Origin of the sequence: Luteimonas sp. TWI596, assembly GCF_039674105.1 — a bacterium.
Classification (GTDB): domain Bacteria; phylum Pseudomonadota; class Gammaproteobacteria; order Xanthomonadales; family Xanthomonadaceae; genus Luteimonas.
In genome coordinates, this window is record NZ_JBDJMU010000002.1 from 1 (window position 1) to 97,500 (window position 97,500).

Here is a 97,500-nt window from a genome sequence, read left to right on the forward strand (position 1 = left end):
CCGGGCGCCCCCCCCCGCCCCCGTGTCGCCCGCCCCGGGCCCCCCCCGCACCCCCAAACTCTACCCGCGTTTCAAAACCCCGCGCCGGTGCGGCCGCGACTCGACGATCATCAGCGAGTCGGCGACGTTGACAGCGTTGCAATCCACGCGCCCGTGAGGGCGCGACCCGCTGTACACCGACGCGGACCCGATCAACGGCGGCGTTGCAATCCACGCGCCCGGGAGGGCGCGACCGGCGCATCTCTTGGAACACCGCGGTGTTCAGGCTGTTGCAATCCACGCGCCCGTGAGGGCGCGACGCGTCCCTTTGCATGCCGGCGGCGACCTTGACCGTTGCAATCCACGCGCCCGTGAGGGCGCGACGATCAGGCCATGCCCGAAGTGCCGGTGATTCAGGTTGCAATCCACGCGCCCGTGAGGGCGCGACCGCCGCATTGACCGCATTATCTGCCGTAACCGCATGTTGCAATCCACGCGCCCGTGAGGGCGCGACCTGCAACAGCCGAAAGACACCCCACGGGACATCAGTTGCAATCCACGCGCCCGTGAGGGCGCGACATCTCGCTCACGTAGTCATTGACCAGGTGCATGCGGTTGCAATCCACGCGCCCGTGAGGGCGCGACCCCCTTCTGCGCCACGTCCTCGCCGAACAGCAGCGCTTGTTGCAATCCACGCGCCCGTGAGGGCGCGACGGCTCAAGTCCATAGATAGCGTCGCTGCGAACATGTTGCAATCCACGCGCCCGTGAGGGCGCGACCGTCGAGGCGGCGGCGGTTGGGTTAACGGCTGGAAGTTGCAATCCACGCGCCCGTGAGGGCGCGACCTTTTCCAGCGTCGCGCCGTTCGGCAGATACAGGTTGCAATCCACGCGCCCGTGAGGGCGCGACCTGGCCGCCAGCGGCGACAATCGTCGCGATGTCCGTTGCAATCCACGCGCCCGTGAGGGCGCGACCTTTCAGCCCGTATACGTGCCGTTCCTCGCATGTGTTGCAATCCACGCGCCCGTGAGGGCGCGACGTCCGCGCCGTTTTCCGACGCGTCGATGGACACGCTGTTGCAATCCACGCGCCCGTGAGGGCGCGACCGCCAGCCCTGAAGTGGAAACAGCGGTAACCGTAAAGTTGCAATCCACGCGCCCGTGAGGGCGCGACCTTCGCCGGCTGGTGGGTCTCGGCGCGATCCTGGGGTTGCAATCCACGCGCCCGTGAGGGCGCGACGCGACTACCAGAACGACATGATCACGCGGACGCGGTTGCAATCCACGCGCCCGTGAGGGCGCGACCTACTACTGCTCAAGGATTCTCAGTATCGATTATGCGTTGCAATCCACGCGCCCGTGAGGGCGCGACCTGGACTCGATATGGATGTTCTGCCCGCTGCTGCTGTTGCAATCCACGCGCCCGTGAGGGCGCGACCGCATTCCACCCGCTGTTTCGCGCACGTCATCAGTTGCAATCCACGCGCCCGTGAGGGCGCGACGCCTTTACCGGCGCTGCGATGCTCACGCCCAGCGCGTTGCAATCCACGCGCCCGTGAGGGCGCGACCGCGCGGTAGCGTGCAGCTGACGAGCCAGAAGCGGTTGCAATCCACGCGCCCGTGAGGGCGCGACCGCCCCAAGCGTAAGTGTTGGTCGCAATTGGGCCAAACATGGGGATTCCGCGAACCATGACGATCTGGCAAGGGCTATGTGAGACCAGATTGCGTTCGGAGATTGGATTTCCGAAAAATCAATGGGTTGGAGCGGCGCGAACCGGCCGGGGCTTAGTCGGTCGCTTGGGGTTCGCGTCAGAACACCAGCGGTCCCTTGAGGTCGAGCGCAGGCTTGGCGCCGACATGCTCGACACGGCCTTCCCATTTAGCGCCCAACTGATAGAAGCGAAGGCTATCGAGCGCAGGATCGATGAGGTCGCACAAGCGTTGACGCAACTGGACCCATTGGCTCGGTTCGACCTCGATCTCGAATACCGAGTACTGGACGCGCTGTCCCAAGTCGCGGCAAGCCTTGGCCACCCGGCGAAGGCGCTTCTCGCCACCAGGCGAGCTTGTGCTGACATCGTAGCTGACGAGGACCATCATCTTGGGATCTCCGGGTCACTTCCACAGGAAAGGCGGGTAGCCATCGAGGTCGCCGCGGAGGTGACGGGCCAGCAGTTGCGATTGAAGATAAGGCAGCAGACCGATGTCCACCTTTTCCCCGAGATAGAGGTGCTGCAGTTGTTCGCGCTTGCGTTCCTGGTAGGCCACGAGCACTGTTTTTCGGGCATCGTCCTTGAGCTGTACCGCTCCGTTGTCGAATACGACAAATTCACGCTCGTTGAGCTGGCGGCGGTTGATCATCGACAGGGCCAGGCGCTCGCCCAGCAGCGGGCGGAATTCTTCGGCCAGATCCAGTGCGAGGCTTGGGCGACCTGGCCGATCCCGATGCAGGAAGCCGACGGCGGGGTCCAGCCCGACGGTCTCCAACGCGGAGCGGCAGTCGTGTGTGAGCAAGGTGTACAAGAAGGACAGCAGCGCATTGAATGCATCTCGAGGCGGCCGGCGGTTGCGGCCGCCGAAGCGCAGCAGCGGCGATTCGATGCGGATCAACTGATCGAATACACCGAAGTAGGCTTGTGCTGCTTCACCCTCCAGGCCACGCAGCACATCAACGTCGCGCTCGAGCAGCACACGTTGGGGAATGCGTTTGAGCCGCTTGAGCGCATGCTGAAAGGCGATGCTGTCCGAAAGCCCTTGGCCGTGGTCGCGCCAGCCGCGTGCCAAGACGGCACGCTGGTTGTGGATCTTTCCCGCCAGCAGGTTGCGGACAATGTTGGCGCAGCGTGCCGGATCGTCGCTGTCGCGATACTGCGTGCGGCGCAGCAGGACGTTGCCGGAGACGGGGCCTTCGACGCGGGCAAGAAAGCGACCTTGCGGGGTGAGATAACAGATGCTGATGCCCTGCTCGGAACAGTAGCCCAGAAGCTGGGGTGATACGGCGACACGACCGATGCAGACCAGGCTCTCCAGCATGTGCACGGGTAAGCGGACGCGTTCCTGGCGCTCGACTTCCATGACGATATTGGCGCCGTCCTTGCGCAGCCAGGCGCCATCAGTGCTCACGTACAGGGTGTTGAGCTGGCGTCGCACGGTTCAGTCGTCCTGGTCGGGTTGTAGTTGCCGCTGCAGCCAGGCTTCGACATTGCGTCGGCCGAGCAGGCGCGGCTGGCACAGGTCGATCAGCGAGCAGAGGTCGCAGCGGCGGGGTTCGTAACGGGCGTGCGGCGTCTGGCCGGCGGCGAACATCTCCCGCGTGGCGGCGATAGTGTGTCGGGTGAGGTCGCGCAATTGCTCGTCGAACATCACATCCTTGCGCCGGCGGGTCTGTCCATAGAACAAGGCGCCGGATCCCACTGGTGTGCCGAGCATTGCTTCCAGGCACAGCGCCTGTGCGCACAACTGGACCTCGTCAGCACGATGCGACTTGGGGCGCCCACGCTTGTACTCCACAGGGAACGGACGTTCAGTACCGTTTGCCCGGTGGAACTCGACCACGTCGGCCTTCCCGGTCAGGCCTAGCTCCAGCGCCAGTAACGGCATCGCAGTGACAGTCCGGACGCCCCGCCGACGTTCGGCCTGCGGAGCGTCGGCGCGCTGGTGCAGCAGTCGGCCTTCGGCGGTGTGCCGGCTCTCGGCCCACTGCTGTTCCAGGTGGATCAGCGCACATTGGCGCGGGCAGTACAGATAGTGCTGGAGAGCCGAGAGCGGGATCAGGTCGTAGTCGTCCATGAAGTCAGACCTCGGTCGAACATCAGAACCGCTCGTCGAGCGTCACGCCTGTGGGCAATTCTCGATCGATCTCGACGCGGTAGTCGGAGAACGCGCGCGCCGGCGTATCGGACACGCCATCCACGCGCGTCACCTTCACCTTGTCGAACAGGATGTGCGCAGGCGCGTTACCCATTGGATGTTCGTGCTTGAACACGAGCAGCTTGCGTGCGGCCATTTCTCCGCGCGCGGCAGAGCGGTCATGTTCGAACAGGTTGGTCAGCGCGCGCCAGAGCAGCTCCAGGTCGTCGGCAGAAAAGCCGGTACGCTCGGCCAGCTTGGCGGAGACGAAGCCGTGCACGCGGTACAGCCCATAAGGCAGAATGTGTTTGCGGCCCATCGTGCGTTCCTTCTCGAGGTCCCGCTCATTCGTCACAGCCACGCGGGTGATCGAGACTTCCAGTGGCAGTACAGGGTCGATCGAACTGGCGAAGGCGATCTGAACGGGCCCGCGAACCTGGCCGCTGTTGACCTCTGTGGTCATCACCGCGCCAAAGGTCCGTACGTCGAAGAAGTTGGCGCACATCCATGCGGTCAGTTCGCGCGCCTTTGCTTCGTCCTTGGGCAGCTTCTTGGCCTCATGCTGGATGCCGAGTGCCTCGTAAGCCTGCTTGTGCTGGTTGTTAAGGACCGATTTTTCTTGCATGTAGATCGCATGGCCGGGCTCGCCTTCCTTCTCCAGCGAGACGTAGTTGCGGATCTTGCGCTTGAGCGCCACATCGGTGACCAGGCCGCGATTGGTTTCCGGGTCCAGGCGTGGCAGGTTGCCAGCGTCGGGATCCCCATTGGGGTTGCCGTTGGTCACGTCGAACAGGTAGACGAACTCGTAGCGGTGGGCAATCGCGCTCATGCGGTTTCTCCTTCGGATTCAATCTTGGTGGCGTCCTGGCCTTCGTTGCGGGCGAATCGTGCCTGGGTCTGGTGGTAGTAGCCGATGGCAAAGCGGCCCTGCGCCTCGATCAGCAGGCTGCGAGGGAAGCGGGTGCCGAGCAGGTCGACGATCTGACCGATCTCCTTTTCTAAGTTCACGGCCAGTCCGGCCTTCTCCCTGCGCAGCTTGCCGAGATGATTCTGGGCGTTGCGCAGCAGCATAGGGAACACGCTGGCGGGCGTGGCCGAGGCCGCGCCGTAGTAGCGGTCGCGAATGGTGGCGTTGAGCTGGCCGCCGAGCGCGGCGCGCTGTACGTTCTCCAACGTGGAGAACAGTCGCCCAAGCAGATAGCCGGGGTCGGTGTTGCCGGGTTCGAGACTCACGGGTGGTGCCCCCTTGTCGGTTGACGATCCTTGTTGTGCGCCCAGCCGCGCGTCGCGCGCCAGGACGGCCTTGCACAATGCAACGCGCAGCGGCGTGATCTGTCCGTCCGCGCGGAATCGCATGACAACCGTGCCGAGCACGCTGCGTGGATAGCGCGCGCCGGTGAAGATGGCGCGGGTCAATTCCCCCGCCAGCAACGGCGGGATGTCATCGGTTTTGGGCCGTCCCTTGTCGCCGTGGATCGGTGCGGTCTGGAGGGCGAGATACTGTGGTGTCGGTGGACGATTCCAGGCGCGCGGCTGCAGCGCGAGATCGTCGTGGTGATCGGCCAGGCGCTCGACGAAATTCGCGAGCGACTCGGTTTCCCAGAATCGGATCGACAGGCGTGAGGCGTTCGGTGCAAGGCCGAGCACGAAGACGCGGGTGGCGTCGTCGAGGTCAATGCCGAGTTCACGCAGCGGCCGCGCTTGTCGAATCTGTTCCAAGATGGCCTGCAGCCTTTGATTGGCCTGACCCTCCTGGAGTTCGTCGGCACCTGCGTCATTGGTGCCGAGGAAAGCAGCCAAGAGGTCTTCGGCGCGGGCGCTCTGTGCGTGGCTCTCGGCCCGTGCCCAGAACACGACGGTGGTGTCACCGATCTGCTTGCGGTGGCGCGAGCCACGGCGCAACAGATGATTGAGTGCGGTGGTATAGGCAAAGGCTGCCTGTTCGGATACAGGGGCGTTCTCGCCCTGGATCTTTCTGTACGAAGTGAAGGCGTCCAGATTGAAAGAAACGATGGACGCGCCGGAACTTTGCGCGCCACTCACGCCCTTGATGGCCGGATGCAGACGCGCCAGCGCTGCGTGCTCGCCAGTGACCAGACACATGCCGCGCGTACCGCCGCCAGCTTGGCTTTGCAATCGCTCACAGGCAGCGCGTGCGGCGCTGCGCTGATGCAAGTAGCGCTGTTCGCCGTCGAAACGGAAGACGATATTCGTATCCAGCATTGCCTCGCCGTGGCGTGCGAAATGTGGATCGTCTGCGAACTGCGCCGGTGTCCATCGGTCGAGGAACATCAGCAGCGCGCATAGGGCAGGATCGTCGCTATCGCCCAGTGTCTGGCGGTGCAGGGCCTTGAAGGCCTCGTGTTCCTCCGCGCTGCGCCTGCTGGTCGCGCTGACGCCGAGCGCGTAGCTGGTCTTGTCCCACAGGAAGTTTGACTTCACCGCCACCGTGCGCTTCTGCGGCTGGGGCACATCCAAGGGCCTGGAAACACGTCTCGCGCCGCCGTTGTCGTGTTCGTCGTGTACGTCCACGACACTGCCGTCGGTCGCCAGGACGATCGTGTAGCCGATCTTCTCCTGGCTGTAGCCGGGCGTTGCGATGCCGGAGTCCGGGTCCTCCAGGAGGCGCTGGTAATAGTCGGCGAGGGCGGACAGGATCATGCGTGCACTTCCCCATCGCCTGGCTGCGGCACCTCGACGCGGCCGTCGATCATGCGCGCGCGGAAGAATCGGGGGGTCATGCCGTCGGCGAAGTCGATGTCGTGCAGCATCCAGCCCAGGTCGCGTTCGCCAAGTATTGATGGATCGAGTGGGGGCAGCAGGTAATCCCCCTCGACCAGCGCGAAGTGGGCGGAAAATTCGCGCGTCCCCAGGCATGGCGCCTGGAAACATTGCCCCCGCCGCGCGCGCCTGTTGAAGATGTCCAGATGCTTGCCGACGTTGTCGTCAGGTCCAGCCTTGTCCGTCAATTCGAAGTGCGCGGCAATGACGTAGTGCACATCACGCAGTACTGTGGCCGCGCGTTGCTGTCGATCTTCTTCGACGTAGTGGACCAGCCCGTCGGTACGGCCCGCTTTCATGGCCTTGCCGACGCTGGCTGCCGAAAGCTTGCTCCCGACCTCGTTCCGCCGGATCGACTCGAAACGGATCGGCTTGAGGACCTGGATGCTATCCACCACCCAGCGGATCGCCGGCTTCCAGTGGATCGCCTCGAGGATGCCGCGCGCTGCCGATGGCGTGATGACGTCGTAAGACACCCGCTCGACTTTCATTTCCGGGCGCGTGAACAACGCCCGCTCACCCCAGACGTGGAGCTTCACCCCGTAACTCATCCCTGTTTCCCCTGTCGCGGCTCGGCGCCGCTTTCGATACTACGAATGCCGATCTCGCAAGTTGAGACTCACGCGGCTTGACCATAATCGAAGGCGTGGCGCATGTCGTTGGCGCGCATGGTTTCCCAGCCCAGCATGGCCAATCCGACCGTCCGCGGGATCGGTTTGGCGCCGCTGCGGTAATAGGCCAGCATCCGGCGACTGATATCCAATGCGTGTGCGGCGGCCTCCAGGGTCAGGCCGTGATGCGACATCCAGGCCAGCAGTTGCTGGTGAGAGAAGCCACCAGCTTGCTCGATGGCCAGTGCGCGCAGGTTGTCGCTGGCCAAGCCGAGGTCTTCGTCGCCCGCGAACACGATGCCGCGCTGCCACTCGTCGAGGGCGGCCTGGGCAAAGACGGCGGGATCGGCCACGGGCGCGAGCGCAGGGTGGCGGGCAATGACGTCGCCCAGTTCCACATCGAAGCGCTGCCCGTCGGCGAAGGCAAGCGCAAGGCGGGAGGGGCCGGTGACGTCCAAGCGCGTGATGAAAAACTGCGACTGATTCATGGATTGAGCTCTTGCCACTTGGCGATGAGGGCGTTCGTACGGGTCTGGGCCCAGGCCAGGGCGTCCGCGAGTTCTTTACGCCGGATCGCACCCGACAAAACCCGCAGCGTGCGGATCTCGACAAGCGCCTCGCGTCCATCGTGCGTGCGTACGTGGAAATGTGGTGGCGCGTGATCTGCTGCGTACATCGTGATGGTGCAGCGCTGGAGGCGGACGAGAACAGGCATATGATAATAGTGCAATAGTTGCACTTATTGATGAATGCGGGGCAGCAGTCAGATGACGAGTCCAAGTGCATCAAGGAATTGCGGTTGCTCCCAGTGCAGACCGAATCGCGCGTCGTACAGCCGAGGATTGACCAAGCGCACGAACTGATCGCCATACCGGTCGGGGGCCACCGCCGCGATGGCGTGGGACGCCCACAGCGCCTGGTACGCCTGCTCAGGCACCTGCACCAGCCAAGACTGGAGCTTGCGGGCGATTCCGGTAACGCCGACATCTCCGGCATGTTCCAGCTGGCGCAATGTCTCGGCTACATCGGGTGCCTCGTCATGCTGGCCGGCGATGTAAGGCACGATGACCGGACGCATCGTGGTGCGGATCACCTTGAACCTGCGTGCGAGGGTCTCCATGGGCAGGCTGTCGATGGTGCAGTCGCGGAGCAGCGCCAGCAGGTCCTCCCGGTCGAGTCGGCCGTCGCCCAGCCGCCAGTACAGTTCACGGAAGTAGGCGGTGACCGCGTCGATCGCCAGCAGATCGTTGCGATGGGCACGCTCGACGCTGCGGAAGACCTCCGCGAACAGCTTGAGTTCCTTTGGCGGCGCCCAGTCCGGGTTGCTTGGATCGAACACCAGGACCTCGCTGGCGTCGATGTCCCATTCCTTGTTGCGGTTACAGCGGCCCGCAGCCTGCGCGATCGCGTCCAGGCCGGCTTCGGCGCGAAGGACGGTCGGGAAGGAGACATCGACGCCCGCCTCGATCAGGCTGGTCGAGACCAGCCGGCATGGTTGCCCGTCCGACAGCAGGCTGCGCACGTCGGCGAGCACGGCACTGCGGTGCCGGGCGTGCATCAGCGTGGTCAGATGACGCGCCCCGGGATGCTCACCAATGGCTTCGAACAGATGCCGCGCGTGGCGGCGGTTGTTCACGATGCACAGCACCTGTTCTCGTCGATGCAGATGATCGGCGAGGGCGTCATCGTCCAGAACGCCGGCGTGGCGCACGCGCACTCGACGCAGGCGTTCGTACAGTGCGGGCGGGTCGGGCGCGAGTTCACGTACGGCCTCCAGCCCGTCCTTGAAGCCGTGGGACCGCGTCAATGCAGGCTGGGTGGCGGTGCACAGCACTGGGCTGACCCGGTAGTTGCGCGCCAGTTCGTCCAGCAGCGCCACGCACGGGCGCAATGATTCCAGCGGCAGGGTCTGGGCTTCGTCTAGGATCACTACGCTGCCCGCGATGTTGTGCAGCTTGCGGCAGCGCGCAGGGCGATCGGCGAACAGGCTCTCGAAGAACTGCACGGCAGTGGTGACGACGATCGGGGCGTCCCAGTTTTCCATCGCAAGGCGACGCTTGGCGATCGACTGCGGTGCCTTGCCCGGGTCGTCGAAGAACGCGCCGTGATGCTCCAGCACGACGTCGTCGTCGCCGAGCTCGCCGAGCGCATGACGAAACACCCGCGCAGTCTGCTCGATGATGCTGGTGAACGGGATCACGTAGATCACCCGGCGCAGCCCGTGGGCGATGGCGTGGTCCAGCGCGAACGCCAGCGAGGCCAGCGTCTTGCCGCCGCCGGTGGGGACGGTCAGCGAGAACTGGCCTGGATCGAGCCCGGCCTTGGTGCGGACGTCGTGCAGAATGCGGGCGCGTATCGGATTGATACCGCCTTCTGTCGGAAACTTGGCGAGGTGGGCATCCAGGCGTTCCCGCAGTTGGTGCAGCGACGGCTTGTGGCCGGTCTCGGCCTCGCGCAAGGGACGGGCCTTGATGCGGCGGTAGAAATCGTCCGTATCGACGAAGTCTGCATCGACCAGGCACGAGAAGAGCATCCTGGCGAGCAGGGACAATTGGAAAATCCGGCGCTTCGGATCGGGGTGCGGGACGAATCCATCGGGAAGCGGCAAGGTGGCCGGCAGTTGGACCTCCTGATCCCAGTCTGGCAGCAGCGGTGGCAATGAGTACGCATCGGAAAGCCGCTCATGCAGCGAAGTGCGCGACTGATCCTCCTGCCCCGGTCGACCATTCGCGAGTCCGGCATGATGCCCGGCGATGCCGTAGGCCATCAGCGAGCCCAGGTTGCCGTAGCGTTGTCGAGCGATGCGTGCGCCCCAAGTGGCATGGTCGACGCGCGCCGGATCGCCACTCAGACGAGCCTGGAACGCATTGGTGTACTTACCCAGATCGTGCAACTGACCGGCGGCGCGAGCCAATGGCCGGGCGTTGAATGCGGCGGCGTACTCGCCCGCACGTGCGCCGACCGCCTCCAAGTGCGCATCCAGAGCCTGCCAATCAGAGCGATCGACAGACTCTGTGGAATGCGCGTAGAAACGCCGCGAACGCGTCATGTCCTGCTCCCACTGCCGGATTTCCGGCTTCGATCCATCTTGCATCCCCGCGTCGCAAGGATCGAGATCGACGTGCCGGAGAGAGAGCCTCCGCCGCGCTTACCGCTCGTGCCGCCAGTTCACCGAGCCGCGGTTCTCCAGCGTGCTCGACTCGATCTCGACATCGAAGCCGCGGCTGAGCAGGTACTTGAGCGTCAGCACCTGGCCGGTGCCCAGCAGCGACACGCCGAAGCCGACATACAGCCGCGGCGAGAGCTGCTTGCCCACGCCCAGCACGCTGCCGCCGAGCGCACGGGACTGGCTGATGCCGGCACTGTCGAGCCCGATCTTGCTGCCGAGCTGGCCTGCGATCAGGTCGCCGCCGGCATTGAGCGCAGCGGCGGCGGCATCGAGTTGCTGGCCCTCGGCGCTGGTCAGGCTGGAAGCCGAGCGGCCCAGCACCAGGTAGGACAGTGCCTGGGAATCGTCGCTGGACGGGTCGGTCCAGACGTTGACCTGGGGCGAGGAGGCCCGGCCGCTGACGTCGATGCCGGCGGTGATGTCCTCGGCGTCGATGCGGCGTTCGGCGCGCACATCGAGCACCGGGTCGGCCACCGGGCTGTTGTTGAAGACCAGATTGCCGCGGGTCACCTTCAGTTCCTGGCCGTAGGCCTTGTAGCGGCCGTCGACCGACAGGCGACCGTTGCCGGTCATCTCGCGCCCCGGCACCGCGCGCACGCGCAGTTCGCCGCGCATGCGGCCATCGAATCCGAAGCCGCGCAGGCCGACGTTCTCGCCCACGCCCACCGTCAGGTCGAGTGCCAGCGACGAGGCGGTCCCGCTGTCGTCGGGATCGATGGGGTCGAGCACGACCACGTCGGGCGAGGCCGACACGCCCTCGCTCAGGCGCTCGAGATCGAGCAGCGCGACATCGACGAACACCTTGCCGGTGACATTGAGCGGTTGCTGCGCCGCATAGCGCACGGTGATGTCGGGCGAGGCGATGATGTGCATGTCGCTCGTGTCGGCCGCGAGCACGTCGGTGCCGCGCAGGTTGAGCTCCAGCGGCGTCGCCTCGCCGCGCCAGTCCAGCCGGCCGTCGATGTCGAGCGTGCCCTTGCCCGAACGCACGTTGCCACTGATGCGGGCGGTGCCGTCGGGCAGCGCGTCGAGCCCGACGTTGCCGTCTTCGAGCGCGATCGCCAGCGAGGGAATCTCGGTTGTGAAGTCGCTCAGCCTCGCCTGCCCGCCGATCGTCGGCTGCGCGCGGGTGCCGCCCAGCTGGATGTCGGCGGTCAGGCGGCCTTTGGGCTCGACGATGTCGGGCGAGAACAGCTCGACGAACGTCAGGTCCTCGATATGGGCGACCAGCGAACCGGACAGCGGCGAATACGCATCCCAGCCGTTGGTGACCTGCGCCTGGATGCGGCCGACCTCGTTGAGCGTGGTCGTCAGGCGCGCGCTGAGCCGGTTGGCGTCGAACTCGGCATCGAGCGCGAGATCGTCGTAGGTGATGACGTCGTTGCGTGCGCGCTCGGACGTGCGCACGCCGCCGCTGGCCGAACGCACGCTGGCGCTGCCGGCAAAGCCGTTGCCGACCGGGCGCGCGCGACCTTCGAGCGCGATCTCGCCGCGCAGTACGAACGCCTGCCCGCCGTCCTGCTCGGGCAGATAGGGCGTCGCGAGCGCCAGTGGCAGGCGGTCGCCGCGTACGCTGACGCCCTGGCGCGGCCAGTCCGCACTGGCGCACAGCGAGCCGCCGCCGCTGGAGGCAAAGCAACTTTCCGACAGCGTGATGCGCGTCCCGGCCTGGGCGAACCGCGCGGGCGCCTGCAGCGCCCAGCTCGCGCCTGTCGTCGGCGCCAGGCGCAGCGTGGCCAGCGTGCCCTGCCAGCCGCCGCTGCGCTGGGTCGCCTCGCCCGACAGCGACAGCGTGCCGATCTCACCGCGCGCGTCGGCCTGCAACTGCAGCGCGGTGATCGCGCCGCGTGCCGACACCTGGACCGCGTCCAAGGCGACACCGGCCTGCACGCCGCTGGCCGAGACTTCCAGCGTGCCGGCATCGCTGCGCCACGGCAGGCGGCCGTCGATCCGTGCGCTGGCTGCGGCGTAGTCGCCGAAACGCAGCGCAGTGCCGGTGAGGTCGGCCGCGATGTCGGGCGCGGTGCGTGCGCCGGTGGCCCGCAGCGTGCCGCGCAGCGTGCCCCCGCCCTGGGGCAGGAAATCGGCCAGTTGCAACGGCGCCAGTTCGGCGTCGATGTCCAGGGTGTCGGCGACCTTGGCGCGCGCATCCACGCGGCTGCCACCCAGCGTCAGCGCGACCTCGCCCTCGAAATCGCTGCGTCCGGCCTCGCCCGCGTCGCTGGCCGGCCCGTGCATCGCGAACGTCGCACGGCCGTCCAGCCGCCGGCCGCGCAGCGTGCCGCCGAGCTGGTCGGCCTCGACGGCCACGTCCAGGCCGCCGTCGTCGCGGGTGTTGCCGGTCGTGGCGAACCGGCCGTCGACTGCGCCCTTCCAGTCGCGGGCGAAATAGCCCGGATCGAAGCCGGCCAGGGTCGCGGCGATCTCCCATTGCAAGGCCGGCGCCCAGGCCACGTCGCCGGTCGCATCGAGCGTGCCGGTCGGCATCTCGACGTGCGCGGTGTGCAGGCGCATGCGCTCCGAGTCGCCGCGGCCGTCGAAATCGACGCGTGCGCGCAGGCCATCGCGTTCGATCCCCGCCTTGCCGATCGCCGCCCACGCCGCGGTGCTGCCGGCGATGCCCAGATCGGCATCGGCGAGGATCGGCGGCGCAGGGTCGGCGCTGTCGGGGTCGGCGCCGAACTGCAGGCCGCGCGCGTTGACCGCGAAGCGGAACCGCACATCGCCGGGCTCGGCGACATCGGCGTGGCCGCGCAGCGTCACTCGGCCGTCGAAGGCGTCGACCACCAGCCGTTCGACGTCCAGGCGCTGGTCCTCGAGCCGGAGCTTGGAGGGCTGCAGCACCACCGCCAGCGGCGCGGCATCCGGTTCGCCGATCGTGACCTTGCCTTGCAGCGTGGCTGCACCGCCGGTGCCGTCGGCGCGCAGGTCGAAGGCCAGCGGCGTGCCCGGCTCGCCATTGCCGAGCAGCAGCGACGGATCGAGCCGCGTGGTGTCGGCGCGCAGCGCCCAGCCCGGATCGTCGCGACCGCGCAGCGTGATCAGCGCGCGCAGCGGCGCCGGCGCGTGGCCGATCGCCGCGATGTCCAGATGCGCCAGATCGCCGCGCGCGACCAGGCCGATGCGCGGCCGCGTGCGTCCGGGCGGTGCCGGCATCAGCGCGCTGGCGGTCAGGTCCATCCGGTAGTCGTCGTCCGGTGAGTACACCCCGTCTGCGGTGAACCGGCCGCGGTCGCTGTCGACGACGATCCCGGTCAGCCGCAGCTCACCCTGTTGCGCATCGAGTCCGCCGCGCAGCGTGCGGATATCGATCATCGGCTCGCCCATGCGCGTGACCCGGAAGCCGTCGACGCGGATCGTGTCGGCCTGCAGCGACAGCGGCAGGTCGATGCGCGGCAGCGAATCGGGCCAGCGCGGCAGCTCGAACGGCGTGTCGACCGGCGCCGGCAGTTCCAGCACCGCCTGGTCGACATCGAGCACATCCAGGCGCAGGCGCCGGCCGACCAGCGGCATCAGCGCCGGGTCGATGGTCACGCGTGCGGCGGTGAAGGTCAGCACCCTCGGCTCCTCGCACTGCCCGTAGGGCACCGGCTTTTCCTCGACGTCCGGACAGCTGCGCTGCACGTAGCGCACGTCGTACATCGTCAGTGGTCCCGACGCGGGGCCCTCGGCCGCGCGCCAGGTCAGCTCGGTGCCGGCCGGCAGACGAGCGGCGATCTGATTGAGCAGGAAGTCGCGGCCGCCGAACGTGGTCAACAGCCACCACACCAGGCCGACGACCAGCACCGCCAGCACGGCGACGCCGATCGCGCTGCGGATCGCCAGCTTGCGTCTGCGCGCGCGTCTGCGCTGGCGCAGTTCGGCGATGCGCGCCTCGCGCGCTTCGGGGGTCAGGTCGTCGGGCAGGCGGTCGCGCCGGAAAGCCATTTCAGAACTCCGCGCCGATGCTCAGGCCGATGGTGAAGGCCGAATCGGGATTGTCGAGGCCGCGACCGATGTCGAGCTTCAACGGGCCGACCGGCGATTTGTAGCGTGCGCCGATGCCCACACCGGTGCGCCAGTTCGGCGAGGTGCCGTCGAACGCGTCGCCGCTGTCGACGAACACCGCCGCGCCGATCGTCTCGGTGAAGTAGCGCTCGAACTCGACGCTGGCCGTCACCACGTTCTTGGCGCCCAGCGCATAGGCCTTGCGGCCGTCGCGTGCGGGAATCCGCGGCCCGACCTCGCGCCAATCGTAGCCGCGGATGCTGCGGTCGCCGCCTGCGTAGAAGCGCAGGCTCGGCGGCATCGCAACCAACGCATTGGTGAAGGTGTGACCGAGCTCGCCGCGGACGATCAGCCGGCTCGACTCGCCGATGCCGCGGAACCAGCTCGCACGCGCATGCAGCTGGGTGAACGTCGCGTCCGAGGCCGCGCCCTCGATGCCGCCGCGCAGCATCACCGAGCCGCCGATGCCGGCAGTCGGGAACAGCCGGTCGTCGACGTCGATGTACTCGGCGCGCAGCGAGGGATAGGCGAACGTGGCGTAGCGGTACAGCGCGCCTGCGAACTCGTCGTCCGGGGCGACCGGGGTGTCGGGGTCTTCCTCGGGCGCGTAGGCCCAGCGCTCGCGCAACAGATGCAGCGAGGCGATCAGGTTCAGGCGGTCGTTGTACTGGCCGCTGCGGCTGCCGACCAATTCGACGCGGCGCGAATCGATGTAGTCGGTCTGCTCGTCGGCAGCTTGCAGGCTGGCGGTGTACCAGCCGTCGAGCCAGGCGAACGCGGGGATGCGGTACTGCAGCGTCAGGGTCTTGCGGCGTTGCGCGTAGTCGAGTTGCGCCAGTGCCTTGTGGCCGCGCATGTTGACGTAGCGGCGCTCGACGCCGAGCCGGATGCCCGCACCGCTGTCGGTGCCGTAGCTCACGCCGGAGGTGTAGATGCTGCGCTTGGCCGGCGTCAGCGACACCTCGATCGGCACCTCGCGCTCGGCATTGGCATCCTCGACCTTCGGCTCGATGTCGATCGTGGAGAAGTAGTCGAGTCGCGAGAGCGATGTGCGCAGGCGGTCGAGACGACCCTGGTGGTAGTAGCTGCCTTCGTCCCAGTAGACCAGCCGTTCGAGCAGTTCGTCGTTGACGACGGGTTCGGGCGACTGCTTGAAGATCGTCGGGCCCATGTTGTAGCGCTCGCCGCTGGTCCACACCAGATCGATGTCGGCTGCGTGGTCGGCGCGGGTGATCTCGACGCGGCGCGATGCGAATTCGGCGTCGAAGTAGCCGCGCTCGCTGAGGCGGCGGCTGAGCCGGTTGCGGCTGCCGTCGTAGTCGGCGTGGTTGAACACACCGCCTTCGCCGGGCACGAAGCTCGCGACGTCGCGCGCCAGGTAGCGGTCCTGACCGCCGGGGCCGATGATCGCGATATCGCGATTGCGCACGCGCACCGGCTGGCCGGGGTCGACGACGATGCGGACCGCGAAGATGTTCTCCTTGCGCTCGCGTTGCACGTCGATCGTCGGCGAGTAGTAGCCGAACGGCTCGAGCGCCTTGCGTGTCTGCGATTCGGCCTCGCGGATCAGATAGGCCATGCGCCGCCCGGACACGTCCTTGCCGATCGCGTCGTACAGCGCCAGCGAGACGCGCACGTTCTCGGTCATCTCCTCGTCGAGGCCGGAAATGTCGACACGATCGACACGCGCGGCCTGCGCCGCAGCCGACGAGAATACGAGAACGGTGGCGGCGAGACACAACGGAAAGCGAGGCATCGGGCGAGGATACCCGGTGCGCGTCAAGAGTCGATTAACGTCGCGCGCGCCCGTGCGCCTCCACTCAAGCCGACAGATGCCCGATCGCCGCAACGCTGCCCAGGCGGTCGGCCAGCCCCTGCAGCAGGGCCAGGCGGTTGCCGCGCAGCGCCGGGTCGTCGACGTTGACCATCACCGCGTCGAAGAACGCATCGACCTGCGGACGCAGCCGTGCCAGCCGCGTCAGCGCAGCGACGTAGTCACCCTGGGCCAGGGCCGGCCCGGTCTCGCCGTGCGCGGCCGCAACGGCCTCGGCCAGTGCCGCTTCGGCGGGCTCGCGCAGCAGTGCGGCGTCCACGGCGCCGGGAATCGCGTCGTCGGCCTTGCGCAGGATGTTGCGGATGCGCTTGTCGGCCGCGGCCAGCGCGGCGGCTTCGGGCAACTGCGCGAAGGTGCCGATCGCATCGATGCGCCGGTCGAGGTCGTACAGCGAGGCCGGGCGCAGCGCGGCGACCGCAGACAGGTGCGCGGCCGGCACGCCGCGGTCGGCGTAGTAGCCCTTCAGGCGCTCGAGCACGAAGTCGTACAGCTCACCCGCATCGGCCGACACAGTGGCGCCGTCCTTGCCGGTCGGCAACGCGCCGACGCGCTCGACCGCCGTGGCGAGCAGTCGATGCAGGTCGAGGTCGAAGCCGCTTTCGATCAGCGTGCGCGCCAGCCCCAGCGCGGTGCGGCGCAGCGCGAACGGGTCCTTGTTGCCGGTCGGCTTGAGGCCGGCGGCAAAACCGCCGGCCAGTGTGTCCAGACGCTCGGCGATCGCCAGCACCTTGCCCAGCGTCGAGAGCGCGATGTCGTCGCCGGCAAAGCGCGGCTGCCAGGCCTCGTCGATCGCGTTCGCCAGCGCACTGCGGTCGTCGTCGGACAAGCCCGCCAGCGCCGGGTCGTGCCGGGCGTAGTCCCGTCCGGCGATGCCCTGCAGCTCCGGAAACTCGCCGACCATCCGCGATTGCAGATCGGCCTTCGACAGCAGCGCCGCGCGCTGCGCGAGGTCGGCATCGACGCCGACCTGCGGCGCGATCGCCTGCGCCAGCGCCGCCACCCGCGCCACCTTGTCGGCGATGCTGCCCAGCTTGGCCTGGTAGGTCACCGTCCGCAGGCCCTCGTTCATCGCCGACAGGCCCTGCTTGAGGTCTTCGTCGAAGAAGAACTTGGCATCGGCGAAGCGCGGACGGATCACGCGCTCGTAGCCCTTGGCGACCTCGGCCGGGTCCTTGGAGACGATATTGGCGATGCCGATGAAATGCTCGGTCAGCCGGCCGTCGCGCAGGACCGGGAAGAACTTCTGGTTCGCTTCCATCGTCGCGATCAGCGCCTCCTGAGGCACCGCAAGGAACGCGGGCTCGAACGTACACGCCACCGCGCTCGGCCATTCGACCAGGCAGTTCACCTGCTCGAGATTGTCGGCCTCGATGCGCGCGTGGCCGCCGACCGCATGCGCCGCGGTCTCGACCGCATCGGCGATCGTCCGGCGCCGGGCATCGGGATCGACCAGCACCGAGGCTGTACGCAGCATCTCGACGTAGTCGCCCGGGGCGGCGATGGCCACCGGCGCATCGTGCATGAAGCGGTGGCCGCGGCTGTCGCGGCCGGCGCGGGCGCCGAACAGCTCGGCGTCCACGACCGTATCGCCGTGCAGCGCCACCAGCCAGTGCACCGGGCGTGCGAACGCGTAGGCGTGGGCGCCCCAGCGCATGGGCTTTGGGATCGGCATCGCGGCGATCGCCTCGCGCAGTACCTCGGGCAGCAGCGCGGCGGTGGTCGCGCCGGCGGTCACCGTGCGATGCACGAAGCGCTCGCCCTTGGCGTCGGTGGTCTTCTCCAGTGCGGTCCAGGCGACGCCGGCCTTCGCGGCGAAGCCCTGCAGCGCCTTGGTCGGCTGGCCATCGGCATCGAGCGCGATATTGAGATACGGCCCCAGCACCTCGCCGCGCTGTTCGGGCTGCTCGGCAGCGACGCCGGGCAGCAGCACCGCCAGGCGCCGCGGCGTGTACAGCGGCTTGGCATCGCCGCGGACCACGTTGATGCCGCGCTTGTCCAGCGCCGCGATCACACCGTCGAAGAACGCCTGGGCCAGGCCGGGCAACGCCTTGACCGGCAGTTCTTCGGTGCCCAGTTCGATCAGCAGGGGCTTGATGTCGGTCATGCGGAAGGACCCTTTCTCTTTTCGCCCGCCGTGCCCGCGGTGCGGGGGAGGGCCGTGTCGACCGCCGGACGGCGGATCATGGAACGTCTTGGCGCCTAGCCGATCCGGGCAGGTTCAGGCCGCGGCGTCGCGCCTGAGCCTCGGGAACCCGAGCTTCTCGCGCTGCGCGTAATAGGCCTTGGCGACCGCCTGGGCCAGCGTGCGCACGCGCAGGATGTAACGCTGGCGTTCGGTGACACTGATCGCACGGCGCGCGTCGAGCAGGTTGAAACTGTGGCTGGCCTTGCAGACCTGCTCGTAGGCCGGCAGCGGCAGGCCGATCTCGACGAGCTTGAGCGCCTCGGCCTCGCAATGGTCGAAGCGATGGAACAGCTCGGCGACGTCGGCGTGCTCGAAGTTGTAGGTGCTCTGCTCGACCTCGTTCTGGTGGTAGACGTCGCGGTAGGTCACCGGCGTGCCGTCGGGGCCGTGGGTCCAGACGATGTCGAACACGTTGTCGACGTTCTGCAGATACATGCACAGGCGTTCGAGCCCGTAGGTGATCTCGCCCAGCACCGGACGGCATTCCAGCCCGCCGGCCTGCTGGAAATAGGTGAACTGGGTCACCTCCATGCCGTTGAGCCAGACCTCCCAGCCCAGGCCCCAGGCGCCGAGTGTCGGCGATTCCCAGTTGTCCTCGACCAGCCGCAGGTCGTGCACCTGCGGGTCGATGCCCAGCTCGCGCAGCGAGCCGAAGTACAGCTCGACGATGTTGTCGGGATTGGGCTTGAGCGCGACCTGGTACTGGTAATAGCGCTGCAGGCGGTTGGGATTGTCGCCGTAGCGGCCGTCGGTGGGGCGGCGGCAGGGCTGCACGTACGCCGCGTTCCACGGCTCGGGGCCGAGCGCTTGCAGGAACGTGGCCGGATGGAAGGTGCCCGCGCCGACCTCCAGGTCCAGCGGCTGGATCAGCACGCAGCCCTGACGGGCCCAATAGGTGTTGAGCGTGAGGATCAGCTCCTGGAACGTCGGTCCGGTCATCGGAGTGGGCGTGGCGGCGGCGCGCTAGTATAGCGGTCCACGCCATGCCGCCCGCCGCGCCAGGCGGCCGCGGCCACGGAGGAACAGGCTTGAACGACCCCCGGATGCCGCCGTCGTCCGCAGGCCATGAGGCCGGTGCGCCCGCCGCGCGGCTGCCGCCCGGGCGGTTGACGTTCGAGCCGGTCGTCGCCGCGCTGGTCGCCGACGGCCTGCTGGCACCGGCCGACGCCGAGCGCGCGCGCGTGGGCGGGCGCGCGACCCGCGGCCTGGAGGCGGTGCATCCGCTGGTGCTGTTGGCCAATCTCAAGCTGCCTTCGGCGTTGCGCCCCGGGCGCGAGTTGGGTCTGGAAGCGTTGACCCAATGGCTGGCGCAGCGCACCGGGCACGCGTATCTGCGCATCGACCCGACCAAGATCGTCGTGGCCGATGTGACCGACCTGGTCTCGCACGCCTATGCCCGCCGGCATCGCATCCTGCCGGTCGAGGTCACCCCCCAGCACGCGCGCATCGCGACCAGCGAACCGCTGGCGCTCGACTGGCTGCCCGATCTGCAGCGCCTGCTGCGTCGGGACATCGACCTGGTCGTCGCCAACCCGCTCGACCTGCATCGCTACACGATGGAGTTCTTCGGGGTCACGCGCTCGGTGCGCGGCGCGCGCGACCTGCGCGACGGGGGCGGCAGTGCGCCGTCGTTCGAGCAGTTGGTCGAACTCGGCCGCTCGGGCGACGTCAACGCCGACGACCAGCACATCGTGCACATCGTCGACTGGCTGCTGCAGTACGCCTACGAGCAGCGCGCCTCGGACATCCACCTCGAGCCGCGCCGCGACGTCGGCCGCGTGCGCTTCCGCATCGACGGCGTGCTGCACAAGGTGTTCGAAATGCCGCCGCCGGTGATGACCGCTGCGGTCAGCCGCATCAAGGTGCTCGGGCGCATGGACCTGGCCGAGCGTCGGCGGCCGCAGGACGGCCGCATCAAGACCCGCTCGCCGGGCGGGCGCGAGGTCGAGATGCGCCTGTCGACGATGCCGACCGCATTCGGCGAGAAGTGCGTGATGCGCATCTTCGATCCCGACACCGCCTTCAAGACGATCGCGCAGTTGGGGTTCGACGATGGCGAGGCGACGGCCTGGAACGCGCTGGTGCAGCGCCCGCACGGCATCGTGCTGGTCACAGGCCCGACCGGCTCGGGCAAGACCACGACGCTGTACTCGACGCTACGCGCGTTGGCCACGCCCGACGTCAACGTGTGCACGGTCGAGGACCCGATCGAAATGGTCGCCGTCGAGCTCAACCAGATGCAGGTGCACGCCGCGATCGACCTGACCTTCGCCCAGGGCGTGCGCACGCTGCTGCGCCAGGACCCGGACATCATCATGATCGGCGAGATCCGCGATCTGGACACCGCGCAGATGGCGGTGCAGGCCGCGCTGACCGGCCACCTGGTGCTCTCGACGCTGCACACCAATGACGCGCCGTCGGCGATCACGCGGCTCCTCGATCTGGGGCTGCCGCACTACCTGATCGCGTACACCCTCAATGGCGTGCTCGCCCAGCGCCTGGTGCGCACGCTGTGCCCGCACTGCCGGAGCGCGCGCGCAGTCGACCCGGACGGCTGGCGCGCGCTGGTCGGCCCCGACGGACCGCCACCGCCGGCGCAGGCCTGTGGTCCGGTCGGCTGCCTGGAATGCCGCAACACCGGCTACCTCGGCCGCGTCGGTCTTTACGAACTGATGCCGGTGACACCGGCGCTGCGGGCATTGATCCAGCCGGAGATGTCCCTGGCCGGTTTTGCCCACGCAGCAGTCGTCGCCGGCCTGCGCACCTTGCGGATGGCCGGCGCGGAGAAGGTCGCGCAGGGGCTGACGACGGTCGAGGAAGTGATGACGGTGCTGCCGCCACGCGAGTAGACGCGCCGGCTCGGCCCCACCCGGCGCGCTGCGCACGCCGACCTCCCTTGCGGGCGGGGGGGGTGAGATCTCGACGCAGCGTCCTGCCGGCTCGCGACGCACCGCGCCTTCTCCTGTTTCAAGACGGGAAGAGGCGGGGATGGGCGCTTTTCAGCGTTGAGTCGCTACGCTTGCGCTTCCATCCACGCGCTCACACCACGATGGCTTCCGATCTCCCCATCCTGATCCTGCAAACTGGACGGCCGGTCCCGTCGATGCGTCGCTATGGCGGCTTCGCGCACTGGATCCGGGTCGCGGCCGGGCTGGCGCGCGATCAGGTCGCGGTGGTCGATGTCGAAGGCGGTGCGGCATTGCCGCCGGCCGACGCGGTGCGGGCGACGATCGTCACCGGCTCGGGCGCGATGGTCACCGACCGCGCCGAGTGGAGTGAGCGCAGTGCGGTCTGGCTGCGCGATGCCGCGCAGGCGGGCATGCCGCTGCTGGGCATCTGCTACGGCCACCAGCTGATCGCCCACGCGCTCGGCGGCGAGGTCGGCGCCAATCCCGGCGGGCGCGAGATGGGCACGGTGGAGATCGAGACGCTGGCCGCCGCCAGCGACGATCCGCTGTTCCGCGGCTTGCCGCCGCGGTTCGCCGCGCAGGTCACGCACCTGCAGAGCGCGCTGGCGCTGCCCGCAGGTGCGGTGCCGCTCGCCCGCTCGGCGCTCGAGCCGCACCATGCCTTCCGCTGGGGCGAGCGGGTCTGGGGCGTGCAGTTCCATCCCGAGTTCAGCGCCACGCACATGCGCGGCTACATCCGCGCCCGGGCGCAGCCGCTGCGCGAGGAGGCCGCCGATCCGGCGGCGATGCTGGCCGCGGTACGGGCCGCGCCGCATGCGCGCACGGTGCTGCGGCGCTTCGCGGCCGTCTGCGCTCTGCCACCGAGGCCAGCGGTCGGTGAGCGGCGCTGACCACGTAACAGTGGCGGCTTGGCGTGCGGCCTGCGCGCCGCGTGCATCGGCACTGCAGTACGATGGCCGGCCTCGTGGCACGACGCCACGTGCGGAACGGGAAGCAGCGGGATGACGATTCGGAGCGTGGGAGCGGGCCACGGCTGGCAGTGGCTGGTGCAGGCGGTCAACGTCGGCCGCGGCAATCCCCGGGCGGTGTACGGCGCGGTGGCCATCGTGTCGCTGCTGGCGTTGCTGCCCAGCGTGCTGCAGTTGGTGCTGCAGCTCGCATTCGGGCTCGATGCGCAGTCGCAACTGATGCTGATCGGCGCGCTCTCGCTGGTCTCGATCCTGGTCTACCCGCTGCTGATCGGCGGCGTGTTGCGGGTCATCGATGCGGTCGAGCATGGCCGGCCGGCACGGCCGGGCGACCTGTTCTCGGTGTTCTCGGTCGGTGCCGGGCGCCTGGTCGGGTTCGGGCTGTTGATGGGCGCGCTGTACATCGCCACGTTCTACACGCTGGTCAGCCTGTTCGGCGACGGCGTGCCGGAGTGGTACCTGGAGATCATGACGATCACCCAGGAGATGGGCGCCAGCCAGACCCCGCCGTCCGCGCCGCCCGAGCTGCCGATGCCGCCGGCGGGGATCGGTCCGTTGATGGCGCTGGGCCTGCTGTTTGGCATGTTCTATGCGACCGTCTATGCGATCGGGCTGGGCCAGGTCGCGCTGGGCGGGCGCAGCGTGTTCGCGGCGTTCGGCGATGGCGTGCTGGCCACGCTCAAGAACGTACTGCCGGTGTTGGTGATCGCTGCGCTGGCGATGGCGGGCGGTTTTGCGCTGATCCTGGTGTTCGGCGTGGTGGCGTCGCTGGTGACGATCGTCGCCGGGCTGCTGCATCCGGCGCTGGGCGGCTTCCTGGTGCTGCCGATGTACCTGGCGCTGCTGCTGGTGCTGTACGTGGTGATGTTCGGCGCGATGTACGTCATGTGGCGCGACATCTGCGGCGATGCCGCGGCGCCGGCCGGACCGCCCCCGGGCTCGACGATCGAACTGTAGGCCGACGCGGGCGCCTACAGCCCCAGTGTCGCGTCCAGCGCGGCGGTCACGCTGCGGTCGACGGCGTGCATCAGCCAGGCCAACAGCAGGAAGCAGGCCGGCAACTGCAGCGCCAGCCACAGCCGCACGGGCAGGGGCATCGGCCGCGCATCGACGCGGACCACGCGGGTCCCGGCGATCCGGTCGTGCAAGGCTTGGTAGCGCGGGGCGCGTCCGGCCAGCGCATGGCCGATGTTGAGGCTGGCCCACGACAGCAGGCCGGCCGCCTGGCGCAGCGTCGCGCGCACGGGGCCGGGCGGCAGGCCGTCGTCGTCGACCACGCGCAGGCCCAGCAGGCGCTTGCCTGGTGTCGCCTGCCAGCGCGAGCCTTCGAATCCTGCGAACCAGAACAGGGCCAGCAGCGCAAATGCCAGCATCGGCGGCAGCAGCCAGGCGCTGATTGCGACCGACAACTGGCCGACCGCGGCGTGCAGCGCAGGATCGGCCAGCCAGGTCCGGGCCAGCGCCGCCGGTGCGACGCCGCGGTCGGCGGCGTCGGCCATCGTGCCGGCCATCGTCAGGCTCAGTGCGTCGAGCGCCTCGCCGCAGGCGGCCAGCCCCGCGCACAGGCGGCGATGCAGCAGTGCGACGACGACCACGGCGATCGCGGCCGCGTCCAGCGACCAGGCCGCATAGCGGCGCGGCAGCGACGTCGGCGCGCCCGCGCTCATGCGCGGTCTTGCAGCGGGCCGGGCTTGGGCGCCAGCAATCGGGCGGCGATGATGCCGGCCTCGTAGAGCAGGCACATCGGCACGGCCAGCATCAGCTGGGAGACCACGTCGGGCGGGGTGATCACCGCCGCCAGCACGAACACGCCGACCACCGCGTAGCCGCGCGCCTCGCGCAACTGGTCGGTGGTCACCCAGCCCAGCAGCACCAGGATCACCAGCGCCACCGGCAACTCGAAGCTCAGGCCGAACGCCAGGAAGATCACCAGCACGAAGTTCAGGTAGGCGTTGATGTCGGTCATCATCGCCACGCCATCGGGGGTGACCAGAGTCAGGAACCGGAACACCGACGGCAAGACGAAGAAGAAGGCGAACGCGCAGCCGATGTAGAACAGCGCGACCGCCGAAGCCAGCAGCGGCAGCGCCAGCCGCTTCTCGCGCTTGTACAGGCCCGGCGCGACGAACGCCCAGGCCTGGTACAGCAGCCAGGGCATGGTCGCCACCAGCGCGGTGAAGAATGCGAGCTTGAGCGGCGCGAAGAACGGCGAGGCGACCTCGACCGCGATCAGGTGCGCGCCTTCGGGCAGCTTGTCGAGCAGCGGCTGGGCGAGCAGGCCGTACAGGCGATTGGCGAACGGCAGCAAGACCACCAGCACAATGCCGGTGCCGGCCAGGCCGCGCATCAGGCGCATGCGCAGCTCGATCAGGTGATCGACCAGGCTGCCCTCGCCTGCGTCGTCGTCAGCGTGCCGCGCCATCGCCGGCCTCCTGGGGGACGCGTGGGGGCGAGGTCGGATCGGCGGCGATCGCGCCTGGCGGCAGTGCGGGCATCTCGGGGTCGGCGGCGGGCGGGGGCGAGGCCTGCGCCTGGGGCGCAGCCGGGAGGCCGGGCACGCGCCGGGCCTCGTCGGCCAGTTCGGCGGCGCCGCGACGGACCGCGTCGAACTCGTCGCGCACCTTGCTCTGGGCATCGCGCAACTGGGTGCCGACATCGGCGATCGAACGTTGCGCGTCCTGGACGCTGCGCTTGAGCTCCTCGGCCTCGAGTTCGCGTTCCAGTTCGGCCTTGACCGAGTGCCACTGGGTGCGCGCCCGGCGGACCCACAGCCCGGCGAAACGCGCGGCCTTGGGCAATCGCTCCGGGCCAAGCACGATCAACGCGACCACCGCGATGATCAGCAGTTCGCCGGACCCGATCCCGAACATCGTCGCGCGCGTCGACCCGCGATCAGCGCGGGGTGTGGTCTTCGCGTCGCGCGCGGTCGGCGGTCGACTCCGACTCCCGCGAACGGTCGTCGAGACGCTCGGGCGGCACATCGTCGTCGTGCATGCCCTTCTTGAAGCCCTTGACCGCCTCGCCGAGGTCGCGCCCGGCACCGCGCAGCCGCTTGGTGCCGAACACCAGCAGCACGACGAGCAGGACGATGAGCCAATGCCAGATGCTGAAACTGCCCATGGCGGGACCAGTCTGATTCGAGTGGACGGCTAGGATAGCGCACCGACCACGCCCGCCGGCCTCACGCGCCGATGGAGCGCAAGCCCGGCGGTGCTTACGGCAGCGGTTCGACCTGCGCGGGCTGGTCGTTGACGGTCTCGAAGGGCTGCGGCGTCGGGTCGTAGGACTGCGCCGGCAGCGTGGTCGCCTCGGGGACGCCCTGAATCCGCGGCGCCGGCTGCGCGGCACCCGAGGCCACGGCGGCGCCGCCACGGGCCACGCGCGCGGTGGCGCTGGCCTCTTCCAGGCGATCGCGGAAATCGACGATCGCGCGCGACGGCGCCTGACCGGGCCGGTTCTCGAGAATCGCGCGCGGCGTGGTGGTGTTGCCATAGACCGCGACATTGGCCTCGTCGTCGATCGACAGCACCGCGCCGTCGAGCGCGACGCCGGCAAACAGGCCGCGTGCACGCGACCACGACCAGATCTCGGCCTTGAGCTGGCCATCGGTCAGCGCTGCCGCATTGCGGCCCACCGGACCGGCGGCGACGCCGGCATCGGCGCCCAGGGTGAACTTGCCGTTGACGATCGATTCGAGACTGCGTTCGTTGCGGAACACCAGCACCACATCCGAAGACTGCACGCCCGCCTGCAGGCCGATGCTGCCGCCGGTGAGCTTGACGAAGGCGGGGTTGGACCAGGTGCCGTCGGCGGTCCGCACCGACAGCAGGCCATGACCACGACGACCGCCGATGACCAGGCCGGCCTTCACGGTGTCGGGAATCACGATGATCGCGCGGGCCTCGTCGAGCAGTTTGTCCGGGATGCCGGACTCGGGGATCGCCTGGATCTCGTTGAGCACGCGCACCGCATTCTGGGCCCGCGCGTCCTCCCGTGGACCTGCGAGAGCAGGGCCTGCGACGAGCGCGACGGCGAGACCGGCGATCAACAGGGAACGACGCGGGGACAGGCGCATGGAAGGCTCCGGAAAATGAGAAGGGGCGAGGGCGCAACGCGGCGCGGAGCGGCCGATTCAGGCTAGTGACGAGGCCATGAATCGTGCATGAGTTCGGCCGGCTGCGGCGCGGCGATCGTGTCGGCTGCATTGCGGCGGCCAGCCTGCCATCCTATGCGGATGTCCGCTCATCCGCTTCCGCCAGGCGCCGCGCCGGTCGCCACCGCCGTGCTGATCGTCAACCTCGGTACGCCCGATGCGCCCACCGCCGACGCGGTGCGGGCGTACCTGGACGAATTTCTGTCCGATCCGCGCGTGGTGCGCCTGCCGCGCTGGTTGTGGCTGCCGTTGTTGCGCCGGGTGATCCTGCCGCGACGCTCGCCCAAGGTCGCGCACAAGTACGCCGAGATCTGGCTCGATGGCGGCTCGCCGCTGGCGGTGTACACGCGTCGGCTGGCCGAGGCGGTCGATGCGCGGATGCCCGAGCTGCGTGTGGTCCACGCGATGCGCTACGGCCGCCCGGCGCTGGCGCCGACGATGCGCGCGCTGGCCGCCGAGGGCATCGGCCGGATCCTGGTGCTGCCGCTGTATCCACAGTATTCGACGACGACCACCGCCTCGGTCGCCGACCGCATCGCCGAAACCCCGATCGACGGCGTCGAGGTCCGCATGATCGGGGACTACGCACGCGACCCGGGCTGGCTGCAGGCGCTGGCCGCTTCGGTGCAGGCGCATCGCCAGGCGCATGGCCGGGGCGAGGTGTTGTTGTGCTCGTTCCACGGCATTCCCCAGCGCATCGTCGACCAGGGCGATCCCTACGCCGAGCGCTGCGAGGCGACGTTCCGCGGGCTGGTGGACGCCCTGGGCAGCGAAGCCGGCGACTGCCGCATGGCCTACCAGTCCCGTTTCGGCGCCGGCAAGTGGCTGCAGCCGGCGACCGATGCCACCCTGGTCGCGATGGCCAAGGCGGGCGTGCGCGAGGTCGATGTGCTGTGCCCGGGCTTTCCGGCCGACTGCCTGGAGACGCTCGAGGAAATCGCGATGCAGAACGCCGAGTTGTTCGTCGCCAACGGCGGCACGCGGCTGCGCTACATCCCCTGCCTCAACGACGCGCCCGCGCATGCCGACGCGATGGCGACGCTGCTGCGCCGCGAACTGGACACATGGGCATGACCGGCGCGGACTTCGCGCTGGAGATCGGTATCGGTACCGTCCGCGGCCTGCGCTTCGGAACCCTGGGCGCGCGCCGGGTGCTGGCGCTGCACGGCTGGCTCGACAACGCCGCGAGCTTCGGGCCGCTGGCCGCGCATCTGGACGGGCTCGATCTGGTCGCGCCCGACCTGCCCGGACACGGCCGCAGCGTGCACATGCCCAAGGGGACCGACTACACCTTCGTCGGCGCGGTGCACCAGGTGCTCGATATCGCCGATGCGCTGCAGTGGGACCGCTTCGCGCTGCTCGGACACTCGATGGGCGCGGGCATCGCCAGCCTGGTCGCCGCCGCGTGTCCGGAGCGGGTCGAGCGGCTGGTCGCGATCGAGGCGCTCGGTGCGTTGCCCGAGACCGAGGACAACACTGTCGTGCGGCTGCGCGAAGCGGTGACGTCCGCGCGTGGACTGGGCGAACGGCCCCTGCGCGTGTTTCCCGATCTCGATGCCCCGGTGCGTGCGCGCATGCGGGTCAATGCGCTGTCGGAAGGATCGGCGCGCCGGTTGGTCGAGCGCGGCGTGCAGGCCGTCGACGGCGGCCACGTGTGGTGCAGCGATCCGCGGCTGACCGTGCCGACCGCGGTGCGCATGACGCCCGGCCAGGTCGATGCGCTCGTGGCCGGCATCGACTGCCCGACCCGGGTGATCTATGCCGACCCACCGCAGGACTATCTGCCCGAGCCCGACCGCAGCCGCCGCGCGCGCCTGCTGCCCGATGGCGACCTGGTCGTGATCGCAGGCGGGCACCATCTGCACATGGAGCAGCCCGACGCGGTCGCCGCGGCGATCGGGGATTTCCTCCAGCATTGAGTCCCCTGCGGCGCGCGCGTCGCTCGGCGCTCACCCTGTCAGCAGCGTGTGCAGCGTGCCCTTGAGCCGTCGCCCTTCGCTGCGGAAGTAATCGCGTGCCCGCCGCCAGTCGGGGCAGCGCGCCTCGACCTCGCGCCAGAACGCGCGCGAGTGGTCGGCATGCACCAGGTGGCAGAGCTCGTGCACCAGCACGTACTCGAACGCCGACGGCGTGCCGAGCACCAGGGCCAGGTCGAGCGCGAGCGTGCCGTCGGGCGCCAGCGAGCCCCACTGCGAGGACATCGGCCGGATCCGGATCCGCGACGGCGTACGCGGCAGGCCGGGCAGGTAGCCGGGCAGCCAGCGGGCGACGTCGGCGCGCGCCTGGGCTTCGTAGAACTCGCGCAGCGCGCGCTGCAGCGCCGCCGGACCGGCCTGTGCGGGCGCGGCGAACACCAGATGCTCGCCGTCCGCTCGGACGTGGGCGAAGCGACCGGATTGCCAATCCACCGCGTGCAGCGCGCCGCGCAGCGGCAAGTGCGTGGTCAGGTCGCGGTGCAGCGGCGAGGTCTCGCCGTGTTCGGCCAACTGCTCGGCGAGCCACGCGCGGTGCTGGTACACGAAGGCCTCGCCGGCCGCGAGATTGGCGCGCAGCGGCAGCGTCAACCGCGCGCCACGCTCGCTGACGCTCAGGCGAATGCGGCGCGCACGCGGATCGCGCACGCGCAGCACCTGGATCCGGCGGCCGTCGTCGAGCCGGACCTCGAGCGTGTCGCGACGCACCGGCGTGGCAGCCGGGGACGACGAGGTCAGGCGCGAGGACGGCGGCATGGGCGGAGTGTAAGGCGCGCGCAGGGCGCGCCTGCGCTCATTCGACCTTCGAGAGCTTGAACGCGCCTTCGAGCACCTTGAACAGCCGCTTGAACTCGCCGCGCATCAACGCAAACCGCGCATCGAGTTCGGCCTGGCGGTCGTCGGCGTCGGTGTGCTCGAGCGTGTCGAGCGCGCCGTCGAGCAGCTTGAACTTGCGCACGATCAGGTCCTCGCCGAGCACGAACTCGATCTGGTCGTCGAGCGTGAGCGCCAGCTTGGTCACCTGCTTGCCGGCGTCGAGATGGCGGGTGATCTCCTCGCACTGCAGGTCCTGCCGCTGGCACTTGACGATCGCGCCCTGATCGGACGGATCCTTCAGCTCGCACTCTTCGCCCAGCGCCAGGCCATCGGGCAACGGCTCGCCGGCGATCCAGCCAGTCATCACCGCGCGCGGCGAGGTCTCGGCGTTGAGCGGCAGCGCCGGGAAGCTGCCCATCGCGGTGCGCACCTGGCTGACCACGTTCTCGGCGCTCTTGCGGCTGGAGGTGTTGACCGCGATCACGCCCAGTTCCAGGTCGATCAACGCATCCGAGCGCACCGGGCGCACGAATGCACGCGGCAGCAGCTCCTGCAGGATGTCGTCCTTCATCTGCTTGCGCATCTTGCCGCCGGGCTTGCGCGCGTTCTTTTCCTCGTACTCCTCGATGCGCACGGCCAGGAATTCGTTGACCACCGCGCCGGGCAGGATCTTCTCCTGGCCGCCGACGGCCAGCCAGATCCCGTCTTCCATGCGGTGGGTCAGTGCATCGGCCTCGCGGCCCAGCGCCGGCACGAAGCCGTGGGTGGACATCTCCAGCGGGCCGACGTCGCGCAGGCGGAACTCGCCGACCTGGGTCTCCAGTTCGGAGACATCGACGGAGGTGGGGAAGCGGAACAGGGTCAGATTCTTGAAGAACATCGAAAGGCCGTGATTGGGATGGGGGATTGAAAAAGGAACAAGCCGTGGCGCCGCCATCGCGTGCGCGGCCTGCTGCCACGTCACCGGACGCGGCGGCGTCGCGGCTCAGTCGCGAACGTCGTGCGGCGCGCCGGCCAGCCAGTCGTGCGCGTCGGGCAAGGCCGCGCTGCGGCTGCCCAGCGACAGGAAGTCGAACAGCTTCGGATCGCTGAGCTGCGAAGGGCGGATATCGCCGAGCGCGCGCGCGATGGTTTCGATGCGCCCGGGGTGCGTCTTCTCCCACTGCGCCATCATCAGCCCGACCTGCTTGCGCTGCAGGTTCTCCTGCGAGCCGCACAGATTGCACGGGATGATCGGGAAGGCCTTGGCGTCGGCGTAGGCGACGATGTCGGCCTCGGCGACATAGGCCAGCGGGCGGATCACCACATGCTTGCCGTCGTCGCTGCGCAGCTTGGGCGGCATGCCGCTGAGCTTGGCGTGGAAGAACAGGTTGAGAAAGAACGTGGCCACCAGGTCGTCGCGGTGGTGGCCCAGCGCGATCTTGGTGAAGCCGTTGGCCTCGGCGTAGGTGTACAGCGCGCCGCGGCGCAGCCGCGAACACAGCGAGCACATCGTCTTGCCTTCGGGCACGACGCGCGAGACGACCGAATAGGTGTCCTGCTCGATGATGTGGAAATCCACGCCGAGCGTGCGCAGGTACTCGGGCAGGATGTGCTCGGGAAAACCGGGCTGCTTCTGGTCCAGGTTGACCGCGGTGATCGAAAACGACACCGGCGCCTTGGCCTGCAACTGCAGCAGGATGTCGAGCAGTGTGTAGCTGTCCTTGCCGCCCGACAGGCAGACCATCACCTTGTCGCCGTCCTCGATCATCCCGAAGTCGGCAATCGCGCGTCCCACCTGGTGGCGCAGGCGCTTGCCCAGTTTCTGGGTCTCGTGCGCCGCGCGGCGCGGGTCGAGCGTGCGGGGCAGGGGGTCTGGCAGGGGCAGGACGGTGCTCATCGCCCATAGTCTAACGGCGCCGGCCTGCGCGGCTGCGACCTGCGTTCAGCGCGCGTGCCGCGTGCTGCGGGCAGGCGCGCCTTATACTGCGGCCGACCGCCGGCGCCCGTCGCGCCGCCCTTGGGAGACCCGCAGACGTGAAGCACTGAGCCGACATCCGAGCCGCCGTCCTCCGCTCGAGGACGCCATTCGAGTCTGCGCACAGGTCACGTCATGTCCTCTGTTCCGTTCCCGGGCTTCGCCCCGGCCGGCGTCGTCCCGTCGGACGCCGCACCTTCCGATCCGCTGCATGCCCGCAACCTGACGGCGACGCTCGCCGATGGGCGGGTGCTCTACGCCGGTCTCGACCTGCGCCTGCCCGCCGGGCCGAGTGCGCTGGTCGGCGACAACGGCAGCGGCAAGTCGACCCTGCTGCGCCAGCTCGCCGGCGACCGATCCCCCGAGGGCGGCCGGGTGCACCGCACCGCGGACCTGGCCTGGCTGCCGCAGGTACCGGCGACATTGCCGGCGCGGGTGATCGACCTGCTCGGCGACGGTCCGCGCCTGGATGCGCTGCGCCGGCTGCTGGCCGGTGACGGCTGCGCCGAGGATGTGGTGCGCGTCGGCGAAGACTGGACGCTGGAGACGACCTGGCGCGAGCGCCTGGATGCCCTGGGACTGGAGGGCGTCGGCCTGGACGCGGATCCGGCGCGGCTGTCGGGCGGCGAGCGCCAGCAACTGCGCCTGCTGGCGATCGCGCATTCTCCCGCGCCGATCCTGTTGCTGGACGAGCCGAGCACCTTCCTCGACGCCGAGGCCTCGATGCATTGGCAGGACGTGTTCGCGCGTCGCAGCGGCGCGGTGCTCGTGGCGAGCCACGATGCGGCGTGGTTGCACGCGATGCCGCGGTTGTTCGAACTGCGTGCCGGCGCGCTGCATCGTGTCGACGGCGGTCTTGCCACTTGGCGCGCCGTGCGCGCAGACCGCCTGCGCCAGGGTGAGGCGGCGTTGCAGCAGGCCCGGGTCGCGCGCACGCGGACCCAGCAGGCGGTCGCGCGCGAGCGCCAACGTCTGGAACAACGACAGGCCCGCGGCCGCCGCGCCGATCGCGACGCCAATCAGTCGCCGTTGCTGCTCGATCGCCTCGCCGACAACGCCGAGCGCGGCCAGGGCCGTCGGCGGGTGGCGCTCACCCAGCGGCTCGACGCCGGGGAGCAGGCGGTACGCGCGGCCTTCGACGCGCTCGATGCCCCCGCCGCGCCGCAGTTCGTGAAGGCGGCAGTGGCCTTGCCGCCGGGCCGGCAGGTGCTGGCCTTCGCGCAGGCGCATCCGACCTGCGCCCATCCGGTCGCCGCACTCGACTGGCAGGCGAGCGGGCCGGTGCGGATCGGGCTGACCGGCCGCAACGGCAGCGGCAAGAGCACCCTGCTGCGTGCGCTGCTCGGCCAGGCCAGGCTCGCCAGCGGGTCTGCCCGGGCACTGGTGCCGGCGCAGACGCTCGACCAGCACCTCGACGGCCTGCCGGGCGAGACCGGGGCACTGGATTGGCTGCAGGCGGCGATGCCCGACGAGACAAGTGCGACGATCGCGACCCGGCTCGCATTGCTGGGGCTGGGCCGCGACCACGTAGAGCGACCGATGCGCACGCTCTCGGGCGGCGAGCGGATGCGTGTGGCGATCGCCGCGGCGGCGTGGGTCACACCGGCCGCGCCGTTGTTGCTGCTCGACGAGCCGGCCAGTCACCTCGTTCCGGCCAGCGTCGATGCGCTGGTCGCGCTGCTGCGTGCCTGGCCCGGTGCGCTGCTCGTCGTCTCCCACGATGCCGACCTGCTCGAGGCGATCGGGCTCGACATCGGGCTGCGGCTGGACGCGGAAGGGCTGCGCCTGCATCCGCTGTGAGGCCGGCGCCCGTGTGCGACGGGCGCCGGCCGCAGCGTCAGGGCACCCAGACCAGGTTGCGGGTGTTGGCGTCGGTGCTGATGTCGCGCACGCGACCGGACCCGTCGAACAGCACCTGGAACTCGGCGAAGCTGCTGAGCCAGTAGCGCCACAGCGGCGCCTCGAGGTCGGGGTTCTCGCTGCTGATCGGATAGCCGAGCGAGGTGATGACCTGCTCGCGGGTCATGCCCGGGGTGATCTTGGCGCGGCGCACCGCCTCCTGCACCTTGGCCGGCCAGCTCGCGATCTTCGCCGCCGGGTCTTCGGTCACGACGTAGCGGCGTGCGAAGGTGTCCAGATCGAGGTCGCGGCTGTAGTCGTTGCCGATCGACTGGCGTTGGCCGTCGATCCGGACGTTGACGCGGTAGCGGCCGTGGCCGGTGACGCTGGCCGGGGTGCCGGCCGGGATCACGCGCTTGCCGTTTTCGGCATAGTTGCTGTCGCTGATCCAACTGCCGTCGCTGCGCAGGTTGCAGCACAGGTAGCCGTCGTACTTGGACTGGGCGCTGGCGGAGGTGGCGCAGGCGGCGAGCAGCGCGGCGCAGGCGATCGACAGAGAGCTTGCTTGGATTCGCATCGTGTCTTTCCGAAAGCGGACGCGGCCGGAGGCGCCGCGGATCGACGATGGACGACGCGCCATCCCCCGACTGGCGCGATCGCATTCTTGCAGGGCCGGGCGCAGGCGCCAAGCGGGGCCGCGATCGCTCGGGTAAGCTCACGACCATGGCCTTCGAGCGTGCCGACGACTCCCCTGCCCAGCGTCTTGTCGCGTTGCGCGGCGAGCACCGCGAGCTCGATGCACTGATCGACCGTTTGCAGCACGATCCGCTGCACGACGAGGTCATGCTCAAGCGCCTGAAGAAGCGCAAGCTGGCGCTGCGCGATGCGATCGCGCAGCTCGAATCGTCGCTGATCCCCGACGAACCAGCCTGACTCGCCCGTGCCGGCCGCAGGCGCCCGTCGGGCCGGGCGACTTACCAGATCAGCATGTAGCCCAGTCCGTGCACCGTGCGCAGCGGCAGGTCGGTCCCGGCGCGTCGACTGCACTTGCGCCGCAGTCGATGGACCAGCACTTCCAGGCGGTGCGGGTCGAAGGTGTCGATGTCATCGGCCAGGCAGTGGATCAACGTGGCGCGCGCCACCGGGTGTCCGGGGCATACGGCCAGGCGCGCCAGCAGGCGCTGTTCGGCGAGCGTGAGGTCGATGCTGTGGCCGTTGGGCGACACGAGGTGCCAGCCGTGCCCGTCGAGCCGCCAGGTGCCGGTGTCGCGGCCGGCGTCCGGTGGCGTGGACGATGCTGGATGCGCGGGACTGGTGTCGGCGTCGGCCGGCGTTCGAGGCGGCGTGTCCTGATCGGGCGCGTCGCGCTGCGCCGGGGTCTCGACCACGGCTTCGCCTGCGGGAAAAAGGTGGCGGATCGTCAGGATGGCGCCGTCGTCGAAATGCAGGCGCAGACCGTCGCCGACGCGCTCGAAGCGCCCGGCCGCGTCGGGACCGATCCGGGAGGCGACCACGCGCCACTGGGACGCGTCGTCGCCATGCACGGCCGGGGCGATGGGGGGCGGGACCTGCTGTAAGGGGGGAGTAGGCATGCCTGGCTGCTCGGAAAATCGGACATCGGTTGCGGGGCGTGCGCGGGCGGTGGACGGTCGAGCGGGGGCTCGGCCATCGATGCGCGGCGGTGCGGGCCGCGCGCGCGCAGCCTCTGTCCAGTTGATTCGCGAAAAGCCGCCGGAACAGGACAACCCGGTCGACGAACGCTGCGTTCAGCCGTTAGGCGCGATCGCCCGTCGGCTGCGATGGCCCGGGACGCGTGCCGACAGGACGGTCCAGTTGCGCCTGCAGGAACGCGCGCGCCTTGCGCCAGTCGCGTCGGACGGTGCGCACCGCAACGTCGAGCAGCGACGCGATCTCGGCTTCGTCCAGTCCGGCGAAGTAGCGCAGCTCGACGACCTGCGCCAGGCGCGGGTCTAGGGTCTCGAGCGCCTGCAGGGCGCTGTGGATGCTCAGCAGTTGATCGAGTTCGAGCGCGTCGCCAGGCACAGCGCGTGCTTCGGCGCTGGCGACGACCAGGATGTCCCGCCCCCGCTTGCTGGCAGTCGCCCGACGCGCCTGGTCGACCAGCACGAACCGCATCGCGCGCGCGAGCAGTGCGACGAGGTGCGCGCGCGAGTCGGCCGGGACATGCGCGCGTGCGAGCTTGATCCAGGTCTCGCTGATCAGCGAGGTCGGCGAGTGGCTGGCGATCGCCAGCCGGCGGATTTCCGACTTGGCGATCCGATGCAGATCGTCGTAGAGCAGACGGTAGATGGTGTCCCAGGCAGCGGCATCCCCATCGCCGGCCTCGGCAAGCAGGCGGGCGATGGCCGGATCGAGCGCATCGCCATCGCGCAGCGCGGTCGAATCCGACCGCGCCGGGGCGGGATGTACTGTCGCGTTCATGGGCCCGGTTGGTATCCAGTCCTGACTGCCGATCGCGGTCGATGCATGCTAGTGCATCCCCACCGATCCGGTGCGCACGCAGGAGAGTTGCCATCGACACGCCGTTGTCTTCCGAGCCTGCGGTCCAGCGACGGGCGCTGGAGCTGTTCGATGCCTACGTGCGCCTGCCGGGCTGGTGGCGAGCGCGGAAGCTGGCCCGTCTGGCCCAGTCCGATCCTGCGTTGCACGCGGCGCTGTCGGCACTGCTCGCGGCCGATCATCGGGGGCGCTCGATCGCACGCGCCCCGTTCCCGGCGATTTCGGGACTGCTGGAGACGCAGGCGGCACATCCCGACACCGATCCGCATCTGGGGACCCGGATCGGCGCCTGGGAGATCACCGGCGTTCTGGGACGCGGCGGCATGGGCACGGTCTACCGGGCCCGCCGCTGGGACGCACAGCTGCGGCAGGTCGCCGCGCTCAAATGCATCCGCGACGACCTCGTTTCTCCGCGCCTGGTCGAGGCCTTCCTCGCCGAACGCAATGTCCTCGCCGAGCTCACGCATCCCGATATCGTGCCGTTGCTCGACGGCGGCGTCGACGATGCCGGACGACCCTGGTACGCCATGCAACTGATCGACGGCGTCGCAATCGACCAGTGGTGCGACGCGCGGGCGCTGTCGATCCGCGATCGCGTCGCGTTGTTCGTCGAGGCCTGCGGCCAGGTCGCCTACGCCCACGCGCGCGGCGTCGTGCATCAGGACATCAAGCCGTCCAACCTGCTCGTGACCCCCCAGGGCCGCCCGCGGCTGCTGGATTTCGGCCTCTCGATGCTGATGTCCTCCGACGCGCTCGCGCCGGCGCAGCGGCTGGCGATGACGAGCGGTTACACCGCCCCCGAGGCGCTGGCGAGCGGGGCGCGGGACATGCGCGTGGACGTCTACGCGCTGGGCGTGCTGCTGTGCCGGCTGCTGTGCGGCGACGGCCCCTGCGCTGCGCCTCTGGCGTCGGCGCAGCCGCGTGCGCCGTCTTCGCTGGTGGCTGCACTCGATACCTCTGCTGTCCGCGTGCGTGGCGCCGGGTCGGCATCCGCGCTGGCGCGACAGTTGCGCGGCCCGCTGGACGCGATCGTATTGCAGGCCGTCGCCGTCGATCCCGAGCGCCGCTTTGCGAGTGTCGAGGCCTTGACCGACGCGCTCACGGCCTGGTCGCGGCGCGGCCGGCCGGCACCGAGGTCCCGCGCGCGCAGGGCGCTGGTGCTCGCAGGCGCGGCGACGGCGGTCGCGCTTCTCGGTCTGCTTGGTGGGCATGTGTGGCAGGGCAGCCGGGAGGCGGTGATCGCCAGTCAGGCCGACCGTTTCTTCGAATCCATGCTGGGCATGGCCGCGATCTCGGAGTTGGGCGACCTGCCGCCGACCCGGTCGGCGCTGCTGGTTTCGCTCGAGCAGGGCCTCCGCCGGCAGGCCGTCGGCTCCGATGCGGACGGCATGCGAGCCAGGGGCCTGTCGGTGCTCGCGCGCAGTTGGGCCGTCGCCGGCGACTATGCGCGGGCCGAGGCGCTGGCGCGCGAGGCCGGAGAGGTGATCGATCCGCGCGATCCCCTGGCCGCGGCTTTCAACCTGGCCACGTTGGCGCAACTCCAGAGTCTGCAGGCCCGACATGCCGATGCCGAGGCGACGGTCGCCGCAGGCCTGGCGCGGTTGCCCGTCCGGCTGACCGAGCAGCACCGGCTCGCCCACTTGCGGCTCCTCGCGCAGCGCGCGGTGGCCGAATCGGGACAAGGCCGTTCGCAGGACGCCTTTGCAACGCTGGACACGGCGATCGCCGAGGCGCGTTCGCTGCCCGCGGCGGTCGCCGACAACATCACCGCGCAACTGCTGACCCAGCGCGGGATCTGGCTGCGCTGGCGCATGCGCATGGAGGAGTCGGAGGCCGATCTGCTGCGCGCGATCGCCTTGACCGACGACGCGGCGCCGATCCTGGCCGACGATGCCCGCGAATCGTTGATCCGTACCGTGCGGGCGTCGCGCAAGCCCGGGCGCGAGCAACGCGCGCTCGCACTGGCGAACCAGTTGATCGCGCGGCGTCGCGCGAGCCTGGGCGAGCGGCATCCGCAGACCGGAATGGCCCTGGCCGAGCTGGCCTTCATCCAGATCCTCAACGCCGATCTGGCCGGCGCGGGCGAGACCGCGGCTCTCGCCGAGCGCATTCTGTCCGAAGCGCTCGGCGCCGAGCATCCGGCGGTCGCGCGCGCCTACATGGCCCAGGCGCATCTGGCTGCCTACGCGCGCGACATGGACCGAGCGTTCGAACGGACCGGACGGGCACTGCGCATTTACGAGCGGCACTACGGCCCGGATCAGGAGTTCACGCTCGAGGCGCGTTTTCTGAGGGCGAGCAATCTGTGGGCACGGGCCGGAAACGCTGCCGATGATCCGGACCTGATCCGTGCGCGCGACACGCTCGGGGCGGCGATCGCGAGCAGTGTCGCGGCGCACGGCGAAGTCTCGGCGCATCATCGGGGGGGCTACGCGATGCTGCTCGCGACCACCGGTCGCAAGGACGAGGCGGCGCAGCAACTGGCGCTGGGCAAGCGCGACGCCGCACGTCAGTTCGGGACCGACAGCCAGGACGCGATGATGGTCCGGTTGGCCGAGTGCGGATTTCTCGTCCGTTATGGCGAGAACGACGCTGAAACCTTCGACGCGTTGACCGTGCTGGAACGCGATGCGGCCCAGACCGGGACGATGTTCGCCGATGGCGTCGCGCACAGTGCACTGTTGATGCAGACGCGCTGGCTGACGGAGCGGCAGCGCCACACCGAGGCGCTGGACGCCGCGCAGCGCACCCGCGCGATCGCGGTCAAGCTGGACAAGCCGGCATTGATTGCCGACGCCGATGCCAAGATCGACGCCCTGCGTGCCGCCATCGGCAGCGACGCCGCGCCCGTCGACCGGGCATCGGCGCAGGTGCGTTAATCGGCCGTGTTGGCCGCCTCGGTCGATGCCGGCTCGGCGCGCACTGCTTCCGGACTGACCTTCTCGATCGAATGCCGCAGCTCGCGGCCCAGGATCACCTTCGCATCCTTGGCCAGGGCGGTCAGCCGCTCGTCGAACACCAGCTTGCTGTTGCCGTCGAGCCGGACCAGACCCAGTTCGCGCAGCTTCTGGATGAAGCCGCGGAACAGCGACTTGTCGAAGAACTCCGGCGCAGCCGGCGCATACAGCAGCGACAGGCGCTGCGCGGCCAACTGGCACAGGCCCTCGAGTTCGCCGGCGCCCAGCGTGCCCGGGCCGTTCTTGGCCAGTACCGAGATCGCGATGTAGTAGCGCTCGAAGGCCTGCTGCAGCGGGTGGCTGAGCGCACGCAGCCGGAAGACCTCGTCGCTCTGTCCGGCATTGCGGCCGTAGACCGGATCACCGTCATGGTCGTCGGCGAGCGGTTCGAGCAGCCCCTCGCGCACGAAGGTGGCCAGCGTGCGCGCGATGCGGTCGGCGAAGGCGTCCTCGGTCCAGGGCAGGAACAGTTCGGCCTGCAGGAACGGATACATCGTGCGGCCCAGCCGCAGCAGCGTGTGCCGGCTCATGCGGCGGTTGTGCAGGAAGCAGCAGGCGATCCACGCTGAGGCGGTGTACAGATGCAGCACGTTGTTGCGGAAGTAGGTCAGCAGCACCGCCTGCTCGTCGTCGCCGACCCGCAGGACATCGCCCAGCGGGTGGGCGACGCGTTCGAGCACGCCGATCTCTTCGCCGTGGGCGACGATCTCCGCCGGCGTGTGCGGGGTCAGCGTGACGCGGTCGGAGTACGGCACGTCGGCGAGCAACTGCTTGGACAACGCGATCTGCGCCAGCAGGTCGGCCTCGCCCATCGCGTGCTTGGGCGTGGACAGCAGCGCGAGCGAGAGCAGGTTGATCGGATTGACGTCGGCTGCGCGGTTGATGTTGACGTGGATGCGCTGGGCCAGCACGTCGATGGTGTTGGCCAGCCACGTCGGCTTGGCGTCCTCGGGCACGGCGCGGCCGTCCCAGTCGGGTGCCAGTTCGGCCAGCACCGCGTTGAGGTGGATCGGCTCGCCGAAGTTCACCACCACTTGGCCGTAGTTGCTGCGCAGCACCTGCGGGATGCCCCACAGCAGCCGCCAGATCGATTCCTTCTTCTTGGCCTTGCCCGACAGCTCGTCGAGATAGCTGCTGCCCTCCATCAGCTTTTCGTAGCCGATGTACACCGGCTGGAACAGCACCGGCTTGCGCGGCTCGCGCAGGTAGGCGCGCAGGGTCATCGCCAGCGCGCCGCCCTTGGGCGGCAGCAGCCGGCCGGTCCGCGAGCGGCCGCCCTCGATGAAATACTCGATCGAGTAGCCGCCGCCGACCAACTGCGCCATGTACTCGGAGAACACCGCCGAATACAGCGCATTGCCGCGGAAGCTGCGCCGGGCGAAGAACGCGCCGCCCTTGCGCAGCAGTGTGCCGATCACCGGCAGGTTGAGATTGACGCCGGCGAAGATGTGCGGCGGCACGATGCCGCGGCCGTAGAGCAGGTACGACAGCAGCAGGTAGTCCATGTGGCTGCGGTGGCTGGGCACGTAGACGATCTCGTGCCCGGGCGCGGCCTCCTTGAAGCGGTCCAGGTGGTGGACCAGCACGCCGCGGAAGATCCGGTTCCACACCGTGGTCAGCAGGAAGCTGGCCGAGCGCACCAGCGGATGCGAGTAGTCGGCAGCGATTTCGTAGGCGTAGGCGTGGGCTTTCTTCCACGCGTCCTCCGGCCGGCTGTTGTCGCGCCGCGCCTGGTCGGCGATCGCGTCCTTGACCGACGGCGACGCCAGGACCTTGTCGACCAGCAGCCGACGAGTCGACAGGTCGGGGCCGATGATGGCCTCGCGCATGCGGTTGAAATGCGTGCGCAGCACGCGCGAGAGCTTGCGCACCGTACGTTCGGCGCCCAGGTCCTCGTCGAGCAGCGGCCGCACCGCGACCGGCTCGGCGAAGCGCACCAGCGTGTCGCGGCCATTGAGCAGGATCGACAGCAGGCGCCGGAAGCGGCCGACGATCGTCCAGTTCTCCGAGAACAGCACCGAGAACCAGCCGTTGGCCTTGTCGGGCGAGCGACCGACGAAAATCGAGACGGGCACCACCTGCACATCGAGGGTGGGATCGAGTCGGTGCGCCTCGAGCAGGCGCGACAGCGATTCGGAATGTGTCGACTTGGACGGCGGCTTGCCGGCCGCCAGCGCCAGCGCACTGCCGGCGTTGCGCCGCGACAGCGCGACATAGGCGCGCTTGCGCCCCAGCGGGTCGCCGGGCAGCGGCTGCAGCGGCGACGGCAGGCCGGCGTCGCGGCAGGCGCGTTCGAGGATCAACGCGTTCGACAGGCCGTAGTCCTCGAGCACGTAGCAGACCGGACGATGGTCGACCAGCGTCTCGGGGGCCTGCGGTTCGACCTTCAGCCCGATCCAGGGGCGCAGGAGCCGGTCGAGCAGGCCGGCCCACCACGGCCGGCGCGCGGTCCGGCGCGGCGCGGCCGGATGGCGCGCCACGAGGGGTGTGCGCGCGTCCGTGGCCGGGGTCGCATCGGCAGCCTGCGCCGGGTCCGCAGCGGTCGCCTGGGCGGCCGCGTGCGCGGCGCGCGCGTGTGCGTCGGCCGGCGCAGGGGCGGCATCCGGCGGCTGGGCCGCAGGCGTCCGGTCGGTGTCGTCGCCGTCGCGCCGGGGGCGCGGGTCGTCGGGAAAGGGGAAGGTCGGTTGGTCGGGCATCGGCGGCATTATGCCCAAGCGGCCCCGTGCGGCGGACGTCAGGGGGCCGGCGGGGGGGCGGCCGCGGCGCGGGCGTGGCGCAGGAAGTCGGCCACGTACCAGCGTCCGTCCACACGCTCGACGCCGATCTCGGCATCGATCGAACGGCCCTGGAGCAGGTAGCGCAGCCGCACCCGCGCCTGGTCGCCGGTCTGCGAGGCCAGCGTCGGCTCGACGCTGTCGAAGCTCGCATCCAGATCCAGGCCGTAGGCGCGCAATTGCTGCTTGCCGGCCTCGAACACCGGCGACAGGCGGCGCAGCCCGGCCGCCATGCCGGCCCGGCCGAGCGCGGCGTCGCTGTCGAGCGCAGTGCGCCGGACCGCAGTGGCGAGCGCTTCGACGGTCAGCTGGGCGAGGGCGCGGTCGGCCAGCGGCGCCTGGGCCGCCCACTCACCGGTGGCTGCGACCAGTTGCGTGTAATGCCGACGTTCGTCGTCGCTGAATCCCGGCGACTGGGTCAGGTACTGGGTCGCGAACACAGCCAAAGCCCGTGCCGTCGAGCGCAGTTCGCCTTCGGCGCCGGCGAACTGCCGATCGAAGGTCGCCAGCAGCGCACGCTCGGCGTCCGGCGCGTGCAGCGCGGCCAGCGCTGCGGGAATCTGGCCCGACAGCGGCAACTCCGACAGCGGCCACCGGGTGCGGTCCTCGCGCCAGGCCTGCTCGAGCGCCGGCGCCAGATCGGCCGGCAGCGCATCGCGGGCGAACGCGGCCAGATCCCCGTCGCGCAGGTGTCCGGTCAGGCGCGTGACCGCCTCGACCGGTGTCGCGCCGCCGGTCGGCGCTGGTGCGGTGTCGGGCGCGGGCCGGTCGCAGCCGCCCAGCCACAGCAGCAGCGGCAACAGGGCCGTGCACCCACGATGCGGGCGCCGGCGGGGCCGGCGGCGGGTCGGCGCGTGCGCATGCATCCGGCGATTCTCCTCGGCCCCGTCAGGCCGGCCATCCTGCAATGGCCGGGTCGCTCACGACAAGTCAGACGTCCTGACCGCGCTCACAGATCGTGCGTGACCCAGCCGCGTGGGGTGTCGGCCGCCGCGGCATCGAGCGCGGCCTGGGCGATCTCGTCGGGCGTGCGTCCGGCGCGCCAGGCCGCGGCGATCGCGGCCAGCCGCTCGCGCGTGGCGCGGGTGTAGGCGCCTTCCAGTTCGTTCTGGGCATCGGCGGCGAGCTTCTGCGGATACAGCGTGCGCGCATCCTCGCTGCGGTTGAGCAGCGCGATCATCCCGGCCAGGCTCTTGCGGAAAGTCTGCGCCGACAGCGCGGTGCGTTGGGTCCGCTGCAGGTGCCAGACTGTCAGGTACTCCACCGGCCCGAGCAGGCGGCGCGGGGTGCCGCCGAAGAACTGGCCGGAGAACGCGCTGGCCGCGACCGGGCCGCTGGCATCGGGCAGGCGGGTCGCGCCCCACGAACTCAGCGCGCCGCCCGGCAGGTCCATGCGGCGCAGAGCCGTTCCGAAAGTGTCGGCAACCAGGCGCTGCGCGTGGCTGTCGTCGCTTTCGGCGACCACCTCCAGCAGGCGCAGGAACAGCGGATAGCGGTCCTCGCCCAGGCGCCGTGCCAGGCGCTTGAGCACGGTCAGCCGGTACTCGGGATCGGGATGCGTGGCGAGCGCCGAGACCAGGCGGTCGGCGGCAGTACGCAGGGATTGCGCGGAGGGCACGGCGTTCATCGGGTTGCAGCCAGCAAGGACGACGGCACTCTAGCGCGTCGTGCGCGCGCCGCCCTAGCCGAGCGCGTCGAGGATCGCGTCGGTCCCGTGGTCGGCGGCGGCGGCCAGGTCCATGCCGGCAAGACGGCCTTCGAGCGCGCGATCGCCGGCGAACAGCCGCGATCCGGCCGGGACGTCGTTCCAGGCGACGGCATTGAGCATGTCCTCGCCCGGATCGGCCTGCGGACCGCGGGCTGCGAGCGCGCTGTCAGCCTCGACCAGACCGACCAGGCCGCTGCCATCGGGCTGGCGCAGGTCGTCGAACGCGACCTGGCTGCCCAGCCGTTCGAGGCTGGCGGCGGTGAAGCCGGTGTTGGAGGAGATACCGCTCATACCGTGTCCGCTCGGGTCCGTGGAGGCCGCTCATGGCGACGATGGCGCGACTGTAACGCCGGTGCCACATGCGGGCTATCTCGGGCTGGCCCTAGGGGGGTGCCCGATGGCCGACGGCCGGCGGCTTCAACATGAATGCACGATGGCCGGCGCCCCGTTTGCGCCTGGCCCGCGCACTGCGCGCTGCATGCTAGCCTCAGACCCCCGTGATGCGCCGGTGCAGGCCCGCATGGCAGAGCAGAACGAAGGCGCCGACAAAACCGAAAAACCGACCAGCAAGAAGCTCAAGGACGCCCGCAAGGAAGGCAATGTCAGCAAGAGCCGGGAACTGACCAGCACCGTGCTGGTGATGGGCTGGCTGGTCGGCGGTTGGCTGTTGATGGGCTTCATGTTCCGGCGCGTGCGCGGCCTGTTCGAGCAGGCGCTGGAGGTCATGAACCAGCCGTTCGACATCGCGCTGCGCACCGTCGTGCCGCTGGCCGCGCAGGCCTTCGTGTCGATGACCCTGCCGCTGCTGCTGATGGCGGTGCTGCTGGGCCTGCTGGTGGAGTTCCTGCAGGTCGGGCCGGTGGCCTCGATGAAGAAGGTCACGCCGGACCTGGCCAAGATGAACCCGGTCAGCGGCATCAAGAAGATGTTCTCGATGGACAATCTCGTCGAGCTGGTCAAGTCGCTGTTCAAGAGCGCGGCGCTGATCGCCATCGGCGGCTTCGTGCTGTGGGGCATGATCCCCAACCTGCTGCACCTGCCGTTCGCGCAGCCGGCCGCGATCGGCAGCGCGATCTGGCACGCGCTCAAGTGGATCGGCATCTGGACGATCTTCGTGTTCTTCTTCGTCTCCGCGCTCGATGCCTCGTACCAGAAGTACTCCTACATCAAGAAGCTGCGCATGAGCCGGCGCGACATCAAGCAGGAGGTCAAGGAGAACGAAGGCGACCCCTACGTCAAACAGCGGCGCAAGCAGTTGCACCAGGAGTGGTCGCAGCAGAACATGCTCAATGCCGTCCGCGGATCGAGCGTCGTCGTGACCAATCCCACCCATATCGCCGTCGCCCTGCAATACGAGCAGGGCACCGACGACCTGCCGCTGGTCGTGGCCAAGGGCGAGGGCCACATGGCCGAGGAGATCCGGCGGGTGGCCGAGGAGTCGGGGGTGCCGATCCTGCAGAACGTGCCGCTGGCACGCGGCCTCAATGCGCGCGTGGAGATTGACGACTACATCGGCAACGAGTTCTTCGAGGCGGTCGCCCAGGTGCTGTACTGGGCCGAGGGCATGCGCTCGGGCGAGTCGCGCCCCGAGCCGCCGGAGTTCGTGCCGCCCGAGGACATGCGCGAGGAGATCGGCCTTGTCGACGCATCCGCACCGGCGCCGCCGCTGGCCGACGATCCCTCGGTCGCCGAGCGATTCGAGGATCCGCGCGATCCGATGCGCTAGTGGGCATCCGTCGCCGGTTCGCCCCGTCTATCCCCCGAACGCGCTCTTCAAGGCGTTCACCAGGCCGCTGTTGTCGACCAGTCGGCGCATCACGATCTCGACGAACACGCCGAGCATCAGCAGGATGATCGCCGTCGCCAGCCAGGCCTTGATCGGCATCGTCAGCGCGAACACGTTGAGCTGCGGCGCATAGCGGTTGACCAGGCCGAACGACAGGTCGATGACCAGCAGGATCACCATCGCCGGGGCGGCGAGCAGCAGCATCGCCGTCATCAGGTAACTGAACTGCCCGACGAACAAGGCCATGCCGCTGAGCCGGATGTCGGGAAAGAAACTCATGACCGGCCACACGGTGTAGCTGGTCATCAGCAGGTCGAGGAACACCAGGAATGCGCCGCTGGCCATGAACAGCCACGACGAGAGCTGCGACAGGAACTCGCCGTGCAGCGAGGTCTGGTGGCCCTGGATCGGATCGAAGATCTGCGCCATCGACATGCCCACCTGGGTGTCGATGATCGTGCCGGCCGAACTGATCGCCCAGAACACGATGCCGTAGCAGAAGCCGATCGAGATGCCGATGAAGGTTTCCTTGAGCACGATCGCCGACCAGTGCGCGGTGCCCGCGGCCTCGATCGGCGGCGCACCGGCCAGCGCGATCGGGATCGCCACGATCGCCAGGCTGACCATGAAGCTGTTGCGCACCATCGCCGGCACCGTTTCGGTGGTCAGCAGCGGCAGCATCAAAAACGCCCCGGCCACGCGCGGCAGCGTCAGCGCGAGCGCCAGCAGCGGGTTCTGCGCAAAGTCGAACATCAGCGCCGGACGAGGCCGGGGAAGTCGAGGAAAATGCGGTCGGCGAACACGTACAGCGTGCCGCCGATCAGCGATCCGGTCACGAACAGCATGATGACCACGGTCAGAAATTTCAGCGCGTAGGGGAACGTCTGCTCCTGCAGCTGCGTGGCCGCCTGCAGGAACGCGACCACCAGGCCGATCAGCGCCGCGGCCGCGACCGGCGGTCCCGACAGCAGCAGCACCAGCCACAGCGCTTCCTTGGTGAACTCCAGGACGTCGCCCATCAGGTCGTTCCGTAAGTGAGCACGAGGCCGTGCACGAGCTTGGCCCAGCCGTCGATCAGCACGAACAGCAGCAGCTTGAACGGCAGCGACACGGTCGTGGGCGAGAGCATCATCATGCCCAGCGCGAGCAGGATGTTGGCCACCACCAGGTCGATGATCAAAAACGGCAGGAAGATCAGGAAGCCGATCTGGAACGCGGCGGTGAGTTCGCTGACGGTGAAGGCCGGCACGACGACGATGAAGTCGTCCGGGGTCAGGTCGCCGCGGCGCTCGGCCGGCAGCATGCGCTGCACGCTGCGCAGGAAGAACGCGCGCTCGGCATCGCTCGAATGCTGGATCAGGAACGTGCGCAGCGGCTCCTTGCCGGCGTCGATCATCGTCAGCAGCCGGTTGGTGTCGAACGCACCGCTCGCCGCCGGTGCCGCGCTCGGCGTGGCCGGCTGGGTGATCTCTTCGGCCAATGCCGGCAATGCCGGCTCGCGCGCTTCGGGCGGGTCGTTGCTCGAGCCGCCACGCACCGCGCTGAACATCGGATCGGGCGCCGGGCCGGTCTCGCCGCGGGCCTGGGCTTCGGCGGCCAGGCCGTCGGCCGCGGCCGGGCTGGTCGCCGTTGCCTCAGCCTGCGGCGGGGCGGTCGTCGCCGCGGGCCGGACCTCGATCGCGCGACCCTCGCGTATGGCCTGCTGCTGGGCGCGCGCCTCGATCTGGCGCTGCACCGAGACCGGCGGCGGACGGCCTTCGAGCCGCGCCTCGACGGCGGCGTTGACGTCGAGGATCACCGGGTACATCACATAGATCGACAGCACGATCGCCAGGCCGTTGATGACCACGTTCGGCGGCACCTGCTGCAGCCCGAGCGCGTTGCGCAGCAGGCTCAGCACCACCACGATCTTGGTGAAGGAGGTCACCATCACCGCCACGAACGGCGCCAGCGCCAAGCTGACCACCGTCACCAGGACGAGGGCGGGCGAGAACGTGCTGAAGTCCATGCCTCAGCTCCAGGACAGCAGGCGCACGCCGAGCGTGTCGCCGACCGCGACCAGTTCCCCTTGGCCGGCGATACGGCCGTTGGCGCGGATCGTCACGTTCGCGCCTTCCAGGTGCGCGGGCAGGGCGAACACGTAGCCCGGCTGCAGGCCGGCGACGTCCCCCAGCCGCAGCTCGACCTTGCCCAGTTCGAACGCCACCTCCACCGGCAGGCGGCTGGCCGGGTCCTCGACGGGCGCGGGCGCCTCGGCGGCGGGCGTGTCGGGGGCGTCGGGGGCGTCGGTGTCACTCATCGGGGCACTCTCCTGGAATCGGGGTTGGGGGCTCGGGGGGCCATCGATCCGCCAGCCTTCGGCGCCGGGCCGGATCGGCCAGCGCATGCCGACGGCATCGGCATGCAGCGTCGGCTGGCGGGTCGACCCGACGATCACCACGTCGCCAGGACGCAGGTTGCGCAGATCGGCGGCGGTCAGTGGCGGGCCAGCCAGCGCCAGCGACACGACGGCCGGCAGCTGGCGCCAGTGGCCGGTATCGGCGGCTGCGGTATCGATCGCCGCGTCGCGGCCGAGCGCGGCCGTGAGCCAGTCGACGCTCGCGCGCAGGCTCCCGGTCAGCAACGCGCCATCGTCGGCGCGCAGTTCGAAGTCGACCCAGACCACATCGACGGCCGGTGCCGGCGGCGGGTCGGGCAGCGGCAGCAATGAGGTGCCCAGCGCCTCGCTCAGACGCACCAGCGCGGTTTCGTGCGCCAGGCTCCAGGCGAGCACGCGTGCGCGCCCCTGGTGGTCCTGCCAGCGCAGCGCATCGTCGTCGTCGGCCGCAGGCATTGCGCTCAGGCGCAGGCCCACCCGGCTGCCGTCGGCATCGAGCTCGAACACGCTCGCCGGATCGCCCGGGCGGCCTTCGCGCAGGACCAGCGTGCCGGCGGTCGACGGCCACTGCCGGCGCCGGCGGTGCAGCGCGCGCAGTGCCTGCGCCTGGGCCGTGGTCAGCTGGGGAATGCGCTCGCGCAGCGAGGTCGCGTTGCGGGAGCGCGCCGATGCGCCCGAGTCAGCCATGTCCAAGCGCCACCTTCATCAGTTCGGGCAACGAGCGTACGCCCAGTTTGCTCATCATGTTCGCGCGATGCAGTTCCACGGTCTTGATGCTGATGCCCAGGATGTCGGCGATGATCTTGTTCGGCTTGCTGGCCACCACCAGGTCGAGCACCTGGCGCTCGCGCGGGCTCAGTTTCGCCAGGGCCTCGCCCTGGGGTGCCCCCGCCTGGCGGCGTTCGCGGCGCAGCGCATGACCGATCGCCTCGACCAGCGCCTCGTCGCTGAAGGGCTTTTCGAGGAAGTTCGATGCGCCCTTGCGCATCGCCTCGACCGCCAGCGGCACGTCGCCGTGCGCGGTCACGAAGATCAGCGGCAGCGAGGAGCCGCGCCGCAGCAGTTCGTCCTGCAACTGCAGGCCGCTCATCTCGGGCATGCGGATGTCCGACACCAGGCACTCGTCGTCGCCGTGGCGGGTGCTGTCGAACACAGTCAGAAAGGCGGCGGCGGACGCGAATGCCCGCACCTCGAAGTTCGCCGTCTCCAGCAGCCAGGCCGTGGAGTCGCGGAAGCCATCGTTGTCGTCGACCAGATAGACGCAAGGCGTGCCGGGCATCGCTAGATCCTCCTGTCGGGCGTGGGCAGCGTGAAACCGAACACGCTGCCGCCGCCATCCCTGGCCTCGAAGAATAGCCGCCCTTCGTGGTATTCGATGATCGACCGGCAGATCGCCAGGCCAATGCCCAGGCCATCGGACTTGGTGGTGTAGAACGGCGAGAACAGTTGCTCGCTCTGTGCCGGGCTCAGGCCCGGACCGCGGTCGCAGACCCGGACCTCGATCTCGTCGTCCAGATTGACCCGGGCCTCGATCCGCAGGCCGCGCTGCGCGGCGGGCACCTCGCGCATGGCCTCGATCGCGTTCTTGACCAGGTTCAGCAGCACCTGCTCGATCATCACCCGGTCGGCGTAGACCGGCGGCAGCGAGGCCGGCAGCGCCAGTTCCACGCGCAACTGCTGGCGCTCGGCCTCCAGCCGCAGCAGCTCGAGCACGGTATCGACGATCAGCGGCAGCTCCTGGGCGTCGCGGCGCGGCTCGCGAGCGCGGACGAACTCACGCACACGTGCGATCACCGCGCTCGCATGCTCGGCCTGGGTCCGCGCGGCCTGCAATGCGCGCTCGACCTGGACCGGGCCGCCGGCCTGGCCGACCAGCCGCAGGCTGCCGTTGAGGTAGTTCACGATCGCCGCCAGCGGCTGGTTGAGTTCGTGTGCGAGCGTGGCGGCCATCTCGCCGACCGACATCATCCTGGAGGTGAAGAGCAGCTTTTCCTGCTGCGACTTGTGCGAATCCAGCGTTTCGATGCGTTCGCTGATGTCGACGGCAGTCAATAACGACAGTGCCTGGTCGCCGCAGTCGAGATCGCGCCAGTGCAGCGCATACCAGCGGCCGCTGTGCGGCGCGCGTACTTCCTCGCCGCGCGCCTCGCCGGTCAGGTCGCCATACAGGCTGGCGAGCAGCGCATCGCGCTGGCCGTGGCCGGGCAGCGCGCCCAGGTCGGCCGAGAAGCGCGGATTGGCGGCCACCAGCGCGCCGCTGCGCCGGTCGAAGGCGGCGCAGGCGAACGGTACGGCCGCCAGCACGGCGGCCAGTGCTTCGGATTGCGCACCGCGCCCGGTCGATTGGGAGCGGGAGGCGCGCGCCGGGCCAGGTGCCCGTGTCATGCGGCGGCGGCAGTCCGCACGGCGCTGATACCGTAGGCCGGCACCGCTCCGGTGCGCACTCGCCCAGATGCCATGACCCGTGCCGCCTGCCTGTCCCGTTTCTCTGCATTGTGCCGGGCACCCGGCTTGCTGGCCGTCGCTTGGTTGCCGGGATGGGCGGCAGCTGCGCCAGCGGCGCCCGCGGCACCGGCCAGCGATTCATTCGTCGGCGAAATGCTGGCCATCGTGTTGCCTTTGGTCTTCATCATCGCTGGCCTGTTGTTGCTGCTGCGGCTGCTGCGCCGCCGCTATGGATTGTCGGGAGGGGACACGCCGTTGACGGTGGTGCAGATCCTGCCGGTCGGCCCCCGGGAACGGCTGGTGGTGGTCCGGTCGCGCGCCGGCCGGGCATTTGCCATCGGTGTCGGCGGTCAATCCGTGACGTTCGTCACCGATCTGGACGCCGATGACTTGGCACCAGCCAACGAGGCGACAACGCGTACGGACGCGCGCTTCAATATCGCTGGCGATCGTTAAGCCTGCGTGACGCCAGGCGTCACCCGGTCCGCCGGGCCCGCCGCGACCTTCACATTGCCTGCGCCCGGCCTTGCGACACGCTTGCAACATCCGGTTGACCACTTCCTAACATCGGTAGGGTATCGTACAAGGGCAAAAAGTGACGCACGAGGTCAGGGGCAGATGCGCCGAATGAAGTCCAGCTTGCGCGGAGTGCGGAATTGCGCGGTGCCCGCGTCGCGGCGCGTGCCCGCGATCCAATGCCAGGGAGTGGCGGCATGAAGGCCCTGTTCGCCACCCTGACCGGCGCACCGGCCGGCGCCGCGCCCCGCGGCAAGTTCGGCTACAGCGACGTCATCCTGGCGTTCGCGGCGGTCACCATCATCAGCGTGATGATCCTGCCGCTGCCGCTGGTGATCATCGACATGCTGGTGGCGGTGAACATCTCGATCGGCTTCGGCCTGTTGCTGCTGGGCATCTACATCCCGACGCCGGTCGCGTTCTCCAGCTTCCCCAGCGTGCTGCTGCTGACCACCCTGTTCCGGCTGGCGATCTCGATCGCGATCACCCGGTCGATCCTGCTGCACGCCGAAGGCGGCCACATCGTCGAGACATTCGGCACGCTGGTCGCCGGCGGCAATCTGGTCGTGGGCATGGTGGTGTTCTTGATCATCACCGTCGTGCAGTTCATCGTCATCGCCAAGGGCGCCGAGCGCGTGGCCGAAGTCGCGGCGCGCTTCACGCTGGACGCGATGCCCGGCAAGCAGCTGTCGATCGACTCCGATCTGCGCGCCGGCCTGATCGACAAGGACGAGGCGCGCCGCAAGCGTCGCCTGCTCGAGACCGAGAGCCAGCTGCACGGCTCGCTCGATGGCGCGATGAAGTTCGTCAAGGGCGATGCGATCGCCGGCATCGTCATCATCCTGATCAATCTGCTCGGCGGCCTGGCCATCGGCGTACTGCAGAAGGGCATGCCGCTGGCCGAGGCCACGCATGTCTACAGCATCCTGACGATCGGCGACGGCCTGGTCTCGCAGATCCCGGCGATTCTCGCCACGATCGCCGCCGGCCTCGTCGTCACCCGCACCACTGGCGAGATCGACGATCGCCACCTGGGCGACGCGATCACCCGCCAGGTGTCCGGACAGCCGCGCGTGCTGCTGATCACCGGCATCCTGGCCTTGCTGATGACGCTGGTGCCTGGATTCCCGTGGGGCGTCTTCCTGGTGCTGGGCGTCGGCCTGCTGACCTTGAGCGCCTGGCGCTATCGGCATCAGTTCGAGCTGTTGCGCCGCGCGTTCCGGGTCAGCGAGGACGAGGTCGTCGCCGAAGCGCAGCAGGCAACCGAGCGTGACGATCTCGCGCCGCCCGCGCCGCTGCAACTGCAGGTCTCGCCTGCGCTCGCGCAGGCACTGGGTGGGCACAATCTCGAGGTGCGCATCGCCGAGACCGCGCAGCGCTTGCGCGAAGAATACGGCGTGCCGGTGCCGGTGCCCTCGATGCGCATCGTGCCGACTCTGGCCGACGACGAGTACCGCTTGACCGCATTCGGCGCGCGGATCGCGACCGGGCGTCTGCGCACCGACGCCTGGCTGCAGCCGCAGCCGGCGAGCGCTGCCGGCGCGGCGAAACAGCCCGGTTTCTATCCGGCGATCATCGCCGGCGAGTGGACACAGGCGCAGGCCGACGGCGCCCAGGCGCCGATCGACGTGCTCGGCCACCATGCCGATGCGGCGATCCGCCGGCGCATGGGGGGGTTTCTGGGCATCCAGGAAACATCGAACCTGTTCGCGCGCATGCAGCGCGACTATCCCGATCTGGTCAAGGAAATGCTGCGTGTGGTCGCGCCGCAGCGTGTGGCCGATGTGCTGCGGCGGCTGTCGGAAGAAGGCGTGCCGATCCGCAACCTGCGCGATGCCTTCGAGGCGATCACGGATGTCGGGGGTCGCGAAAAAGATGTGGTGCTGTTGACCGAGTACGTGCGCGTCGCGCTCAAACGCGAAATCGCCGACCGCTATTCAGACGACGAGCGCACGCTGCATGTACTGTTGATCCATCCCGAACTGGAAGACAAGCTGCGGCAATCGGTCCGCGTGGCGGGTGGTGCCAGCCAGCTTGCGATATCTCCGGAACTGGCCGGTCGGCTCGGCAACGAGGTGCGTGCGCACCTGGGCCGGCAAGCGCCCGGCGTCAGACCGGTGCTGTTGTGTTCGCTGGACGTGCGCAGGCATCTGCGCAAGCTCATGGAGGTCGATTTCTTCGACCTGCCGGTGCTCTCGTACCAGGAACTGGCGCCGGACCTGCGCATCGTGCAGGCGGGGCAGATCAATGCGTGACCATGTCGTATCAAACCGGGGCGCATGCCGCCGGGCCGCACGGATGTTCGCGGTGCCGCGCGCAGCGTACGCCAAGCGAGGACAGTCATGACGCAACGCAACGACAATCCGGCGCGGCCCGTGCATCAGGTGCTGCGCATCGTCGACGGCCTGCATGCCGGCGCAAGCCGCGTGCTCGGTGCCGAGGAAATGATACTGGTGGGCAGTGGCGAGGATTGCGACATCGTCCTCGCAGACGACGGCGTGGCCAGCCACCATGCGCTGGTGACGCTGGTCGGCGGCCGCTTCCTGGTCCGCGCGCTCGACGCGCCGGTCCAGGTCGGCGCCACCCAGGTCGAGCCCGGCGATCCGGTTGAACTGGCCACGGTGCAGCCCGTGCGGCTGGGCGAGGCCGCAATCGCGTTCGGCCGCGAGGACGACCCGGACTGGGACGGCTTTGTGACCGTCTTCGCGCCGCCCGACGAGGTCGCGCCGCGGCGCTCGGGCTTCGTTCGCCGTCTGCCGCTGATCGCCGGCATCGCCGCACTGTCGCTCGCTTCGCTGGCGATCTTCGCCGCAGTGCTGCCGGGTTCGCAGACCACGGTCGATCCGCGCGATCGGCTCGACGCACTGCTCCAGGAGCATCGTGTGATGAATCCGGGGATCTCCGATGGCGTCGATGGGCGGCCGTCGGTGACCGGCGCGGTCGACAGCGCGGCGACGCTCGAGCGGCTGCGCGCGCAACTCCAGGCTGAAGGCATCGCAGCTTCGCTGCAACTGCGCACTGGCGAGAACATCGCCGCCGACGTGGCCGAGATGTTCCGCGGGCACGGCATCCCGGTGAAGGCCCGCTACACCGGCAATGGCGATGTCGAAGTGGTCGGCGAGTTCGAGGACGGCGCCGAGATCGAGCGCCTGGCCCGCTCGCGGGCGGTCAGCGAAATCTCCGGCGTGGCCCGGATCCTGCCGCGGACGCCCGATGGCCAGGTGCCGCGCACCGCGCTGCAAGGGCAGGCGCCCGAGGAGCCCCCGCCGCACATCGTCTCGATCGTGCGCGGCGAGGACCCGCACTTGATCGCGTCCGATGGCCGGCGCTTCGTGCCCGGCGACGAACTGCCCGGCAAGGGGCGATTGATCTCCATCGGTGCGTCTGCCCACGTGCTCAACGCGCGCGGCGACCTGGTCAAGATCACCCCCGGCCCGGTGGCCACGCTCGACGACACCGCGACCGCATCGGCGCCGGCTGCCGAGCAGGTCGACCCGCGATTCGTGCAGGTCGTCGCCGGCGTCACCGCCGGTAGCCGCGGCGTGGTCGCGAGTACCCGCAACGGCGCGACCCAGGGCCGCCCGGCCGCCACCACCCAGTAACCCCCAGGCGCGCGTGCGCCGCGTTCGTTCCCTAAGCCCCCTTTTGCAGACGACAGGAGCCACGACATGACCACCATCTCCAACGACGCGATCGGCAACTTCATCGGTCGCGCATCGATGCACAACGATCAGAACACCCTGCGCGGCACCCGCACCGGCGGCGCTGGCGGCGGTAGCTCGAGCTGGTACGAGGCGATGTCGCGCGCATGGGGGCAGACCCTCGACGCACAGGCCACGCGCATCACCAACCTGTCGGACGTGATCGGCCAGGGCGGCGACCAACCGTCGAACGTCGTCGCACTCACCGCCGAGAGCCTGCGCATGCAGTTCCTGTCCAACAACGCCTCGACCTCGCAGAACAGCGTCGGCCAGGCCCTCGAGACGCTGGGTCGCAAGCAGTAAGCGACACGCGCCCATAGCTCTAAGGAGATCATCATGGTGGACGCAATCCAGGCCGTCGGCATCGAGCCCGCGGCACAGGGGGCAGGCGCACCGGGCGGTGGACAGCCGGTCGCCGATGCCTATGAAGTCAACCAGTTCGCCGAGGCGATGAACCGCGCCGGCGGCAGTCCCTCGGCCGCCAATGTAACGCCCGACGTCGCCAGCGTCGGCGCGTCCGAGCCATCGCAGGGCATGCGGATGCTGATGTCGGCGGTCGACAACCTCAATGGCGGTGCCGAAAGCATCAACTCGCTGGCCAAGACCATGACCCAGAACACCGGGGAGCTGACGCCTGGCCAGGTCATCGAGATGACGATGAAGTCGCACCACTTCCTGTTCCAGTGCGAAATGACATCGAACGTCGCCAACCGCACGTCCGACGGCATCCAGCAGCTGTTCCGCCAGCAGTCCTGACGAGGTGACCTGGATGCGTCTTTCCAACCGTAATCGATGGTCGGGCTGGCTGCTGGTGTTGCTGGCGTGCCTGGTGCTCGCCGGCTGCGGCGGCAGCCCGTTGTACAGCGCGCTCGAGGAGCGACAGGCCAACGAGATGATGGGCGCGTTGATCGGCTCGGGCATCCAGGCCAAGAAGAAGCCGTCGGCGACCAAGGTCGGTTGGGACGTCGTCGTGGCCGAAAGCGACATCCCGCAGGCGATGGCGGTGCTGGAAGCCCGGGGCCTGCCACGGCAGCACTATCAGAACCTCGGCGACATCTTCAAAAAGGAAGGCTTCGCCTCATCGGCCACCGATGAGCGCGGCCGCTACATCCACGGCCTGCAGCAGGAGATCTCGCACACCTTGAGCATGCTGCCGGGCGTGGCCAACGCGCGCGTGCACATCGCGCTGCCCGAGCGCGATCCGCTGGGCGGGTCGACCGGCAAGACCTCGGCGGCGGTGTGGATCTTCGAACAGCCCGGCGCCAGCGTCCGCGACCGCGAGGCCGACATCAAGATCGTGGTCAAGGACGGCGTCGAAGGCCTGACCGACATCAACCAGGTCTCGGTCAAGTTCGTCGCGATGCCGGCACCGCCGGAGGCCGGGCAGAGCGGTGGCACCGCGATGGCGCTGTCGGCGGTGAGTCCGCTGGCGATCGGCATCGCGGCGGCCGTGGTCGTGATCATCGCGCTGCTGCTCGCGTTCGGCGGCCGCCTGCGCGGGCGTAGCGCCGCGCCTGCCGAGCCGGCACCGAAGCGCTGGCAGGGCTGACCATGTCGCTGCGGGCGCTGCTGGCCGAGGTCCATCCGGCCTGGCATGAGGCCAGCGACGGCGGGCTCGATCCCGCTCTGCTGCGTCGCGCCTGCGACAGTGCACTGGGACGCCGGCTGCTGGCCGCCGCGCTTGCGGCGGGCCCGGCATCGCATCTGCTGGCCCCCTCGCCTGACGGTCCGGGCGCACTGATCGCGCGCTGGAGCCGGGCCCGCCTGGATGCGCTCCATCGCGATCTGGGTGTGCTCGCCTATGCGCCGGCAATCCGGGCGGAGATCGGACGCGAGCCGGTACGCCGGCTTAAGGCGGCGCTGGGCAGCAGCTATCTGCTCGCGCTCGATCGCAGCGTCTGGGACGCGAAGGTCAAGCCGGAGGTCCAGACACGGCTCGTCGAAGGCCTGCGCCATGCCCTGTCCGTGACCGACGGCGAGACGACGCTGCTGCGCACCTTCGCCCACCAGGGCCGGGCCGAACTCCAGGCCTGGGCCAGCCATCGCGACCCGGCGCTCGCGCAATGGGCGCGGTTACTCCACGCGCCCGAAGCACTGCCCTCTGCGCACCTGCCGGAAAAACCCGTGCTCGTGGTGCAGACCCATCACCAGAACCGCGCTGTCGCCGACTGAGCGGCGCCGACCACCGGAGTTTCGAACCCCCTATGCCGACCGCCGCTCCTCCTCAGCGCCACAAACCCGCGGGCAGCGCCGCTGTCTTCGAGCGCCGCCAGTTCCAGCGCGGCGTTGCCGGACCGATCGTCCGCGCGGCCGAGTGGCGATCGCTGGGCGAGCTCGATGCGCTGCTCGAGCGTGTCAACGCGCTTTACGACGAGGCGGGTGCAGAGGTCCAGAAGGCGCGCGAGCAGGGGTATGCAGAAGGCTTTTCCGAAGGCCTGGAGCGGGCCAAGCAGCAGATGACCGAGCAGCTCGCCTCGCTCAACGAGCGTCGCGCCCGCGTGCTGGCCGACGCCGCAGGGCGGATCGGCGATCTCGCCTGCGCGATCGTGCAGCGACTCGCCCCCGGTTTCGACGCCGCCGCCGTCGTGCCCGCCCTGGTGATGCAAGCGGTCGAATCGGCGCAGGCCGAGCAGTTTCTGATGATCCGCGTCCACCCCTCCGCGCGCGAGCGTGTCGGCGAGGGCCTGGGCGCGGTGCGCCAGGCGCACCCGGGCGTTGGCCTGATCGAACTGGTCGACGACGAAAGCCTCGACCCGTTGAGCTGCATCGTGGTCTCGGAGGCCGGCGAAGTCCGCGCCGGGGTCAGCCAGCAGATCGAGGCGATCCGCGCCGCGTTGGCACAGGCGAGCGCACACGTGGCCGCGCCATGACCGCCGATCTCGCCCTGTCGGCCCTCGATGCCGTCGGCGCGCCGTCGCCGGCGCACGATCCGCTGCTGCACGCGCTGGGCAAGGTGCAGGCGATCGAGCGCGTCGGCCGGGTCAGCGAGGCCTACGGTACGCTGATCAAGGCGACCGGGCTGCGCGCGGCGATCGGCGAGTTATGCCATCTGCGCAATCCCGGCGACAACCGGTTCGAACTGGCGGCCGAGGTCGTCGGCGTGTCGCGCCAGCACACCGTGCTCACCCCGCTGGGGCCGCTCGACGGCATCGCCGCGACGACCGAGGTCTATGCCTCCGGCCGCCAGGCGTCGGTGCCCGTCGGCGACGGCCTGCTCGGCCGCATCCTCGATGCCCACGGCACGCCGATCGATGACCTCGGGTCGATCGGTCCGACGGTCGATGCGCCGATCTATGCCGCCTCGCCCAATCCGCTGCGCCGGGCGTTGATCGAGCGTCCGTTCTCGACCGGCGTGCGTGCGATCGATACCGTCATGACTGCAGGCGAGGGCCAGCGCATCGGCATCTTCGCCGTGGCCGGCGGCGGCAAGAGCACATTGCTGGGCATGCTGGCCCGGGGCGGCGATGCCGACGTCAACGTGGTCGTGCTGGTCGGCGAGCGCGGCCGCGAGGTCAACGAATTCATCAACGACAACCTCGGCGCGGCCGGACTGGCCAAGTCGGTCATCGTCGTCGCCACGTCCGACCGTCCCGCGCTCGAGCGCAGTCGCGCCGCGTGGGTCGGCACCGCGGTCGCCGAGTATTTCCGCGACCAGGGCAAGCGCGTGCTGCTGCTGGTCGATTCGGTCACCCGGTTTGCGCGCGCGCTGCGCGACGTCGGCCTGGCGGTCGGCGAACCGCCGGCCCGGCGCGGCTTTCCGCCCTCGGTGTTCAGCGAACTGCCGAAGCTGTTCGAGCGCGCAGGCAACAACGACAAGGGCTCGATCACCGCGTTCTACACCGTGCTGGCCGAGGACGAGGACGGCGGCGATCCGATCGTCGAGGAAGTGCGCTCGATCCTCGACGGCCACATCGTGCTCTCGCGCAAACTGGCCGCCGCCTACCATTACCCCGCGATCGACGTGCTCACCAGCCTCAGCCGCACGATGCCGCGGGTCGTCGAGCAGCCGCACCTGCGCGCGGCCGGGCAGTTGCGCAAGCTGCTGGCCAAGCACCAGGACATCGAGCTGCTGGTGCAACTGGGCGAATACAAGCGCGGTAGCGATCCCGATGCCGACCTGGCGATCGAGAAGATCGGCGCGATTCGCGCCCTGCTGCAGCAGTCCGAACACGAATTGGTGCCGTTCGACACTTCGTCGGCGGCATTGCGGAAGTTGCTCGCATGAAACGCTATCCGCTGCAGACGCTGCTCCAGTTGCGCGCGCATCGCACCGAGGCGGCGCGCCGCGTGGTGCTGGACCGCCAGCGCGCATTGCAGCAGTGCCAGGAGGCCTGCCAGCGGATCGAGGGCGAGATCGACGACCTGCGCGCCTCGCGCGCGCAGCACCGTGCGCGGCTGCTCGACCCGCCGCCGAGCGGCGTGCCGTGGCCGGCGGCGATGACCCAGCGCGAGCTCTACATCGAACTGATCGGCGAACAGATCGTCGGCGCCCAGGCGCGTCTGGCCAAGGCCCAGGACGCGGTGCGCGAGGCCGAACAGGCCTTGCAGGCTGCACGCGATGCGTTCTTCCGCGCCAAGGCGCGCGAGGATGCGCTGGAGAAGCGGCGCGACGTGTGGCGCGGGGAACAACGCGGGTTGCAGGCGCGGCAGGAAGAGGCGACTGCCGAGGATCTGATGCAGGCACGCCATCTGGCGCGCCGCTAGCCAAGCTGTAGGAGACGACGATGACGATTCAACGCAACGATTCGACCTCCCGGCCCCCGGACCAGTCGGCGCGCAACCGTCAGGTCGACCGCCAGGCCAAGGCCGACCCGCGCGACGTCGCACCGCGCGAGCAGGTCGACCAGTTCCGCTCCTTGATGCAGCAGGCCAAGGGCGGTAGCACGGGCTTCGAGCAGGTCCCGATGCAGACCGGCGAGGGCCAGTCCGAGGAGATGCTGCTGGCCGAGCAGGCGAGCCGCCAGGAGGCGGCGAAGACCGGCCAGTCGGTGGCCGAGGTCCTGGTGGATGGACGTACGTTCCGGCAACAGCACGAATCCGGGATGTCGCAGCCCATGCCCGCCGAATCGGCGGCGATGCTGCAGGCGCAGATGGCGCTGCGCGACGGCGCCGCCGCGCCGCAGCCCTCCGCGGCCCCGGTGCCTGCCGATCCGGGGCAACTGCTCGACATGATGGAGCGCCATGTCCGCCAGCTCGCGGTCCACGATGCGCGCCAGTCCGGCGATGGCCAGGTGCTGTTGCGCATGTCCGATGCCACGCTGCCGGGCACCGATCTGCTGCTCACACGAGAGGGTGAGGGTTGGGTGCTGCGCGCCGACAGCCGCTCGCGTGAGAGCTTCGATGCCATCCGCGAAGCCGGTCCGCAACTGGCCCGCCGCTTCGCCGAGCGCAACCTCGGCACGCTGACCATCGATCCGCACTTTCACGGCTGACCCAGCGCCTTCGGTCGGCCATCGGGTCGCTGTGCATCACGGCGCCGACGGCTGCGCCGACGCGTCGCGCTGCGCGTCTGGCGCCACGCCCTCCCGGCGCGGACGCAGGCCGCGCCAGTCCTCGCGCCGCAGTTGGAACCGGCGCGCCGGCTTGCCGAAGTGCATGCCGGGATCGATCTCTTCAAATCCCAGCCGAAGCAACAGCGGCGGCACCGAGCGGTTGTCCGGCGCGCAGTGCGCCACCAAGTCTTCGAGCCCCATCCCGTCGAAGGCATGCGCACACAAGGCCGCGCCGCCCTCGATCGCGTAGCCGCGTCCCCACGCCGACGGCAACAATCGCACCCCGATCGAGACCTCACGCGTGGTACCCAACGGCACCAGCGAGAACATGCCGATGAATCGGTCACCGCGGTCGCCGGCGCGCCACAGGCCGAGGCCGGGTCGGTCGCGGTAGATGCGGTTGGCCCACACCACCAGTCCCATCGCGTCGTCGAGTGTGTCGAGGCGGTTGTCGAGCAGCAGGCGCGTCACCCGCTCCTCGCGGCCGAGCTGCAGCAGTTCGAGCACGTGCCGGAAGGCGAAGCCGCGCAACTGGATCCGGCGGCTGCGCAGCTGCACCTCGGCCGGATAATCGCGGCCATTGGCCGGCAGGTCGGCCTTGGAGAACTGTGGTAGCGCCTCTTCGGGCGGGGGGGCGGGATGCGGGTCGTGAGCGGACATCGTGGTCGCCGTTATAGCGCGAATGCGCCGGACTTAAATGGGGCAACGGTCACGTCAAGGGCGTGAACTAGGGCGGACCCTAGATGGGGTACGTCCCAGATGCGCGGTGTTTGATGCCGGCGCAGACTTGCCCTGCAGCCGCGATCGACCCACCGTTTCACAGGTCCTGACGCGCACGGTTTTCGTTGTACCTCTCAGTCATCATCATCATCATCATCGATAAAGGAGAAACATCATGTCAGGTGCCATTTCCGACGCCATCGGTTCTGTCATTGGGACTGCCCTGGGCGGCCCGCTGGGCGGCATTCTGGGCAACATGCTGGGCGATCTGATCGGCCAGCTCTTCAGCAGCGCGTTCGACAGCCTGTTCTCGTCGATGGGCCTGCCGCAGTCGGCGCAGGATGCCGTCAGCGATGGCTTCAAGGGCGGCTTCAACTTCAACTTCGGCGTGGGCAACTGATCCATGCAGTACGACCAGCAGGCCCAGCGCCAGGCATGGATCGACGGCCTCGCGCAGTTGCGTGAACAGGGCGCGATCACTGCCGACGACGAGACGGTGCTGATCCGGCACATGGACGAGCGTCTCGACGTCGTCCAGCAGGAGCTCAAGGCGCTCGTCCCCGAGTATGAGCGGCGCGCTGCGAGCGACGGCAGGGAGGCCGCCGACGCCTGGCTGGGAGCACAGGCTCGCGAAATGGGCGAGCGGGAAGGCGCCGATGCCAAGCGGATGGTCAACTCGCTCACTGCAGTCCAGGCTAGCGCCTGACCCTTGCTGCAGCGAAGAAGGCCGAGCGGGACGCCCGGCCTTCTTCGTTTCCAGCGAATGAGGATGCGCTATTGAAACTGCGGGTTCACAAGTTATACCCATCCTGAGGGGCAAGCTAACGAGCAAGGCGCCTCCCCGATGGATAGCCGATGCTGAACGATATGGCGTATGGAGAATTAGATATGTCGGATCTCAACGACCAACCTGGATTTTCCGAGGTCAAGGCGGAGTTGCTTGAGCGCTTCGAAAGGATGTTGAGGGCCGACCAGTCGGTTGATGCGGCAAGTCGCGAAGATTTGATTGATGCACTGAATCGCGCGATTGATGCTGGTCGAGAGCTGTCTCCGGGAAATGGAGATCTGGCAGGCGCCCTTGGCGACGGCCTGGGCGGCGCACAAGAGGCCTTGATCCAGCCCGGCCAACGTGCTGCCATAGATAGTGCTTTTCAGGTCCCTTTTGACGTCCTACAAAGTGACTCCGTGAAGCGAGCATTGGAGTTCGCTCGAATTGCGCGTTTGGAGGGCGAAAATGCAGCGCGTGACTGGCTTTCTAGGCAGAGTCGAAGCACTGAATCTGCTTCCTCATACGCTGCGGAGCCGGCTTTTCAAGGGTGGGCTTCCATTGGTGTGGCGCACAAGCTGGGTAATCGCTGAACGAACTGGACTACCTAGGGGACGCCCCAGTAGCGAACATGGTCATGCAGGCCCAATGTAGAGACGAAATTCGATTCGCGCCTTATCTAAGACGGCAGCGACGACCTACCCAGATTACCGCTTTCCAAATCGAAGGAGTAGATAAAGATGACAACTTTGACCGCGTCGGTGACGATCTCCGCCTCCGACCTTGCCAACCTCATCACCAACCATGGAATCGACAGTAAGGGGCGCTCGGACGCGACCTCCGGTGCTTCGGGTAAGTCCTGGCTTCTCGCTTTGGCCGGGGGCCTTGGCGAAATGCTAGGGGATCGAGCAGCAAAAATGGAAAAGCTGATGGAGAAGCTCAATGGGCTTAATGAGGATCTCGAGGGTCTCGAAGGAGAGGCGCGTGAGGAAAATACGCGCGAGTTCCAGAAAACCATGACTGAGTTCCAGGCTGAGTCGCAGATGTTCAGTATTATGTCGAATACCACCAGCACTGCATTGAAGGCCATCGGCGAGGGCATCACTTCCATCGCCAGGAAGCAGTAGTAGGCTTTAGTGGGGTTACTGTGGTACAGAGGGGGCTCGTAAGAGCCCCCTCCGTATTTAAGAACCAGGCACCTGTATAGAATGATGATATCTGCTCGTTTTGTTGATGAAGGAGAGCTAGCATGAAGATGCTTGTTTCCCTGTGCGGCATGATGTTCGCACTGAACAGTTGGGCGCAGGATGTTGTCGTCCCTCAAGTGACGACAGCGAGCCCGGGTGCATATGCTCAGCCGCTTCAGCTTGACACGGATCGATACAATCGCGAGCAGGCAAAGCGGCAGGGGCGACACCGATCATCCGGTCAGCAAGCTACAAGTGCCCAGCCTACACAAGCCGAGATTGATGCAGTCATGGCCAGGCTCGCGCCGGAGTATCGTCGTCGCGTGCAACGCGATGGCGAGCGTTCGGCGCTGGTTTGGCTTCGTCAGGCTGCGTTCGAGGCTGGGCGAGATGCTGCTTCCCAACGCCAACGCTGATGAGTCTACGCTTGAATAGCGAGCAGCTTCGAATAATGTTGGGCGCTCTTGCTGCTATCACTTTCATTTTGATCGTGGCCTGCTCCAAGCGTGCCATGGAAGTAGAGCTTAAAGATGGTGTCGGAGCAACGCCGACCTTGCCCGACAAAAATTTTCTCTCTGAGGATGAAAGATCAGTCGTAGAGTCGTCCTTTTCGCGTGGGCTTGGAAGCGAACGCGGAAGATTCTATTCAACTGAGTTGTTGTTCGTAGAGAGGTTCCCGGAGATTTCTGGCCTTGGCGCGCCTTGGCTGGAATCATTCGTCTTGTCCGGAGCGGCGGAGTCGGTGGCTAGAAACCGTTCCTCGGAACTTGGCCTTGAATTCGGCGCGAGTAGTCGAAATCACACGCTTTTGCTGGTGACCGCATGGGAAGTTGTGAGTGGAGAGGCTGTGGGAAGGGATGAGGCGCAAGCCGTTCTTCGGCAATTGGAGACGGAAAAGGAGCGATCCGATGCGCAGACGGACACCATCCACGCGTTGACCGCAGCCGTACTGCTTGAATCATCTTCGCGGGCGCAAGCATCTCAAGATGCTCGACAAGAGCTTTCGGCGTTGGTGCGCGAAGATTTTAAGAGCACGATCGGTGTTGACTTTGCTTCATTACAGATCGGTCGGAAAGGATTTTCCAAAAAAGATGGTTGAATTGCAGTCTTCCGGAGATCAAAAATAGGTTGCTGGCGGTAGTTTCGAATTCACAATGGTCTGCGCGACCCGCGCTTGAACATAGGCGAGAGTTGAATATTGGTAGGTGATTAGTTTGCTTGTTAAGTTTATTCCGCTGGAAAAATCATGATCTTCAGTTCAATTAAGTTAACTTTGCTTCGGTGGCGTCTAGGGGTTTTCGTTCTCCTCTGTATTGGAACAATTGCCTGTGCGCATGCCGCTGATGGCGACGCCGCCGTGCAACGTGCATTGCAGCAGGCGGTCTCTCGGCCGGCACCTGCGCAGGTCGATGCACAGGCCGTTCAGACCCTGTCGTTCCGGCGTGACCCGGCCATTAGCGCACGGGTGCAGCAGGAGACGATCCAGGCGTTTGGCCGCAACACGCAGCAGGTCGCCGATCTTGAAAAAGTGATCGGCTCAGGTGAGTTGCTGCGGCAGTTCGACGGCATTCTGCGGCGCTACGGGTATGACCCGACCAATCTCGGCGATGTGCTGGCCGCGCATCTTCTGATCTCTTGGGAGGTCGCCAATGACCGCGATTCGGCCAGGGTGCCGGATGGGCAACGCGCGGTGCGTCGTCAGTTGATCGGTCCCTTGGCCGCCGTGCCGCAGATCGCCGGCATGAGTGATGCGGCCAAGCAGGCACAGGCCGAGCGCACGGCATATCTCACGATGGTGTCGGCGCTGTCGTACCAAACGATGAAGCGCCAGGGCAATCGCGAGGCGCTGGCGACTCTGGCTTCGGGCGTGCGCAAGGGTCTGCAGGGCAATGGCATTGATCTGCAGCGCATCGAGTTGACCGACGATGGCCTGGTCGCGCGCTGAGCGCGGTGATGGTGAACGGCAGTTCCCCGATCGTCCCTGAGCAGTAAGCGGCGCGAGGTCAGCGAAGGTTGCGGGGTTACCCTCCTAGGCTTCGTCATTTCAGACATCTCATGCCGACCCCGGGGCCCAGTTGCTCGGGGCCGGTCTATGACTTTGAATCGAGGTCGTCATGGCACGGATGCAGCGCTTGTCTGGTGTGGGACTCATGGTGTTGTTTGTTTCCGCTTGCGGGGCAGCGGAGCCTGCGTTTCTCGCAACTGAGGATCCGTACGTGGGAACGCTTGAGGTGGAAGCGACGCCGGTTAACCGAGAATCTGCGATGCGGGCCTCGGGCCAGGGCAGCGTCGCGTTCAAAAGGTTGGGAGGTGATCGCGTTCAACTGATCGTGCATGGCGAGGTTGCGGGCGTGCCTGGACAGGACTCCGGTGCGGGCAACGCAGGCTTCATTGCCGATGGGCGTATGCGGCCGGATGGATGGCATGCCGAAGCCGGCGACATCCGCATCGATATCGACGCGCAGGGGCAGATCACGGGGGGCGGCACTGTGCAGCAGGATCGCTATGTGTTGTCCGGGCGTTTGACGGCGTCCCAGGGAACGCTCGTGGTGGCGATCGAGCAGGGTGCCGCGCGAATTTTGGGGCTGGGCACAGAGATTTCGAGTTTTCGCCTCACCTACGAACTCAAGCGACGGCAGGTCGAGAGTGACAGACCGCTTACCACGACGGGAAGTGGGCAAGACAGTTGTCCCCACGTCGTCTATCAGCCGCGCATGATTGCCAACATCGGTGGTGATGTGATGAGCACGGTGCAGGTTCCTGTGTGTACGCCTTGAACGGTGTCACGTCGATGTCGCGCAGGAATGTGCTGCAGCGTGCCGCAGTGCGCGGGGGTGAAACTGCCGGTCTCGTCGGCGGTGAGTCTATCGGCGGACGGGGCCGGCCGCGCCGCGTGCCGGGGCATTGAGCCGGCGGGCCAGCCACCACGCGCCGCAGGCGGCCGCCAGACCCGCGAACGCGAGTTCGCTGCTCCAGCGTCGCATCCCAGGGGCGGCGGGAATCTCGCCCATGCTCAGCAGCACGCTGACCAACACCAGGCCCAGGCAGCCGTAGGCGACCAGAGCCAGCGTCCAGAACAACCACTGCATCGCACGTGCGACCTCGGCCGGCAGATCATCCTGGGGGCGGATCAGTAGCCGCCGACCCTGGGCCAGCGCGACCATCCACTGGCCGATCTCGGCTTGGCCGATCTTGAGCCGGTTGCGGCGGCGCAGGCCCGGGCCGTCGGCGGTGTAGACGCCGGTGGCCGCCAGGTCGACGCGCGAAGGCCCGCCGCGCTCGCCGGCAGCCGGTGCTGTCGCCTGGGGATTGCCCGCGATCTGGGTGTTGCCGGCCACCTGTTGCGCGGCGGGCGCCTGGGTCGGCATGACCGCGGATGGCACGGCGGCCAGGGTCGTCCCGGCCGGCGCGTTGGCGATCGCGGGCTGCGTCGGGGGCGCGGCCTGCTGCGGTACGGCACTGCGGTCGGCGGCCGGATTGCTCGGAGGGGTGAATGCGGCCTCTGCCCGCTGCGGCTGCGCAGGCGGTGCCTGGGATGGCACAGGGAGCGGTGTGGATGCGGCTGGTGTCGACGCCGTCGCAGCTGGGGCCGTGGACGGTGGCAGGGGCGACGTCTGCGGCATCGAGGCTTGCTGGGCAAGTGTCTGCTGGGACGTGGGCGCGGTCGCCTGCTGCGCCAGCGCCGCCTGCGTGGCGGGCGCCTGGCCGGGGACCGCGGCCGGCAGCGCCGCTGTATTCGTCGCCGTGCCGGGAGGCCCGGTGGCAGGGGCCTGTGGCACGGCGTTGGTGAGTGCGCGTGCAACCTGGTTGGCCGCCGAGGCGAGTTGCGTCGGCAACGTCTGCGGTGTCGCGACCGGTGCGCCGCCGGGCTGCCCCGGTTGGAGCGCTGGCGGCGTCACCGTACCTGGGGACAGAAGTTGGCGGAGCGCATTCGCGGCGTTGCCCAGCAGGTTGCCCAGCGCCGGCAACAGGCCGGTCTGGCCCGGCGTGGGTGCGGGGGCGCCGGGGGTCGGCAGGTGCGGGACGTGGCCGCCATCGGGGCGGGCCGGTCCCGCCGGTCCCGGTAGGCCGCCACCGAGTCCAGGGCCGGCGGGGATGCCGCCGGGCGTGGGAATGTTGGGGCCGGCCGGATGGCCGCCATGCGCGTGACCGCCGGCCCACGCATTGTGGGCAGGGTGGCCGCCGGGCGGCGCAGGCAGCGGCGGGCCAATTGGCGGCGCTGGCGGGGTCGGGCCGCCTGGCGGTGTGGGCAGGGTCGGGCGCGCGTCCGCCACCGGCGCGCCGCCCTGCCCGGGCCGTGGGCCGTTCCCGAAGTTCACACCCGGAAACTGCTGATGGAAGAGCTGCGACGTCAGCCCCTTCATGGTGTTCGAAAGCGCGTTGCCGAGCTGCGGGCCGATACCGAATCCATTGCCGCCCGGCCCGTTGCCGAGCAGCCTGCCCAGGTCAGCTGAGGCGTGCTTGGGGATTTCACTGATCAGCGACACGACGAGGCCTCGGGCGGCGTGACCCGGTCCACGAAGCGGAGCCGGACCTCCCGAAGGTAGTCGAACGCTGTTCCGCTCACACCCTGGGGGCAACCCCAGGGTGCGAACGCCTGTCGGGCCGGGGGCGCTGCATCTCGGCGGCCTTGCGGGGCGCAATGCCGACACCTGCGCGGGCCAGGCAAAAAAAGGGAGACCCTTAGGTCTCCCTGAACCGGACGATGCCGGAGGACTCGGTGTTGACGCGTTCAGCCTAGCGTGTTCATCAATCTGATGCAACGCATCAGGTTTGCCCCCTAAGTGGCTGAGGCCATGGAAGTTGCCTGCCCTGAATCACTGCGCCAAGTCGAGCGCCGCGCGTTTGGCGGCGCGGCGGGCCGGCGCAGGCTGGTCCCAAGCGTTGTTGAACTGCGCCGGCTCCCAGCCGCCGTAGGTCGGATTGGCCAGCATCCACCAGCGTTCGCCAAACCAGTCACCGTATTCATCGAGCAGCTGCGTACGGGCCTCGCCGGTGTTGGCCAGCACCTCGACGAAGTCGCCGAGTTGATCGCCGAACTGCATCAGCACGCGGTACTCGCGCCCGGCCAGCCGGCGACGGCAGGTCTTTTCGCTCCCGTGCTGTTCGCAGCCCTCCACGTGTGTGCCCAGTCCCAGGAACACGCTGTCGTCCTTCACCGGCAGGCCTTCGGCGCGCAGGTTGGCCAGCGTCGCCTCCTGCAGGTGCTGGGCACGGTTGGACAGGTAGAGGATGGTCACGCCCTTGGCCTCGGCGGCCTTCGCGAACTCGAGCACGCCCGGCACCGGGCGGGCTTTCTTCTCGGCAACCCACTGCGCCCAGGTGACTTCGTCGTACTCTTGGCCGTTCTGCACCAGGCGTGCCTGGTAGGGCGAGTTGTCGAGCACGGTCTCGTCGATGTCCATGATCACGGCCGGCGGCAGCGCGCGGGCGTCGCCCGCCAACGCGCGCTCGGCCGGCACCAGCGCGTCCCAGTTCGGCTCGGCCAGGGCCGCATCGAGGTGGTCGGCGGCGGCGCGGAACAGCGACAGGCTATTGGCGCGGTACTCCTCCGACCGCTGCATCCACAGCACCGCATTGAGGTTGTCGGCGGGCGCGCTGCTATCGGGGGCGGGCGCCGCAGCGGCTTGCGGCGCGGCCACGGGAGTGTCGGCGGGTGCGGCCACCGGCTTGCAGGCTGCGATCAGCAGCGCGCAGGCGAGCAGGGTCAGGGCGGGAAAGGTCGTGCGCATCGCGGAAAACCTGGGGATCGATCGGCCAGCGAGTGTAACCGCAGGTCTTCACGCCGGCATGACATCCAGGCGCACTCGGGCGATCATGCCCGCCCGTTCGACAGGAGCCGACATGCACCAGACCGCCCGCTGGCCGGAACTGAGCCCCGCCGAAGCCCGGGTGCTCGGGTGCCTGATCGAAAAACAGGCGACCACGCCTGACGTCTACCCGCTGACCGTCAACGCCGCGCAGTCGGCGGCCAACCAGAAGACCGCGCGCGAGCCGGTCATGGCGCTGAGCTTCGGCGACACGCACCACGCCCTGCGCCAGCTCGAGCAGCATCGGCTTGCACGGCAGTCGTTCTCTTCGCGCGCCGAGCGCTACGAACACGGCGTCGGCAGCGTGCTGGATCTGCCGCCGCCGCAGATCGCGCTGCTTGCGGTGCTGCTGCTGCGCGGCGTGCAGACCGCGCACGAATTGCAGGCGCGCAGCGAGCGGCTGCATGCCTTCGGCGACATCGAAGACGTGCGCCACCATCTGGAGCGGATGGCGGCCAAGGCGCTGCTGGTGCGCATCCCGCCGGGTGCGGGGCGCCGCGAGGAACGGTTTGCGCATCTGTTGTGCGGGCCGGTCGACGTCGAGGCCCTGCCGACCGCCGAGCCCCGGAGCGAGGCGGCGCGCGGCGACGCTGCGCTGGTGGCGCGCGTCGAGGCGCTTGAGGCCGAGGTGGCGGCGCTGCGCGAGGCGCTGGCCGCACTCGCGCCCAGTGAGACGCGCACACCCTGATGCCGGGGCGATGGCGGCCGCAGCGGCGGCCGTCGCTCAGCTGTCGAGCAGCGCCTTGATCGAGGCGAAGCCGTGGTTGGCGCGCTCGCGCTTGCGCTGCGCGTCGGCGACCGGGTCGGCGCCATCGCGCTGGATCTCGGCGGGCGGCAGTTCCTCGAAGAACCGGCTGGGGGTCAGCCGCAGCTTCTGGCCCCAGCGTTGGGTCTCCCGCGGATACGACAGCCACAGCTGTTCCTTGGCGCGGGTGATGCCCACGTACAGCAGCCGGCGTTCCTCGTCGATGCGGCCCTCGTCGATGCTCGACTCGTGCGGCAGGGTGTTGTCGTCCATGCCGATGATGAACACGTAGCGGAACTCCAGCCCCTTGGCGGCGTGCATGCTCATCAGCCGCACCTGGTTGCCGGCATCGCCCTTGTCGGCGTGCGTGAGCAGCGCCAACTGCGAGGCCAGTTCGCCCGGGCCTGCGCCGCGGGCGCCTTCGAACCAGTCGGCGAGTTCGTCGAGGTTGCCGCGGCGGATCCGGAACAGATCCTCGCTCTTGCACTGCGCCTGCAGCATCGCGAGCAGGCCCGAGCGTTCGTTGAGCTTGCGCACCAGTTCGCCTGCCGGCATGTGGCGCGCGTCGGCGCGCAGTTCGCGCAGGATGTCGGCGAACTCGCTCAGCGCATTGGCCGCGCGCGGCGTCAGCTGCTTGAGCAGCCCCATCGATTCGATCGCCCGCGACATCGGCATCTGGGCGCTGCGCGCAAGCTCGGCCAGCTTGGCCAGCGTCGTCTGGCCGACACCGCGGCTGGGGGACTGCACCGCGCGCAGGAACGCCGAGTCGTCGTCGGGGTTGGCCAGCACGCGCAGCCACGACATCGCGTCCTTGACCTCGCCGCGGTCCAGGAACGCGGTGCCGCCGCTCAGGTGGTAGGGCACGCGCAGCAGCTGCAGCGCCTTCTCCAGTGGTCGCGAGAGGTGGTTGCTGCGGAACAGGATGCAGAACTCGCTCCACTCGGCCTTGCGCGCGGACTGCAGAAAGTGGATCTCGCCGGCGACCTTTTCGGCCTCGTGCGCACTGTCGCGGCACTCCCACACGCGGATGCGCTCGCCATCGGGCTGCGCGCTCCACAGCGTCTTGGGGTGCTCGTGCGGATTGTTGGCGATCAGCGCATTGGCCGCGCGCAGCACGCGGTTGCTGCAGCGGTAGTTCTGTTCGAGCTTGACGATGCGCAGGGTCGGGTAGTCGTGCGCCAGCGCGGCCAGGTTCTCGGGATTGGCGCCGCGCCAGGCGTAGATGCTCTGATCGTCGTCGCCCACGCAGGTGAAATTGCCCTTGGGCCCGGCGATCGCCTTGAGCAGCCGGTACTGGGCGTCGTTGGTGTCCTGGCACTCGTCGACCAGCAGGTAGCCGATGCGCTCGCGCCAGCCCAGCACCGCGTCCTCGTCGGATTCGAGCAGTTGTACGGGCAAGCGGATCAGGTCGTCGAAGTCGACGGCGTTGAACGCGGCCAGGCGCTCCTGGTAGCGGGCGTAGAGCGCGGCGGCCTCGAACTCGCGCGCGCTGGTCGCCGCCGCGTGCGCCTGCTCGGGCGACAGCCCGGCGTTCTTGGCGCGCGAGACCAGGCCCTGCATCGCCTGCACCACGTCGGGCTTGGCGCCAGGCAGCAGGTCCTTGATCTGCGCGGCGGCATCGTCGGCATCGAAGATCGAAAACCCGCGGCGCAGCCCCAGCTTGGCGTGTTCGATCTGCAGCATCTTCAGACCCAGCGCGTGGAAGGTGCAGATCGTCAGCCCGTCGGCGGCGTCGCCGCGCAGGCGCTTGGCGATGCGCTCGCGCATCTCCTTGGCGGACTTGTTGGTGAACGTGATCGCGGCGATGCGCTTGGCCGGGTAGCGCCCGGACTGGATCAGATGGGCGATCTTCTCCACGATCACGCGCGTCTTGCCGCTGCCCGCGCCGGCCAGCACGAGCAGCGGGCCCTCGACGTGGCCGAGGGCCTGGGCTTGTTGGGGGTTCAGACCGTGCATCGGATGGGGCGTCTGTCTAGCGACGCATAGTGTACCGGCCGACGGCGCTGGCCCCTTGGCCGGTAGAATCTGGCGATGGCCAAGCTCTACTTCTACTACTCGGCGATGAACGCCGGGAAGACCACCACGCTGCTGCAGAGCGCGCACAACTACCGCGAGCGCGGCATGCGCGTGGCGATCCTGACCCCGCGGCTCGACGACCGTGCCGGGGTCGGGCGGGTGGCCTCGCGGATCGGGCTGTCGGCCGAGGCGATCGCGTTCGATCGCGACGACGACCTGCTGGCCTGCGTGCGCGCGCTGGGCGCCGGCGAGGACGTGCCCAGGATCGACTGTGTGCTGGTCGACGAGGCCCAGTTCCTGACCCGCGCCCAGGTCTGGCAGTTGTCGGAGGTCGTCGACGCGCTGCGCATTCCGGTGCTGTGTTATGGCCTGCGCACCGATTTTCGCGGCGAACTGTTCGAGGGCAGCCAGGCCCTGCTGGCCTGGGCCGACGAACTGAGCGAGATCAAGACCATCTGCCACACCGGCAAGAAGGCGACGATGACCGTGCGCGTGGACGAGCGCGGCTACGCGGTGCACGACGGCCCGCAGGTCGAGATCGGCGGCAACGAGCGCTACGTGTCGGTGAGCCGCGCCGAGTTCAAGCGCATCGCGCGCGGCGAAGGCCGGATCGAACCGGCCCAGCCCGAGTTGCCGTTGTAGCGGCTCAGCGCTGGCAGCGCGGGCACCATACGGTCGTACGTTGGGCGATCAATGCCTGGCGCATCGCGGCGCCGCAGCGCGGACAGGGCTCGCCGCCTCGGCCATACGCCAAGAGCTCCTGTTCGAAGTACCCCGGTGCGCCGCCTGGCGTGACGAAATCGCGCAGCGTGGTGCCGCCGCGCTGGATCGCGTAAGCGAGGATGCGGCGGATCTCGTCGGCCAGGCGTGCATAGCGGGCGCGCGAGATCTTGCCGGCCTCGCGCAGCGGCGAAATGCCGGCCGCGAACAGCGCCTCGGCGGCGTAGATGTTGCCGACCCCCACGACGATGCGTTGGTCCATCAGCAGCGCCTTGACCGGCGCGCGCCGGCCGCGGCTGGCATGGAACAGATGGTCGCCGTCGAAAGCCTCGCCGAGTGGTTCGGGTCCCAGGCCCTGCAGTAGCGCGTGGGTCTGGCCCGGCGGCTGCCACAGCAGGCAGCCGAATCGACGAGGATCGTGCAAACGCAGCACGCGCCCGGAATCCAGCGCGATGTCGACATGGTCGTGCGCAAGCAGCGGCACATCGGGCGTGAGCACGCGCAGGCTGCCCGACATGCCCAGGTGCAGCAATGCACTGCCGGCCGCGGTGTCGAGCAGCAGGTACTTGGCGCGGCGGCGGATGCCGTCGATGCGCTGGCCCGGCAACTGCGCGGCGACCTCCGGCGGGATCGGCCAGCGCAGGTCCGGCCGGCGCATGTGGACCGTCACGATCCGACGGCCTTCGACATGCGGCGCCAGGCCGGCGCGAGTGGTTTCGACTTCGGGCAGTTCGGGCATCGAGCGCGGGGCCGGGCGGTGCCGATGAGGGCGGAGCGGATCAAGATCGGGGGTCGATGCCGCGATTCAATGGCCGGGGCGTGAATGCGTGCCCTGGCGCCCGCGCAGCGCCGCCTACACCGGCAGCGTGGTCGGCAGAGGTTCGGTGGCCACGCGGTTGCGGCCAGCGTGCTTGGCCGCATACAGCGCGTGGTCGGCCAGGCGCAGCAGCGCGGCGACCGCAGCGGCGTCGTCTTCGGCGAGCGGCTCGCGCTGCGGGCGGCAGGTGACCACGCCGATGCTGACCGTCACCCGGCCCAGTGGGCTGGTGGGATGCGCCAGATCCAGCGCTTCCACGCGCGAGCGCACGCGTTCGGCCACATGCGCCGCGCCGGCCTCGTCGGTGCCGGCCAGCACCACGACAAACTCCTCGCCGCCGTAGCGGCTTACCGCATCCCCGGGCCGCGACACGGCCCGGCGCAGCGCGCCGGCGATCATGCGCAGACAGTCGTCTCCGGCCAGGTGGCCCACTCCGTCGTTGTAGGCCTTGAAGTAGTCCACATCCGCCATGCACAGCGACAGCGCGCTGCCATCGCGCCGCGCCCGGCCGATCTCCAGCGCCAGCCGCTCGTCGAGGTCGCGGCGGTTGTACAGGCCGGTGACGTAGTCCTGGCGTGCATAGCCCTCGAGCCGGCGGTTGGCCTGGGTGAGCAACTGCTCGGCCTGGCGGCGGGCGGTGATGTCCATCCAGGCGATCGACAACCCCGCTACGCGGCCGAGTGCATCGTGCAGCGCGTGCGGCGCGGCGTACAGCCAGCGAGAGCGCCAGGCGAATTCGTGGGTCGGCAGCGGCTGGCCGTCGCGCGCCCGGGCCAGGTCGGCGTCGAGCCACTGCGCCGCGTCGGGCAGCAGGTCGACCAGACGCAGGCCCGCGACCGGGCCGTCGTGGCCGCACAGCGCGGCCATCGCCCGGTTGCCCATGACCAGAGTGCCGGTGGCATCCACCGTGCTCATCGGCACGGCGGCATGGTCGTAGACCGCCTCGAGCTGCAGCACCCGCTCGCCGAGTTCGGAGATGTCGCGGTCGATGCCGCGGTAGCCGCGCAGTGCGCCGGCGCTGTCGAACAGCGGCACGCCGCTGGTCTCCAGCACCACGATGCGGCCGTCGGCATGCAGGTTGCGATTGACCAGCCCCGAGAACGCGCGGCGCTCGGCGACAATGGCCGCGAACGTCTCGCCCACGCGGACGGCCTCGGCTGGCGGCATGAAGTCGAACGGGGTGCGCCCGAGCATCGCCTCGGGCGGATGGCCGAGCAGGGCGGTGACCATGCGCGAGCAGTAGGTGTAGCGGCCCTGCGCATCGACCTCCCAGGCCCAGTCCGAGTTGTGGTCGAGCAGTTCGCGCAGATGCTGGAGATCGCGTCGGACACCGGCATCGGACGTCATCGGGGGGCCTACACGGGCGATCGGGCGGCACTCAATATAGCGCTGCCCTCGAAGGCCTTATGGTGAAGCCGGCGATGGTTCGGTCGTGCCGTTCAGCCGTCCCAGTCGGCCAGCGTGCGGGGCACGGCGGTCAGTGGCGGCGTCACATACTTCGGCAGGCCATCGCGCCCGTAGGGCGGCGGTGCCTCGCCGCGCACCAGGGGCTCGAGATAGCGGCGGGCGGCGGCGGTGATGCCGTAGCCGTCGCGGCGGATGAAGCCGGCGGGCATGGTCTTCTCATGGTTGGCGACCTTCTCCAGCGGCGCGGCCTCGATTTTCCAGCGGTACGGCGCGTCGGAGGTGCGTCGGATCACCGGCATGGTCGCGTTGCGACCGGCGAGGGCGAAGCGCACCGCCTCGCGACCGACCGCCATCGCGTGCTCGACGTCGGTCCTGGAGGCCAGGTGCCGGGCCGAGCGCTGCAGGTAGTCGGGCAGCGCCCAGTGCACCTTCAGGCCCAGCGCGTCCTTGACCCGGCCGGCCAGGTGCGCGGCGACGCCGCCGAGTTGGGCATGGCCGAACGCGTCGCGACCGCCGCCGGCGTCGCTGACGAAGCGGCCGTCTGCGGTGCGGATGCCTTCGCTGGCGACCACGACGCACCAGCCCACGCGCTCGACCACGCGGCGCACGTTGGCCAGGAAGTCGGCCTCGTCGAACGCGCGTTCGGGGAACAGGATCAGCTGCGGCGCCTCGTCCCGGTCCTGGCCGGCCAGGCCCGCGGCCGCGGCGAGCCAGCCGGCATGGCGGCCCATGGCCTCGTAGACGAAGACCTTGGTCGAGGTATCGGCCATCGCGGCGACGTCGAGGGCGGCCTCGCGCACCGACACCGCGGTGTACTTGGCCGCCGAGCCGAAGCCCGGGCAGCAGTCGGTGACCGCCAAGTCGTTGTCGACCGTCTTGGGCACGCCGATGCAGGTCAGCGGGTAATCGAACGCCCGGGCCAGCTTGGAGACCTTGAGCGCGGTGTCGGCCGAGTCGTTGCCGCCGTTGTAGAGGAACCAGCGCACATCGTGGGCGCGCAGCACATCGAGCAGGCGCTCGTAGCGCGCGCGATCGGCCTCGAGCGTGCCGAGCTTGTGGCGGCACGAGCTGAAGGCGCCGCCGGGGGTGTGCGCCAGCGCGCGGACCGCGGCGATCGGCAGCCGCGAGGCGTCGACCAGGTCCTCGCGCAGCGCGCCGAGGATGCCGTTGCGCGCGGCCAGCACGCGGATGCCTTGCGCACGCGCCTCCTGCAGGACCGCCGAGGCGGTGGCGTTGATGACGGCGGTCACGCCGCCCGACTGGGCGTAGAGCAGGGTTCCGGAGGGCATCGCGGGGCCTCGTCGATTCGGGTCGTGGCGGGATACGTTAAGCTGGTGCGGCCGTTCGCCGCCCTGCCCGAGTGTAGCTGCAGGACCGGAGGGCTCCCCACACTTGCAGGAGCGTTCGATGCGTTTGGTTCTTCTCGGAGCGCCCGGTTCGGGCAAAGGCACGCAGGCCGCACGACTGAAGGAACACCTGCAGGTGCCGCACATCTCCACCGGCGATCTGCTGCGCGCCGAAGTCGCCGCCGGCACGCCGCTGGGCCGCCAGGCCAAGGCGGTAATGGACCGCGGCGACCTGGTCTCCGACGAGATCCTGCTGGGCATGCTCGAAGATCGCCTGTCGCGCGAAGACACCCGTGCCGGCTTCATCCTCGATGGCTATCCGCGCAACCTTGCCCAGGCCGCCGCGCTCGATACGCTGCTGGCCAAGCTGGGCCAGACCTTCGATGCCGCGGTGCAGCTGGAGGTCGACAACGAGCAGATCGTCGAGCGGCTCGCCGGACGGGCGAAGGCGGAAGGGCGTGCCGATGACAGCCCCGAGTCCGTTCGCCACCGCCTGAACGTCTACGACCAGCAGACCGCGCCGGTGATCGGCTTCTACCGCGACCACGGCCAGCTGACGGTGGTCGATGGCGTCGGTCCGCTCGATGAGGTGTTCGGGCGCATCGTCGCGGCGATCGGCAAGGCTGACGCCGCAGCCTGAGCCGCGCCCGTCGCGCCGCCGGGTCCGGTGGCGGCGCGAATGCGGTGCCCGTCTTCCTCCCGGCGCGGCCGTCGGTCGTCCGCGCGCGCCGCAGCCGCCCGGCGCAGAGCCCCGTCCAGGACTTCCAGCCCGTGAAACTCCACATCCTCGGCATCGCCGGCACCTTCATGGGCGGCGTCGCGGCGCTCGCCCGCGAACTCGGCCACGCGGTCGAGGGCAGCGACCAGGCGGTCTATCCGCCGATGTCGACCCAGCTCGAACAACTGGGCATCGCGCTGCGCCAGGGCTACGACCCCGCGCACATCGGCGCCGACGTCGACCAGGTGGTGATCGGCAACGCGCTCTCGCGCGGCAACCCCGCGGTCGAGGCGGTGCTCGACGCCGGCCGCGCCTACACCTCGGGCGCGCAGTGGCTCAGCGAGCAAGTGCTGCCCGGGCGCGAGGTGCTGGCGGTCGCCGGCACGCATGGCAAGACCACGACGACGACGATCCTGGCCTTTCTGCTCGAGGCGGCCGGCCGCGCGCCCGGCTTTCTGATCGGCGGCGTTGCCGAGGACTTCGGCGTCTCCGCGCGGTTGGGCGGACCTGCCGATGCCCCGTCCGGCGCGGCGCCCCCCCCGTCCTCACAGGCGGGGGACGACGCGGCGCCGTCGGCTGCCTCCGCGCGACCGCTGTTCGTCGTGGAGGCCGACGAGTACGACACCGCGTTCTTCGACAAGCGCAGCAAGTTCGTGCACTACCGCCCGACGGTGGCGATCCTCAACAACCTCGAGTTCGATCACGCCGACATCTTTCCCGATGTCGCCGCGATCCAGCGTCAGTTCCACCACCTGGTGCGCACCGTGCCCGGCCGCGGACGGCTGATCGTCAATGGCCATGACGCGCGCCTGGGCGAGGTGCTGGCGATGGGCTGCTGGACGCCGGTCGAGCGCTTCGGCTTCGACCCCGCGTTCGAGTGGAGCGCCGAACGCATCGCCGCCGACGGCAGCGCGTTCCGGGTCCGCCGCCGCGGCATGGATGTGGGCACGGTCGACTGGCCGCTGCTCGGCGACCACAACGTGCTCAATGCGCTGGCCGCACTGGCGGCCTGCGCGGCGGTCGGCGTCGATCCGGCGGATGTGATGCCGGCGCTCGCGCGCTTTCGCAGCGTCAAGCGCCGGCTCGAGCTGCTCGGCCGCGCCCGCGGGATCACCGTCTACGACGACTTTGCGCATCACCCCACCGCGATCTCCACCACCCTGGCCGGGCTGCGGGCGAAGGTCGGGGAGGCGCGGATCGTCGTGGCGATGGAGCCGCGCAGCAATTCGATGCGCCTGGGCGCGCATGCGCAGGCCCTGGCGCCGTCACTCGAGGCCGCCGATGCGGTGGTGTTCCTGCATCGGCCGGAATTGGCCTGGGACGCGCAGCGCGTGGTCGAGGCGGTGCGTGGGCAGGCGCGCACGGTGCCCGATGCCGACGCGCTGCTGGACGCGCTCGCGGCGCTGGCGCGCGAGGGCGACCACGTGGTGTTCATGTCCAACGGCGGCTTCGACGGCGCGCCGCGGCGTTTTCTCGCCGGGCTCCAGGCCGATCAGTCGCCGACGTAACCCATCATCGTCGATAGCTCGGCCGCCGTCCGGCGCAAGGCCTCGACGTGCGCCGGGTCGGCCGTGGCCGGCAGGTAATGGATCGAGCCGACGATCGCCAAGGTGCCAAACAGCGCACCGCCGGCCTGCAGCAGCGGCGCGGCGAGCGCATTGATGCCGGTGAACAGCTCCTCGGGCGCGTCGGCCCAGCCGCAGTCGCGGACCCGGTCGAGTTCGCTGCGCAGGCGCGCATGCGTGGTGATCGTGCGCGGCGTCTCAGGTTCGAGCGGCTGCGCCAGATACTGCTCGCGCAGCGCGGCCGGCCCGTAGGCCAGCACCAGTTTGCCCTGCGCGCTGGCGTGGTGCGGGAAACGGCTGCCCGGCCGCAGGCTGATCTCCAGCGGCGAGGTGCCGCGCACCACGTCGATGACCGCCACCTCCTGCTCGGCATAGGAGGCGATGACGATCGTCTGGCCGACGGCGTCGCGCAGGCGTTCGAGTGCTGGCCGGGCCAGCGTGGTCAGGTCGAAGCGGCCGACGCAGGCCTTGCCCAGCAGATAGAGCTTCCAGCCGACCCGGTACTGGTTGGTGACCGGATCCTGGAGCAGATAGCCGTGATCGCGCAGCGCACGCAGGTGGCGGTGCGCGCGCGCCTTGGGCATGCCCAACTGTTGCGACAGCTGGGTGACCCCCAGCCCCTGGGGCGCGTTGGACAGCGCGTCGATGACCTGCAGCGACACGATGGCGGTGGGAAGCGACGCGTCCGCGGCGTCGTCGGAGGCGGGGCCGGCCTGGGCCATGGGGATCGTCCTGTGCGGTGAAGCCGATGAACGCGGCAAGGCCGCGCCCATCAGGGTACCCCGAGGCGATGTCACTGAGGTAGACGGATGTATCGCTCCGCGAAAACCCGATAGGTCTGCACCTTGGGTGCGTCGGCGTCTTCCTGGCGTACGTAGCGGATCGAGCTGCGGCCCTTGAGCTGGCGCGGCAGCAGGAAGCAGCGCACGAAGCGCGTGGGTTCGCGCTCGGTGGTCGGTGCCAGCACCGGGGCGGGGCCCAGCTCGAACCACGCCTGGCCAGGGCCGTGGCGCTGCGCCCGGCCCTGGGTCTCGATCCCGATTTCGCCCTCGGCGCAGATCCGGATGCCCGGGCCCTGGTGCACATGGGTCAGCGCGACCCCGCCGGGCGGGAAGCCCACCTCGTCGCAGCGCATCAGCCAGTCGAACCCGGGGTCGAGTTCAACAGGCGCTTCGAGCTTGAGCACCGTGCGGGTGGCCGGCGCCGAGGGCAGGCCCGGCGCGGCCGAGGCGGCGGTCGACAGTTCCCAGCGCCAGATGCGGACCGGCGCGGCACCGGTGTTGAGCGTCAGCGCGTCGTCGCCGACCCGCGCCGCCCCCTGCAACAGCAACGTGCCCGACACGGCGTCCTCCACCGTGGCCTCGCCCTGCGCCAGGTACAGCGCGCGCGGGGCGGACGGCAGATAAACCGGCGGGCAGTGGGCAGGCAGTTCGTCTTCGAACAGGCGCAGCATCAGGCTGGACATGGCAGTTCCTTGTTTCGGTGATCGATACAAAAATACGGTCTTGACTCTTCAGTCGAGACTTATCGTATAGTGATACCTGGGTATCGAGCAACGATACAAACGGCCGGGGGCACACCCCCTCAAGAATCGCCTCGGGAGGGCGTGCAATGGCGCAGAACACGGCAGGTGCGGGGCAGGGGACCGGCGAGCGCTGGTGGAAGGGCGCGAGCAAGCAGCAATGGCGCGCGTTCAACTCGGCCTATCTGGGCTGGATGCTCGACATCATGGATCTCATGCTGTTCGCGATGGTCATCAAGTACGTGATCGTCGACCTGGGCATGGACAAGTCGTCGGCCGGCCTGGTGATGTCGGCGACGTTGATGGCCACCGCCGCCGGCGGCCTGGTCTTCGGCTTCCTCGCCGACCGGCTGGGCCGGGCACGTTCGATGATGCTCAGCATCATCTGCTACTCGATCGGCACCGCCCTGTGCGGTCTGGCCGACACCCTCGGGCAACTGATGCTGTTCCGGATCATCGTCGGCCTCGGGGTCGGCGGCGAATGGTCGGCGGGCTCGGCGCTGGTCAGCGAGACCTGGCCTGCGAAGCACCGCGGCAAGGTCATGGCCTGGGTGCAGAGCGCGTTCGCGGCCGGCTACGCCGCCGCCGCGGTGGTCGCCGCGCTGGTGATCCCGGTCGGTGGCTGGCGCTGGGTGTTCGCGGTCGGCCTGCTGCCCGCGCTGCTGGCGTTCTATGTGCGTCGCCATGTCGAGGAGCCGGAGATCTGGCGCAACCAGACCCGGCGGCTGGGCTTCGGCGAGACCGTGCGCGAATTGTTCGGCGGGCCGTTCGCCCGCAACACCTGGATCGGCCTGGCCTTCACCACCGCGGCGATGTGCGGCTACTGGGGCCTGTTCACCTGGATCCCGACCTACCTCGCGACCCCGGTGGCCGACGGCGGCCCGGGGCTGGACCTGGTGAAGTCGACGATCTGGATCGTGATCATGCAGGTCGGTGCGGCCGCCGGCTTCATCACCTTCGGCTACTTCGCCGACCGCATTGGCCGCAAGAAGGCGTTCCTGCTGTTCTTCCTGGCCTCGGCAGTCGTGGTGCCGGTGTTCGCGACGATCCGCTCGCCCGACATGCTGATGGTGTTCGGCATCGTGGTCGCGTACTTCGGCACCGGTTTCTACAGCGGCTTTGCGCCGACGTTCGCCGAACTGTTCCCGACCTCGATCCGCGCCACCGCGCAGGGCTTCGTCTACAACGGCGGCCGCGCGATCGCGGCGATCGCACCGTTCCTGATCGGCTTCATCTCCACGCGCTACGGCGTCGGCAGCGGCCTGGTGACGACCGCGGCGTTCTTCGCGCTGGCCGGTCTGATCGTCTGGCTGTTCCTGCCCGAGACCAAGGGCCGCGAGCTCGCCTGATTTGCCCCCCAAGGAGACACCATGCCCATCATCCAGATCACCCTGGTCGAAGGCCGGGACACCGCCCGCGTGGAGCGCTGCATCCGCGAGGTCGCGCGCGTGGCCAGCGAGACGCTGGACGCGCCGCTCGCCTCGATCCGCGTGATGGTCACCGAAGTGCCGGCCAACCGCTTCGCTGTCGGCACTACGCTCAAGAGTGATCCGCCGACGCCCGCCGGGGGCGCGGCATGAGCATCGATTCGACCGTGCATGCCGATGCCCTGCACGCCGCGTTGCGCGACGCCGCGCCGATCGCGCCGCTGACCGGACGCGTCGATGGCCTGGACCTGGCCGGCGCTTACGCGATCGCACAGGCCGGCATCGCCCGGCGCGTCGCCGAGGGCGAACGCGTGGTCGGTCGCAAGATCGGCCTGACCAGCGTCGCCGTGCAGCGCATGCTCGGTGTCGACCAGCCCGATTTCGGCGTGCTGACCGATCGCATGGAGCATTCCGACCGTGGTGCGGTCGCGGTGGCCGGGATGATCGCGCCGCGTGCCGAGGGCGAGATCGCGTTCCATCTCAAGCGCGACCTGGCCGGCCCCGGGATCGGCCTGCACGACGTGCTGCTGGCGACCGAATCGGTGTCGGCATGCTTCGAGATCGTCGACTCGCGCATCCGCGACTGGAAGATCGGCATCCTCGATACGGTCGCCGACAACGCGTCCGCGGCCGCGTTCGTCACCTCGCGCACGCGGGTCTCGCCGCAGGCCCTGGACCTGGGCACCTGCGGCATGGTGCTCGAGAAGAACGGCGCACTGCTGTCCACCGGCGCCGGCGCCGCAGCGCTGGGTTCACCGCTCAATTGCGTGGTCTGGCTGGCCAACCAGCTCGGGCGCCTGGGCGATGGCCTGCGTGCCGGCGACACCGTGCTCTCCGGCGCCCTGGTCCCGCTGACCCCGGTCGTGCGCGGCGATCACCTGCGCCTGCGGGTCGGCGGCCTTGGCGCCCTCGACCTGCATTTCGACTGACCGACGCACGCCGCGTCCGCACTTCCCCACGCCCGCTTCAACGTTTCGAGGAGTCCCCATGCCCGTCAAGGCAGCCGTGATCGGTCCCGGCAACATCGGCACCGATCTGATGATCAAGATCCTGCGCCACGGCCAGCACCTGGCCATGGGCCCGCTGGTCGGCATCGATCCGGCCTCCGACGGGCTGGCGCGCGCGCGTGCGATGGGCGTGCAGACCTGCGATGCGGGCGTCGAGGGGCTGGTCGCCTCGCCGTTGTTCGACGACGTGCAGGTGGTGTTCGACGCCACGTCCGCCGGCGCGCATGTGCGCAACGATGCAGTCCTGCGGCAAGCGCGCCCGGACATCCGCGTGGTCGACCTCACGCCCGCCGCGATCGGTCCCTACTGCGTGCCGACCGTCAACCTCGAGGCGCACATCGACGCGCCGAACGTCAACATGGTCACCTGCGGGGGACAGGCGACGATTCCGATCGTAGCGGCCGTCGCCAGCGTCGCACCGGTGCACTACGCCGAGATCGTCGCCTCGATCTCCAGCCGCTCCGCAGGGCCGGGCACGCGCGCCAACATCGACGAGTTCACCGAGACCACCTCGCGTGCGATCGAGGCGGTGGGCGGGGCGCGCAAGGGCAAGGCGATCATCGTGCTCAATCCGGCCGAGCCGCCGTTGCTGATGCGCGATACGGTCTACGTGCTGTCCGAGGAGGCCGACACCGCGACCATCGCCGCAGCGATCGAGGCGATGGTCGCCGACGTGGCGCGCCACGTGCCCGGCTACCGGCTCAAGCAGGCCGTGCAGTTCGAACGTATCGAGCGGCCCTGCAATGTGCCCGGGATCGGCCCGACGACGGGCCTAAAGACCTCGGTGTTCCTCGAGGTCGAGGGCGCCGCGCATTACCTGCCGGCCTACGCCGGCAATCTCGACATCATGACTTCCGCGGCCCTGGCCACCGGCGAGCGCATCGCCGCGCGCCTGGCAGCCGCGCAGCCGGAGCCGACCCGATGAACGACCGCAAGCTCACCATTTCCGACGTCACCCTGCGCGACGGCTCGCATGCGGTGCGCCACCAGTACACGCTGGACCAGGTGCGCCGGATCGCCGGCGCGCTCGATGCCGCGGGCGTGGATTCGATCGAGGTCGCGCACGGCGACGGCTTGCAGGGGGCGTCGTTCAACTACGGCTTCGGCGCGCACAGCGACGTCGAATGGATTGCGGCGGTCGCCGAGACGGTGCAGCACGCGAAGGTCGCGACCCTGCTGCTGCCGGGCATCGGCACGGTCCACGACCTGAAGAACGCCCACGCCGCCGGCGCCCGCGTGGTCCGCGTGGCCACCCATTGCACCGAGGCCGACGTCTCGCGCCAGCACATCGAGGCGGCCAATGCGCTGGGCATGGATGCGGTGGGCTTTTTGATGATGAGCCACATGGCCGAACCGGCCGCGCTCGCCGGCGAGGCGAAGAAGATGGAAAGCTACGGCGCCTCGTGCGTGTACGTCGTCGACTCGGGCGGGGCGCTGGGCATGCAGGATGTGCGCGCGCGCTTCCGCGCGTTCAAGGACGTGCTCGATGCGCGCACCCAGACCGGCATCCACGCCCATCACAACCTGTCCCTCGGCGTCGCCAATTCGATCGTCGCGGTCGAGGAAGGCTGCGACCGCATCGACGCCAGTCTGGCGGGCATGGGCGCAGGCGCCGGCAATGCCCCGCTCGAAGTGTTCATCGCCGCCGCCTCGCGGCTGGGCTGGCGACACGGTTGCGACCTGCGCAGGCTGATGGACGCCGCCGACGACATCGTGCGCCCGCTGCAGGAGCGTCCGGTGCGCGTCGATCGCGAAACCCTGGCGCTGGGCTATGCCGGCGTGTATTCGAGCTTCCTGCGCCACGCGGAAGCCGCGGCCGAGCGCTTCGGCCTCAGCGCGGTCGACATCCTGGTCGAGCTGGGCAAGCGACGCATGGTCGGCGGCCAGGAAGACATGATCGTCGACGTCGCGCTCGACATGGTGCGCGCCCACGAAGGCGCCGCCTCGACACAGGAGGCCACGGCATGAGCCTGTCCCAGGAGACGGTCGCGCAACTGGCGACCCTGCTGCACGACGCCGAGCGCGACGTGCGCGACACGGTCAAGATCACCGATGCGCATCCCGCGCTGTCGATCGAGGACGCCTACCGCATCCAGGATGCGCTGCGCGCGCACAAGCAGGCGCGCGGTGTGCGCTGCGTCGGCATGAAGATGGGACTGACCTCGTACGCCAAGATGCAGCAGATGGGCGTCAACACACCGATCTACGGTTTTCTGGGCAGCGACAACGCGGTCGATGACGGCGCCGAGATCGAGGCCGCAAAGCTGATCCATCCCAAGGTCGAGGCCGAGATCGCCTTCGTGATGCGCGATGCATTGCAGGGGCCGGGCTGCACGCCCGAACAGGTCATGGCGGCGACGCTGTGCCTGCTGCCGGCGATCGAGGTCATCGACTCGCGTTACGAGAACTTCCGCTTCGACCTGCCCAGCGTGATCGCCGACAACACCTCGGCCGCGCGCTACGTGATCGGCTCGCGTCCGACCGCGCCGCAGGGCATCGACCTGGAGACCACGGGTGTGGTGCTGGAGAAGAACGGCCAGGTCGTCGAGGTCGGCGCTGGCGCCGCGGTGCTGGGCAATCCCGCGCTCGCGGTCGCGATGCTGGTCGACATGCTGCACGCCCGCGGCCAGTCGCTGCCGGCCGGCAGTGTCGTGCTCTCGGGCGCGATCACCGCCGCCGTCGCCGTCGAGGCGGGCGACAACGTCCAGGTCCGCGTCGACGGACTCGGCTCGACGGGCCTGCGCTTCGTCTGAGCCGCCGGGCCGGCCGCCGCGCCGGCGCCGCTGCTTTCGGTCGCCGCTCCAGCCCGGGGCGGGCCGCTGCTTGGGAGAGGGGAACCACATGTCCAGATCCAACGCGAAGCGATGGCTGTCGCCGATCGCCCTGGCCGTCGCGGCCGCCTGCATCGCGCCGGTGTCGGCGCAGGACGTCGACGTCGCCGCGGTCGAGGCGCGACTGGGCCAGATGGAGCGCGAAATGCGCGAACTGCGCGCGCTGCTCGACAGTCATCGCGGCACTCCGCCGCCGGCCACGACCGCAGCGGTGCCGGCGACTGCGACTGCGGCCACCGCCCCGGCGGCGGCAGCTTCGGGCAGCGCGGCGCCCGCCCGTAACCCGATGATGCCCGGCGCGGCGCCCGGCACCACGTTCTCGTTCGGCGGCTTCATCAAGTTCGATGCGATGACCACGCGCACCAGCGACGGGCAGATCGCCGACGGCTCGCCCGGCCGGCTGTTCTACTTCCCTGGCGCGACCCCGGTCGCGGCCGACGGCCAGGGCCAGAGCAGCACCTACAGCGATGTGCACGCGCAGTTCTCGCGCTTCTGGCTGGGCGCCGACACCGTCACCGACACCGGCAAGACGATCAAGGCCTACATCGAGGCCGACATGTACGGCGGTGGCAGCAACGCGCTGGCCGGCAACGAGGTGATCACCAACACCTATGCGCTGACCCTGCGCCAGGCCTACGTCAGCTACAACGGCTGGCTCGCCGGCCAGACATGGTCGAACTTCCAGGATGTCGCGGCGCTGCCTGACGCGGTCGACTTCACCGGACCATCCGAGGGCACGGTCTTCAACCGCCAGGCGCAGCTGCGCTACACGCGCGGCCCGTGGTCGGTCTCGGTGGAGAATCCGCAGACCACGGTGACCCCGTACCTGTCGCGTGCCGCGCGCTTCAACAGCGGTGACGACCGGCTGCCCGACGTCACCGCGCGTTGGATCACCCGCGGCGACTGGGGCCACTTCACCGTCGCCGGCCTGGCGCGTCGCTTCCGCAGCGGCGATGCCAGCGCGTCGGGCGCGGCGCTCAGCGTCTCGGGCCGGTTCAACCTCGGCGCCAACGACGATCTCCGCTACATGGTCAGCGGCGGCGACGGCATCGGCCGGTATCTCGGCTTCGCGCTTGGCAGCGACACCGTGCTCGACGCCGACGGCCGCCTGCACAGCCAACGCGGCTACGGCGGTTTTGCCGCATGGCGGCACGCGTTCTCGACCAAGTTGCGCGGCAATGTCATCTACTCGCTCGCCTCGCTCGACAACGACCCGCTGTTGACCGGCGGCAGCGTCACCGAGCGTGCGCAGTCGTTGCGCGTGAACATGATCTATTCGCCGGCCCGCAACCTCGACGTCGGCGGCGAACTGAGCTGGGCCGATCGACGTCTGGAGAACGGCCTGGAAGGCGATCTGCAGCGCGTGCACACGCACATCAAGTACAGCTTCTGATCGCGAGCGAGACCGTCTGCACGCCGGCCCGGCAACGTGCCGGCGCGCGGGCGGCACGCCACGCAGGATGACGATGCCGTCGTGCAGCCACTAGGATGGCGGCATGACGACATCCGCATCGCTGCCGTTGTTCCCACTCGATGCCGTGCTGCTGCCTGGTGCGTCGCTGGCACTGCGCGTGTTCGAGTCGCGCTATCTCGACATGCTCCGCGAATGCGGTCGTCGGGGCAGCAGCTTCGGAATCTGCCTGATCCTCGAGGGTGGCGAGGTCGGCGGGCCGGCAACGCCGGCCGGCGTCGGCACCGAAGCGTTGATCGAGGATTTCGACACCGGCGCCGATGGCTTGCTGCGGCTGCGTGTGCGCGGCGCACGACGCTTTCGCGTCGAGCGTACCCGCGTCCGCGACAACGGGCTGGTGGTTGCCGATGTCGACTGGTGCGCACCCGATCCGGCGATCGAGCTGCAGCCCGAGCACGCCCTGCTGGGCGTGGTGCTGCGCAAGATACTCGAACGCATCGACGGCGCCGACCGCGCGTTCCCCGAACCCCGGTTCGACGATGCGGCGTGGGTCGGTTGGCGGTTGGCCGAACTGCTGCCGCTGGCCGCCTCCCAGCGCCAGCAGCTGCTGCAGCAGGACGACCCGGACATTCGCCTGGAGAGCCTACTGCGGCTGGTCGACGACTGAGCCGTCGCCGGCGATGCGCAGCCGCAAGGTCGGTACGCCCGATTGCGGATGCACGTCCTCGCGCCATTCGAACCCCGTCAGCACGTCGCGCAAGCCCAGATGCACGCCGTGCGCATCGGGCTGCGGCTGCCATAAGCTGAACAGGCCGAGCGGTCGGGTCAGCAGCATCGACTGGCTGGTGCCCAGCCACAGCGGCTGCGCATCGTCGAGCTGCACCGGGGCACGCCACAGCCGCAGGACCTCGATCCGGGATTCGTCGGTCACCCGACGCATCAACAGCGATTCTGCATTGGTATCGAGCGTGGCCGGCAGCACCGGCTTGTTGGCAGATGGCACATCGTCGTCGAGCAGATTGAGCACCTGCATCCAGTCGGCCTGCGGCTGAACCTCCCAGCCCTGCGCCTGGAGCCGGGCCTGCAGCGGCGACAGCGGGCCGGCGACCTGCAGGTCCAGCGGCCAGCGATGGGCCGGGTCGCGCTCGCGCAACTGGCCGGGCAACTGCGACCAGTCGCGTGCCCACCAGTCGCCGACCGTCATGGTCCACGCCGGGGGGGATGCGACGAAACGCGCCAGCAACGGATCGACCGCGCGGGGCGCATGCCACAGCGCGGCCAGCGCGAAGGTGACATAGAAGATCGTCGCCACCGGCCGCATCCAGAACGAGCGGTCCACATGGCGGCGATAGGCGATGCCCAGCACCAGCAGCCAGACGATGCCCAGCAACATGCCGCCGACGATGTCGCTGAGCCAGTGCGCGCCCAGGTACAGCCGCGCAAAGCCCAGCACCGCGACCACCGCGCCCGACACCAGGTACGGCCAGACCCGCGAGCGACCGGGCAGCTCGCGTGCGATCAGCACCGCAAAGAAGCCGAAGACGATCGTCGCCATCGTGATCTCGACCGCCGGGAAGCCGAAGCCACCATGCGCGGTCGGCGGCCTGGGCATGTCGATCACCGCGCCCAGCAGCGCGGTCAGCGCCATGCCGAAGGCCAGCGCCGCCAGCCAATGCGCCGCGCCCAGCCAGCGGCGCCGCCAGATCAACCAGCCGAGCGTCAATGCGACCGCCGGACCGAGCACATGCACATCGCCGATCGAGGCCAGGCCGGCCATCAGCCGGTCCGCCAGCGGGTTGCGCAGTTCGTACATGAACTGGAACACGGTCTGGTCGAGCAGCAGCGGCTCGCCGCGCATGATCACCGTCGCGAGCAGGGCGAACCAGGCCCAGCCGATCGCCAGCAGGCAGACCGCCAGGATCGCCAGCGAAGCCGATTCCGGGCGCCGCGGATCGACCAGCGCCGCCGCGTAGCGACCCAGCCGTGGATGGTGACGCGTCCAGCCGAGCAAGCGCGCGAGCAGGCTGTTGGCGTGCGCGTCGAACCAGCGATAGGTGTAGAGCACGATCGCCCAGGCCAGCGCCAGCACCGCGACCAGCGCACCGAGCACGATCGCCAGCCGGTCGGCGACCGCGGCGACCGCATCATAGGACGCGCCGAACAGCCAGCCCGGCGCCAGGAACAGCGCGCCCCACGACAGGCAGGCCACGCCGCTGACCGGCAGGTAGCGCCGCAACGGCATCTTCGCGATGCCGGCGATCGCGGGCACGAACGGCCGGATGGCGCCGACGTAGCGCGCGATCAGGATGCTCTTGATGGCGTTGCGGCGGAACAGGGTCTCGCCGCGATCGAGCAGCTGCGGAAACTTGTGGAACGGCCACACCGTCCGCAGCCCGTGGCCCCAGCGGCGGCCGACCCAGTAGCTCAGCCCGTCGCCGGCCAGTGCGCCGAGCGCGGCGCAGGCGACCGCATACGGGCCGGAGATCTCGCCCAGGCCGATCAGCACGCCGATCGCGAACAGCAGGGGCAGCGCCGGCACGATGGCGCCGAGCACGATGACCGAGTCGCAGAAGGCGATCAGGAAGATCACGATGCCGGCCGCGACCGGGTGGTCGCCGACCCACCCGATGAGGCTGTTGAAGAAGTCGCTGAGCATCGCGCCATTATGGCAGGGCATCGCGCTCGGCCCGCCTTGTCCCCACCCCCGCGTCGGCCGACGTTAACCCCCGGCCCGATCCGTACAATGCGGCCATGTCATCGCCCGTCGACTCCGCCACCGAGGTACGCGCGCTCAAGTCCGACAGCTTCGGCCGCATCGCGCTGATGCGCGGTGCCGACGGCGGCCTGTTCGTGCGCCGGGACCTGCGCCACGTGCCGCTGTGGCTGCGGCTGCCGGCCTGGTGGCTGGCGCGCCGCGAGGCGCGCGGGCTGGCCCGCGTGCGCGGCATGGCCGACGTGCCCCAGCTGCTGCGCTGGGACGGGCGGCGGCTCGACCGCAGCTACATGGCCGGTGCGGCGATGTACCAGCGTCCGCCGCACGGCGATCTGGCCTATTTCCGCCACGCGCGGCGCCAGTTGCAGGCGCTGCATCGGCGCGGCCTGGCGCACAACGACCTGGCCAAGGAGGCGAACTGGCTGGTGCTCGACGATGGCCGGCCGGCGATCATCGACTTCCAGCTCGCCGTGGTCGGCGCGCCGCGTTCGCGCTGGATGCGGCTGCTCGCGCGCGAGGACCTGCGTCACCTGCTCAAACACAAGCGCACCTATTGCCGGGCCGCGCTCACCCCGGTCGAGCAGCGCCTGCTGCGGCGGCGCTCCTGGGTGCGCGATCTGTGGTTCCGCACCGGCAAGCCGGTCTATCGCGTGGTCACCCGCAAGCTGCTGAAGTGGGAAGACAACGAGGGCCAAGGCCCCAAGCCTTGACGCCGCGCGTGGTGTCCGGCGTGCCCGACGCGCGCAGTGCGCTGTACGCGCAGTTGCCCGGCGCCGATTTCCGCCATGCCAGCCGGGTCCAGACCGTGCGCGGCGGCCGTACGGCATTGCAGGCCTATCGCGACCTCGCCGCCGCCGTGCCGAACTGGTTCGATGGCCTGATGGCGGTGCGCAATCGCAGCCTGCGGCTGTTGGGCATGAAGGACCTGGGCGCGCTGCGCGCGGTGCAGGCGAGCGACACGCCGCGGCCGGGCGAGCGCCTCGGCATCTTCACCCTGCAGGCGCTGTGCGACGCGGCGATCGTGCTCGAAGACGACGACCGGCATCTACGCGTCCAGTTGGCGGTGCAATGGCATGACGCGGCCATGCTCGAAGTGGCCACGGTCGTGCACGTCCACAATGCGTTCGGGCATCTGTACATGCAGCCCGTCGCACCGATCCATCGGCTGATCGTGCCGCACCTGCTCCAGCGCCAGGTGCGCGCCTACAGCTGAGCGTGGGCCGTCAGAACCGTCAGTCGGCCCCGCGCAATGCCAAGAGGTGACGTCCGATGTACCGGCGGTCGGCGTCGAAGTCGTAGCCCAGCGCTAGCGTGCCGAGGTCCTCGCAGGCATGGCAGCTGCGCATCGGGATCTCGAAACGCAGGCGCAGGCCGCCGTCGGCCAGGGCTTGGCTGCCTGCGGCCTTGGCCGGCGCGAACGGCACCGCATCGGGATGCGCCTCGAAGAATGCACCGAGGTCGGGATGCGAGCGCCCCGCGCCGTCCGGCAGCACATCCTCGTCCACATCCACCGCGTGGCCGTCGGCATCGACCAGCCACAAACCCTCGTTGGTGTTGGCGCGGAACGGATAGGTGATCTGTGCATGGCCCACACCGTCGATCGAGCGCCAGCCGCTGACATGGCCAGGGTCGCCGAGTGCGATCAGGCGGGTGGTCGCGGCCAGCGCCTCGGGCGAGGCTCCGCCGGCGCGCATGGTCGACAGCATGCAGTCGTCGATCGTTGCCGTACCGGTGCGGCAGGCCGACAGGTCGCCCTGCCAGACCGACGCCGGCCCCACCACCAGATCGTCGCCGTCTGCGACCGTGTCCGGCTCCGTGGGCGCCTGCATCGATGCGGCCTCCGAGGCCGGCTGCGCAGCAGGGCGTGCGGCCGATGCAGGGCCGTCGGCGGCATCAGGCGTCGCGCCGCCGCAGGCGGCCAGCGACAGGGCGAACAGGGCGAGAGCGGCACGGCGCATCGACAGGACCCGGGTCGGAAGGGCCGGTCAGTATCGCGCCGCCGCCTGAACGCGGCCAGCGCCGCGCGCGCATAATGCGTCCGACCACTCCATCGACGGGACTTGGCATGTCCACACTGGCCGGCAAGACGCTCTTCATCACCGGTGCCTCGCGCGGCATCGGTCTGGCGATCGCCCTGCGCGCTGCGCGCGATGGCGCCAACGTCGCGATCGCCGCGAAGTCGTCGGTGCCCAACCCCAGGCTGCCGGGTACCATCCACAGCGCGGCCGACGCGGTGAACGCGGCGGGCGGCCAGGCCCTGGCACTCAAGTGCGACATCCGCGACGAGGACCAAGTGCGGGCCGCAGTCGCCGCCACCGTCGACGCCTTCGGCGGGATCGACATCTTGGTCAACAACGCCAGCGCGATCTGGCTGCGCGGCACCCTCGACACGCCGATGAAGCGCTTCGACCTGATGCAGCAGGTCAACGCCCGCGGCAGCTTCCTGTGCGCGCAGGCCTGCCTGCCGCATCTGCTTGCCGCCCCCGAACCGCACATCCTGACCCTGTGCCCGCCGCCGTCGCTCGATCCCAAGTGGTGGGCGCCGCACACCGGCTACACGCTGGCCAAGATGGGCATGAGCTTCGTCACGCTGGGCCTGGCGGCCGAGTTCGGCCCGCAGGGGGTCGCGGTCAATGCGTTGTGGCCGCGCACTCTGATCGGCACCGATGCCTTGAACATGATTCCCGGCGTCGAGCGCGGCAACGGCCGCAGCCCGGCGATCATGGGCGATGCGGCGCACGCGATCCTGGTACGGCGCGCTGCCGGCTTCCACGGCCAATTCCTGATCGACGACGAGGTGCTGCGCGAGGCGGGGGTCGAGGACTTTTCGCACTACGCGCTCGATCCGAGCCAGCCCTTGCTGCCCGACCTGTTCCTGTAAGCGCGTCCACGCGCCTTCGGCCCGTGGATTCCGCGAATCGGCGGTCCGGTCGGCGCCCGAATGCGCGAGAATGCGCGATTCCACTCCCCGAGCGATTTCCCCGGCATGAGCACCGCGACCGACGCCCCGCTGTCCCTGGCCCGTTATGTCCTGCCGGTGTACCGGCCGCGCGCGCTCGTGCTCGAACGCGGCCAGGGCGCACGCCTGTGGGACGACGCCGGTCGCGAGTACGTGGACCTGTCGGCGGGGATCGCCGTGTGCGGCCTCGGTCACAACGATCCCGACCTCCTCAAAGCACTGGTCGAGCAGGCCGGCAAGCTGTGGCACACCAGCAACGTGTTCTACAGCGCACCGCCGCTGCAGCTGGCGGCCGAACTGGTCGAGGCCAGCGGCTTCGCCACGCGCACGTTCCTTTGCAACTCCGGGGCCGAGGCCAACGAGGCGGCGATCAAGCTGGTGCGCAAGTGGGCTGCGGCGCAGGGCCGCAGCCCCGATCGCCGCGTGATCGTCACCTGCCGCGGCAGCTTCCACGGTCGCACCCTGGCCACGGTCACCGCGACCGCGCAGCCCAAGTACCAGGCCGGCTACGAGCCGCTGCCCGGCGGCTTCCGCTACGTGGACTTCAACGACATCGCACAGCTCGAAGCGGCCATGGCCGGTGGCGACGTCGCCGCGGTGATGCTCGAGCCGGTGCAGGGCGAGGGCGGGGTGATGCCCGCTGCCGATGGTTACCTGGCGGCCGTGCGCGCGCTGTGCGATCGCCACGACGCCTTGCTGGTGCTCGACGAGATCCAGTGCGGCATGGGACGCACCGGCACGCTGTTCGCATTCCAGCAGGACGGCGCGACGCCCGACATCGTCACCCTGGCCAAGGCGCTCGGCGGCGGCTTTCCGATCGGCGCGCTGTTGGCCGGGCCGAAGGTCAGCGATGCCATGCAGTTCGGCGACCACGGCACCACGTTCGGCGGCAACCCACTGGCCGCCGCAGTCGCGCGCGTCGCGCTGCGCAAGCTCGCATCCAAGCAGATCGCCGAGAACGTGGCGCGCCAGTCGCGCGCGCTGCGCGATGGTCTGGCCGCGCTCGATGCCGAGTTCGGTCTGTTCTCCGAGGTCCGTGGCCGCGGCTTGATGCTCGGCGCCGTGCTGCGCCCCGAGCACGCCGGACAGGCCGCCGCGATCCTCGACCGCGCCGCGCACCACGGCCTGCTGCTGCTGCAGGCCGGGCCCGACGTGCTGCGCTTCGTGCCCGCGCTCAACATCACCGACGCCGACATCACCGAAGGCCTGGCGCGCCTGCGCGCCGCGCTGGCCGATCATCTCGCGGCGGGGTGATGGGTGGCGGCGCATGCTGCGCCGATCGCATCGTATGGGCTGTCTAGGGCAGCCCATGCCGTCGCAGCACCCGCCGCAGCGAGCGCGCGTCGTGCACGGTGTCGGCCTGCAGCCCGGCGGCGCGTGCACCGCGCACGTTGGCGAACAGATCGTCGACGAACAGCATGTGCCGGGCCTCGACGCCGAAGTGCGCGAGGGCCCGCTCGAAGATCGCGCGCTCGGGCTTGCGCGCCTGCAGCGCGCCGCTGCACAGCACACGGCCGTCGAGCGCCGGGAACAGTGGCGCGACGATGCGGCGCATCGCCTCGGCCATCAGCGCGCCGTTGTTGCTGAGCACGCCGATCGGCACGCGCTGTGCGACCAACGTCACAAGCGCCAGGACCGCGGGATCCACGCGGCTGGCGCTCACGCGTGCGTCGATCCACGTCTTGGCGTCGATGCTGCCGCCCAGTGCCGCGCCCAGCCGCTGCAGATAGGTCGCGGTGTCGATCGCGCCACTGTCGTAGGCCCGCTCCAGACCCGAATCCAACAGCGCCGCGTCGACCCGGGCTGCCGAGCAGCCTGCGGCGCGTGCCAGCGCGGCCAAGCGTGTCGCATGCGTGTAGTGTGCAAGCACGCCGTCGAAGTCGAACAGCACCAGCGCCGGTCGGGGCCGTGCGCTCAACGCGAAGCGTCGTCGGCGGGCAGGCTGTGGCCGCAATGCCGGCAATACAGCGCACCCTGTTCGTGGTCGGTCAGCGCACACCCGTCGCAGCGGACGTGGCGCCGCTTCGGACGCAGGGTGCTGGCGAGTTCGGCGGTGTAGATGCCGGTCGGCACGGCGATGATGCTGTAGCCGATCAGGATCAGGATCGAAGTGATGAAACGGCCGAACGGCGTGCCCGGGGAGATGTCGCCGAAGCCGACGGTGCCCATCGTCACGACCGCCCAGTACATGCCGGTCGGGATCGACGTGAAGCCGTGCGCCGGGCCTTCGATGACGTACATCAGCGCGCCGAAGATGACCACGATCGTCACCACCGTGCACACGAAGACCGCGATCTTGCGCCGACTGCGCACCAGGGCGCCGATCAGCACCCCAGCCTCGGACGAGTACTGCACCAGTTTGAGGACGCGGAAGATGCGCAACAGCCGCAGGACCCGAATCACCAGCAGGTACTGGCTGCCGGCGACCAGCAGCGACAGATAGCTGGGCAGGATCGCCAGCAGGTCGATGACGCCGAAAAAGCTCGTGGCGTAACGCAACGGACGCCGGACGGCCCACAGGCGGAGGCCGTACTCGATCGTGAACAGGACGGTGAACACCCATTCCGCGACCAGCAACGCCTGGTGCCAGCGCGCCTTGATCGACGGTTCGCTGTCGAGCAGAACGACGACGACGCTGGTCACGATCGTCGCGATCAGGGCGAGATCGAAGTTGCGTTCGGCGGGCGTGTCGTGGTGGAACAGCAACCGATAGCAGAGGTTGCGAACCCCCGTCGGGCTGCCGGGCAGGAAGTCGCGTTCGAACACGCTGGCCTGCGGATCGGACGCCTGCGCCGGGCCGCCCGCCGGCTTCATGACGCCCCGACGATCGGGAATGCGCTGCGAGCGGCTTCGAGGGTCGCGCCGATCACATCGGCATTGTGCGCCGAGGACAGGAACCCGGCCTCGAACGCCGACGGCGCGAGGAACACGCCGCGTTCGAGCATCGCTTGGAAGAACCGGTTGAAGGCCGCCGTGTCGCAGGCGACGGCCTGCGCGTAGGTGTCCACACTCGGCTGGTCGGTGAAGAACAGCCCGAACATCGCGCCGACGCGGGTGGTCGTGAACGGCACGCCGGCTTCGCGCGCCGCCGCTTCCAGGCCGTCGCAGAGCGTGTGCGTCGCGGCCTCGAGCGCCTCGTGGAAGCCCGGCTCGGAAATCAGGTCGAGCATCGCCAACCCGGCCGCCATCGCCACCGGATTGCCGCTCAGGGTGCCGGCCTGATAGATCGGGCCGGCCGGTGCGATCTGTTCCATCAATGCGCGCCGGCCGCCATAGGCACCCACCGGCATGCCGCCGCCGATGATCTTGCCGAACGTGCTCAGGTCCGGCGTCACCCCGTAGCGCGCCTGCGCGCCGCCGAGCGCGACGCGGAAGCCGGTCATCACCTCGTCGAAGATCAGCAGCGCACCGTGCTGCGTGCACAACGCGCGCAGATGCTGCAGGTAGCCCTCGCGCGGCGGCAGGCAGTTGGCGTTGCCGACCACCGGTTCGATGATCAGCCCGGCGATCTGGTCGCCGGCGCGCGCGAACAACTCGGTGGCGGCGTCGAAGTCGTTGTAGGGCAGGGTCAGCGTGAGATCGGCCAGCGCCTTGGGCACGCCCGGCGAGGTCGGCACGCCGAAGGTCAGCGCGCCACTGCCGGCCTTGACCAGGAACGAATCGCCGTGGCCGTGGTAGCAGCCTTCGAACTTCACGATGCAGCTGCGACCGGTCGCGCCGCGCGCCAGGCGGATCGCCGACAGCGTGGCCTCGGTGCCCGAATTGACCATGCGCACCATCTCGCACGAGGGCACCAGCGCGGTGATGCGCTCGGCCATCGTCACCTCGGCGGGGCACGGCGCGCCGAACGACAGTCCATCGCCGATCGCGCGCTTGACCGCCTGCCGCACCTCGGGATGGTTGTGGCCGACGATCATCGGGCCCCAGGAGCCGACGTAGTCGATGTAGCGATTGTCGTCGACGTCGAACAGGTACGGGCCGTCGGCGCGCTGCACGAAGAACGGCTCGCCGCCGACCGACTTGAACGCGCGCACCGGCGAATTGACGCCGCCGGGCAGCAGCGTGCGGGCGCGGGCGAACAGAGCTTGCGAACGGGCGGTATCCATGACGACTCCAGAAAAGAGGGGCGGGCTCAGAGCCCGAAGCAGGCGCGGTAGGCGCGCGCGGCGCCGGCGGGGTGCGGCGCATCGAAGACGCCGCTGACGACGGCGACCAGATCCGCGCCGGCCGCGACGAGCGTGCGTGCATTGTCCGGGGTGATGCCGCCGATCGCCACCCGCGGCACACCCAGCGCGGCCGCCTCGCGCAGCAGTGCGGGACGTGCGCGCCGCGCCGCCGGCTTGGTGGGCGAGGGATAGAAGCTGCCGAAGGCGACGTAGCTGGCGCCGGACTCGACCGCGCGCACAGCGAGTGCGCCGTCGTCGTAGCAGGACGCGCCGAGGATCGCCTGCGCACCCAGCGCCGCCCGCGCCTCGACGAGCGCGCCATCGTCCTCGCCCAGATGTGCGCCGTCGGCGCCGAGTTCGGCCGCCAGCCGCCAGTCGTCGTTCACCAGCAACGGCACGCCGGTGGCCCGGCACAGCCCCAGCAATGCGCTGGCCTGCGCCCGTCGCAGCGCTGCGTCGGCGCGCTTGTTGCGGTACTGCAGCCAGGTCGCATGCGGCAGCACGCTGGCGACCCGCGCCAGCAGCCGTGCGGTGTCGATCTCATCAGGTGTAAGGAGGTACAGCCCGCGCGGCGGCTCGATCGGGGAAGCGTTCATCGGCATGGGTTCCGGTCCACGGGACGCGATGGGACAATGCGGCTCCGGACCGACACCGCTGCAGCCGCCATTATCCGATGAACGACACTTCGACGCAGACCGCCTACCGCACGTGGATGTGTGTGGTCTGCGGTTTCCTCTACGACGAGGCGGCGGGCCTGCCCGAGGAGGGCATCGCGCCGGGCACGCGCTGGGAAGATGTGCCCGAGACCTGGACCTGTCCCGACTGCGGCGTGACCAAGGACGACTTCGAGATGATGGTGCTCTGAGTCCACGGCGCTCGGCCGGGCGCGCGCTCGCGGCGGGTCAGTGCGCGCGATGGCGATGCAGGCCGGCCTCGACCAACCGCTCACGGATCGCATCGGCATCCTCGGCCTCGGGCGCCGCCTGCAGGTAGCGGGCCAGGTCGTCGCGCGCGCCCGCCATGTGCCCCAGCGCCAGGTAGGCGAGCCCGCGGTCGCGCAGTGCATCGCATACGCCCGGATGCAGGGTCAGCAGGCGGTCGGCGCAGCGCGCCGCGCGCGCCCAGTCGCCCGCCTCACGATAGCCCGCATGCAGATTGCGCAGGATCCGCATCACCGTCGCGCGTGCCGTGGCCGGGCGCAGCAGCGCGGCCAGTGCGTCGTCGTCGGGCGCCGCCCCGCCCAGGTGCGCCGCCGCACGCATGCGCAACTCGTCGATGTCGAGCGGCCGCCCGCCGTTGAACGGGTCCATGATCAGCATGCCGTCGCCGACCGGTAGCCGGACCAGGAAGTGGCCGGGAAACGAGATGCCCGTCAGCGGGACGCCGAGCCGGCGCGCCACCTCGCACTGCACGATCGCCAGCGAGATCGGATTGCCGAGCCGACGCGCGATCACATCGCTCAGGTAGCTGTTGCGGGGATCGTAGTAGGTCGCCTGGTCGCCGGTGTAGCCCACCTCTTCGAACAGGTGCCGGTTGATCGCCTGCATCTTCAAAGGGCCGGCCTCGATCGCATCGACCTCGATCCGCAGATGCGCCGCATGCGCCTGCATCCGGGCCACGAACGGGCGAGCGTCGAGGTCCGGGTACTCGTCGCGCGCGACCAGCAAGGCCGCCTCGAATAGCGGCAACGCGGCGGGCGCCATCCCGCCGACCTGCGCCCAGCTCAGCGGCGGCTGCTCCGGCGTCTCGCCGCGCCCCGCGGATCGTTCAAGGCACATGGATCGCCGGCGACAGCGTCAGCACTGCGCCATCGCGCAGGCCGATGCGCTGCGCCTCGCCGGCATTGAGTTCGAGCACGTAGCGCGCCGGCGCCTTGCTGGGATACGAAGGGCAGCGGTTGCCGGCCGAGCACGGCGGCACGTCGCGTTGCTGGGAGACCAGGCGGCGATCGCCATCGAAGTACAGGATGTCGAGCGCGATGCGGGTGTTCTTCATCCAGTAGGCCTGCGGCGCCTCGATCTCGTGCACGAACAGCATGCCGTGGCCGTCTGCGAGCGTGTCGCGGAACATCAGGCCGCGGGCGCGGGCCTCGTCGGTAGTGGCGATTTCCACCTGGTACCGGTGGCCCGCCAGCTCGACCCAGGGCGTACCGCTCGCACATGCAGGCAGCAGCGCCGCGAACAGACACAGCATCAGGACACGGATCGCACGCATGGCCAAGTCGCCTCGAAGGAGAAGCCCACACCTTTGGACAAGCGCCGACGGCGGTCAAGGTGGCGGCGGTGAAAATAACGCTATGCAAATGTGACGGTCTTGTGCACAATGCGCGCCCCGCAACGCTGCATCGACGCTGAGGTCGGCC

At 69.3% G+C, this 97,500-nt stretch carries 96 protein-coding genes and 1 CRISPR repeat array; of the genes, 45 read left to right on the top strand and 51 right to left on the bottom strand.

Going from position 1 to position 97,500, the window contains the following annotated elements; genetic code table 11:
* The first annotated feature begins 69 nt into the window (after positions 1-69).
* Positions 70-1,611: a CRISPR direct-repeat array (repeat unit 31 nt; unit sequence GTTGCAATCCACGCGCCCGTGAGGGCGCGAC).
* Between the two features lie 176 nt (positions 1,612-1,787).
* The 13 genes from cas2 to glyQ form a co-directional block, all read right to left on the bottom strand.
* Positions 1,788-2,078 carry a CRISPR-associated endonuclease Cas2 gene (gene cas2, locus ABE487_RS01335; RefSeq protein WP_346441873.1) on the bottom strand — a complete coding sequence of 97 codons (291 nt, stop codon included), beginning with the start codon at positions 2,076-2,078 and terminating at the stop codon, positions 1,788-1,790.
* Between the two features lie 15 nt (positions 2,079-2,093).
* A complete protein-coding gene (cas1c, locus tag ABE487_RS01340) occupies positions 2,094-3,128 on the bottom strand; it encodes a type I-C CRISPR-associated endonuclease Cas1c (protein ID WP_346450643.1) in 1,035 nt (344 codons plus the stop codon).
* 3 nt (positions 3,129-3,131) lie between these two features.
* A complete protein-coding gene (cas4, locus tag ABE487_RS01345; protein WP_346441871.1) occupies positions 3,132-3,767 on the bottom strand; it encodes a CRISPR-associated protein Cas4 in 636 nt (211 codons plus the stop codon).
* Between the two features lie 22 nt (positions 3,768-3,789).
* On the bottom strand, positions 3,790-4,656 hold the full coding sequence (cas7c, locus tag ABE487_RS01350; protein WP_346441870.1) for a type I-C CRISPR-associated protein Cas7/Csd2: 867 nt from the start codon (positions 4,654-4,656) through the stop codon (positions 3,790-3,792).
* Positions 4,653-6,488 (bottom strand): type I-C CRISPR-associated protein Cas8c/Csd1, encoded by a 1,836-nt coding sequence (gene cas8c / locus ABE487_RS01355; protein WP_346450645.1) that lies wholly within the window; start codon positions 6,486-6,488, stop codon positions 4,653-4,655. Before cas8c ends, cas7c begins: the two co-directional genes overlap by 4 nt.
* The gene (gene cas5c, locus ABE487_RS01360) at positions 6,485-7,159 is read right to left on the bottom strand and encodes a type I-C CRISPR-associated protein Cas5c (protein ID WP_346441868.1); all 675 of its coding nucleotides are present in this window, start codon (positions 7,157-7,159) and stop codon (positions 6,485-6,487) included. The genes cas8c and cas5c overlap by 4 nt, the downstream gene beginning before the upstream one ends.
* A 68-nt stretch (positions 7,160-7,227) precedes the next feature.
* Complete coding sequence (locus tag ABE487_RS01365; protein ID WP_346441867.1) at positions 7,228-7,707, bottom strand: hypothetical protein; 480 nt, start codon at positions 7,705-7,707, stop codon at positions 7,228-7,230.
* Positions 7,704-7,934, bottom strand: a complete 231-nt coding sequence (locus ABE487_RS01370) for a DUF4160 domain-containing protein (protein WP_346441866.1) — start codon at positions 7,932-7,934, stop codon at positions 7,704-7,706. The genes ABE487_RS01365 and ABE487_RS01370 overlap by 4 nt, the downstream gene beginning before the upstream one ends.
* Before the next feature lie 48 nt (positions 7,935-7,982).
* A complete protein-coding gene (locus ABE487_RS01375) occupies positions 7,983-10,268 on the bottom strand; it encodes a CRISPR-associated endonuclease Cas3'' (RefSeq protein ID WP_346441885.1) in 2,286 nt (761 codons plus the stop codon).
* A 99-nt stretch (positions 10,269-10,367) separates the two neighbouring features.
* Positions 10,368-14,315: a translocation/assembly module TamB domain-containing protein gene (locus ABE487_RS01380; RefSeq protein ID WP_346441865.1), complete on the bottom strand. Its 3,948-nt coding sequence runs from the start codon at positions 14,313-14,315 to the stop codon at positions 10,368-10,370.
* A 1-nt stretch (position 14,316) separates the two neighbouring features.
* On the bottom strand, positions 14,317-16,131 hold the full coding sequence (locus tag ABE487_RS01385; RefSeq protein ID WP_346448566.1) for an autotransporter assembly complex family protein: 1,815 nt from the start codon (positions 16,129-16,131) through the stop codon (positions 14,317-14,319).
* Positions 16,132-16,195: 64 nt separating this feature from the next.
* A complete protein-coding gene (gene glyS / locus ABE487_RS01390; protein ID WP_346450647.1) occupies positions 16,196-18,313 on the bottom strand; it encodes a glycine--tRNA ligase subunit beta in 2,118 nt (705 codons plus the stop codon).
* 114 nt (positions 18,314-18,427) lie between these two features.
* Positions 18,428-19,333, bottom strand: a complete 906-nt coding sequence (gene glyQ, locus ABE487_RS01395) for a glycine--tRNA ligase subunit alpha (protein WP_346448569.1) — start codon at positions 19,331-19,333, stop codon at positions 18,428-18,430.
* 104 nt (positions 19,334-19,437) lie between these two features.
* Here glyQ and ABE487_RS01400 point away from each other — a divergent pair, with 104 nt between their 5' ends.
* The 3 genes from ABE487_RS01400 (at position 19,438) to ABE487_RS01410 (ending at position 23,228) form a co-directional block, all read left to right on the top strand.
* Positions 19,438-21,243 carry a GspE/PulE family protein gene (locus tag ABE487_RS01400; protein ID WP_346450843.1) on the top strand — a complete coding sequence of 602 codons (1,806 nt, stop codon included), beginning with the start codon at positions 19,438-19,440 and terminating at the stop codon, positions 21,241-21,243.
* Between the two features lie 200 nt (positions 21,244-21,443).
* Positions 21,444-22,193, top strand: coding sequence for a glutamine amidotransferase (locus ABE487_RS01405; protein WP_346448570.1), 750 nt, complete (start codon positions 21,444-21,446; stop codon positions 22,191-22,193).
* A gap of 111 nt (positions 22,194-22,304) precedes the next feature.
* Positions 22,305-23,228 (top strand): hypothetical protein, encoded by a 924-nt coding sequence (locus tag ABE487_RS01410; protein WP_346450648.1) that lies wholly within the window; start codon positions 22,305-22,307, stop codon positions 23,226-23,228.
* A gap of 14 nt (positions 23,229-23,242) precedes the next feature.
* On the opposite strand, the gene ABE487_RS01415 is transcribed toward ABE487_RS01410, so the two are convergent.
* From ABE487_RS01415 to ABE487_RS01435, 5 genes are all read right to left on the bottom strand, one after another.
* A complete protein-coding gene (locus ABE487_RS01415) occupies positions 23,243-23,938 on the bottom strand; it encodes an RDD family protein (RefSeq protein ID WP_346450649.1) in 696 nt (231 codons plus the stop codon).
* A complete protein-coding gene (gene tatC / locus ABE487_RS01420) occupies positions 23,935-24,693 on the bottom strand; it encodes a twin-arginine translocase subunit TatC (protein ID WP_346441858.1) in 759 nt (252 codons plus the stop codon). The genes ABE487_RS01415 and tatC overlap by 4 nt, the downstream gene beginning before the upstream one ends.
* On the bottom strand, positions 24,677-25,141 hold the full coding sequence (tatB, locus tag ABE487_RS01425) for a Sec-independent protein translocase protein TatB (protein ID WP_346450650.1): 465 nt from the start codon (positions 25,139-25,141) through the stop codon (positions 24,677-24,679). Before tatB ends, tatC begins: the two co-directional genes overlap by 17 nt.
* Positions 25,142-25,163: 22 nt before the next feature.
* A complete protein-coding gene (gene tatA, locus ABE487_RS01430) occupies positions 25,164-25,391 on the bottom strand; it encodes a Sec-independent protein translocase subunit TatA (RefSeq protein WP_346441856.1) in 228 nt (75 codons plus the stop codon).
* Positions 25,392-25,485: 94 nt separating this feature from the next.
* Positions 25,486-26,346, bottom strand: coding sequence for a lipid-binding SYLF domain-containing protein (locus tag ABE487_RS01435; RefSeq protein WP_346450652.1), 861 nt, complete (start codon positions 26,344-26,346; stop codon positions 25,486-25,488).
* 159 nt (positions 26,347-26,505) lie between these two features.
* Between ABE487_RS01435 and hemH the strand changes: the two genes are divergently transcribed.
* Both hemH and ABE487_RS01445 read left to right on the top strand, forming a co-directional pair.
* A complete protein-coding gene (hemH, locus tag ABE487_RS01440) occupies positions 26,506-27,498 on the top strand; it encodes a ferrochelatase (RefSeq protein ID WP_346450654.1) in 993 nt (330 codons plus the stop codon).
* Entirely contained in the window at positions 27,495-28,343 is an 849-nt protein-coding gene (locus ABE487_RS01445) for an alpha/beta hydrolase (protein ID WP_346441853.1), read from the top strand. Before hemH ends, ABE487_RS01445 begins: the two co-directional genes overlap by 4 nt.
* A 30-nt stretch (positions 28,344-28,373) precedes the next feature.
* Here the strand turns inward: ABE487_RS01445 and ABE487_RS01450 are convergent, their stop codons facing one another.
* From ABE487_RS01450 to ttcA, 3 genes are all read right to left on the bottom strand, one after another.
* A complete protein-coding gene (locus ABE487_RS01450; protein WP_346450655.1) occupies positions 28,374-29,153 on the bottom strand; it encodes a SprT family zinc-dependent metalloprotease in 780 nt (259 codons plus the stop codon).
* Between the two features lie 37 nt (positions 29,154-29,190).
* Complete coding sequence (locus tag ABE487_RS01455) at positions 29,191-30,093, bottom strand: recombination-associated protein RdgC (RefSeq protein WP_183425268.1); 903 nt, start codon at positions 30,091-30,093, stop codon at positions 29,191-29,193.
* A gap of 105 nt (positions 30,094-30,198) precedes the next feature.
* Complete coding sequence (ttcA, locus tag ABE487_RS01460) at positions 30,199-31,092, bottom strand: tRNA 2-thiocytidine(32) synthetase TtcA (RefSeq protein WP_346441849.1); 894 nt, start codon at positions 31,090-31,092, stop codon at positions 30,199-30,201.
* 213 nt (positions 31,093-31,305) lie between these two features.
* On the opposite strand from ttcA, the gene ABE487_RS01465 reads away from it, so the two are divergent.
* Positions 31,306-32,970, top strand: coding sequence for an ATP-binding cassette domain-containing protein (locus ABE487_RS01465; RefSeq protein WP_346450657.1), 1,665 nt, complete (start codon positions 31,306-31,308; stop codon positions 32,968-32,970).
* Between the two features lie 37 nt (positions 32,971-33,007).
* On the opposite strand, the gene ABE487_RS01470 is transcribed toward ABE487_RS01465, so the two are convergent.
* Positions 33,008-33,586 (bottom strand): hypothetical protein, encoded by a 579-nt coding sequence (locus tag ABE487_RS01470; RefSeq protein ID WP_346441847.1) that lies wholly within the window; start codon positions 33,584-33,586, stop codon positions 33,008-33,010.
* A gap of 146 nt (positions 33,587-33,732) precedes the next feature.
* Here ABE487_RS01470 and ABE487_RS01475 point away from each other — a divergent pair, with 146 nt between their 5' ends.
* Entirely contained in the window at positions 33,733-33,942 is a 210-nt protein-coding gene (locus tag ABE487_RS01475) for a YdcH family protein (RefSeq protein WP_241944581.1), read from the top strand.
* A 41-nt stretch (positions 33,943-33,983) separates the two neighbouring features.
* Here ABE487_RS01475 and ABE487_RS01480 read toward each other — a convergent pair whose 3' ends face one another.
* Together ABE487_RS01480 and ABE487_RS01485 are read right to left on the bottom strand one after the other, a co-directional pair.
* A complete protein-coding gene (locus tag ABE487_RS01480; protein WP_346441845.1) occupies positions 33,984-34,601 on the bottom strand; it encodes a helix-turn-helix domain-containing protein in 618 nt (205 codons plus the stop codon).
* A 181-nt stretch (positions 34,602-34,782) separates the two neighbouring features.
* The gene (locus ABE487_RS01485; protein ID WP_346450659.1) at positions 34,783-35,451 is read right to left on the bottom strand and encodes an ECF-type sigma factor; all 669 of its coding nucleotides are present in this window, start codon (positions 35,449-35,451) and stop codon (positions 34,783-34,785) included.
* Positions 35,452-35,555: 104 nt separating this feature from the next.
* Between ABE487_RS01485 and ABE487_RS01490 the strand changes: the two genes are divergently transcribed.
* Positions 35,556-38,408 (top strand): protein kinase, encoded by a 2,853-nt coding sequence (locus tag ABE487_RS01490; RefSeq protein ID WP_346450661.1) that lies wholly within the window; start codon positions 35,556-35,558, stop codon positions 38,406-38,408.
* Here the strand turns inward: ABE487_RS01490 and plsB are convergent.
* From plsB to ABE487_RS01510, 4 genes are all read right to left on the bottom strand, one after another.
* A complete protein-coding gene (gene plsB / locus ABE487_RS01495; RefSeq protein ID WP_346450662.1) occupies positions 38,405-41,191 on the bottom strand; it encodes a glycerol-3-phosphate 1-O-acyltransferase PlsB in 2,787 nt (928 codons plus the stop codon). The two genes, ABE487_RS01490 and plsB, sit on opposite strands and share 4 nt — an antisense overlap.
* Before the next feature lie 29 nt (positions 41,192-41,220).
* Positions 41,221-42,126 carry a hypothetical protein gene (locus tag ABE487_RS01500; RefSeq protein ID WP_346450663.1) on the bottom strand — a complete coding sequence of 302 codons (906 nt, stop codon included), beginning with the start codon at positions 42,124-42,126 and terminating at the stop codon, positions 41,221-41,223.
* Between the two features lie 83 nt (positions 42,127-42,209).
* Positions 42,210-42,887: a hypothetical protein gene (locus tag ABE487_RS01505; protein ID WP_346441840.1), complete on the bottom strand. Its 678-nt coding sequence runs from the start codon at positions 42,885-42,887 to the stop codon at positions 42,210-42,212.
* A 54-nt stretch (positions 42,888-42,941) separates the two neighbouring features.
* Entirely contained in the window at positions 42,942-43,259 is a 318-nt protein-coding gene (locus ABE487_RS01510) for a hypothetical protein (RefSeq protein WP_346441839.1), read from the bottom strand.
* A 229-nt stretch (positions 43,260-43,488) separates the two neighbouring features.
* On the opposite strand from ABE487_RS01510, the gene sctU reads away from it, so the two are divergent.
* Positions 43,489-44,694, top strand: coding sequence for a type III secretion system export apparatus subunit SctU (sctU, locus tag ABE487_RS01515; RefSeq protein WP_346441838.1), 1,206 nt, complete (start codon positions 43,489-43,491; stop codon positions 44,692-44,694).
* 27 nt (positions 44,695-44,721) lie between these two features.
* On the opposite strand, the gene sctT is transcribed toward sctU, so the two are convergent.
* From sctT to ABE487_RS01545, 6 genes are read right to left on the bottom strand one after another with little or no spacing between them, the layout of a single operon-like run.
* The gene (gene sctT, locus ABE487_RS01520) at positions 44,722-45,507 is read right to left on the bottom strand and encodes a type III secretion system export apparatus subunit SctT (RefSeq protein ID WP_346441837.1); all 786 of its coding nucleotides are present in this window, start codon (positions 45,505-45,507) and stop codon (positions 44,722-44,724) included.
* Positions 45,507-45,773 carry a type III secretion system export apparatus subunit SctS gene (gene sctS / locus ABE487_RS01525; protein ID WP_047136761.1) on the bottom strand — a complete coding sequence of 89 codons (267 nt, stop codon included), beginning with the start codon at positions 45,771-45,773 and terminating at the stop codon, positions 45,507-45,509. Before sctS ends, sctT begins: the two co-directional genes overlap by 1 nt.
* Positions 45,773-46,762 carry an EscR/YscR/HrcR family type III secretion system export apparatus protein gene (locus tag ABE487_RS01530; RefSeq protein ID WP_346441836.1) on the bottom strand — a complete coding sequence of 330 codons (990 nt, stop codon included), beginning with the start codon at positions 46,760-46,762 and terminating at the stop codon, positions 45,773-45,775. Before ABE487_RS01530 ends, sctS begins: the two co-directional genes overlap by 1 nt.
* 3 nt (positions 46,763-46,765) lie before the next feature.
* Complete coding sequence (gene sctQ, locus ABE487_RS01535; RefSeq protein WP_346448587.1) at positions 46,766-47,818, bottom strand: type III secretion system cytoplasmic ring protein SctQ; 1,053 nt, start codon at positions 47,816-47,818, stop codon at positions 46,766-46,768.
* Positions 47,811-48,410 carry a response regulator gene (locus ABE487_RS01540; RefSeq protein ID WP_183425283.1) on the bottom strand — a complete coding sequence of 200 codons (600 nt, stop codon included), beginning with the start codon at positions 48,408-48,410 and terminating at the stop codon, positions 47,811-47,813. The genes sctQ and ABE487_RS01540 overlap by 8 nt, the downstream gene beginning before the upstream one ends.
* A 2-nt stretch (positions 48,411-48,412) precedes the next feature.
* The gene (locus ABE487_RS01545; RefSeq protein WP_346450665.1) at positions 48,413-49,516 is read right to left on the bottom strand and encodes an ATP-binding protein; all 1,104 of its coding nucleotides are present in this window, start codon (positions 49,514-49,516) and stop codon (positions 48,413-48,415) included.
* A gap of 72 nt (positions 49,517-49,588) precedes the next feature.
* Here ABE487_RS01545 and ABE487_RS01550 point away from each other — a divergent pair, with 72 nt between their 5' ends.
* The 11 genes from ABE487_RS01550 (at position 49,589) to ABE487_RS01600 (ending at position 59,225) form a co-directional block, all read left to right on the top strand.
* Positions 49,589-50,032, top strand: coding sequence for a flagellar biosynthetic protein FliO (locus ABE487_RS01550; RefSeq protein WP_346450667.1), 444 nt, complete (start codon positions 49,589-49,591; stop codon positions 50,030-50,032).
* Between the two features lie 257 nt (positions 50,033-50,289).
* Entirely contained in the window at positions 50,290-52,347 is a 2,058-nt protein-coding gene (gene sctV / locus ABE487_RS01555) for a type III secretion system export apparatus subunit SctV (protein WP_346450668.1), read from the top strand.
* 87 nt (positions 52,348-52,434) lie between these two features.
* A complete protein-coding gene (locus ABE487_RS01560) occupies positions 52,435-53,694 on the top strand; it encodes an FHA domain-containing protein (protein ID WP_346441831.1) in 1,260 nt (419 codons plus the stop codon).
* A 66-nt stretch (positions 53,695-53,760) separates the two neighbouring features.
* Positions 53,761-54,096, top strand: a complete 336-nt coding sequence (locus tag ABE487_RS01565) for a hypothetical protein (protein ID WP_183425288.1) — start codon at positions 53,761-53,763, stop codon at positions 54,094-54,096.
* Positions 54,097-54,129: 33 nt separating this feature from the next.
* Entirely contained in the window at positions 54,130-54,549 is a 420-nt protein-coding gene (locus ABE487_RS01570; RefSeq protein WP_346450669.1) for a hypothetical protein, read from the top strand.
* Between the two features lie 13 nt (positions 54,550-54,562).
* Positions 54,563-55,342, top strand: a complete 780-nt coding sequence (gene sctJ / locus ABE487_RS01575; RefSeq protein ID WP_346448589.1) for a type III secretion inner membrane ring lipoprotein SctJ — start codon at positions 54,563-54,565, stop codon at positions 55,340-55,342.
* Positions 55,343-55,344: 2 nt separating this feature from the next.
* Positions 55,345-55,965 (top strand): hypothetical protein, encoded by a 621-nt coding sequence (locus tag ABE487_RS01580; RefSeq protein ID WP_346448591.1) that lies wholly within the window; start codon positions 55,345-55,347, stop codon positions 55,963-55,965.
* A gap of 32 nt (positions 55,966-55,997) precedes the next feature.
* The gene (locus ABE487_RS01585; RefSeq protein ID WP_346450671.1) at positions 55,998-56,663 is read left to right on the top strand and encodes a FliH/SctL family protein; all 666 of its coding nucleotides are present in this window, start codon (positions 55,998-56,000) and stop codon (positions 56,661-56,663) included.
* The gene (locus ABE487_RS01590; protein WP_346450673.1) at positions 56,660-58,018 is read left to right on the top strand and encodes a FliI/YscN family ATPase; all 1,359 of its coding nucleotides are present in this window, start codon (positions 56,660-56,662) and stop codon (positions 58,016-58,018) included. The genes ABE487_RS01585 and ABE487_RS01590 overlap by 4 nt, the downstream gene beginning before the upstream one ends.
* Positions 58,015-58,497, top strand: a complete 483-nt coding sequence (locus tag ABE487_RS01595) for a hypothetical protein (protein WP_346450674.1) — start codon at positions 58,015-58,017, stop codon at positions 58,495-58,497. The genes ABE487_RS01590 and ABE487_RS01595 overlap by 4 nt, the downstream gene beginning before the upstream one ends.
* Before the next feature lie 20 nt (positions 58,498-58,517).
* Positions 58,518-59,225, top strand: a complete 708-nt coding sequence (locus ABE487_RS01600; protein WP_346450676.1) for a hypothetical protein — start codon at positions 58,518-58,520, stop codon at positions 59,223-59,225.
* Between the two features lie 36 nt (positions 59,226-59,261).
* Here ABE487_RS01600 and ABE487_RS01605 read toward each other — a convergent pair whose 3' ends face one another.
* Complete coding sequence (locus ABE487_RS01605; RefSeq protein ID WP_346450678.1) at positions 59,262-59,945, bottom strand: GNAT family N-acetyltransferase; 684 nt, start codon at positions 59,943-59,945, stop codon at positions 59,262-59,264.
* A 235-nt stretch (positions 59,946-60,180) separates the two neighbouring features.
* Between ABE487_RS01605 and ABE487_RS01610 the strand changes: the two genes are divergently transcribed.
* From ABE487_RS01610 to ABE487_RS01645, 8 genes are all read left to right on the top strand, one after another.
* Positions 60,181-60,405 (top strand): hypothetical protein, encoded by a 225-nt coding sequence (locus tag ABE487_RS01610; RefSeq protein WP_346441822.1) that lies wholly within the window; start codon positions 60,181-60,183, stop codon positions 60,403-60,405.
* A gap of 3 nt (positions 60,406-60,408) precedes the next feature.
* Positions 60,409-60,711 carry a hypothetical protein gene (locus ABE487_RS01615; protein WP_346450679.1) on the top strand — a complete coding sequence of 101 codons (303 nt, stop codon included), beginning with the start codon at positions 60,409-60,411 and terminating at the stop codon, positions 60,709-60,711.
* A 149-nt stretch (positions 60,712-60,860) separates the two neighbouring features.
* Complete coding sequence (locus ABE487_RS01620) at positions 60,861-61,364, top strand: hypothetical protein (protein WP_346450681.1); 504 nt, start codon at positions 60,861-60,863, stop codon at positions 61,362-61,364.
* Positions 61,365-61,511: 147 nt separating this feature from the next.
* Positions 61,512-61,898 (top strand): hypothetical protein, encoded by a 387-nt coding sequence (locus ABE487_RS01625; RefSeq protein WP_346450682.1) that lies wholly within the window; start codon positions 61,512-61,514, stop codon positions 61,896-61,898.
* Between the two features lie 122 nt (positions 61,899-62,020).
* Positions 62,021-62,374 carry a hypothetical protein gene (locus tag ABE487_RS01630; protein WP_346450683.1) on the top strand — a complete coding sequence of 118 codons (354 nt, stop codon included), beginning with the start codon at positions 62,021-62,023 and terminating at the stop codon, positions 62,372-62,374.
* 11 nt (positions 62,375-62,385) lie between these two features.
* Positions 62,386-63,057, top strand: coding sequence for a hypothetical protein (locus tag ABE487_RS01635; RefSeq protein ID WP_346450685.1), 672 nt, complete (start codon positions 62,386-62,388; stop codon positions 63,055-63,057).
* Positions 63,058-63,204: 147 nt separating this feature from the next.
* Positions 63,205-63,903: a DUF6683 family protein gene (locus tag ABE487_RS01640; RefSeq protein ID WP_346450687.1), complete on the top strand. Its 699-nt coding sequence runs from the start codon at positions 63,205-63,207 to the stop codon at positions 63,901-63,903.
* 169 nt (positions 63,904-64,072) lie between these two features.
* Entirely contained in the window at positions 64,073-64,735 is a 663-nt protein-coding gene (locus ABE487_RS01645; RefSeq protein ID WP_346450689.1) for a hypothetical protein, read from the top strand.
* Positions 64,736-64,822: 87 nt separating this feature from the next.
* Here the strand turns inward: ABE487_RS01645 and ABE487_RS01650 are convergent, their stop codons facing one another.
* Complete coding sequence (locus tag ABE487_RS01650) at positions 64,823-66,445, bottom strand: hypothetical protein (RefSeq protein WP_346450691.1); 1,623 nt, start codon at positions 66,443-66,445, stop codon at positions 64,823-64,825.
* Between the two features lie 330 nt (positions 66,446-66,775).
* The gene (locus ABE487_RS01655; protein WP_346450693.1) at positions 66,776-67,690 is read right to left on the bottom strand and encodes an HAD family acid phosphatase; all 915 of its coding nucleotides are present in this window, start codon (positions 67,688-67,690) and stop codon (positions 66,776-66,778) included.
* Between the two features lie 112 nt (positions 67,691-67,802).
* On the opposite strand from ABE487_RS01655, the gene ABE487_RS01660 reads away from it, so the two are divergent.
* Positions 67,803-68,456, top strand: coding sequence for a DUF480 domain-containing protein (locus tag ABE487_RS01660; protein ID WP_346441814.1), 654 nt, complete (start codon positions 67,803-67,805; stop codon positions 68,454-68,456).
* 36 nt (positions 68,457-68,492) lie between these two features.
* On the opposite strand, the gene ABE487_RS01665 is transcribed toward ABE487_RS01660, so the two are convergent.
* On the bottom strand, positions 68,493-70,469 hold the full coding sequence (locus tag ABE487_RS01665) for a UvrD-helicase domain-containing protein (RefSeq protein WP_346450695.1): 1,977 nt from the start codon (positions 70,467-70,469) through the stop codon (positions 68,493-68,495).
* 75 nt (positions 70,470-70,544) lie between these two features.
* On the opposite strand from ABE487_RS01665, the gene ABE487_RS01670 reads away from it, so the two are divergent.
* The gene (locus tag ABE487_RS01670) at positions 70,545-71,171 is read left to right on the top strand and encodes a thymidine kinase (RefSeq protein ID WP_346441812.1); all 627 of its coding nucleotides are present in this window, start codon (positions 70,545-70,547) and stop codon (positions 71,169-71,171) included.
* Positions 71,172-71,175: 4 nt separating this feature from the next.
* Here the strand turns inward: ABE487_RS01670 and mutM are convergent, their stop codons facing one another.
* From mutM to ABE487_RS01685, 3 genes are all read right to left on the bottom strand, one after another.
* On the bottom strand, positions 71,176-71,988 hold the full coding sequence (mutM, locus tag ABE487_RS01675) for a bifunctional DNA-formamidopyrimidine glycosylase/DNA-(apurinic or apyrimidinic site) lyase (protein WP_346450697.1): 813 nt from the start codon (positions 71,986-71,988) through the stop codon (positions 71,176-71,178).
* Positions 71,989-72,102: 114 nt separating this feature from the next.
* Entirely contained in the window at positions 72,103-73,413 is a 1,311-nt protein-coding gene (locus ABE487_RS01680; protein ID WP_346450698.1) for a diguanylate cyclase, read from the bottom strand.
* Positions 73,414-73,505: 92 nt separating this feature from the next.
* Complete coding sequence (locus ABE487_RS01685; RefSeq protein WP_346452857.1) at positions 73,506-74,762, bottom strand: 6-phosphofructokinase; 1,257 nt, start codon at positions 74,760-74,762, stop codon at positions 73,506-73,508.
* Between the two features lie 118 nt (positions 74,763-74,880).
* Between ABE487_RS01685 and ABE487_RS01690 the strand changes: the two genes are divergently transcribed.
* Both ABE487_RS01690 and mpl read left to right on the top strand, forming a co-directional pair.
* Positions 74,881-75,459 carry an adenylate kinase gene (locus tag ABE487_RS01690; protein ID WP_346441808.1) on the top strand — a complete coding sequence of 193 codons (579 nt, stop codon included), beginning with the start codon at positions 74,881-74,883 and terminating at the stop codon, positions 75,457-75,459.
* Between the two features lie 131 nt (positions 75,460-75,590).
* Complete coding sequence (mpl, locus tag ABE487_RS01695) at positions 75,591-77,045, top strand: UDP-N-acetylmuramate:L-alanyl-gamma-D-glutamyl-meso-diaminopimelate ligase (RefSeq protein ID WP_346450702.1); 1,455 nt, start codon at positions 75,591-75,593, stop codon at positions 77,043-77,045.
* Here the strand turns inward: mpl and ABE487_RS01700 are convergent.
* Together ABE487_RS01700 and ABE487_RS01705 are read right to left on the bottom strand one after the other, a co-directional pair.
* The gene (locus tag ABE487_RS01700) at positions 77,030-77,824 is read right to left on the bottom strand and encodes an IclR family transcriptional regulator (RefSeq protein WP_346450704.1); all 795 of its coding nucleotides are present in this window, start codon (positions 77,822-77,824) and stop codon (positions 77,030-77,032) included. The two genes, mpl and ABE487_RS01700, sit on opposite strands and share 16 nt — an antisense overlap.
* Before the next feature lie 71 nt (positions 77,825-77,895).
* Positions 77,896-78,567: a hypothetical protein gene (locus tag ABE487_RS01705; protein ID WP_346450706.1), complete on the bottom strand. Its 672-nt coding sequence runs from the start codon at positions 78,565-78,567 to the stop codon at positions 77,896-77,898.
* A 146-nt stretch (positions 78,568-78,713) separates the two neighbouring features.
* Between ABE487_RS01705 and ABE487_RS01710 the strand changes: the two genes are divergently transcribed.
* From ABE487_RS01710 to ABE487_RS01745, 8 genes are all read left to right on the top strand, one after another.
* Positions 78,714-79,973 (top strand): MFS transporter, encoded by a 1,260-nt coding sequence (locus tag ABE487_RS01710; protein ID WP_346441804.1) that lies wholly within the window; start codon positions 78,714-78,716, stop codon positions 79,971-79,973.
* A 21-nt stretch (positions 79,974-79,994) separates the two neighbouring features.
* A complete protein-coding gene (locus tag ABE487_RS01715) occupies positions 79,995-80,204 on the top strand; it encodes a tautomerase family protein (protein ID WP_337243299.1) in 210 nt (69 codons plus the stop codon).
* A complete protein-coding gene (locus ABE487_RS01720; protein ID WP_346450707.1) occupies positions 80,201-80,980 on the top strand; it encodes a fumarylacetoacetate hydrolase family protein in 780 nt (259 codons plus the stop codon). Before ABE487_RS01715 ends, ABE487_RS01720 begins: the two co-directional genes overlap by 4 nt.
* 58 nt (positions 80,981-81,038) lie before the next feature.
* Positions 81,039-81,983: an acetaldehyde dehydrogenase (acetylating) gene (locus ABE487_RS01725; protein ID WP_346450709.1), complete on the top strand. Its 945-nt coding sequence runs from the start codon at positions 81,039-81,041 to the stop codon at positions 81,981-81,983.
* The gene (dmpG, locus tag ABE487_RS01730; RefSeq protein WP_346450710.1) at positions 81,980-83,026 is read left to right on the top strand and encodes a 4-hydroxy-2-oxovalerate aldolase; all 1,047 of its coding nucleotides are present in this window, start codon (positions 81,980-81,982) and stop codon (positions 83,024-83,026) included. The genes ABE487_RS01725 and dmpG overlap by 4 nt, the downstream gene beginning before the upstream one ends.
* On the top strand, positions 83,023-83,811 hold the full coding sequence (gene dmpH / locus ABE487_RS01735) for a 2-oxo-3-hexenedioate decarboxylase (RefSeq protein WP_346450712.1): 789 nt from the start codon (positions 83,023-83,025) through the stop codon (positions 83,809-83,811). The genes dmpG and dmpH overlap by 4 nt, the downstream gene beginning before the upstream one ends.
* 88 nt (positions 83,812-83,899) lie before the next feature.
* Positions 83,900-85,282: a DcaP family trimeric outer membrane transporter gene (locus tag ABE487_RS01740; protein ID WP_346450714.1), complete on the top strand. Its 1,383-nt coding sequence runs from the start codon at positions 83,900-83,902 to the stop codon at positions 85,280-85,282.
* Between the two features lie 103 nt (positions 85,283-85,385).
* Positions 85,386-85,967 carry an LON peptidase substrate-binding domain-containing protein gene (locus ABE487_RS01745; RefSeq protein WP_346450715.1) on the top strand — a complete coding sequence of 194 codons (582 nt, stop codon included), beginning with the start codon at positions 85,386-85,388 and terminating at the stop codon, positions 85,965-85,967.
* Here ABE487_RS01745 and ABE487_RS01750 read toward each other — a convergent pair.
* The gene (locus tag ABE487_RS01750) at positions 85,944-87,956 is read right to left on the bottom strand and encodes a bifunctional DedA family/phosphatase PAP2 family protein (RefSeq protein WP_346450717.1); all 2,013 of its coding nucleotides are present in this window, start codon (positions 87,954-87,956) and stop codon (positions 85,944-85,946) included. The genes ABE487_RS01745 and ABE487_RS01750 overlap by 24 nt on opposite strands.
* 95 nt (positions 87,957-88,051) lie before the next feature.
* On the opposite strand from ABE487_RS01750, the gene ABE487_RS01755 reads away from it, so the two are divergent.
* Together ABE487_RS01755 and ABE487_RS01760 are read left to right on the top strand one after the other, a co-directional pair.
* Entirely contained in the window at positions 88,052-88,723 is a 672-nt protein-coding gene (locus ABE487_RS01755; RefSeq protein WP_346441797.1) for a serine/threonine protein kinase, read from the top strand.
* Positions 88,720-89,226 carry a DUF2867 domain-containing protein gene (locus ABE487_RS01760; protein WP_346450719.1) on the top strand — a complete coding sequence of 169 codons (507 nt, stop codon included), beginning with the start codon at positions 88,720-88,722 and terminating at the stop codon, positions 89,224-89,226. Before ABE487_RS01755 ends, ABE487_RS01760 begins: the two co-directional genes overlap by 4 nt.
* 19 nt (positions 89,227-89,245) lie before the next feature.
* Here ABE487_RS01760 and ABE487_RS01765 read toward each other — a convergent pair whose 3' ends face one another.
* Positions 89,246-89,971: a hypothetical protein gene (locus ABE487_RS01765; protein WP_346441795.1), complete on the bottom strand. Its 726-nt coding sequence runs from the start codon at positions 89,969-89,971 to the stop codon at positions 89,246-89,248.
* A 107-nt stretch (positions 89,972-90,078) separates the two neighbouring features.
* Between ABE487_RS01765 and ABE487_RS01770 the strand changes: the two genes are divergently transcribed.
* Together ABE487_RS01770 and ABE487_RS01775 are read left to right on the top strand one after the other, a co-directional pair.
* Positions 90,079-90,894, top strand: a complete 816-nt coding sequence (locus tag ABE487_RS01770) for an NAD(P)-dependent oxidoreductase (protein WP_346441794.1) — start codon at positions 90,079-90,081, stop codon at positions 90,892-90,894.
* Between the two features lie 105 nt (positions 90,895-90,999).
* A complete protein-coding gene (locus ABE487_RS01775; protein WP_346450721.1) occupies positions 91,000-92,226 on the top strand; it encodes an acetylornithine transaminase in 1,227 nt (408 codons plus the stop codon).
* A gap of 43 nt (positions 92,227-92,269) precedes the next feature.
* On the opposite strand, the gene ABE487_RS01780 is transcribed toward ABE487_RS01775, so the two are convergent.
* From ABE487_RS01780 to thiE, 4 genes are read right to left on the bottom strand one after another with little or no spacing between them, the layout of a single operon-like run.
* Positions 92,270-92,890: an HAD-IA family hydrolase gene (locus tag ABE487_RS01780; RefSeq protein ID WP_346450723.1), complete on the bottom strand. Its 621-nt coding sequence runs from the start codon at positions 92,888-92,890 to the stop codon at positions 92,270-92,272.
* Positions 92,887-93,786 (bottom strand): ion transporter, encoded by a 900-nt coding sequence (locus ABE487_RS01785; protein ID WP_346450724.1) that lies wholly within the window; start codon positions 93,784-93,786, stop codon positions 92,887-92,889. The genes ABE487_RS01780 and ABE487_RS01785 overlap by 4 nt, the downstream gene beginning before the upstream one ends.
* Positions 93,783-95,078 carry a glutamate-1-semialdehyde 2,1-aminomutase gene (gene hemL / locus ABE487_RS01790; RefSeq protein ID WP_346450726.1) on the bottom strand — a complete coding sequence of 432 codons (1,296 nt, stop codon included), beginning with the start codon at positions 95,076-95,078 and terminating at the stop codon, positions 93,783-93,785. Before hemL ends, ABE487_RS01785 begins: the two co-directional genes overlap by 4 nt.
* Before the next feature lie 26 nt (positions 95,079-95,104).
* Complete coding sequence (gene thiE, locus ABE487_RS01795; protein ID WP_346441788.1) at positions 95,105-95,734, bottom strand: thiamine phosphate synthase; 630 nt, start codon at positions 95,732-95,734, stop codon at positions 95,105-95,107.
* A 77-nt stretch (positions 95,735-95,811) separates the two neighbouring features.
* Between thiE and ABE487_RS01800 the strand changes: the two genes are divergently transcribed.
* Positions 95,812-96,003, top strand: coding sequence for a rubredoxin (locus ABE487_RS01800; RefSeq protein WP_346441787.1), 192 nt, complete (start codon positions 95,812-95,814; stop codon positions 96,001-96,003).
* 37 nt (positions 96,004-96,040) lie between these two features.
* On the opposite strand, the gene ABE487_RS01805 is transcribed toward ABE487_RS01800, so the two are convergent.
* Entirely contained in the window at positions 96,041-96,841 is an 801-nt protein-coding gene (locus ABE487_RS01805) for a tetratricopeptide repeat protein (protein WP_346441883.1), read from the bottom strand.
* A 64-nt stretch (positions 96,842-96,905) separates the two neighbouring features.
* Positions 96,906-97,352, bottom strand: coding sequence for a DUF192 domain-containing protein (locus ABE487_RS01810; RefSeq protein ID WP_346441786.1), 447 nt, complete (start codon positions 97,350-97,352; stop codon positions 96,906-96,908).
* Between the last annotated feature and the right edge of the window lie 148 nt (positions 97,353-97,500).

Bases quoted from the DNA above. Each gene is read 5' to 3' on its own strand.
- cas2 (WP_346441873.1), bottom strand. From the start codon at position 2,078: ATGATGGTCCTCGTCAGCTACGATGTCAGCACAAGCTCGCCTGGTGGC.
- cas4 (WP_346441871.1), bottom strand. From the start codon at position 3,767: ATGGACGACTACGACCTGATCCCGCTCTCGGCTCTCCAGCACTATCTG.
- cas7c (WP_346441870.1), bottom strand. From the start codon at position 4,656: ATGAGCGCGATTGCCCACCGCTACGAGTTCGTCTACCTGTTCGACGTG.
- cas8c (WP_346450645.1), bottom strand. From the start codon at position 6,488: ATGATCCTGTCCGCCCTCGCCGACTATTACCAGCGCCTCCTGGAGGAC.
- cas5c (WP_346441868.1), bottom strand. From the start codon at position 7,159: ATGAGTTACGGGGTGAAGCTCCACGTCTGGGGTGAGCGGGCGTTGTTC.
- ABE487_RS01365 (WP_346441867.1), bottom strand. From the start codon at position 7,707: ATGAATCAGTCGCAGTTTTTCATCACGCGCTTGGACGTCACCGGCCCC.
- ABE487_RS01370 (WP_346441866.1), bottom strand. From the start codon at position 7,934: ATGCCTGTTCTCGTCCGCCTCCAGCGCTGCACCATCACGATGTACGCA.
- ABE487_RS01375 (WP_346441885.1), bottom strand. From the start codon at position 10,268: ATGACGCGTTCGCGGCGTTTCTACGCGCATTCCACAGAGTCTGTCGAT.
- ABE487_RS01380 (WP_346441865.1), bottom strand. From the start codon at position 14,315: ATGGCTTTCCGGCGCGACCGCCTGCCCGACGACCTGACCCCCGAAGCG.
- ABE487_RS01385 (WP_346448566.1), bottom strand. From the start codon at position 16,131: ATGCCTCGCTTTCCGTTGTGTCTCGCCGCCACCGTTCTCGTATTCTCG.
- glyS (WP_346450647.1), bottom strand. From the start codon at position 18,313: ATGACCGACATCAAGCCCCTGCTGATCGAACTGGGCACCGAAGAACTG.
- glyQ (WP_346448569.1), bottom strand. From the start codon at position 19,333: ATGACCGGACCGACGTTCCAGGAGCTGATCCTCACGCTCAACACCTAT.
- ABE487_RS01400 (WP_346450843.1), top strand. From the start codon at position 19,438: ATGCCGCCGTCGTCCGCAGGCCATGAGGCCGGTGCGCCCGCCGCGCGG.
- ABE487_RS01405 (WP_346448570.1), top strand. From the start codon at position 21,444: ATGGCTTCCGATCTCCCCATCCTGATCCTGCAAACTGGACGGCCGGTC.
- ABE487_RS01410 (WP_346450648.1), top strand. From the start codon at position 22,305: ATGACGATTCGGAGCGTGGGAGCGGGCCACGGCTGGCAGTGGCTGGTG.
- ABE487_RS01415 (WP_346450649.1), bottom strand. From the start codon at position 23,938: ATGAGCGCGGGCGCGCCGACGTCGCTGCCGCGCCGCTATGCGGCCTGG.
- tatC (WP_346441858.1), bottom strand. From the start codon at position 24,693: ATGGCGCGGCACGCTGACGACGACGCAGGCGAGGGCAGCCTGGTCGAT.
- tatB (WP_346450650.1), bottom strand. From the start codon at position 25,141: ATGTTCGGGATCGGGTCCGGCGAACTGCTGATCATCGCGGTGGTCGCG.
- tatA (WP_346441856.1), bottom strand. From the start codon at position 25,391: ATGGGCAGTTTCAGCATCTGGCATTGGCTCATCGTCCTGCTCGTCGTG.
- ABE487_RS01435 (WP_346450652.1), bottom strand. From the start codon at position 26,346: ATGCGCCTGTCCCCGCGTCGTTCCCTGTTGATCGCCGGTCTCGCCGTC.
- hemH (WP_346450654.1), top strand. From the start codon at position 26,506: ATGTCCGCTCATCCGCTTCCGCCAGGCGCCGCGCCGGTCGCCACCGCC.
- ABE487_RS01445 (WP_346441853.1), top strand. From the start codon at position 27,495: ATGACCGGCGCGGACTTCGCGCTGGAGATCGGTATCGGTACCGTCCGC.
- ABE487_RS01450 (WP_346450655.1), bottom strand. From the start codon at position 29,153: ATGCCGCCGTCCTCGCGCCTGACCTCGTCGTCCCCGGCTGCCACGCCG.
- ABE487_RS01455 (WP_183425268.1), bottom strand. From the start codon at position 30,093: ATGTTCTTCAAGAATCTGACCCTGTTCCGCTTCCCCACCTCCGTCGAT.
- ttcA (WP_346441849.1), bottom strand. From the start codon at position 31,092: ATGAGCACCGTCCTGCCCCTGCCAGACCCCCTGCCCCGCACGCTCGAC.
- ABE487_RS01465 (WP_346450657.1), top strand. From the start codon at position 31,306: ATGTCCTCTGTTCCGTTCCCGGGCTTCGCCCCGGCCGGCGTCGTCCCG.
- ABE487_RS01470 (WP_346441847.1), bottom strand. From the start codon at position 33,586: ATGCGAATCCAAGCAAGCTCTCTGTCGATCGCCTGCGCCGCGCTGCTC.
- ABE487_RS01475 (WP_241944581.1), top strand. From the start codon at position 33,733: ATGGCCTTCGAGCGTGCCGACGACTCCCCTGCCCAGCGTCTTGTCGCG.
- ABE487_RS01480 (WP_346441845.1), bottom strand. From the start codon at position 34,601: ATGCCTACTCCCCCCTTACAGCAGGTCCCGCCCCCCATCGCCCCGGCC.
- ABE487_RS01485 (WP_346450659.1), bottom strand. From the start codon at position 35,451: ATGAACGCGACAGTACATCCCGCCCCGGCGCGGTCGGATTCGACCGCG.
- plsB (WP_346450662.1), bottom strand. From the start codon at position 41,191: ATGCCGCCGATGCCCGACCAACCGACCTTCCCCTTTCCCGACGACCCG.
- ABE487_RS01500 (WP_346450663.1), bottom strand. From the start codon at position 42,126: ATGCATGCGCACGCGCCGACCCGCCGCCGGCCCCGCCGGCGCCCGCAT.
- ABE487_RS01505 (WP_346441840.1), bottom strand. From the start codon at position 42,887: ATGAACGCCGTGCCCTCCGCGCAATCCCTGCGTACTGCCGCCGACCGC.
- ABE487_RS01510 (WP_346441839.1), bottom strand. From the start codon at position 43,259: ATGAGCGGTATCTCCTCCAACACCGGCTTCACCGCCGCCAGCCTCGAA.
- sctU (WP_346441838.1), top strand. From the start codon at position 43,489: ATGGCAGAGCAGAACGAAGGCGCCGACAAAACCGAAAAACCGACCAGC.
- sctT (WP_346441837.1), bottom strand. From the start codon at position 45,507: ATGTTCGACTTTGCGCAGAACCCGCTGCTGGCGCTCGCGCTGACGCTG.
- sctS (WP_047136761.1), bottom strand. From the start codon at position 45,773: ATGGGCGACGTCCTGGAGTTCACCAAGGAAGCGCTGTGGCTGGTGCTG.
- ABE487_RS01530 (WP_346441836.1), bottom strand. From the start codon at position 46,762: ATGGACTTCAGCACGTTCTCGCCCGCCCTCGTCCTGGTGACGGTGGTC.
- sctQ (WP_346448587.1), bottom strand. From the start codon at position 47,818: ATGGCTGACTCGGGCGCATCGGCGCGCTCCCGCAACGCGACCTCGCTG.
- ABE487_RS01540 (WP_183425283.1), bottom strand. From the start codon at position 48,410: ATGCCCGGCACGCCTTGCGTCTATCTGGTCGACGACAACGATGGCTTC.
- ABE487_RS01545 (WP_346450665.1), bottom strand. From the start codon at position 49,516: ATGACACGGGCACCTGGCCCGGCGCGCGCCTCCCGCTCCCAATCGACC.
- ABE487_RS01550 (WP_346450667.1), top strand. From the start codon at position 49,589: ATGACCCGTGCCGCCTGCCTGTCCCGTTTCTCTGCATTGTGCCGGGCA.
- sctV (WP_346450668.1), top strand. From the start codon at position 50,290: ATGAAGGCCCTGTTCGCCACCCTGACCGGCGCACCGGCCGGCGCCGCG.
- ABE487_RS01560 (WP_346441831.1), top strand. From the start codon at position 52,435: ATGACGCAACGCAACGACAATCCGGCGCGGCCCGTGCATCAGGTGCTG.
- ABE487_RS01565 (WP_183425288.1), top strand. From the start codon at position 53,761: ATGACCACCATCTCCAACGACGCGATCGGCAACTTCATCGGTCGCGCA.
- ABE487_RS01570 (WP_346450669.1), top strand. From the start codon at position 54,130: ATGGTGGACGCAATCCAGGCCGTCGGCATCGAGCCCGCGGCACAGGGG.
- sctJ (WP_346448589.1), top strand. From the start codon at position 54,563: ATGCGTCTTTCCAACCGTAATCGATGGTCGGGCTGGCTGCTGGTGTTG.
- ABE487_RS01580 (WP_346448591.1), top strand. From the start codon at position 55,345: ATGTCGCTGCGGGCGCTGCTGGCCGAGGTCCATCCGGCCTGGCATGAG.
- ABE487_RS01585 (WP_346450671.1), top strand. From the start codon at position 55,998: ATGCCGACCGCCGCTCCTCCTCAGCGCCACAAACCCGCGGGCAGCGCC.
- ABE487_RS01590 (WP_346450673.1), top strand. From the start codon at position 56,660: ATGACCGCCGATCTCGCCCTGTCGGCCCTCGATGCCGTCGGCGCGCCG.
- ABE487_RS01595 (WP_346450674.1), top strand. From the start codon at position 58,015: ATGAAACGCTATCCGCTGCAGACGCTGCTCCAGTTGCGCGCGCATCGC.
- ABE487_RS01600 (WP_346450676.1), top strand. From the start codon at position 58,518: ATGACGATTCAACGCAACGATTCGACCTCCCGGCCCCCGGACCAGTCG.
- ABE487_RS01605 (WP_346450678.1), bottom strand. From the start codon at position 59,945: ATGTCCGCTCACGACCCGCATCCCGCCCCCCCGCCCGAAGAGGCGCTA.
- ABE487_RS01610 (WP_346441822.1), top strand. From the start codon at position 60,181: ATGTCAGGTGCCATTTCCGACGCCATCGGTTCTGTCATTGGGACTGCC.
- ABE487_RS01615 (WP_346450679.1), top strand. From the start codon at position 60,409: ATGCAGTACGACCAGCAGGCCCAGCGCCAGGCATGGATCGACGGCCTC.
- ABE487_RS01620 (WP_346450681.1), top strand. From the start codon at position 60,861: ATGCTGAACGATATGGCGTATGGAGAATTAGATATGTCGGATCTCAAC.
- ABE487_RS01625 (WP_346450682.1), top strand. From the start codon at position 61,512: ATGACAACTTTGACCGCGTCGGTGACGATCTCCGCCTCCGACCTTGCC.
- ABE487_RS01630 (WP_346450683.1), top strand. From the start codon at position 62,021: ATGAAGATGCTTGTTTCCCTGTGCGGCATGATGTTCGCACTGAACAGT.
- ABE487_RS01640 (WP_346450687.1), top strand. From the start codon at position 63,205: ATGATCTTCAGTTCAATTAAGTTAACTTTGCTTCGGTGGCGTCTAGGG.
- ABE487_RS01645 (WP_346450689.1), top strand. From the start codon at position 64,073: ATGGCACGGATGCAGCGCTTGTCTGGTGTGGGACTCATGGTGTTGTTT.
- ABE487_RS01655 (WP_346450693.1), bottom strand. From the start codon at position 67,690: ATGCGCACGACCTTTCCCGCCCTGACCCTGCTCGCCTGCGCGCTGCTG.
- ABE487_RS01660 (WP_346441814.1), top strand. From the start codon at position 67,803: ATGCACCAGACCGCCCGCTGGCCGGAACTGAGCCCCGCCGAAGCCCGG.
- ABE487_RS01665 (WP_346450695.1), bottom strand. From the start codon at position 70,469: ATGCACGGTCTGAACCCCCAACAAGCCCAGGCCCTCGGCCACGTCGAG.
- ABE487_RS01670 (WP_346441812.1), top strand. From the start codon at position 70,545: ATGGCCAAGCTCTACTTCTACTACTCGGCGATGAACGCCGGGAAGACC.
- mutM (WP_346450697.1), bottom strand. From the start codon at position 71,988: ATGCCCGAACTGCCCGAAGTCGAAACCACTCGCGCCGGCCTGGCGCCG.
- ABE487_RS01680 (WP_346450698.1), bottom strand. From the start codon at position 73,413: ATGACGTCCGATGCCGGTGTCCGACGCGATCTCCAGCATCTGCGCGAA.
- ABE487_RS01685 (WP_346452857.1), bottom strand. From the start codon at position 74,762: ATGCCCTCCGGAACCCTGCTCTACGCCCAGTCGGGCGGCGTGACCGCC.
- ABE487_RS01690 (WP_346441808.1), top strand. From the start codon at position 74,881: ATGCGTTTGGTTCTTCTCGGAGCGCCCGGTTCGGGCAAAGGCACGCAG.
- ABE487_RS01700 (WP_346450704.1), bottom strand. From the start codon at position 77,824: ATGGCCCAGGCCGGCCCCGCCTCCGACGACGCCGCGGACGCGTCGCTT.
- ABE487_RS01705 (WP_346450706.1), bottom strand. From the start codon at position 78,567: ATGTCCAGCCTGATGCTGCGCCTGTTCGAAGACGAACTGCCTGCCCAC.
- ABE487_RS01710 (WP_346441804.1), top strand. From the start codon at position 78,714: ATGGCGCAGAACACGGCAGGTGCGGGGCAGGGGACCGGCGAGCGCTGG.
- ABE487_RS01715 (WP_337243299.1), top strand. From the start codon at position 79,995: ATGCCCATCATCCAGATCACCCTGGTCGAAGGCCGGGACACCGCCCGC.
- ABE487_RS01720 (WP_346450707.1), top strand. From the start codon at position 80,201: ATGAGCATCGATTCGACCGTGCATGCCGATGCCCTGCACGCCGCGTTG.
- ABE487_RS01725 (WP_346450709.1), top strand. From the start codon at position 81,039: ATGCCCGTCAAGGCAGCCGTGATCGGTCCCGGCAACATCGGCACCGAT.
- dmpG (WP_346450710.1), top strand. From the start codon at position 81,980: ATGAACGACCGCAAGCTCACCATTTCCGACGTCACCCTGCGCGACGGC.
- dmpH (WP_346450712.1), top strand. From the start codon at position 83,023: ATGAGCCTGTCCCAGGAGACGGTCGCGCAACTGGCGACCCTGCTGCAC.
- ABE487_RS01740 (WP_346450714.1), top strand. From the start codon at position 83,900: ATGTCCAGATCCAACGCGAAGCGATGGCTGTCGCCGATCGCCCTGGCC.
- ABE487_RS01745 (WP_346450715.1), top strand. From the start codon at position 85,386: ATGACGACATCCGCATCGCTGCCGTTGTTCCCACTCGATGCCGTGCTG.
- ABE487_RS01750 (WP_346450717.1), bottom strand. From the start codon at position 87,956: ATGCTCAGCGACTTCTTCAACAGCCTCATCGGGTGGGTCGGCGACCAC.
- ABE487_RS01755 (WP_346441797.1), top strand. From the start codon at position 88,052: ATGTCATCGCCCGTCGACTCCGCCACCGAGGTACGCGCGCTCAAGTCC.
- ABE487_RS01765 (WP_346441795.1), bottom strand. From the start codon at position 89,971: ATGCGCCGTGCCGCTCTCGCCCTGTTCGCCCTGTCGCTGGCCGCCTGC.
- ABE487_RS01770 (WP_346441794.1), top strand. From the start codon at position 90,079: ATGTCCACACTGGCCGGCAAGACGCTCTTCATCACCGGTGCCTCGCGC.
- ABE487_RS01775 (WP_346450721.1), top strand. From the start codon at position 91,000: ATGAGCACCGCGACCGACGCCCCGCTGTCCCTGGCCCGTTATGTCCTG.
- ABE487_RS01785 (WP_346450724.1), bottom strand. From the start codon at position 93,786: ATGAAGCCGGCGGGCGGCCCGGCGCAGGCGTCCGATCCGCAGGCCAGC.
- hemL (WP_346450726.1), bottom strand. From the start codon at position 95,078: ATGGATACCGCCCGTTCGCAAGCTCTGTTCGCCCGCGCCCGCACGCTG.
- thiE (WP_346441788.1), bottom strand. From the start codon at position 95,734: ATGAACGCTTCCCCGATCGAGCCGCCGCGCGGGCTGTACCTCCTTACA.
- ABE487_RS01800 (WP_346441787.1), top strand. From the start codon at position 95,812: ATGAACGACACTTCGACGCAGACCGCCTACCGCACGTGGATGTGTGTG.
- ABE487_RS01805 (WP_346441883.1), bottom strand. From the start codon at position 96,841: ATGGCGCCCGCCGCGTTGCCGCTATTCGAGGCGGCCTTGCTGGTCGCG.
- ABE487_RS01810 (WP_346441786.1), bottom strand. From the start codon at position 97,352: ATGCGTGCGATCCGTGTCCTGATGCTGTGTCTGTTCGCGGCGCTGCTG.